The organism is Paenibacillus praedii, assembly GCF_049725345.1.
Taxonomy (GTDB): domain Bacteria; phylum Bacillota; class Bacilli; order Paenibacillales; family Paenibacillaceae; genus Pristimantibacillus.
Map to the genome: position 1 here is coordinate 57672 of NZ_JBMWAM010000011.1, position 92462 is coordinate 150133.

Genomic DNA, 92462 nt, shown 5'->3' on the forward strand with positions numbered 1-92462 from the left:
CGGCAGCTCCAGATAAGGAAGCTCTTTGTCTCCTCCGATATCCAGCGTACGAATCACGACACGTTTGCCGTTTAATTTTTCGAGCACATGCTTATAGGTTTGGAATTGCTCTTCTTCGGTCGGGAACGAGCTGCGTCCCATATATAGAAATTCTGTACGGAACAAACCGACACCGTCGGCGCCGTTCTCCAATACCTTCGCCAAGTCTTCGATGCTGCCGATATTAGCCGCAAGCTCGAGATGCTCTCCATCCGCAGTTACCGAGGGCTGCTGCGCCAAACGCTTCAGCTGCACTCTGCGCTCGTCATAACGTATCTTTTTGTCGCGGTATTGTGCCAGCACTTCCTCCGAAGGGTCAACGATCACTTGACCTTCCGTCGCGTCCAAGATAATCAAGGCCCCATCCGCTACAGAAGCGGCCACCGTGCCTGCGCCTACAACGGCCGGTATTTCCAGCGAGCGCGCCATAATGGCGGAGTGCGAGGTACGGCTTCCGATTTCGGTTACAAAGCCGCGAATATAATTCAGATCGAGCTGTGCGGTATCCGATGGCGTCAAGTCCTCTGCCAGGATGACAGTTTCCTCGGAAATGCCGGACAACGTCGCATACGGTTTGCCGATCAGATGGCTCATCAGCCGTCCGGATACGTCCTTCACATCGGCGGAACGCTCGCGAACCAACTCATTGTCCAGCTCCATAAGCATTTCAACGACTGCTGCAGTCACTTCGTACAGGGCATATTCGGCATTTATTTTTTCATCGGCAATTTTATCGAGTACCGCATCAACAAGATCGGGGTCCTCCAAGAGAAATAGGTGCGCTTCAAAAATTTCCGCTTTTTGTGCGCCTAATCTTTTCTCCGTTAACTGGCGGATCTCATCAATCTCGCCTTTCGATTTCTCGACCGCCTGCCGGAACCGGCCGGCTTCCGCGTCAGCATCCACAATCGTCTGCTTTTGCGGGATATGCACGGTATTGGTAAACCGGAACGCCTTGGCTATGGCTATTCCGGGTGATGCCGCGACACCGCTAAAGTTAGTCGTCATATCATGTTCTCCTCTCTAGACGTGTTTTATATGCGCTGGTCAGCAATCCTCGCGTAGCTTTCCAGAATCAGATTGTATACCGGATGCCCCTCGGGAATGGACGTGATGTCCGTTACCGTTTGCCCGACACCTTTGTCCCTGATCGACTGCCCAAGCTCGACCGATTCCGGATCATCGGAGTTAGCAAAGACGAGCGCCGCAGCCATCACTTTCGCCAACTGTTTGGGTTCAATCTCTAGTTCGTGCGCCTGCAGGGCAGGCTTCACAAGCCGGTCATTCGGCGACAGCTTGCGGATGGGTGAGCGACCCACACGCGTCACTTCGTCCGTCAGATGATCATTACGAAAGCGCCCTATAATTTTCTCAATGTATTTGTCATGCTCCGTTTTGTCAAAGCCATACCGGATTACCAGGACTGCGCCTGTTTCCTTCAGCGTCGCCTTCACTTCGTTAACGATGCTGTCATCTGCCATGGCCTGTTGGATCGTTTCATAGCCTTTCAAGCTTCCAAGGTATGCTGCCGCACAGTGGCCCGTGTTTACCGTGAACAGCTTGCGTTCGATATAAGGCAGAAGGTTTTCAACGTAATGGACGCCTTCCACCGGTCTGTACCCTTCGAACATGGCTGAAGCATCCACGACCCACTCATAGAACGGCTCAACCGTAACCGCAAGCGGATCTTCATGATGCTGAATAGGAACGATACGGTCTACAGCAGCGTCAGGAAATGCGATAACTTCTGACGCTTTCGCCTTAGCCGCCTCATCCAAATGACCGTAAACATGCTCTTTTAATTGAGTACTGCCGCCTATCGCATTCTCGCAGGCGATAATATGCAGTTGTCCGGCTCCGTTCGCAATCCGTTTTTCAATCCCTCTGGCAATGCCTGCTGCAATATGCTTCAGGATATTGACACCGACAGCCGTAGTGACCAAGTCGGCTTCCGCTACAGCCGAAGCAACCGCGTCCATATTCGTTCCGTCAATGGCGGTTACGTCTGTAACAAGCAGCTGTTCGTCGGCGTCACTCGCCAGTGTCACCGTATATTCTCCACGTTGCTGCAGCTCAGCGATAAGTGACTTATTCACATCAGAAAAAATGACCTCATACCCGGATTGCGAAAGCAGCAGTCCGATAAAGCCGCGTCCGATGTTGCCTGCTCCGAAATGTAAGGCTTTCATTAGGCTTCCATCCCGCTTTCGAAGATTTGGATTATTTCCTCCGGACTCGATGCTTTCAGAATCAGCTCCATACTGTCTTCATCCGAACAAATCATCGCAACATTGGTGAGGATATCCAAATGATCATCACCGACAGCCGCAATTCCGATGACGAGATGTGCGATGTTTCCATCCCCAAAGTCCACGCCTTCCGGAAGCTGTACAATGGACAGTCCCGTCGATTTGATGGAGCCTTTTGATTCACTGGTTCCGTGAGGAATGGCAAGGCCTTCGCCCATATACGTAGAAAGAGAGCTTTCACGTTCGATCATGCTTTCAACATAGCTCGGTTCAACATGTCCGGCATTCACCAACAGCTGCCCTGCCATACGAATAGCCTCGTTTTTATCCTTCACAGCCGCATTCAATTTCACTTTATCTGTAGAAAGTATACTCATTACAATTCACTCGCTTCCGTTTTTTTATTGAAAAATATTCGCAAATGGACCGTTAAATAATTTCGGATCTCCGTCTCCCCGCCAGCTTCAAGCAGTTCGATCATTTCATTATTCAGCAGCATGGCGCTTATTTCGCTAAGAACCTCCAAGGCCTCCCTTGATAAGGTTTGCGGCGCGAGCATCAATAAAAACTGGCTTAACCGCGCAGGCGGCGCCGTATCGACCGTCAGAGGGGTTCCCAGACGGTACAACGACAATGATGCTCGTTTAACTTCCTGACTTCGTGTATGAAACAGGGCGACAGCGGTGCCCGGAATCAACTGGCTTCCGCTTTGTTCACGCTGCACCAGCCGCTGCACGACTAAAGCTGCATCCGTCAGAACGCCCCTTGTTTCTTCATACCGGCAGGCCTCTTCCAGTATTAGTCGCAGCTCCCCGTTTGGCTCATGGAGCTGTACGACCTCAAAGCGCTCTATGAGGCTCACCATCTCATCAAGCGATGTCTTTAAGCTTAGCAGCTGTGCAAAAGCAGGCACCTCTGCAGCCCTTCCTTCTTCCGTTATAAAGACATCTTTGCGGTTTCGACCGAGCACCGTTTGGATATAAGACCGCAGCCCGTCCGCTTCCTCCTGTGTCAGGAGCGGACTGACCTTGCTATATTGCGACGGATCAAGGGGCAGGTCTACGGTGGAAATAATGAGATCATACTTGTCTTCCCTTATTCTTGATGCTTCGTACCAGGAAACGCGCCCGACGATTTGAATCTGCGGCAGCTCCTTCTGCAGCCTTATTTGCAACAACTTGGAGGATCCGATCCCGCTGGAGCAGACTAGAATGGCACGCACATCCCGCCGCAGCTGTTTAAGCCGCTCCTGCGACGCCCCAAAATGCATGACGAGAAATCCGATTTCCTCATCCGGCACAGCCACATCCGAAAGGATATGATTTACCGCTTCACGCACGATGCTGAATAGCTCAACATAATCCTTCTTGATCTGGTCCAGAAGCGGATTGCGAATGCTGAGCCCATCATTCAACCGCTGCAAGGCATCCCTCATGTGATAAAATAAGCCTTCTCGAAGAGAAGGATCAGCGCTGTAATCCGCTCCCATCGCCTTTTGAACATGCTCGATAAGCGAACGGACTCTCGCTGTCAGCGCCAGGTCGTCCCCCGGCAGCAGCGACAGACCGTCCGCCTGGGCAATACGCAATAGCCCGGATATATAGGCTGTCTCCTCCGGAGTAAAAGCTTGTCCCGTTCTCTCGGATAACTGTTTCGTAAGACGAATCACATCGGATTCCGTATGCAGCGCCTTGCCGCTCCATTTCTGAGCAGCCGGCATAGACGTTACTTTTTTTCCCGCTTCAATCCGCTTCAGCGCAATAGAAATCCTAATTAATAGTTCCGTATAGGCGTTCTCGCTCAACTGGCCGGCCCAGTGCTCATCCCAGTTCCACAAGATCGTCTCTACATCCTTCATCTCAGCTTTACCCGCAAGCGCAAACAGCTGCCGATCGAGCGGATGAAGCGGCTGCCCGTCCCGGCTTGCAATCAGCTCCGTGTCATCGAGCCTCATCCTGATTAACTGGCGGAGCGTTTCTCTCTGCTTCTCTTCCCGACCGGAAAGCTCCACGCCGTACCCTCTTTTACGAATCAAGGCGACTCCAAATTTCTCTACCCATCCGGCAAGCTCATCCAGATCGCTGCTTACGGTCGGGATCGTTACCTTTAATTCATTTCCTAACGCATATAACTTGACGGGCTCGTCGCTTTCAAGAAGAAGACATAACAGGTATATTTGCCTCTCTACTGGAGAAAACTCGATGTCTTCCGCAGTGGACAGCAGTCGGCTCAGCCTTTGTAGCCCCGCCTCATCAGCCTGTAAACGTATGCCTGAGCCTGATTTTTTAAGCAGTTTAATCCCATGCTTATGCAGTATATCCTCTACCGCTGCTAATTCTCGATGTATCGTTCTTGAACTTACCTGAATCTCTGCCGCGAGCTGCGCCGCTGTCAGATCCCGGTCGCTCCGAAGCAGCAATTCAACAATCTGGCGGGTCCGACTGGATATATTCATTCAGAAAACCTTCTTATAACGATAGAATGGCCCTAACGCCGGAATATAAACAACGGCGTTAGCAGCCTCGATTGAAAGGGTCAAATTAAGTAAGGCGATCTACGAGCTTGTCATACTCAGGGCTTTTTAGGAAGTTTTCAATGGAGATATGCTCCGCCTTCGGCGCCTGAAGCCTTGCTCGGTCGGTCAATGTTTTGTGTGTGATCACAATATCAGCATCGCTCGGAATTTCACTAATGGCCGTGTTAATCACGGTGATGTCCGATCCAGCAGTTTTCATTTTCTTACGTAAGATCGATGCGCCCATAGCGCTTGAACCCATACCCGCGTCGCAGGAAAAGACGATTTTGTGCACGTCCTCTTTGTCTTTGAGGACATCGTTTTTGGTTTCCGTATGTTCAGCAGCTTGGTGGCCGGCTTCCACAACCGCAGCTGCTGCAGCCGCAGGCGTGCCTGCTGCTTTCATATCTTTTAATTTTGCCGTTGCTTGTTCCAGATCATCGCTCTCTTCATCGCTGGCCTTCGTTGTTTTCAGCAACAGGGCTGCGATGACAAACGAAACAATCGCTGCAGTTACAACGCCGCTGAGCGCCTGAAGAAGCCCTCCCTTTGGCGCCATTGCAGCGTAAGCAAATATACTGCCTGGCGAAGGCGGGGCAACAAGTCCCGCTCCGAACAACGTGAACGTGAATGTGCCGACTACACCTCCCGCGATCGCAGCCAAAATCAAGCGTGGATTCATCAAAATATACGGGAAGTAAATTTCGTGAATGCCTCCGAAGAAATGAATGACCGCCGCGCCGGGAGCCGATTGTTTGGCTGCACCCCTGCCAGCAATAATGTAAGCAAGCAGAATACCAATACCAGGACCCGGATTGGACTCCAGCATGAAGAGAATAGACTGCCCTGTTCGTGCCGCTTCTTCTAACGCAATTGGGCTAAGCACGCCATGATTGATGGCATTGTTAAGAAACAGAATTTTTGCCGGCTCAATAATAACGTTCGCAAGCGGAATCAGATTATTATTAACCATGAACTGCACGCCGGAAGATAGCAGCTTGGTCAGCTGTTCAACAACAGGACCAACGCCGGTATAAGAAATCAAAGTAAGAATCGCTCCGATAATACCTAGCGAGAAGTTGTTAACCAGCATTTCGAAGCCAGACTTGATTTTCCCTTCGATCGCTTTATCGAATTGCTTCAGTACCCATGCTGCCAGCGGGCCGCAAATCATAGCGCCCAAGAACATCGGTATGTCTGTACCGATGATAATTCCCATTGTCATCAGCGCGCCGATTACACCGCCACGCTGCTTATGCACCATCGTTCCGCCCGTGTAACCAATCAGCAGCGGAAGCAAATAAGTTATAATTGGTCCTACGAGTTTAGCTAAGTATTCGTTCGGCAGCCATCCCGTAGGGATGAAAAGTGCCGTGATGATCCCCCACGCGATAAAAGTACCTATGTTTGGCATAACCATGCCACTGAGGAAACGTCCAAATTTTTGAACGCCTACCCGAATTCCTCCGGTCGAAGAGCTCTTTTGCGCCTGCTGCATAATGGTCCTCCTGTTGTTATAAATTCCACTTCTTTTCAAACTTTTAAAAGCTAGCTAGTCCTCAATGCACTATACATTTTAAAATAAACCAGTCGTTCAAACAACAAAAGGAAAACCACGTTTTGTCATACATAATGTTGACAGAATTTAAGAAGTTTATGAATGGTTTTGGATTTTTACTCCAAACACAGCTAATGGCCTCGCCGGGCGCCTTCCTTTCGAATACGACTGCTGGGCTTATGTAGGGGTAATCGAATGGTGGATCCGGAACGGGATGCCCTATCCCCCTGAGACAATGGCGAAACAAGCCGGGACTCTGTCGGGAAGAAGTTTATAGTCTTGAAAAGCGAGAGTGTCCCGCCTAGTGGCCAGGACACTTTTGTCGCTGCATAGACTGGCCATCGCAATCAGCAGTTCCTTTACTTGAATTGCGATATCTTTCATTTAGAATCGTTCCCCCTTCCGAATTTGTTCATCATGTCGCGGTTTATTTTTTTGCGAAAGTTATCGGTCCACTTTTTCGTGTCGCGCAAAAACTCGTCGCAAAACCCGACAACATCTCCGCCCGTCACGTCGAGAACGTGCTTGCCTTCCGCTGCGCTGGCTTCAAACAACTCTATCAATTCGTGCTGAGTTTTCAACATGTCAGAGCCGTCTCCTCCCGCGAAACTCCACAGGTATCCCTGGATTTTTTCAAATACGAACCGATAGTCTTCAGGCAGCGCTTCTGCCCTTGCCATTTGCTCCCTATACTCTTTTTTGTCCCCGATCATTTTTTTGATAAGTTCCAGCATCGTTATCACTCCTTCTTGTTAAATTTTTCCATAACCTCTTTGTTTAGTTTTTCTCGCAGTGTTTCAGTATGGGCAACCGACGCGCGCATAAACTCATCACAAAACTTGCCGACGTCACTGCCTATGACATCAAGAACCTGTCTGCCCTCTGCCGCGCTTGCTTCAAATAAATCCACTAAGTCCGTAAACATCGTCAAGTCCGTAAATATCGTCATGTCACCGCCAGGGGGGCCAACACTAAACATATAATGTTGAATTTTGCGAAATGCAAACCTATAATCTTTCGGCAGGGCGTCAACCCTCTTCATTAATCGTTTATAGGCCCGTTTATCTTCCAAGTCGCCTATTACCAATTTTATAATAGAATCAAGCATGTTACTGCCCCTCCTTTAATTGGTTGATTTTCGACGCGACAAATTCCCATTTTTCCCAGAACCTTCGCAGCTCCTCGCGGCCCGCGTCGTTGATCGCGAAAAACTTTCGCGGCGGTCCCAAGTCGGAGGGCTTCTTGGTGATCTCCACCAACTTGTTTTTTTCAAGACGGATCAGGATGGTGTACACCGTTCCCTCCACAACATCTGTGAAACCGAGGGCGTTCAGCCGCCGCGTAATTTCGTAGCCATAGGTTTCTTTGCGGCTTATAATTTCAAGGACACAGCCCTCAAGCACGCCTTTAAGCATTTCCGTTAAGTTTTCCAGCACAATCACCCCTTGCTATTCTGTATGACTGGTATGATGTGTTACTTACTACCACTATAAAGTAACACGTAGTAGATGGTTAGTCAACAGCGTTCGCTCTGACACGGATTTTACATTTTCAACTATCTTAAACACCGTGAGGAACTCTGGAAAGTACCGATTCAACCAATTATGAACCCAGCCTTGCGCCACTCGCAGATCAGTCGAAAGATGATCGCGAATTTTCATCGCTTCCCTTAGTTCGGCATAGATGCCTCGGAGAAGATGAGGTAAGGCGCTAGGTTCAACCAATAGTGGCCGGTCGGTTCCATGCCGACTATGGCGTCCTTGAACCCTTGTTCCGTCGTAATCTTCTGGAACAAGCTAACGAACAATTTAAAGTGACCCTGCCGCGAATAGATAGACACATAGAAAGCCTCACGGAGAAAATATTTGCTTTATATCTTCTCGATCTGTTTCAATCGTTCGATCGATGGCCTCGCTGCTCTCGTGCCACAAGGATTTGGTCTCGACCCTTCTCGCCAGGCCTGTTCGTATTCTGTAATCGCCAGCGCGACAAGCTCAAGATTTTGTATTGGAATTTCAATGGATTTTGGTTGTTCTATCGCCGACTCGAACGGGGGACCTTTCGTTGGCCAACGGGCGCTTCGAGCGAGAAGACGCATCCGGATCAGATGGAGTTAAACTTGTTCAACGAAGCCGAGGTGCGGGCGCCGCTACAAGCAGCGCCGATGGAGAAAGTCACGTATGAACGCGACGGGCAAACGCGAAGAAGATTTGTCAAAGCTGCCCGTGGAAACGGGACAACTAGGAAGCGTGGCAGGTCAAGGGCTGGCATTTTGCAATCAGCTGTATGCTATAGAGCGCGAATCACGGATATTATTCGTTATTCATTGTCCAAGTTCCAAGCTGTTTTTGTCGCCGGTTATTGTTCTAACCCTTTGAACGAGTACGATATAGGAAACGATGGATAACAGACTGGTTGCAAAAATAATGATTCCAAAAGGCATGGCGGAATTCTCACCCGCGATTCCAACGAGCGGGGACGTAACGGCACCTAGCGCAAATTGAAGAGTGCCGAGTACTGCCGAAGCACTCCCTGCAATGTGCCCATGCGACTCCATTGCTAATGTGAAAGAAATGGGACCAATGATCCCAATGGATGCAGCAAATAAGAAGATCGAAATAAACATGGCGGATAATGGTCCATGAAACAATACTACAAACAAGATCATAGCGGTAGAAATAAAGGCAACTGTTAATCCTATCAAAAATATTCGATGTTCAGTTATTCGACCTGCAAGAAGCTTGACGCATTGAGATCCCAAAATGATGGCAAGTCCATTCAACGCAAAGAGTATGGAAAACATTTGCGGTGACACGCCATAAATGTTCTGATAGATAAATGGAGTACCCGCAACATAGGCAAAAATTCCAGCAAACAAAATGCCATTGACGAGGGCATACCCCATAAACGACCGATCTCGAAACAAGCTATTATAGTTTCTCATTAACGTACTTAAGTTGCTTGGAACCCGTTGCTGCACTGGCAAGCTTTCCTTTATCCCCCAGAATGACATCCCCATTAAAAATATACCTAGCAGCCCTAAAAAAATAAACACGCCTACCCACGAGCTGTAGGAAACGACCATACTTCCGGCAGTAGGGGAAATTAATGGAGCCAAACTGCTTATCATCGTAAGCATTGATATAAACTTCGTCATCTCAACCCCGCTAAACCGATCGCGAACAATAGCGCGCGAAATCACGAGTCCTGCGGACGCGGCAACCCCTTGAATAAATCTTAAAACAATGAACCATTCTATGCTTGGAGCAAAAGCACAACCAACCGAGGAAAGTATGTACAATATCATGGAGATTAACAAAGGTAAACGTCTTCCATAAATATCGCTTAAAGGCCCCATTATCATTTGGCCTAAGCCTAATCCTAACAGGCTGGCGGTTAAACTCGCTTGAATCATAGAAGCGGTTGTTCCAAAAAAATCCATAATTTTCGGAAGCGACGAAAGGTACATGTCAACCGTAAATGGCCCCAACGCAGAAAATGCGGCTAGCAACAGGGCGAATCGGAGGGAATGATTTTTTAACTTATTATCCATTAATTTAAAACTCCTGTGAGATTAATGCCTTGCAAGTTTGAGCGGATCGTCTTCCTGCCGCAGCGTATGCGGACTTTGCGAGCTCTACGCCCATGCCGCGACCAGCACCAATTCATCCGATCAGGCCATGTTTTGAAAACCTCCATTTACCATTCGATTCGTTTGCCGTCTCTAAAGAATTCTCCGTTAGGACCTTCCGGCCCGATTGCTGCCAACCAAAGGATGGACTCCGCAGCTGCCCTAGGCGTTCTTGGGGCAGACGGTCCGCCCATATCTGAACTTACCCATCCCGGATCCACCGCATTGATTTTAATATCGCCTTTGATTTCTGCAGCTATCAATCGTGTCAATCCGTTCAAGGCTAGTTTAGACAACTTATAAGCACCTGCGCCTTGAAAGGACAATTCGCTTATGGTCCCGTATTCTGACGAAATATTAATAATTCTCCCATAACCATTTTGTTGCATGAGGGGAATAAAGGAGCGGAGGACATGGTAAACGCCGAAGAAATTCACAGCCATCGTGTGCTCTATAATGTAAGGTTCCATGGACAATAGCGTTTCATGGTCATCCAAATACACGCCGGCATTATTGATCAATACGTCTAATTTTCCATAGTGTGTATTTACCGCTATTACTGCTTGACGAATGCTTTCATGACTACTTACATCCATCTGCACGAAGGAAACATCCAATGCCGACTCCTTCAGTTTTTGCGCGGCATCATGACCCGTTTCCGGATTCTGACTTGTCAAAATGGTCTGATAACCGTTCTGAGCCAACTGTTTGACCAACTCATAGCCGATTCCTCGATTCCCGCCGGTCACAAGCGCGACTTTGCTATGATTTGACATCCGCATCCTCCACTATTCTTATTTGCATAAATTGAGGCAGAGTTTCCTTTACATAAAGAGGCACACCGCTGTAGGCGTGCCTCTTCTATTTCGCGAGAACGACTTGTTGTTATACGTTCTCCATCGTGCTGATGTCAATCACAAAACGATAACGGACATCCGAAGCCAGTACGCGTTCCCATGCTTCATCTATCTGGTTGGCGGAAATTACCTCGATCTCAGGAGCAATGTCGTGCTCAGCGCAAAAGTCGAGCATCTCCTGCGTTTCGCGAACACCGCCGATCATCGACCCGGCAAACGAGCGGCGGTGACCGATAAGGGAAAATACGTTAACGGACAGCGGCTCCGCCGGCGCACCGACATTGACCAGCGTACCGTCCAACGCCAGCAGTGAGAGGTATGAGCTCATATCGATCTTCGCACTCACGGTATTGACGATCAGGTCGAACGAACCGGCCAGCTGCTTGAACGTCTCCGGATCGCTCGTGGCATAATAATGGTCTGCGCCAAGACGCAATCCGTCTTTTTTCTTCTTCAAGGATTGCGATAAAACCGTCACCTCGGCCCCCATGGCATGTGCGAGCTTCACAGCCATGTGTCCAAGCCCGCCGAGTCCGACAACAGCTACCTTCTTGCCGGGCGCAGCTCCCCAATGACGCAGCGGCGAATACGTGGTGATGCCGGCACACAGGAGCGGAGCGGCGGCGTCAAGCGCCAAGCCATCAGGGATCCGGACCACGAAATCTTCCGTTACAACGATGTGGGTGGAATAGCCGCCTTGCGTATATTGCCCGTACTTGTCGATCGCTCCATAGGTGCCCGTCATCCCGTTGAGGCAATACTGTTCCTCGCCATTGTGGCAGTTCGAACATTTTCCGCAGGAGTCCACCATGCAGCCTACTCCCACCCTGTCGCCCACGGTGTACTTGGTGACTTCCGGCCCAACCTTGCTCACAATACCGGCAATCTCGTGCCCCGGAACAAGCGGATATTGTACAGGCCCCCACTCGCCGCGAGCCGTATGAATGTCGGAGTGGCAAATACCCGCGTACTTGATCTCAATGAGGACATCGTGTGGCTGAAGCTCCCTGCGCTCGATCATGGTCAGTTGGAACGAACCTTCTGAATTGAATACAGCACGTGCATTAGCGTGAATCATATGAATCCTCCTGTCATCAATAAGATTGTGTTATGGGACATGCAGCAACACTAAACACAACATAAAAACAATAAACAAAATACTTTGCCTAATCAACCCGTGTTTATTATTATATAATCAAGGGACATACAATCAATGGTTAAAAAAACTCTAAATGTTGATATATCAACAAAATTATAAAAAATGTTAATTTTCTCAAAAAGCTTGGTGACTATTACAATGGCCGAATTGGATCGGAGAATTTTTAAAACACAAGAATCCTTGAGAAAGGCTGTTATCGGCCTTATGACTGAAAAAAACTTTGATGAGATTACCATTCAGGATATTGCGGATCGAGCAAATGTCAACCGCGGAACCATTTATCTGCATTATCAAGACAAGTACGATTTGGTGGATAAACTTGTAGAATCACACTTAAGTGAATTAGGGGAAATTTAAATAGGCATGTCAAATGGATTGGACCGAGGCTCTCGTACCTTATTTTGAGTATTTTGAGGAAAACTATTTATTCTTTTCAACCATGTTAGCAAGCAAAGATGCTAATGGGCACCATCGTCTTTCAGAACCCGACTTCTTTACTATTTCATGGAAGGATTTAAAGGCGAGATCGATCAATCCGACAATACCGTCGCAATCTAGTCAATTTGTTGCGTTGGGCGAATGATGATTTCGCTTATGGCTACCGTTTCGGGCGTGCTAATCGCATACGCTACTGCATCAGCTACATCACTCGACCTTAGACCGATCGTGCGCTGAAGATTCTGCACCCATTCACCATTCTCAAGATCATTAATGGTTGTATGTAGTTCGGAATCTACCGTTCCTGGAGATAGGCACGAATAGCAAATTTCGTTCCACATAAACAGCACCTCTCTGGAAAACAACATGTCCGGCGACGGAATCAGTTGTAACTATCTGGCCGGATTGTTGCTTCTTCATAATAGGTAATACTGCAGCTATTCCATGTAAAACCCCCATGATATTGATGTCTAACAGTTCACGCCATTCGTCAAAGCGGGCCTCCGAGAGCGGTGCAGTTGGCATACCTCCAGCGTTATTGAAGAGTACATCTACACGAGCGTATTTTTCGATCGCAACATCGACAACAGATTGGACATCCTCTTTCTTCGTTACATCTGCGACGGTATGTGAAATGTCCGCGTCGGGTAATGATTCAACAAGGGCTTTTAAGCGATCTTCTCGCCGCGCCGCAATGACTAACTTCGCTCCTTCTTCCGCAAGTTTCCTGGTAGTGGCCTCACCATAAACGGTAACGATTAGATATCAATCGTTACCTGAACGGAAACTGTTGATTTATCAACAACAAAGCCATATTCATGAATTATCTAACCGCTCTAAGAGAAATGATTAGGAAATTATCCGTTTAAGAAAAACTACATCGAAAGGTTAAGGAAACTTTTCAGCTCTGTGATCCACTCGCGTTATGTTATATTCCCCAACATTTAGATAATAGACATTTTGAACTGCTCCGTTGATATCTCAACTTTCCATCGGATTTTAACCATTGTCTCGCCAGAGGGGTGCATAGCCATTCTCATATTATTCTGTAAAACTAGTCTGTTAGAGAGCGGCTAATTCTTCTAAGATGTGATTCAGCTTCTCTCTTGAAACTCTCATCATGGTATTCTCGCTAATCTGCTCAAGAGATAGAGGCTTTGCCAAATGGGTTAGCGTCCCTTCAAGAAGATTGGGAGCATGCGCCTCAATGACAGCCGTCGCCTTCTCATCCATGAGGATTTCGACTAATTTCGTGTTAAGATTATAGGTCTCTCGGAATAGTTCATTGGTCGAATATTGAAAGCGATACACGCCGGAGCCTACTACGACTACTACATGATCATCATGCTGGACGACCGAGAGGATACCTTCTGCTTGATCCAGCGGAATACCATTCTCGACTAGGCCTGTTACACTGGGACCTAATAAAACAATTTCGGCCGTTGTGTTTGCGGGGATGCGCGCTTCCAACACCATGCGATCACCGGTAACCTGCCAACCGGATTCGATCTCTCCGTACATGGAACGATAGCTTGCTTTAGCATAGGTTAACTTCGTCGATCCAAATAGAGGAGCAATACGTACCCTCTTGAATGCCGGAGCTGCGAAATCAAGACCCGCCACCTTCTTGTACATCCAGTCTCCTACCGCCCCATAGGAATAGTGATTAAAGGAATTCATATCGTCACTCCAGAAGGAACCATCCTGCTTTATGCTGTCCCAATGCTCCCATATCGTTGTCGCGCCTTTGGATATCGAATATAGCCAGCCCGGATAACTTTCCTGCATTAAGAGCCGCACGGCCGTTGTATGGTAACCATGATCAGACAAAGCAAAGCAAAGATACGGTGTCCCGACGAAGCCGGTTGAGAGGTGGTAATCATTCTCCACGATCATAGCGTTTAAATCGGCTGCCACCCGCTCCTTCACCTGCTCATCCACTAAGTCAAACACTAGGGCCAATACATGCGCGGTTTGGGTTGGTGATGCGATTCTCCCTGTCTTCGTGACAAATTCATCCTGAAATGAAGATCGAATGTTGCGGTAGAGCTCTTCATACCGTTCTGCCTCTTCGCCTCGTCTTAGTACTTGAGCCGCATCTCGAACAATGCGGGTGGAGTATGCAAAAAAAGCGGTCGCGATAAGAGAGGTTGGAGTCGATCCGATATAGCTATTTTCTTTCGCGTCTAAGGCCAGCCAATCGCCAAAGTGAAATCCCGTATTCCACATATACTCGTTTTTGCCTTGCGCCCGGATGTATTCCACCCAGTTTTTCATACTCTCGAACTGTTCTTCAAGTAAACGCAAGTCCCCATAATACTGGTAGACAGTCCATGGACAAATGACCGCCGCATCCCCCCAAGCCGCCGAACTTGCACCACCGACGATGTCAGGGATGACGTAGGGTACACCTCCATCCTCATGCTGCTCAGCTTTCAAGTCTCGTAACCATTTCTTGAAGAATGGGGCACCCTGGTAATTAAATAATGCGGTACTGATGAACACCTGAGCATCGCCCGTCCAGCCAAGCCGCTCATCACGCTGCGGACAATCCGTCGGCAAATCCAAAAAGTTGCCGCGCTGTCCCCACTTGATGTTTCGTTGAAGCTGGTTCAACCGTTCATCCGAGCACTCGAAGTAGCCAGTCTCGTTCATGTCGGAATGAATGACTTCGCCGAAGAAATGCTGGATAGGTAATCGGTCATCCATGCGCGGGTAGCCCGTCACCTTGACATAACGAAAACCCATAAACGTAAAATGTGGAGCGTATTCTTCCATTTCTTCGCCACGCGTAACATAGGTTACGGCTTGCTTAGCCGTTCGCAGATTGCCAAAATAAATATTCCCGTCGCGATCCAACACTTCGGAATGATGCAATGTAATCACGGTACCTGCAGGCGCGTTGACGCGAAATCTTACTCTCCCGACCATATTTTGTCCAAAGTCCAGGACATGATCGCCGGCTGGCGTAATAAAAGTCGCTATGGGAGAAATAACCTCTGTGACAATGTTCGGCCAGTTCTCCTGCGGGACCAGTCGCTCATAACCTAATTCGGCTATTTGTACGGCTTCCCATGCCGAGTCGTCAAACTGAGGATGCGTCCATCCTGATCGCTCCAAACGGGCGTCGTAAACTTCTCCATGGTAAATATTCGAATACAACACAGGACCCGTAGACGCTTTCCAGGATGTATCCGAAGTAAGAATGTCTTCCGTTCCATCTGAATAACGGACATGCAGCTGCACCATCGCGGCACGCTGATCCCCATAGTAATAATTCCGCTCGCTGAATCCCAAGCCGCCACGGTACCAACCGTCGGCGAGCATTACGCCGATGCCGTTTTCACCCGCGCGAAGAGATGAAGTGACATCATAGGTTTGGTATTGCATGCGATGATGGTAACTGGTCCAGCCCGGCGCGAACAAGTCTTTCGAAACCTTCCTCCCGTTCAAATAAAGCTCATAGATGCCGGCAGCCGTTACATATACCCGACCCGACACGATATCTGATCGTAATTGATACCCTTTGCGGAGCAGAAAGACAGCTTCCGTATCCGATGGAATCGCGACTTCTCGGGGGGTAATCCATTCGGCTTTCCAATCGGAAAGCCGTAACCCCGGCTCAAGCTCCCCATCCTCGCTCCACGGAGTTTCGTTGCCCGCATGGTCCCAAGCCTTTACCCGGAATCGATACCGTTGACGGGATTCGAGAGCAGGCCCTTTATATTCGCAGTGAATCGATTGATTGGACTCGACCCGGCCGGAATCCCAGAGCGGAGCCGAATAATCGTCAGATTGAGCCGTTACTTGTATCCGATAGGCCACCTGCGTAACCGCGCGGCGATCGCCGGTCTCGAGTATCCAACTGAATCTAGGGGCGGCGATATCGCTGCCTATAAGGCGCGTATGATATTCGCAGGTTAAAGATTGTATGTGAAAAATAGACATCTTCAGAACATCTCCTCCTAGAGCTTATTGCTGCATCCATAGTCAGCCTTTGACCGAACCTGCCGTCATTCCGGCAACAATACGTTTGTTAAAGATTAAGAACAAGATAAGCGGCGGAATCGTAATCAACAGAATATTCATGAACAATAAATTATATTGCGTCGTGAACTGGCTTTGGAAATTGTACAACGTGAGCTGCACGGTTACGTTCTTCGATCCCGGCAGGAAATACAGCGGGTTCGTAAAATCATTAAAAATATTGACCGCGGAAACCACGACGACGGTGGCCGTTACAGGCTGCAATAAAGGCAAAATAATCGAGAAAAACAATCTCGCACCGCCACTCCCGTCAATAACGGCCGCCTCATCCACCTCGCGCGGAATCGTGGCCATAAATCCTTTGTAGAGAAGAACCGCAAACGGAAAGCTTAAGGCAACCTCGATTAGAATGAGCCCCGTCATCGTTTTGAAAAGACCGATTCCATCCATCACCCAAATCGTTGGCACGATAGCCGGAGGGATGATAAGCCCCGCCAAGATAAGAAAGTTCATGAAAGGTGTAGCCCGATCCTGACGGCGCTGCAGCACATAAGCGGCCATGGCCGCTAACACGATGAGGATGACGATAGAAACCAGCGTCAAGACCGTACTGTTAAAGAAGGCCCGAATCAACATGTAGTCCCGAGCTTCGATGACGGCCTTCATGTTCTCCCAATAGTAAGTCGCGGATGGCCAGGAGAGATTCAATAACGAAGCTTCACTGGCATTCTTGCCGCTATTAACGATAATGAAGTAGAACGGAACCCAGAATACAACGATCGTAAACAATACGCCGAGAATTTCAAAGCCGAGTTTGCGAGCCTTCTTCACAGGTCTACCTCCTTACGGTTCAGGTAGGTATAGAGCGGAAAAACAAGAGCGGTTACCACAAGGAATAGGATCACGTTGCCTGCCGTTGCCAGGCCGTAAAATCCGCCTTGATATTGCTTATAGATAATGGACGCGATCAAGTCGGTCGTGAAGCCCGGGCCGCCTTTTGTCATGGCCCATATAAGATCGAATGAACGCAGACCGCCTATAAAAGCAAGGATGATAACGGAGTTTGTAGCCGGCCGGCTTAGAGGGACAATAATATTCCAAAACTTATGCCACGAGCTACCCCCGTCAATCTGGAGCGCTTCATAGTACTCGCTCGGGATGGAGAGGATGCCCGCAATATAGATGACCGTCGCGAAACCAACGCCTTTCCATACATCAACCATCGCGACGGACAGCAACGCGATGCTTGTGTCCCCTAGCCAATCGGGACCTTGAATGCCGAAGAAGGCCAGCGCCGCATTGATGACTCCTTGACTGGGGTGCATCATGACGCTGAATACGATACCGACCGCGATCGTGCTGACCAAAGTAGGGAAGAAGATAACCGATCTTAAATAATGCTTAATCGATAATTTGGATGTTAAGAGGACGCCAAGCAACAAACCGAGAACGACCTTAAGACCGCAAGTAACGATTGCGTAGATTAGAGTGTTCTTAAACCCGATGCTGAGAGACTGCTCGTTAAAAAAAGTGACAAAATTCTCAAACCCGATAAATTCCCAATCCGTTAAGTTCCATCTCGTAAAGCTGAAGAAGAAGGACATGACCGTCGGTAAAATAAAGATAATAAAATATATAATAGCAGCCGGCAACAAGAAATAATACGAATACGTCCGCCTGAATATTTTGTTCACGAGTATCTCTCCCTTGCCTTTGAAGTGAATCGGCCCTGCGTGATTTCACAGGGCCGAACCTCCTATCCTAGATTCCTATCGCTATGCCGGACGAAATTACCAGCCTTCCAAACCGAGCTGCTTGGCCTGTTTCTCAACATCTTTGTCATACGCGGCAGCCGATTCTTGCGCGGTCTTGATGCCAGCGCCTACTTCCACCGTAATCTGCTCTAAGCTCGGCCCTTTAATCGGAGAGACGAATTCAAGAGCGGGCGCCGTTTTGCCTGTGTCAAAGTAGGGTAGCATTTCCTTGACCAAAGTTGCTACATCGTCGGGAATAACTGCACCTTTAATCAGATATGGCCCGACCGGTTTGGAGACGGCCGAAATCGCTTGGCTCCCCTCTATGGAAGCGATATAAGCCAGAAACTGTTTGGCTTCCTCAGCGTGCTCAGTCTCCTTATAAATGTAAGCCGATGTCGGCATCCATACAGTTAGACCATTTTGAGAGGCATCGTCGCTTGGCTGGGCGAAAAATCCAAGGTTTTCAACGAGATCAGGGAAGTTTTGCGCGATTGTCGGCGTAGCGAGCGAGAGCATCGGATAATGAGCTCCTTTACCTTCCGCCACCATCTTCATGCCGGCATCGTATGTGGTTGCCAGTTTGTCTTTGTTGAAGTACCCTTTGTCATTCAACTCCTGCATCTTCTCGAAGCTGCGCAATGCAGCTGGAGTATTCGCGTTGGTTGCCTTATGAGCCGTGTAATCATCGGCAAAAGTCGGCACCTGCGCTTGTACATTGTAGAAATCGGCAAGCACGACGATTTGGGAAGTCCACGTATCCTTGAAGGACCCCACTACCGGAGTGATGCCTGCCGCCAGAATCTTCTCGTTGTTTGCCATCAACTCCGACCAGGTCTTAGGTACTTCAAGACCCAAATCCGCATAAACTTTTTTATTGTAGAACCAGCCGCCGGCCACCGTCGAACCCGCAGGCACTCCAAAAACTTTATCATTGACCGAAACGGTTGGTTTGTATGAATCGATAACATTGTCCATAAACGACTCGTTCGTTAAATCCAGCAGATTCTCTTCCGGATTCAGCGCTTTCATCAGCGAGCCGGAGTTATAGAAGAAGATATCCGCCATATCGCCGGTTGCCAGTCGAGTTTTTACGAGGTTGTCCAGCTCCGTGCCTCCGGGACCCGTCTCCAATTCAATCGTAATGTGAGGATGTAGCTTCTTGAATCCGTCGATTAACGCATTCGCCGTATTCACCGTATCCTGCGTATTCCCGGTCATAAGCGTAAGCGTTACTTCCTTATCCGCATTCCCGTTCTGCCCCGCGTTGGAGCCGGTATTCTCGTTCGAATTCCCGTTTCCGCATGCGGATACGGTAGCTACAACAAGAACAGCGCTTAGCAAACTTAACCACTTTTTCCTGCCTCGATTATGCATCTCTATTCCCCCTAGTCGTTTGCTGGAAAGCTTGCGGCCTTCTGCTGTTCTTATTGTAATTCGCATCCAAGAATTCTGTAAGCGCTTCATTGTTCAGGTATTCATTCCGGTTTCTTTTGGTGGCAGGGGATTGAATTTTAACGTGACTTTGGTTCCTTCTCCTTTGGCGCTCCATATATCCATCGAGCTATCCGGCCCATAATAAAGCTGAAGACGCTCCTTGACGTTTCTCAGGCCGTATCCTTGTTCCGTTCGTCTTACATCTTCCATGCCGACACCATCGTCTTCAACCGTAAACACCAGGTAGTGACCCTCCTTGCGACCTGTCAGCCGAATCATGCCTTTCCCGATTTTCCTCTCCAGACCGTGATAGATCGAATTTTCGACGAGGGGCTGCAATAATAACTTCAACATTTCCATGCCCAAGATAGCCTCGTCTACTTCCTCCTCATAGCTGAATCGGTCGCTGAAACGTATATTTTGTATCTTCATGTAATGTTGGATATGCTTCAATTCGTTATATACGGGCATCATTTCTTTTCCTTTGTTCAGACTGAGCTTAAAGCTTTCCGAGAGGGATACGGCCATGTCCGCGACCTTATAGTTTTTTTCGAGATAGGCCATCCAGTACATCGAATCCAACGTGTTGTATAAGAAATGAGGTTTAATTTGCGACTGCAAGACGCGCAGCTCCGCTTCCTTCTCCTTCAACTCGGAATGCACCAGCTTCTCATTCAACTCGTGGTACTCGATCGCAATGCGTCTGAACGTATTGCCGATAACGCCAACTTCATCTTGCGCGAATACTTCCGGGAATTCCTTGACGCCTTTGGTCCAGTCCAGCATCATCTTTTTCACTTGCAGCAACGATCTCGTAATCGTCCCTGATATGATGTAAGACACGGCTATGGCGAACAACGCGAATGCGGCCGCAATCAAAGTCGTGACCCATTTTAAATTCCCGGCTTCTCCGAGCAATTCTTTTTTCTGCACTAAGTGCACCAGCGTCCATTTGGAGGACTGATTATAGTGGGAACTAATGACATAACCTTGCGCCTCTAGCTGTCCTAACACTTCGTTCATTCCTCCGCTTACCAGCGGAATGTCGATGGAGCTGTTATAGACGGCCATCGGAGTTCCCTCCATATGGTCGATCGCCATATAAGCGCCGTATTCCGAGCCGCCAGCATTAAATACTTTGTTGAATATAGATTTCGAAACGTTAATGACCAAGATGCCTATGGGAGCCCCGTCATTGTCGGCATCGCGAAACAGCTTGACGGTGGAGAACGTCTCGTCCGATTCACCGAACAGGTCGGCGGGAAGGTACTCGATTTTGCCTTTATTCTTATAGGCGTTGGCATACCACTGCGATGCTTGGATTCGCGAAATTTTGTCCTCTCCTTCGAACGTGCCGACGTCATCCGATCGCCCCGAGCAATAAATGCTAAACCGCAAATCAAAAATGCAAATGGATTTCACGTATCGCGTATCGGCATGGCTACTGCTTACCATCCGTTGTAAGCGCGTCGAAGTCCGGAGCGTCTGAATATCGGGGCGAATGCCGGGATTCTGGCCGTTGCTCCGTAATTCATCCCGTATTTCTTTGTTGCTGACAAGCGACCAATGCAGGGAATTAATATTGCCGAAGAGCAAGTCCGCCACTTCGCTGGAGGTCCTGAGTTGGTCTTTGTTGGACTTCTCATTGACCTCGATCAACGCGTCGTTCGTAATATTAATAGAAATGTAACCCAACAAAATAATGAGCGGCAGCGATAAAAGAATCATGGCGGCAAGAATGCGGCTGCGAACGCGTTTGAAGCTCAATCGGTCGAATACGTTTTTCATCCTCATCATCATCCTCAGCGCGAGGCATGTTTCTCCTTGTATTGCCCCGGAGTCATGCCGGCATGTTTCTTGAATATCTCGTTGAAGTGTCTGTGATTCAAATAGCCGACCCTCTCGCTTACGTCATTGACGCGCAAGCCTTGCTGGAGCATGAGCTTGGCTTTCTCCATACGCAGATGGGTAAGATATTTGATATAGGTGATTCCCATTTGCTCCCGGAACAGGAGACTGAAATAAGTCGGATTTAACCCGACATGCTCTGCTAATTCCTGTAGATATACATCATGGCCGTAATGAGCATCCAAATAAGCGAGCGCTTTTTCGACCGCCACATTTTTGTTGGAGGTTCGATGTTCCCTCAGCCACTCCATGATGGACACTAGCCGTGCACGGAGCCATAACATCATGTCCTCTCTTGTATGCATGCTGCTTAATTCTTGATGCGGGATACTCCCGGGCAATAGAACATCGCGGTCTACGTCCTTCACGACTTCAAGCCCCCGATAGACAAGCTTCAATATTTCATGCTCGGCCTTTTCGGGCTCCAACCTTTGTTTTTCCATCCAAGTCTGGAAAAACTCTAACGCCTTCTCCAGACCTTCTATGTCCAAAGTCCGCAGCGAAAGAATGACCGCTTCTTCATATTTGCTTAAATCGATTGGAAAATCAGCGCTTCCTTCTATATCCTGAATGCGAATCCAGCCTGTTTCTTTCATAAACCTACCGTACCGAAGAGCCCTTACTGCCTCTCTATAGCTCTTAGGCGCGTCAGCCATCGAGGAGTACGTCCGTCCCGAACCAAACAATCTGTCCGTTTCATTCGCACGCTCCATCCAGGTTTCCCATAGCGGTTCTTTAGGAGATTCCCGATGAACCATGACGACGAGACGTTCGGGACCGTTGCTCACGTGAATACAATCGCTCGCCATGTTATTCGGCAGCCCATGATTCTCCTCGTTCAAAGCAAGGACGGTTACGCCTTCAATCCGTTCCGATTCACCGTAAAGGCGTCTCCACTTCCCGAGTGCCCGTTCGCCGGTTAACAACAATTCAAGCGTTGCTTTTTCTAGCAAATCCGTTTGATTTTTTTGCAATGTGGTTTTCATCGCGCTAATCTCATACTGTTCCACGATTAGCTTAATTGTTTTTTCAACCGCGGTTCTGATTTTATCCACGGTAACCGGTTTTTCCAGGTAATCAACAACGCCAAGCCCGATAGCCCGGCGAACGTATTCGAACTCGTTAAAGCCGCTGAACACGACAAACATCGTATCCGGCGCTTCCATCGAGATCGTTTCGATTAAATCAAGACCGTCAATGCCAGGCATTCGAATGTCGGTAAGCACAATATCAGGACGCAGTTCTCTGAAGAGATGAAGAGCCTCGATTCCGTTATCGGCCGTCCCCACCAACTCGATGCCGTAGCTTTCCCAGTCGATTACCGCTCTTAGCCCCATCAGCACGATATTCTCATCATCAAAAACAACAGCCTTCAGCATGCCATTATTTCCTCCTGATTGTAGTATTTTCGGGTATTCGCCTATCATGTTTCATCCATCGTAACTTACTTGTTCCGTTTGTTATACGGCTAATTATTCTGCATTTCATTCTGTTTTTTTTAGGTTCAGTAGCTTTCGCGGAATTATGCGTAAACGGAATGCGAAAACAGCGGGTAACTATGTCTTTGTAACTGACATTGTCACCCGCTTAGGTTGCTCGCGTATTCGGTTTCATCTTATTGAAGCCACCAAATAAACGGCATGCAAAACAAGGGCGTAAGCATGCTCGACAAGCCCATTGCAAATGCGCTGATGCTCCCTTTGGTTTCGGAATCGCGCAAAATGCGTGCGGTTCCGATGCCATGTGCGGCCGTTCCCATCGCCGCCTACGGCTGCATCGCTGTTTATTCTGCATAGCTTCAAGAACGTGGGGCCGATGATGCTGCCTAAAAGCCCCGTTAAGACGGCAAATACGCCTGCCAATTCCGGGATACCGGCGATGGACTTTGCCACTTCAATCGCTACTGGAGTGGTAACCGATTTCGGCAGCAGGGTTAGCATGATGTGCTCGGACGCTCACAGAAGGATGGATAATCCTAATACGGTAAGCATGCCGCAGAAGAGCCCTGCGCTTAATCCCGCGGCAATCGGCAGCAGCTGCCCCTTCAGCTTGCCCGCGTATTTTTAGAACGGAACGGCGAGCGCTAAGGTCGCGGGACCTAGAAAAAAGGTGATGAGTTCTCCCCCTGCGCTATAGTGCTCATAAGGGATATCCAGCACCAGAATGAGAGCCATAATCCCTCCTGATGCAATCAATAAGGGATTAAGGAAACGGAATCGCCGGTTAATTGCTTTTCCGGCAACGTAGAACGTTACGGTCACCGTGATCCCGAACAACGGCTGTTGCGTCCATAGCTCATTCATTCGAACGTTCCTTCTTTCTAACCGCTTGCCATGAAGACAACTTGCCCGTTACGAACAGTACGATGAGGGTTGCCCCGACCAGAACCGCGGACACCGCCAGCCACCCCGCGAACAAACTGAGGACAAGCAGCATCAACCCGATTACGTTACCGGACAGCGGTAATGACAACAGCTTCTGAACGGCATTGCCTATTAACGTATATCCGAGCAAGAGCTAAACCTCTCATGATTAATCCCTCATATTTCTATAAAACTGAATGTAGTAGATTCCATTATAACGGTATAACCCCCACCCTTGTATATAATAATCTACATGAGTTGTTTAAACGATCCGATTACTTTAAACACCCCATGTTATAAAAGAGGGTAAGGAATCGTTATTTTCCGACTTCCTTGTCCGCACAAATGAACTAGCTGGCAATGACCAATACCTAATAGGAGGTTTTGGTAAATGATAAACATTCAAGGTAAGGTTATTGTTATTATGGGGGCATCAAGTGGAATTGGTGAAGCCACCACTAAGAAACTCGCGCAAGAAGGTGCAAAATTAGTCATTTCGGCTCGTCGGGAAGACTGCTTAAAAGCTCTTGTCGAATACTTACCGGATGCCGACATTTCCTGTGCTGTCGAGTTAACTCACCTGCACTGCCCCGTAAACCTAATTATGGGGCAGTATTTTATCGTTAAAGGGGATAATACGATTGGACAGACCATATATCATTTGCCACATGGCCACTTCATTGGATGGGAAAGTCGCAGGAATTTTTTGAAGGTGCAACGAGAAACGGATTTCGCAGCTCTATACGAAAAAATTCATGAGCGTTTCGGCGTTAAAGCTTGGATGTGCGGCCGGGTTACGATGGAGGAGCATTTCACCCTTGGACATCAATTAGATCTGGAACATAATGCCGCCCCGCCGATCCCGAGAACCGACTATGTTGCAGATCATAATGCCGAGAGCTATGCAATAGCTGTAGCCCCCTCCGGGAAACGGCATTCGGCGGAAATCCAACCAAAGCGCAAAAAGAGCAATACTCGAAGTTAAATAACTATGTGAAAGGGAAATTTGTCAATTCGGTGCCGACGTCGATGGACATGAGTGTCCCCGATTATGTCTCTATAATGAAAGAGTCTTTATCGGGAAGGGACAACCGCAATCCCGTCTTATTCGCCGTCGAACGTTGCTGCGCCTGTGTGACGTTTCACGAATCATAATAAAGCAGAGCCCGAAAACCCCCGCGGCTCCGCTGCTTTCATAATGACGTGGATCATACTGTGCTTTAGTCTTATCCCTGCTCAACTTTCTCAATTTGTATCACGCCAGACATATTTTCGATATGGTCAAATCCTGATATGGCTCGTCCCAGTTCAAACAGCCCGCTTGCGGAAGCGAAGCTATCGTAGAACATCACCACGTCGCCCCATGGCGCATAATATGCCAGGGTTCCGAGTTCCCCCTCCGCCAATGGTGTATCGGTTGTATCAAGTTTATCCGGTGGATAAAAGATTTTTTCATTGTTGCTGTAATCTTCAACATCGATCGTTAACGGAAGCTGCGCATATAACGTTTTGGCGGCCTGGCTGTTATTCAGCTCAAAAATCGTTGTATTGTCGTTTGCCTGAATACTGATCTGCAAACTCGTTTCTTCCTCAGACTGGTTCGTTTCCTCTTTTTCAATCAGAACGTTACCAGGCATAGATGACGGATCTTCTGTCAAGGCATTTCGGGCTGGAGCTTGGTCCGACTCAGTGACTCCGCCGCAAGCTGCCAGGGAAAAAAGCATCATCAAAACATAGACTAATACAAAAAGCTGTTTCATTTGTTTTCCCCACGTTTCATCAAATAAATCTCAACACTGGAATCAATGCGTCCTTCTTCTACTGCTCGCCGGGTACTTACTCTGTTTCCATTTTCTCAACTTGTATCGTACCTGACATGCTTCCGATAAGCTCTCCGCCTGATATGGCATTCCCCAACTCATACAGACCGCTTGCGGAACCAGAGCTGTCGTAAAACATCACCACGTCGCCCCAAGGCGCATAGTACGCAAGCGTTCCAGGCTGTGGACTTGCCAAAGGCGTATTGGTTGAATTAAGTTTTACTGGCGGATAAAAGATTTTTTCATTGCTACTGTAATTTTCGATTCCAATCGTTAAAGGCAGTTGCGCATACAATTCTTTGGCGGCTTGGCTGTCATTCAGCTCGAATACCGTCGTTATGCCGTTAGCCTTAATACTGATTTGCATCTTTGTTTCCTCCTCCGCTTGGCTCTGTTCTTCGGTTTCAATCCGCACGCTGCCGGGTTCCGTTGGAGAATGTTGCTCGGAAATTTTCTCAGGTCAGGGAACTTCACAAGATGAGACCCGGATCCAATCTCGTCGTATTCCCCAGATTCAGTCCCTGAGGAGGTCTCCTCCTGTTGTGCATTCTCCATCGAAATCTGCATTGCATCATTTTCATTGTTGCTGCAAACAGTAAAGTATTGGACATTTATTCTCCCTGCCTGAACGTTCTCAACTTCGTCGTAGAGAGCGGTATAACTTTGACGGTCGCAGAACGGGCTCGCGTGCTGATCATCGAATTTAAATAGGGGCTCCCCTTATATTTCGAACGGTACGCATTGTCGATAAGGTCGCCTATCTGCCCATCGATCGGTTCAAACGCGACTTCCTTCGTAATGCCGGCGACCGTGATTCGCCCTCTCCGCTGCCGTGTAGCTGCCTGGTACCAACGAGAGTTCTGCCCATTGTAGGCGCGTACATAGAGTGAACCGTCAACCACAACGGACCAAACCCAAGTCGGGGTACCGTATGTTACTCCGTCTTCACGGAACGGCGAGATGTGCAGGTCATCTGCTTTAGTAATCTTTTGCAGTTCCTCTTTCGACCATGTATCCATGAATTGCATCCTCCTTGTCATCATAATTTCGCTACCGTCGAACGAAATAAACATTGATTGTTTAATCAACTCATATTTATAATTGTAAGCAGGAATAAAATGCTTGCAATAATCAATTCCTCACGATGTGTCGATTACTAAACAAACCATCAATCATTGCCTATTATTTTAGAAAGGCGACCATCTTCATTATGAGGAGACTTTGCTTTTAATCGGCAGCCCATCGAACCGTTTCAAACGATGTTCCCGCACCGCAATCCCTCCTTTTCTCCACCCGGTTCCTGTATTAATTACCTTTAGCAGCCAATATCCTGAATAGGAAACAGGATAGAGGTTAACATGATGATTTCGCCTACCATTCTTAGAGTTGCATAATTTCCTAAACGAGAAAAAAGCCGCAACATCGCAGCTTCTTGTAATATATGTTCTTTCCAAATCGAACCAAGCATTTGAATTGTCGCATTTATTGAATCTGTTTAGGTAAGGGAGCCCATTTCGTTTATTGTGTTATCGATATGACTTCCCACTTTTTAGAAACCGTTTTCAATTAATAAATTTGACTTGGAATTTGGATATTTCTCTACTGCATAGAAAGCATTCCGGAACGAGACCAATAATCTTATCAATCCTCATAGCTTTTCGTTTCCATTTTGACATGCTTGAAATGTGCGTTTCCTTGACTAACAAACAAACCGAGTCTGCCTTGTTCTAAATCGTACATTCTGGCACTCATGGCAGCTTCTCCATTGACATAGACTTCGCAGATCGATCCATCGATGAAGATCAATATATTATAGTCGTTTTCTGGCTGAAGCTCGATTGGGCGTTCCAATTCCACCTCGTAAGGGAATGTCTTGCCGCCTTCCTCGCTTTGCATGATAGGCCCGCGAAACGTGATCCGATTGCGTTGCGGCTCCAGCGTCACATAATAAGCGGCGTCCAGTCCCGTACCCGCGCGCAGCATAAATCCTAATCCTTGTGTATGCTCCGAGAAGCGGATATCTGCTGATATTTTGCATAGATCGGGCAGATCTTCTGCACTCAAGCTCGCTGCAAATGCATATGGAGAATCGCATTCATACTCTCCTGAGTCCGTATTCCTCCATTCACCCGTAATCAATTGCATATGAAGGGGCTGCTCGACCGTGAACGCCGCATTCACAGCATCAGGGACCTTCACCGCAAGTGTGCCATCCGGACGCTGGATAATCTCATGAACAATAAGATTGCCGCCCCAATCCCATGTATGATAGTCTTTACCTGCGTATTTTGGAGGGTTCCATCCGAACAAGTCTTCGTTTTTCGTTGGGTTCCAGCCGAATAGATAACGGTTCTGCCCGTCCGATACAGACTTCGCCGCATAGAATGCCCTGCCGTCGAACGTATCGACTTTGGGCGTGATCCAAGGACCATTTATCGAGCGGCTCATGCGATAGAAGGTTCCAAATCGGTCCGTGTAGTTGGAGTAAATTAAATACCACCAATCGCCTATCCGGAACATATCCGGGCATTCGTGAGCCCCGACATGAAGATTCGGAGCATAAAGCGGTTCACGATATGCCCACTTCCTCAAGTCCTGTGAAGTGAGCAAGGCTACACACCCCTTGCGACTGGAAGGGCCCTTTGCCATCGCCGCAAGGAGCATCCAATATTGCCCCTCCTCCTCGTTCCAGAACACAAAAGGATCCCTCCAGTCGGAAAGCTCGTAAATCTGGTCATCGGCGGAGAAGGTGTCTTCCGGTATCGGAGTCCAGTTCATGAGATCCGTACCGGTTGCATGACAGACCAACTGTTTACCTTCCGGGAAGATGCAATAATACAAGTGATAGGTATCCTCTACTTTCAGAACATGCCCTGTTCCACCAAGAATGTTGCAAGCCCCGAATTCCCGATATTCACAGAAGTCAGTCGTTCCGATCAAATGCCAACCTTTCTGCAGACCTTCTCGATAATTCTCTCTCCAGCCGTGAAGATAGAACAGTTTAAATTCCTGATCTTCATAATAGGGAATAACATCGCCGACCCAGGCATTCTCAGGACGATAGAAAAAGTCTTTCATTAAGTGCAGTCTCCCGTCTATTTTGAATGAAAGCCCAAGACTATGACAGTAGACACAGCCTTGGGCTTCTTTATTACTCTAGAGTGCAGAAAGCAGATTCGACACAACCTGCACACTTTCGGCTCGGTTTGCATGTCCTTTCGGAACAAATTGCTTGTTGCCTTTACCTTGGATGAGGCCGAGATCAGCAGCAGCATTTACTGCCTCTTTAGCCCAGTCGCTGATACTAGCATCATCCGTAAAGTGAGCATCCACCGAAGATGTGACATGATTGCCTGTCTTATACTCATACGCTCTTATGATGATCATTGCCATTTCTTGACGAGTGATAGTATCGTTCGGAGCAAATTCATCCGCACTATGCCCGGTTACGATTCCCGCTTCGAAGGCTGCTGCTATAGCTTCAGCGTACCACTTGGCACTGTCTACATCTTTAAAGCTCGGCCCAGTTGTTGCTTCTAGTTGGAGGGCCCTTGTGATAAATGCTGTAAATTCCGCACGGTTTACTTCTTTTGAAGGTCCGAACTCGGTTTCGCTGATGCCGGTAACAATATGCTTTGCAGCCAGTTTCTTAATCACATCGTGGGCCCAATACTGCTCACTAACATCTTCGAACGATTTGTCATATTCCAGGACGGCATATTTACTGAAGTGCCTCAAGTTCGCGGAAAGCTTTCCATCCTCGTACTTTCCGCCAACATATTCCAAATTGCCGTCGTCCGCGATGTAATAGATTCCGATAAGATCCCGGTTTACATCATGTCTTACGCTCAACTTGATTTGAATTGGTTTCGAGAAATTCGTCAGCTTTCTGATGCTTCCATCCTTCATTACCAAGGCCAGATTAAATTCAAAAACATCACCGGCTGTTTTTACATCCGTATGGTTTTTGGATTTTGCCTTGACCAGCAGCTCATTGACGATGTCGGAAGAAATCGTGTCCATTTCAAACAAAATTCGAGCATGCTCCAGCTCAGCATCATCGACAAGTCCTTGTAAATCCGTTAAAACCTCGGCCGGAATTTCAAGTTCCACATCCTCGCTCGCATTCGTAATGCTCAAGCTAGTTTGGCCATCGATTGCAGCCGCATTGGCAGGCAGTAATACCTTCTTCTTTCCATTTGCGATTACGACCGGAATCTTCCCTTGTGCGTTCGCTTTCGGATTGGCGATCAAGTCTTCATTCGGATTGGATGGAACGGCTGGCGCACTATTTTTCTGGATTCGAACCGGCACGTGGAAATCATCGACGTTGATATGCCCAAAGCCGCCGGTTGATTGGTCAACAACCTTAATATAAAGCTCCTCTCCGATATAATCAGATGCGTCCCATATCCTTCGTTGATATTCCTCGTAGTTGGTTGCAGTCGCTTTGAACAACGCTTCTCCATCCGAAGCTCTGACGAGAGCAACGTATAAACGATCGATATCGCGGCCGCCGCTGACGAGGAAATCAATTTTGCCGTTTCCGCCAAGAACGAAATTTTGCGACCTAAGTGTGCCCGTTAAGCTGTCACCGCCGGCCGCTTCATTGTAGCCCCATAAATGATAGCCCCCCGGAATCTTTTGCGAAGGATTGAAATAAATCTCACCCCAGAATTTCTCTACATTGGTCACATGAAGATCCTGAAATGCATTCCCTTCCGTTATCCAGCCTGTTAAGTCGCCGGTAGCAAAATCATGGTTAGACAGACCTGTAATATCCTTGTACTCGGAGTTGTCCCAGTTTTCCGGCACATAGACCGGTGCGGCCGGCTCGCCCGTCAACGCATTCATTTCCCAAACTTCCATAGACTTTACGGTAATGTCGCCATCTGCCCAGACTTGTAAGCCTAACGAGTCATATCTGCCTGTATAGACGCGCGTTGTTAATTTCTTTTTGTAGTTAGCGAACGCTTCGACGACGGAACGATCTAGATAGATATGGAGTTTCAGGTTCTCGCCATCCAGATCGACATAGCCTCCCTGGATACCGTCCACGCGGACATCCGGATCGATGCTGCTCTTCGTACGATCTACGTTAAAGGTTTCATTGGTCTTATCGTAGTAGATAAGCGTCTCCTCTTCACCGTTATCGGAACGTCGCACCTTCAGACCAAACTTCTGGGCGTTGCCCGGATCAATATTCATTACAATTTCCAGCATATCGCCTTTAACATCTTTAATAAGAGCATTAGCGCTTGCCATGTTTTTGTTCGTAAAATCGACGACTTTGTTTCCTCTCAAGCTTTGCAATTCCTCTATCGGTTCGATTTTCAACTCGTCATTCGAGTCCAAACTCAAAGCTATCGGCAACGCCAAATTGTGTGCCCAGCCTGATAAGTATTCAGCTTGCGGCGTTCTGACGTTCTGTACCATCGAGAAGACGACCGTTCTGCCGTCCGGCGTGACCAGACCGCTTTCTGCCGTTAAGTAACCATCGCCCACATCCAGCTTCGAAGGCGCCTCCTGGTCCGGAATAAACCGGAAGTTATCACGATCCCATGTGCCGATCCAATAGAACACCTCAACATCTCTCTGCACATCGTTAGACGGCGGAACATGATTAGGCTTTTCGTGAGGGTTGATCATAAAAATGTGCTTTTTATTCCCCTCGCTGTCTGTACCTAACGGCAGCAGCACCGGCAATTCCCATACCGTTCCAAGTTCCGGGTAAACGCTTCTATCGCTGACGTATAAAGGCCCCTTGTACTCCCAATTGTACATATCGTCGGATACATAGACCAAAGCCGTGCCGCTGCTGTAGTCCTGAAGCCCGGAGGTAACCAATTGATACCACTTATCGACCTCTTCGTCGTACCATACGTACGGATCCCGGAATTCATTATGAATGCCGATTCCGTTTTGTTCCGTTACAGGCACGGGATGTTTTACCCACTCCTCCAGATTCGGATCTGTTAAATCGGCCGGTGTTGCAATCGCTGTTCTTTGATTCGGAGACAGGGAGTCGTTACCCGCCGTATAAAAGAGAACGGGATTTCCGTCTCGGTCATATGCCGCTCCCCCTGACCATATTCCATCAGGATCCAGGGTGCCGGCTTCCGGAGCGAGAGCAGGCCTTACATTCTCCCAGTGCACCATATCGTCGCTGACCCAGTGGCCCCAGTGAATTTGATGCCAGAAAGGGCCTTGAGGATTATGCTGATAGAACAGATGATATTGGCCGTTGTAATAAATCGGCGCATGGGCCTCGTTCATCCAATTTTGAGGCGGGATGGCATGGTATTGAGGGCGATGTTGATCGCCGTCGAATACGCTTGGATCCTCGTCAATATCCGCATTCGGAATATTTGGAACTGCCCCGTCGTGCAACGACTTCACGCTCTCATACTGCGCAAGCACCTCCTGCGCTGTCAATGCTTCATTGCGCAGGCTTACTTCATCCACAAGCCCGCTGAACATATTGTAGGAGAACAAACCGGCAAACTCGACGGGCTTACTGTTTTTTCCGATGATCAGATTTTCCGTTGACGGCGTAATTGGAACGTGGTCAGGTGTCTCTTGAGAAGCCACTTCCACTCCGTTTAAATATAACGTAATCTTTCCGGCATCTTTATCGAATGTTGCGACCACATGATTCCACTCGTATTTCTCCAATGGATGACTGTGCACCCATACCTGTATCCACTCTCCGCCAATGCCAACCTGCATCGACCATGAGCCGTGACGATACATACCGAGGGCAAAGCCTTCGGCTTTATCCGGATCGGATTGATTGACAATCGCGGACAGCTTGTTTCCGTCTCCCCACTCATAACTGCGCGGGGCCACCCACGCTTCGATGGTCAACGCATCGCTGACGGGCACGGTCTCCTCGGCATCAATCTCGATATAATTGGAATATCCATCAAACAGCAAGGCGCCGCCTTTCACCCCGTTCGGAGTCCACCTAGGATCCTTCGAACTCATGTATCTCGCTTCATTGAACACGTAATTCACATCGTGCTCAAGATTGCGAACTGCTTCCAACGCCGTCTTCCCGCTGCCGTCATCAAGGCTTAAGTAAGCAATGGTTCCGACCGCATGCGCCTCAAAGCCGTCGACTGCAATTCTTGCTGCATTCGAAACGTCAATTACCTTTACGTATACTTCTTTGCCGAAATGTTCTTGAACGCCCCAGGAAATTTGTGTATTTCCACTCACGTCTCCTGTCTTCTTGAGCATTACATGGCTGGCTGCATCGAATAGTGCGACATACGCCTGTTCAGGGTTATGAATATCCAAAATTGTAAAGTTGATTATGCCTGCACCTTGAAGCTTAAAGACATTGGATGCAATGGAACCTTCGCCTTCATAACCGGATGCGGCGTAGAACGTTCCTTCCTTCGCCTCATGAGCCTCATTCATCACTTGGAAGCCGTTTCCTTCTACTGTCCAGCCTGACAAATCACCGGTTTCAAAGCCTCGATTAGTAATTTCCGTAGGCATGATGTTTACCGCATAGACCCCTTCTGCTGGTGCGATCTCATGGAAAGTGTGGAAGGCGTCCGCAAAAATCATGCCCCAATCCGATGTTGCGTTATCGACGATTTCAAGATACAAATTCTTACTTATATGCTTGGACAAATCAGCTCTATACTGCTCCATGTTCGCCAGACGCAATCCTTGATCTGGATTCGGGAAATTTTCTTCAGAAAATTCAGTATTGCCGTATCTGGCAATCAATAGGCCAGAATCCGCGTCGACGACATTGATGTACGCTTGATCCGTATGCTTGCCGCCGCCAAGTCTAAAGCTGATCCAGCCCGTGCCGCCTAGCTCGAACGTTGAAGAACGAAGCTTTCCGGTATCGGCTTCCGTGCTTCTAAAGCCGTTCAAGTGATAATTTCCTTCCTGATTATACGGAATATTTTCGCCCCAGAACGTCGTTTCGTCCGAAACGCTGTCGCTCCTAAATGCCTGACCTTCAACAATCGTCCAACCTGTTAAATTTCCAGATTCAAAGCTTGGATTATCGATTTGGTAAAGATCGAAATCCGGTTTGATATCGATTGCAGTAACGCCTACAGCCGGTTCCGCTTCATGATTCATGAAGAACGCATCCGCCATAATCATACCCCAATCATTCGTCGCATGATCGACGATCTCTACATACAGCAGCTTGCCGAGATGTGCGGACAGATCGGCTTTGTACTGCTCCATATTCGCCAAACGCATGCCTCTTTCCGGATCTGGGAAATTGATGTTCGCAAATTCGCTATTGCCGTATCTGGCAATGATCGTACCCGTATCCGCCTCGACGATATTAATGAAACCTTTGCTCGAATTTTTAGCCCCGCCCAATTTAAAGCTGATCCAACCGCTCCCGCCCAATTGGAAAATTGAAGAACGAACAACTCCTGTTTCCGCTTCTGGATACTTCCAACCGTTCAAGTGATAAGTACCTTCCTGATTGTATGGAATATTTTCTGCCCACCATGTGGCATCGCTTGACACACTATCAGGACCAAAGGCTCCACCTGAAACGACGGTCCACCCCGCCATATTCCCCGTCTCGAAGCCTGGGTTTACAAGTTCGTTCGTAATTTCCGTCTGATACAAATTGGTTGCCAAAACTCCTGCCATTGGCTCTGCCTCCAGATACATGAAGAAAGCATCTGCGAAGAGGACGCCCCAGTCAGAGGTTGCTTCATCAACGATTTCCAAATATAGATTTTTACCAATATGACCCGACAAGTCGGCCTTATACTGCACCATATTGGCCAGACGCATGCCCTGATCCTCATGCGGGAAGCTTACGTCCGCAAATTCGGTATTTCCATATCTAGCAACTACTTTCCCCGTTTCCGCTTCAACAACATCCACATGCATCATCTCGATATTTTTGCCGCCGCCCAGCTTGAAGCTGACCCAGCCGCTGCCGCCTAACTTGAAGGTGCTGGAGCGAAGCTTGCCCTTATTGGCCTCAGCTGTTTCCCATCCATTCAGGTGATAGGAGCCCTCCTGATTGTAAGGAATTTCTTCCTCCCACCAAGTCGTTTCGTTCGATACGCTGTTTGAACCAAAAGCGCTGCCGGAGGCCACAGTCCAGCCCGTCAAATCGCCGGTTTCAAACCCAGCATTTTGAACCTGCGCTCCGGTAAGATCCGGTGTAAGATCCGTTGCAATCACGCCTTCAATCGGCTCGGCCGTGTGATAAGTAAAGAAGGCATCCGCAAAGATCACGCCCCAATCACTGCTTGCTTGATCTACGATTTCCAGGTACAGATTCTTGCCCAGATGCGCGGACAAATCGGCTTTATACTGTACCATATTAGCCAACCGCATGCCTTGGTCCTCATTAGGGAAATTCACATCAGCAAATGCGGTATTTCCATATCTGGCAACTAGCTTGCCCGTCGCCGCCTCCACTACGTTGATATGTACCTTATCCGTATTCTTGCCGCCGCCCAGCTTGAAACTAATCCAGCCGCTGCCGCCTAACATAAATGTACTGGAGCGAAGCTTGCCCGTAGCTGCTTCTGCGCTTTTCCAACCGTTTAAATGATAGGCACCTTCTTGGTTATACGGAACTTCTTCCGCCCACCAAGTCGCTTCATTCGATACGCTGCTTGAACTAAATGCGCTGCCTGAAGCCACAGTCCAGCCTGTTAAATCGCCGGTTTCAAAGCCTGGATTCTGAATCTCGAAGACATCAACCGATACCGGCAGCTCCTCAGCAGAAACGCTAGTCGCGAAAACAGCAGGAACGATTAATTGAAAGATTAACAATAATGAAGTAACCATTGCAATTTGCTTCTTTTTAATAAAGCCTTTAAGCATTGACAAGCCTCCTCGATCATATTTCTAGAGCCTTACAAAAATGAAACGCTTCCAATTCGACTTATAACGAGAAGAAAGAATCTGATCTGCGCGTTATATCTGAGTTGGAAACGTTTCTGTGACTGATTGGATGAATGATGTTAATGAGCGGCTGTAACCGGCTAATATCGCCGGCACAGCCGTTCCCGTTATGATGAGCTTCGCTTAAGTGCCTCCAGACCGAGCGCCAGCGCCCCGCATAATCCGGCGTTGTCGCCGAGCCCAGGAGCAATGATGTAATCATCAAGACCGTTCCGAAGCGCTGCAGAGTCGACGTACCCATTCAGCATGCGGCTAACCTCCGAACGGATGAGCGGAAGCAGCTGCTCTTGATGCATGACGCCTCCGCCCATAATGATTCGTTTAGGGGACAGCATAAGGATGGTCGACATGACAGCTTGCCCGAGATAATACGCCTCGATTGCCCATGCGGGGTGATCGCTGCCTAGCTCCGCGCCCTTCTTACCCCAGCGCATCTCGATGGCAGGTCCCGCGGCCAATCCTTCCAGACAATCGCCATGGTAAGGGCAGCTGCCTTCAAAGTGATCCTCAGGATGGCGACGAGGCAGAAGATGTCCGCCTTCTGGATGCGTCATGCCATGAACGAGCCGTCCTTCAGCGTATACGCCGACTCCGATACCGGTACCTACGGTAAAATACACGCAGCTGTCCAGACCGCGCGCCGCGCCCCACTTTGCTTCGCCGAATGCGGCCGCGTTCACGTCGGTATCCCAGCCAAAAGGCACGCTGAACTCCTTCTTAAGCGTATCCAGGAACGGAAAACCAGACCATCCAGGCTTTGGCGTCGTTGTGATGCTGCCGAATGTGCCGCTTCCAGGATCCAGATCAATCGGGCCAAATGTCCCGATGCCGATCGCTTCTACGGATTTGTCTCTGAAGTAAGCGACGACTTGCTCCATGACACGCACCGGCTCCTCCGTTGGAAAGTTGATCCGGTCCTTGATTATGCCGTGCTCATTGCCAATGCCGCATACTATTTTTGTACCGCCTGCTTCGATTGCTCCGATTGTCATACGTTAATCCCCTAACTAGCTATAATTCGAAGGCTGCCCTGCGAGGACAGCCTGAAGTATGATGTTGCTATTGGTAAATCGAGTTCATTGCCCAAATATCGATCGACCGGATGACGATGTCCTGGCTTCCTTCTAATTGGAGACCATTAGCGTCCAATCGACTTGGATATACTCTTGTCGTGAGGCTCTTCAGACCGCTTGCATAGGCTTCTACCATTGATTTATCTAAATAAATATGAAGCCTGAGCGCTTCTCCATTCAGATCCAGCCTTCCTGACTGAATACCTTTAGAACGTTCTTCATTCGACAAAGTCGTCTTATCGCGGTTAACACCAAACTCCGCTCTTGACTTGTCGTAGAAGATCAGCGTCTCTTCCGCCCGGTCCGGCGACTGTCTGACCCAAATGCCAAGCATAGTATCCGATGAAGACGTCTCGAATTCAACTTGAATCTCGAGCAAATCCCCTTGCACATTCGCAAGCTCCCGATTCGCTTCCTCAAGTGTCACGTCCCGCAGCGAGCACAACTGATTGCCGCGCAGAGACGCCAGCTCCTCGATCGGCTCGATGCCGAGTCGTCCGTCAGGTCTTAAGAATACGCTAACCGGCAAACCTGCGTTATGAGCCCAGCCGGAATCGTAATCGAGCTGCGGTGTCCTTTCGCCCTGCGCAATCGTAAAGACGATGTTGCGGCCTGTCTTAGGATCGACCATTCCGCTTGGACCGGTAAAGTGAAAATCCCCAACGTCGATCAACTGCGGCTCCTCTTGATCCGGTGAAAAGCGCATTTGCTCCCAGTCGTATTCCCCGATCCAATAGAACACTTCCACGTCTGCGCCGGGACCAAGCGGGCTGATCAGAAACAGATGCTTCTCCCGTCCGTCCGCACCCTTCCCAAGCGGGAGAAGCACAGGCAGCTCCCACATATTGCCGAGATAAGGGAAGCGTTCGGGATCGCTTACATAGAATGGCCCATGATACGTCCAATGAATCATGTCGGCAGATGTATAAGCAAGCGCCGTACCACTCTGTCCATCGCTTGTGCCAGAGCCGATAAGCAGACGCCACAATCCGTTTTCCTTCCACACGAACGGATCGCGGAAGTCGCCGAATTTGCCCTGTCCCTGCTCTTGAACAATCAATGGCTCCGGATGCTTCTCCCACGATGTCAGATCGCTGTCGCCGTCCTTCCGGAATTTGCTGCGCGCAAGCCCTACACGTTGATTCGGCGACGCGCTGTCATCCCCTGCGGTGATAAACAACGCCGGCACGCCGAATGCATCCAGGCAGGCGCTTCCCGACCATACGCCGTCGGGATCGACGGCACCCTTCTCAGGCGCGAGCGCAATCGGAAGATCCCGCCAATGAACCATATCTTCGCTCACCCAATGCCCCCAATGGATTTGTGCCCAATAAGGGCCTTGCGGGTTATGCTGGTAGAACAGGTGATACTTGCCCTCAAAATAAATTGGAGCATGCGGTTCGTTCATCCAATGAACCGGCGGACTTGCATGATATTGCGGCCGATGTCGGTCGCTCAGCACAGGCGTGCGGTCCAGCCGTATATCCTCGTACGGAATTTCGGGAACAACACCGCCGTGCGAAGAAAGAGACTCCTTATGGAGGCCAGCAATCTCGACAATGGACAAAGCGCGACCATAGATTCGAACATCGTCCATCAAGCCGTCGAACATATTGTGCCGGAAGGCTTCCGCGAGTACGGCAGCATGATTGTTCTTACCAATCAGCAGATCTTCCCCGCTTAAGGTCATACCCGAATCCTCCGGTAAAAACATTTCGGCTGTCTGCTCGCCGTTCAAATACAGCCGCATTACCGCTTCTTTCTTGCAATAAGTCGCCGCAACATGCGACCACTTCCCTTTCTCCAGAGGCTGGTGCCGGCACCAAAGCTCATGCCAGCGCCCGTCCGATCCTAGTTGCAGCGACCAGGCGCCATGCCGGAATATACCGAATACGAAGCCTTCCGCAGCCTCCCGGTTATGCTGATTCACAATCGCGGATAACCTGTTTTCTGCCCCCCACTCATACGAACGGGGCGCGACCCAAGCGGTAATCGTAAAACCGTCGTCCAGTCTAGGCGCCTTGGAAGCCTGTCGCGTAATCCAGGTCGAATATCCGTCAAACAGAAGCGCGCCTCCGCAGATGCCAGGTCGCCATGCCGGATCCGAAGGATTCGAGAATCTGCCCTGCAGCAGCGAGTAAGACACCTGGTCTTTGTTGCCGCTTGAAGAATCGAGCGCAGCGCTGCCCCCCGATTCGTCCAAACGCCAGTGTGCCAATAAACTGTCGGATCCTGCTCTGTTGTTCATTACCGTAATCCCTCCCATCTATCCTTGTTAGCGGCTTGCCGCTTGTGCGGTTGCCGAAGTATAGACCGACCGGAGCGGATACACCCGTATTGTCCGTAACATAGCTTCGCCGCCTATCGCGTACAACTCGATGCGATCCGTGCCGCCAAGAGGGAACAGCTGGTCCGTCATAACGAGTCCGCCTTCGTCCGCAAACACTTCAATGGATGAACGATCAAGCCATAGACGCAGCTTAATCCGCCCTTCCTTAGCTTCCAGCGGAGCTGAATGCCTGCATGCGAATTCATCATGAAAGTCGATATGGCCCGAATTTGTACGGTCGATGAACAGCTCGGCCGATGCTGCGTTATAACCTACAACCGTTTTCTTATCTCCTGATTTGAACTTAAGACCGATTTCAGTCGCCATCATCAGCTCGATTTCAACTTCGATCTCCAGAAGCCCGCTAATTCCGACAAGCTGTAAGCCTTCCGCGCTCAGCAGTTCGCCAGAGCGTTCAATACCTTGCAGCCGGAGCTGCCGGTAGCCGTCTAACTCGTTTTGCATGAGACGAACCCCTTGCGGCTCCTTCCTCAAGGACAGTTTGCGCACAAGAGTCATCGCTCCGCGCCATTCACCGGTCGGGATCAAATTGGCGTATTTCCAATTGTTCATCCAACCGATAAACAGCCTCTCCGATTCGTTGCCCGGGGCGTCGGACCAGGTTACACCCGCGTAATTGTCGCGGCCGTGATCCACCCAAAGGACTGTGTCCGGCGTATTCTCGTTCGTAAACGTCGTCCCGTCAAAGCTGCCGACAAAATACTGCGTACGGGAGCCCTCCGGACAAGTCGGATCATCGCCAATGCTTACAATCATAACCCAGCGCGAAGCTTCGTTCTCACCTTCCACCGGCAGCTCGAACAAATCCGGGCATTCCCACACTCCGTCATGAGATCCTTCCTGCGCCCCGAACTCGCTTGCGAACGTCCAGGACTTCAGATCGGGCGAACGGTACAAGAACAGCCGGTCACCCGCAGCTAGTACCATTACCCAACTGCTTGATAGTTCATGCCAGAACACTTTCGGATCGCGAAAATCCTGGAACCGCTCGTCGATAAGCACCGGATTGCCCTCATAGGGGCTCCATGTGCGCCCATTGTCCTTGCTGTAAGCGATGCTTTGCCGCTGACCTATCGAATCCGCTTGCGTATAGATGGCGACAAGACCTGGACCTCCGTCGAAGAAGCCGCTTGTATCGTTCCAATCGACAACCGCGCTGCCCGAGAAGATCGCACCTTTCTGGTCAGGGAACAGCGCTATCGGCAAATGCTCCCAATGAATAAGATCCCGGCTCACCGCATGCCCCCAATGCATCGGTCCCCACACCGAGCTGTCCGGGTGATACTGATAGAACAAATGGTACTCTCCCTCGAAATAGACCATTCCGTTCGGATCGTTCATCCAATTGGCAGGTGGGGTGAAATGATACTGCGGTCGCAGAGGATGTTCAGTGTTATGCTTCATAGGTTTCTCTCTCCTCTAATCCTTAATCAGTAAAACAACCGGCCGGATACAACCCGCGAAATCAATAGGCTCCGTCCGATCCGGTTGCTAAACTCCTCTTTATTTCTGTGCTGTGTTGTAACGGTCAAGAGCCGTCTGATAAATCTCCATCAGTTGATCTAGGCCCATGTCCTGTACCGTTTTCACATACGTATCCCATGCTTTGTCATTCATGCCATCTACGATAAATTTAGCGCGCTGTGTATTCACAAATTTGATAAGTTCCGGTTCGATTTGGTTGATTTGATCTAATTCCTCAGGCTCGAAGAAGATAGTCGGATAATTCTCCTTCTCCATGTACGGCTCATAGTATTTCTCCAGATCCATTTTCCGCTGCTTAGCACGCGGCTCCATGTCGACAATTGTTTTGAAGTGCTCCGCCGTGATGACGCCGGCTCCGTTCGGAGCGACCTTCTGACGGAATTCACCCATCGATATACCTTCCTCAAGGGGAAGGTTTACAAGCTTGCCGTTTGCATCCTTCTCATAGATGATGCCGATCGGGCCCCAGTGGATTTGCGCGGCCATATACGGCTCATATTGCTGGTCGATCCAGCGCATTGTTACTTCCGGATGCTCGTTCTCGCTCGTAATGACAAATGCGTTTCTTCCCGGTCCTCCACCGTTGCCTCGACCGATCGTTTTCTTGCCGGTTGGGCCGGTGAGCGGCGGCACAAGCGCATAGTCAGCAGCCCGGTCCGTTCCAACAACTTCCTCGACCTCCCACCAAACATAGGAGCCAAGCGTAGACTCTGGCGTCTTGCCTTTTGCAAGGTACTGCGGCGCATCCTGCGTGAACGATTCCGGATCGATCAGCCCTTGCTTATACCATTTCTCGTTGAAATACTGCAATGCTTCCTTATATTCCGGCTGGGTAGCCGTGAAAATGACTTTACCGTCGCGCACGATACGATGCTCGAGATTGTCCGGCATGCCGAAGGCGCCGAACAGGCCTGCGATGTCCATACACCATTGCATATGCATGAAGCTAAGCGGAATTTCGTCAGCTATACCGTTGCCATTCGGGTCCTGCGTCTTGAACGCAAGCAACGCTTCTGTATATTCGTCGAGCGTCTCCGGGAATTTCAGCCCTAACTTTTCGAGCCATTTCGTGTTAATAACGTGGAAGAACGGATTCGTGCCGAGCTCGTTCTCCTCCCATGTAGGCAAACCGTAAATATGGCCGTCCGGCGCAGTGATCGACGCTTTGATGTCAGGGCGTTCCTCAAGCAGTTTTTTCAGATTCGGCGCATATTCGTTGATCAAATCTTCAAGCGGAATGATTGTGCCGTCTTGGCCGTACGTGATTAATTCATAATCGGAAAATTGCGAGTTATAAAAGGCGTCCGGCAAATCGCCGCTGGCTAGAAGCAGATTTTTCTTCTCTGCATAGTCAGTGTCTGGAATGTTATTCCATTCAATATGAATGTTTGTATCGGTTTCCAGACGCTTGAAAATTTCCATTTCATTATATTCCGGAGCAAGCGGAGCTTTCGGTGACACCATCGTCAGCGTCAATTTCTCGTCGACGATCGGCAGTCCATCCTTGCGGACGCCAGCGTCCTCAGTCGCTGCGCTATTCGATCCGTTATTCGCGTTCCCTTGCTTGTTGCCGGTATTCGATTCATTTCCTCCGCTGCAAGCGGATAACATCAGGCTTGCAGCCAGAAGAACGCTGACTGCAACAGAACCTTTCTTTTTCATTGAAATGATCCTCCCTTTATATTCTTGTTTTTATCTATCATCATCCAGGTTCGTCTTCCGCGGTTTCAACGAATCCCGGCGATAACCGAGAGTTTAGCCTTTGATGGAACCAATCATGACCCCTTTGACAAAATAGCGCTGCAGGAATGGATAGAGGATGAGCAGCGGCAAGCTTGCGATAATAATGACGCCGTATTTGATGAGCTCGGTTACCCGAAGCTTCGCGGCGTACGATTCAACGTCGATCATCATGCTGGAATTGACCTGGTTCTGCACCAAAATATTCCGGAGCACAAGCTGCAGCGGGTATTTCGACTCCTCATTCAAATAAATCATGGCGTCGAAAAATCCATTCCAGAAGCCTACGACGTGATACAGTACCATGACCGCGATAATCGGTTTCGACAACGGCAGCACCATTCGCAGGAAAAACCGTGTGTTCGAACAACCGTCGATGAAGGCGGCTTCACGCATTTCATCGGGAATCGTGCTCTGGAAGAAGGTTCGTACAATGATAATATTAAATACGCTGCCTGCTCCTGGTACTACAAGCGCCCAGATCGTGTTGATCATGTTCAGATCCTTAATCAGTAGATAAGTCGGGATTAGCCCGCCGCCGAAAAACATCGTGAACATAAAGAACCACATGACCGCGTTTCGGCCGACAAGATCCTTGCGGGCAAGCGGATAAGCGGCCATCAGCGTCACCGTTACACTGATAGCGGTGCCGACAATGGCATAGAGAAGTGAATTCCCGTAGCCTACCCAGATATGCCGATCCGCGAATATACGCTCGTAGCCGTCCAAAGTGAAACCTTTAGGCAGTAGCCATACAGCACCCGAATAGATGAGATTCGGGTCGCTAAACGAGGCGATGAGCACGAAATACAGAGGATAAAGAATAAGCAGCATGCCGATCGTCAGAAACGAATAATTTAAAACGTCGAACAGGATGTCGCCTTTTGTTTTGCGAGATAGCAGCGTGTTCATCAGTCCCACTCCCTTACCATAAACTTGTTTCCGTCAGCTTCTTGGCAACCCGATTTACGGTAACCAGCAGCACAACGTTAATGACGGAATTGAACAATCCGATCGCAGCGGAGAAGCTGTATTGAGCCTTCTGTATGCCGAGCTCGTAAACGTAGGTCGGAATAATGTTCGATACCGCATAGTTCAAATCGGATTGCATCAGATACGCCTTCTCAAAGCCAACGCTCATGACATTGCCCATCGCCAGCACTAATAAAATAACGATCGTCGGCAAGATGCTAGGGATATCGACATGCTTAACGCGCTTCCATTTACTTGCCCCGTCCATGACGGCCGCCTCATGCAGCTCGGGATTGACTCCGGCTAACGCGGCCAAATAGATGATCGTGGCGAAGCCCGTCTCCTGCCAGATGCCGGACAAGATGTACAGCGGGCGGAACCAGCCTTCGTCTGCCAAGAATAGAACCGGTTCTCCTCCGAAAAATGTAATGATATGGTTTACGATGCCGCTATTCGGCGAGAGGAATACGCCTAGCATACCGACCAGCACGACTGTCGATATAAAATGCGGAGCGTAGATAACCGTCTGCACGAATTTTTTGTACCGCTTCGCCAACATCTGATTCAGCATTAACGCCACTATAATGGGTACCGGGAAGCTGAATACGAGCGAATACAAGCTGAGAAGAATCGTATTCTCCATAATCGGCCAGAAGTTATAAGATTCAAAAAAACGGATAAAATGCTCGAAGCCGACCCATTCGCTCCCCCATATGCCTTTGCTCGCCCGGAAATCCTTGAATGCGATCTGCACTCCGTACATTGGGTAATACCTAAATACCAAGTAAATCGCTACGGCCGGCAGCAGGAACAGGTACAGCTCGTAATTTTGCCGGATCTTCACCCAAGTGCGATTACCTTCGGCAGCCTTTGCGCCCCTTTTCTCCTCTTGCGCGTAACGTTCTGACGCCCCCATGTGTGATTCCACCTTCCACTCTTGCGTAATCGTTTACGTAATCTTGACATTTTACCTAAACTCTATAAATTTTTATTGGTGTTTCACCATTAAAACGATTACGTAATCGTTTATATGAATTATAAGCGCTTCCATAAAACACAGTCAAGATATTTTTTAGCGAAAAAAAAGACAGTCAGCACGACTGCCTGACTATCAGTTTTCCGGACAACCGATGCTGTGACAACGGTGCATTGGCATTGTCAATCCGCTCCAGCATTACCTCGGCTGCCTTCACGCCAAGGTCAAAAGCTGGCTGCTCTATAACGGTTAGCGGCGGTGTCGTTACCCTCGTCCATTGAAATTCATCGTATGCGACAACCGCAATTTCATCCGGAACCTTAATTTGATTCTCCTGCATGTAAAACATGGCACCCATGGCCATAACATTATCTGTCGCAAATATAGCAGTAGGCTTATGCGCAAGCAGCGATTCGGTCAGCTTATAGCCACTTTCGAGCGACACTTCCCCGGTGCAGACGAGCCCCGCTTCCGCAGCCAGACCCGCTTCCGCCAAGGCTTCCAGGTAGCCGCCAAACCGCTCTTCCGTCGTCGTAAGCGTATTTGGTCCGGACAAGTAAGCTATCCGTTTATGGCCTTTGCGGATTAGCATCTCCACAGCATCTCTTGAGACGGTTCTATTGTCGACGACGACGCTGTCCCTGTCGTTGTTATTCGGCACCCTGTCCACATAAACGACAGGATAATCGCCGAATAATTGCTCGTAATCCGTTTCTCTGCTTGAAGGGGCCATGATGAGACCGTCGATCATTTGTGAACCGAGCATGCTGATCTCTTCCTTCTCGAACTCTTCTTCCTCATGCGAGTCGCTAAGCATAAGATGGTACTGATTCTGCTTCAATACACTTTGAATACCTGCCGCGACAGACATAAAAAAATGATTCGACGTCTCGCTGGCAAGAATCGGAGCCAGAAACGCGATGACATATGACTTCCGGCTCCTTAAGGAGCGGGCGACGAAATTGACCCGGTAGTTAAGCTCCTCCATCGCACGAACAACCTTCTGTTTCGTATCTTCGGATACAAACCTGGTGCCATTAATGACATGCGACACGGTTGCGGTCGAGACATTTGCATGCTTGGCTACGTCTTTTATACTTATGTTCTTGTTTTCGCTCATACCATTTCACACCTATGCTAACGTTATAAGTTATGCTTACAGACGCGAATATGCGTGCGTAAACGTTTACTTAACTTTACTGTATGAGAACCGGCTCATTTTGTCAATTCTTAACTTTTAATGAAAATACGATACGTGCAATAGTTCCTCCAGTACATCATCCAAAGTAGACAACCCTAAAGTTCTCTTAACTTTGCAATATCTTCATCTGTCCGGTTGCCATGAATCTCAATGTTTGCAAGTTCTTCCTCAATTTGATTGTACTCATCCTCCGTAAGCTCTACTTCGTCTGCCCCCAGATTTTCCTGAATGCGTTCTAGCTTCCGTGAACCGGGAATAGGTACGATAAAAGCTTTTTTATGTAGCATCCACGCCAGAGATATCTGTGCCGGTGTAGCTTTCCTTGATTCTGCAAACCGGGTAATCAAATCCAGCAACGGCTGATTTGCGATTATGTTATCCCGATCGAAGCGAGTGATGACCCTTCTCACATCGTCCCCCTCATATTTGGTATCTTTGCTGATTTTCCCAGATAAAAATCCACTGGCTAGAGGCGAAAACGGAACAAAGCCGATACCTAGTTCTTCACAGGTAGGGATAACATCTTTTTCGAACATTCGCTCCATGATGGAATACTCACTCTGAATGGCGGTCAGCGGCGTCACAGCATGGGCACGTCTAATTTCTTCCTCTGTTGCTTGGGACTGTCCCCAGGCAAGAATTTTCCCTTCCTTGATAAGTTCACCCATACTGAATGCTATTTCTTCCACGGGAATATCCTTATTCACTCTATGCTGATAATACAGGTCAATATGGTCTGTCCCGAGTCTTTTCAAGGAAGCTTCCACGTGAGTCCGTATCTGCTGCAACGTCGTCTCTTTTGAAGTAGTAGCGCTATCTTTTACAATTTTAAACTTGGTGGCAAGGATAATTTTGTCCCGGATGGGTTTTAGAGCTTCCCCCACTAGTTCTTCATTGGAACCACTACCATATCCTTCGGCGGTGTCAAAGAAGGTGCAACCCAAATCATACGCCTGACGGATTAGTCGGATCGACTCGTTTCTGTCCGGTCCACTGCCGTATCCGTGACTGAACCCCATGCAACCCAAACCAATCGACGAAACCTCTAAATCTCTTATAAAACGTTTCTTCATATCATTCACCCTTTCTATTTTCTATAGGCAAAATTTACAGCGCTCGTGCAACAAATACACATTGATGTATTAGGTAACATCTGTGTATAATTATAAAAAGAAATTAAATGTGCTTCAATTCCTAAATGACCATGATTCGTGTATTAGTGCACAAATCAATTAATATTGTATTATTACTTTTAAGAATGTTTGGTGATGATCATAATGTCCAAGGTGGATAGAAGAATACTCAAATCTCAAGAAGCGATAAAAAAAGCTGTTGTTGAACTGATGTCTGAAAAAAAATTTGATAACATTACGGTACAAGAAATTTCCGACAGAGCAAATCTTAGCCGGAAAACCTTCTATCTTCATTACCTAGATAAATTTGATTTACTGGATAAGCTCATTGAGGAACATATCGACGAACTTCGAGAAATTTGTGAACCTGCATCTGACATGAATGCTGTAGAGGGCAATATCAGCTGGTTCGAGTACTTTGAACGAAATCATGTCTTCTTTTCAGCCATGCTTGCCAGCAAAGGAGCCCCCTTCTTTCGTAGTCGGTTCCTTAAGTTTGTCGTTGAGGATATTAAGAATAGTTGGGATATGATGGAGGGACAGAAGAGTGGTGTAAACGAAGATGTTATTCTTCAATTTTTCGCGCCTGCTTACGTGGGGATCGTGGAATGGTGGTTTACAAATGGCATGCCCTATCCCCCTCAAGTCATGAATAAGCAGGTAGGGATTCTGTTAGAGAAGAACCTATCCTAGTGATCTTCACGTCGTGAAAATAAGGAGCAGCTGCCTAAGCAGACTGCTCCTCCTTGTTTCATATTTATCACTTTTTTTCAGTCAACTCGATTCGATAGGAAGAGAGTCCACATTCAAAGACTCTCCTTTATTTTTCAACAAATGTTTCACAAAATAAGTGAAAAGAAGCAAGGAAACTACAACCGACCCGGCGCTGACCGCGAACAACACCTGGTAGCTTGAGTACTGAGGTATCCAGCCCAGCATGATCGCACCCAGCCCTATACCAAGGTCATTAGCAGTCGTAATCGTGGCGTTGGCGACCCCTTTGCGGTCCGGACGGGCCAGAAGTATCGTCGCCGATTGAAAAGCCGGTTGCGCGGAACCGAAGCCGATACCATATAGAACAGCCGATACCAGGACGCCGATCAATCCGGTAGAGAGGCTCAGGACAATCAATGCACAAATCGTAATGACAAGTGAAGGCACAATGACAACCATCTCGCCGTAGCGATCGGAAAGTTTTCCTGAAAGGGGACGGCTGAGTGCAAGCGTTGCAGCAAAGGTCAGAAAGAATGTGCCGGGATTGACCTGGATCGAGCTTGCGAACAGCGGAACAAAGGTGGTAATGCCCCCATAAGCGATGAACAGAAAAAAGACCGACGCCGCAAGTGGCAAGACAGATTTTTCGTACAATTCGATTCTTCTTGCGCCCGTTTGCGGCCGAAAAGGAATTTTTGCACCAAACGTCAGGAGCAGCGCTGCTGCAGAGAGGACGACGGCGAATAAAAACAAAGTGCTGTATGAATGGTTCTGTGTCACCCAGATACCGAGCATCGGGCCGATCGCCATAGCCAGGGTCATGGACGTGCTAAACCACCCCATTCCTTCGCCGCGGCGGGCAGCCGGGATCGTATCCGTAATCGACGTGATCATGGCGGTGGTGGAAAGCGCCCAGCTCAACCCGTGCAAGATTCGGAGAGCTATAAGAACGACAATTCCACCGGCCCAGTTATACATATACATTGCGAAGATAAAAAGAAGCAGCCCCCAGACGATAAACGGCCGCCTGCCGATCCGCTCCAGCAGCCCGCCGACGAGCGGCCGAAAAAAAACGGCGGACAACGCAAACGCGCCCATCGCCAGACCAACTTGCGATTCGTTTCCGCCCATCTGTTTGATGAACGGAGGTAATGTCGGATAAAGCATATAAAAAGCGACAAATAGGAACAAGTTTCCGATCGTCATGAGAACAAATGGTTTCGTCCATAAGCGTTCCAGTATCATTCCTCCTCGGGAGCAGGTTGACTTTACTCCTCGTAGCTTCTTTGCTCCTTCTCTTCTGACTTCCTGTTGAATGCTCTTACGCTCATTACAGGTGACCAACGATGCGGTGAGGTACATACGGTTCTTCCAACGACACAATTTCTTCTGGTGTCAGTTTTATCGATTGAGCGGCTACCGCATCCTCGAGATGCGAAATTTTCGTCGCGCCGACAATGGGAACGGTTACCGGGTCTTTCTGCAGCAGCCAGGCAAGTGCGATTTGGGCGCGCGGAACGCCGTATTTTTCTGCGATAGCCGCAACCTGATCGATGATCAATCGATCGGTAGCTGCAGTCGCATCGTATTTCTGTTTCACAATTTGATCGGTTTCAGATCGATGTGTTTTTTCCTGCGGATCCTTTGTTAGCCTTCCTCCTGCAAGTGGGCTATAGGGAATCACACCAATTTTTTCAGCCTTGCATAGCGGAAGCATCTCTCTCTCTTCTTCACGGTAGATGAGGTTTAAATGATTCTGCTCAGTTTGATTCCCCACTTTCCAATGATCATTTCATTGTTTAATACCTTTAAATAAATCTAAAACCGATTAAATAACCAACATATGATTATTATTATTGAAAGTGACATCGCTTACAATGGTCAAATGAACTCGTTTTGTTTCTTTATGAACAAAACAAACAAAATCGTTAATAATTCAAGAAAGTTTGGTGACCCACAGAATGTCCAAAGTAGATACGTGACGAACGAGTAGACTTATTGGAATGGGACTGCCCAGAGCACTCCATCTTCGTACCGATCTACCCCGGTCCAAATCTGAGTAAACGTGATCTTCAACATCGGATCTATCCGTATCTCCTGCGTAACTATGTAGATTCATCTCTGAATAAAGCAAAAGGGCAGCCATTCCGGCTGCGCTATTGTTTTTTGCTTAATACCTCACCACAACAACCAAATAAATGATTAAAACCAATGCCATACAGCCTGCGAATTTGTAGTTGGGTGCGGCTATCTCGAACACTGATTTCTTGAGTAAACCTGAGAGCAAGTTGTTCACGGCCGAAGCCGGCGATACGGGATTGGATAATGCCCAACTACCCAAAAGCAATACCGCAAAATAAATTGGACTTATTTGTATACTCACAGGATCAATGCCTCCTGCAAGCATTGTCACAGGCACAATGGGATGAAGGCCAATTATTGACGTGCCTGCAATCAAAAGTATGGTTAGCAACGAAAATGTGAGTGAGATCGGCAACGGAATAAGGTCAAGGAGGCTCGGAACCTTGGAGCCGAGATTTGTAACCCCAATCGAACCGCTAAAAAAACCAGCAGCCAAAAAAAGCGTAATCTCCTTTTGCAGGGCAGGCACAGTGACCATTACATGATTACTAATTCCCTGTTTATATACGACCATTGCCCCCTTGGACATGCACCAGAATAAAGGGAATAAAACCGAGGCAATGCAGATTAAAATCACCATTGGCAGTTCGATCATTCGCTCCAAAGCTAAAATGACAATAATGGCAGCGATTAAATAAATACCAAGTTCGAATGGAAATCTTGCTTCCGTCTTCTCTACCTCCGGTTGCTCGATTCCTTCTAGCTTCGCATCCTGCAGCTCCCGAAGATCGACGATCCAGCTTACAACCAGGCTAATGAACGCCAATCCCAGCATATAAGGCAGTACGGACGACCAGGGCAGACTGAGCGTTGAAGTCACTAACGTCATAGCGGCAAAATAAGGGGACCACAGAATCGCCCCCGCAAAGCCGCGGTTAAGTGCATTAGCAAGCACCTTGCTCATCCTTGGATGCGGATCTACGAAGACCATTTGATACACGACAGGTATCGAGCCCACGTTAATAAATACGCCCATGATTTGAGTAAGCATCTGCGTTCCAATAAATAATGCGGTCTTGCTGCGCAGCTTAGCTTCGTAAAACCTCTTCAATGCTGCAATGTAATGGGGAATGCGAACCGGAATCCCAAATAACGGGGCGAATAAGAATAGAGTTACGATAGTTACATTTATCGCGGCCGATTCAAACCAAACTGTAGCCTCCGCTCGCTGAACCGCAAGAAGGACAACCCCGGCAGCGACAAAGAAGATCGTGAGCCATAGCGTCATCCCTTTCAGTTTGGGCAACAAAAATGCGATTGCAGCAAACACTAGGGCTCCCAGAAGAAAGGACAGCATCTCAAGCTGAGCCAACTGCAGAGCAATATAAACAGCGGCAATGGAGAAAATGAGCACCCTCTCCATTGCCGACTTTACTGCGGATGTCATTCGATCCGCCCTCTTTCAATCATCTTAATCGAATTGCCAGCAGCTTAGGCTGAGGTTCCCGTATTGGTAGCTGCGGTGTAGAAGCTTCGCTTTTCGATTGGCGTCGCCCGTTCCCATAACTAGAAGAAGCGGAATGAAGTGTTCACTCGTCGGTACGGCATCTTGGGCATGGGGAGCAAGCTCACGATATTGAAACAAGGCTTCCGTATCCCAAGACTCTAGTTTAAGCTGGATCCAGTTGTCGAACTGCTCCGCCCACTCATCAATCCCTTCGGACTGCCAGTTTAACCTTCTTAAATTATGAACGGTTCCCCCGCTTCCAATGATAAGAATATCGTGCTTCCGAAGCTCCGCGAGCGCTTTGCCGATTTGATACTGCTGTTCATTAGTCAGATAACGGTTGACGGACAGAGCAACGACTGGAATATCGGCATCTGGATATAGTAGTTTTAGGACTGCCCACGCTCCGTGATCCAAACCCCTTTTCTCATTACGAACGTTCTCAATACCATGCTTTGTAAACAACGATTGAATTTGCTCCACTAGTAAGCGTTCGCTCTTCGCCGGATAAGTCATCTGATAAAGCTCGTCTTGGAAGCCGCCAAAATCATAAATGGTCTCGTACGTATCAGCGGCGCTAACCGTTTGTACCGATTCCTCCCAATGAGCGGAGAAGAGTACAATCGCTTTCGGTCTTGGCGTATGGTCTTTAAACTGCTTGAGCAGTTTTGTATATTCATTATCCTCAAGCACGATTGATGGTGCGCCGTGCGCGAAAAAATAGGATGGCATCATAGGTCTTCTCACTCCTTACTTATATTTTGATTTCGGCATCCTTCTTAAGCCAATTCAGAAAATCAAGTTGGTTTTCTTCAGATACCCCATGATCAGTCGGATATAGTTTAAAGGTTACGTGCTCTGTATGGTCTTTTAAATAAGCAGCAGTCTCATGCCCGATCCGAACAGGAAATACCGCGTCATACTCCCCATGCGATACAAATACCGAAACTTCCTTCATGCTCCGAAGTGAGTACTCCGTCTTCACAAATTCAGGGATATATCCGTTCAACGCTACGACGCCTTTTAACTTCTCTCCCATCGTAAGCGCAAGCGTCATGGAGAGAATTGCACCTTGGCTAAAACCGAGTAAATAACGTTTATCCGGATCGATCGGATACTTATCCGTAGCATATAGAATAAATGCTTCGAGCTTCGTAACTGCTTCGTCAAACATCTCACGAATCGGATTACCAAGGCTTTTTAAGTCGTAATACTGATATCCGGCGCCAAGCGGTAGATTGCCGCGTACACCTATGATGATGAATTCTTCGGCTAACGGAGCGACTAGGCCAAACATATTTCGTTCATTTGAGCCCTTGCCATGCAAGGTAAAAATGACTGGATACTTCTTGCCATGCTCAATCTTAGGCGGCATGTGAATGTCATATTGATAAATCGGATTCATCTTTCTCCTCCTTCATTCGCAAGTTATGCGCTGCGCTTGTTCTTAATAAAGCGGTCAACTGATATCCGCGTTTGATCCGCAACTACCAGATACAACAAAACTAAGATAAATCCAAGATCAAGCTCATAGCCCGCCATTTGACCATTACCAAGAAGTCCAACCGACAGTTTCACTGTTACAATTGCACCGATGAGAATAGCAATGAGCAAAACTGACACATAGCGAGTAAACAAACCTACAATCAACATGATTCCACCAATTAATTCAACAAACGTTACGATATATGCCAAGAATCCAGGAATACCAATAGAGCTAAACCATCCTTCTACATTACTAAGTCCCATCTGAAACTTGTCTACCGCATGGAATACGAATATGATGCCCAGCACCACTCGCATAATAATCGAAACAACAGCTGATTTTGTCATTCGTCTCTCTCCTCCAAAATATTAGTGATAAGAATATAGTTTTTATATGTGTAATTTAGCTTAGTTCACATTGACTTGTCAACAATAAAGTTGATAGTATGAAATAAAGTTACGTATTACAAATATTATAGGGGTGTGAACTGATGGATATTGGCTCGACAATACGAGCGATCCGGAAGCGAAAAAATATCACTATCGCTCAAATATGCGAAGCGAGCGGGCTGTCCCAAGGCTTTATGAGCCAAGTTGAAACAAATAAGACGTCCCCTTCGATCGCAACGCTGGAGAGCATTGCGCAAGCATTAAAGGTCCCTTTAGCCTATTTGCTTTTGAAGAAAGAAGAACGCATGCAAATTGTCAGAAAGGAAGAACGGCGTATCACAACCAGCGGCACCGAGCATCTCAGGGTGGAGCATTTGAGTGCCACAAAGAACGTAAGAATGATGATTGTCGAGTTTCCTCCAGGCGCTTCGACTGGTGATGCTCCCCATGCGCATGAAGGTGAGGAAACCCATGTAATTATTAAAGGGAAAATATATGCGGAACAAGGTGAAGACTGGGGAGAATTCGTGGAAGGCGATTCCTTCAGTTGGAATGCTTGCACGCCTCATCTGGTGCGAAATATAGGTGAGGATACGGCAATAGTGCTGATTTCCATTTATACTGAGAATGAGAATGCACAGAATCTCATCTAAGCCAACAGCCCGCAATCAGGCCGATTGCGGGCTGTTTTTATAACCGTTGATACAATGGCAGTGTAAAATTGATTTACTGTGCAGCGACAAATTAAAGCAAGCCCTTCTCTTTCAAGTTCAGATAGCTGACAGTGGCAGTCTCGATACCAGTTAGGTTGCGGAGCTGGTCCTGCTCGACAGTCATCCATTCAACTCCGATTTCCTTTGCCGCATCAATAGACTCCTTAATTTTTACTACACCCGTACCGACCGCTGTCCACTTTCCGATCTCGTCGGTACCATAGATGTCTTTCAAATGGATGGCCGGTACTCGGCCCGCCATCTTTTGAAGGATGTGTGCCGGATCGGCGCCGCCAATAGTAATCCAGGCGACATCCAGACGGAAATAGAGATTTTGGGGATCCGTGTGCTCTGCTAAAATATCCAACGAGTAAACGCCGTTGAATGTTTTTTGAAACTCATGAGCATGGTTGTGGTAGCAAAATCTCAACCCCTCAGCTGTAAAACGTGCGCCGGCTGCATTGTACAATTCAGCATCGCGAAGCAGCTGCTCCCGTGTATCTGCAACGTCCCACCAGAAGGTGACATCCCTCGTTTGTAACGAGAGGGCTTCTCTAATTACTTTATCAAGTTCCTTATCGTTGCGCAGTTGTTCCTTGTTGACACTGTGCGTCGCAACTTGGAGTCCCAATTCGTGGAATCGCGCTACATTAGCCTTTATATCTCCTTTGAGCAGCTCATCTCCACCTTCGATCCCCTCATAACCGATCTCAGCTACACGCTGCATGGTACCCCAGAAGTCCTGTTTCGCTTCTTCGTGAACGATTCCGATTAAACCAAGTTTAGGTCTCGACATAGTTAGGTTCGCGCTCCTTATTTAGTAAATTGGCCGTTCTCAAGCATAGTGATGAATGGGCTGTCTGTTACGCCGGTAAGCGGCAGCTCCACGCGTGCATTTCGGCGTACCGACTCATAAACAGCAAAAATAATTTCCGAGGCGCGAAGTGCCTTTTGATGCGAAACCTCAGGTTCTTCGCCTGTCTCCAAACAGTCGATCGCATGATGGACATAGCCTTTCATCTGATCGGACATCGAGGATAATTCCATCTCAGGCTTCCAAGACGGATCCTCGTAGTTGACACCTCTGACAATTTGCCCGTCCCACATAACTTCGATAAAGCCCTCGGTGCCGATCACTCGGACTCCGGCCCAGATCTTCGTCATATCCTGAGTTGGTTCCCATGTATCGATGGAACCGGAATAGAGATTGGCATGGACGCCGTTAGCGAATACGATTTGTCCTGACGCACCGCATTCTGAAGATACATTAAACCAGTTATATATTTCGGTGGTATCTACGGCTCCAAGCACCCATTTCGCTGAGGTTTCATCAAGATAGCTTATGGCCTGGTCAAAAGTGTGGATGCCGCAATCCAGCAAATTTGGCGGCGAATATAAATCCATTCGAAGCACTTGTCCGATTTTTCCTTCCTTTATTAGGCGCCGTACAGTTTGATTCCCCTTTGCAAAACGGCGTTGAAGAGAGAATGTCAGCTGGCAGCCCGTCTCTTCGGCGATCCGTCCCATCTCTTGGCATTCTCCCCAGGTCGCCGACATCGGCTTCTCACACAGTACTGCTTTAACTCCGGCTTCCGCACAATCACGAAATACCGGTAAATGCAGAGGAGTCCATAGACAAATTAGAACCACGTCAGGCTTCTCCTTCGCCAGCATTTCCTTGTGGTCCGTGTAGATTTTTGCTTGAAATCCAAATTCGGCATTCAGCATTTCGGCCGATGCGGTTGAGATATCGGACAATGCGACAACCTCACACCTGCTGTCGACTTGTACGCCGATCGCGTGTTCTTGCGCACGTTTGCCACAGCCGATAAAAGCTACTCGATAGACGGATGGTGTGTTCACTTCGAAATCCTCCCCTTCATTCTCTTTCTTCCATTATTCTTATTCCACTCTTTTTTGAACAGAATCGCGTATCACCAATTGTGTTGGGAATTTATAAAGTTGATCAACCTCTTTACCTTCTAGAACCTGAAATAACAAATGGGCGGCCAACGCACCGCGTTCGTATTTAGGCTGCATAACTGTCGTGAGAGAAGGCTGGACATACTGGGCCAATTCAATATCGTCAAAACCAATTACCGAGACATCGGACGGCACTTTGATACCATGCTCCTTGAACGCTTTCATTCCGCCGATTGCCATTTCGTCGTTGGCATACATAATGCCGGTTGGCAATTTTCCTTGCGCAATAAGCATTTTGGTCATACTATAGCCGTTATCCCTGTTAAAAACCCCAAATTGGTGCAATTGTCCATTCCAATCCAATCCATGCTTTCGTAATGCGCTTTCATATGCGTTAACCCGCATCTTATGAAGACGATCTACCGCTTTACCTCCTACATAAGCAATATCCCGGTGTCCTTGTTCGATTAGATATTCCGCCGCCATGTAGCAGCCTTCTTCGTTATCGACTTCAATGCTCACAACAAATTCGTTTTCTACTTTCCGGTCTAGCAGAATGATTGGAAATTCTTTTCTGGCTGATTGCATAATAATGTCTTCGCTAATATTGTAGGCCAGTACGATGGCGCCATCGACCCGCTTCTCCGTCAAAAATTTGACTGCGGTGGACGATTCCTCACCCATCGAGCTGCACGCCAGCAAGTCATAGCCTTTGGACAATGTAACTTCCTGAATGCCTTTCACCAATTCCGAATAATGCGGGCCAGCCAAATCCGTCACGATAAGCGCGATCGTACGCGTGCTGTTTTTTTTCAAATCGGAAGCGATTCCGTTTTTCTGATAATTCAATTCACGAGCGGCTTCTAAAATTTTTTGTTTCGTATGATTGCTTACTTTTGAGTTATTATTCAAGGCGTACGAGACCGTCGATATCGATACACCTGCCATTTTAGCGACATCTTTAATCGTAGCCATTTCTGTCTTGTCTCCCCACACTTCCGAATCAGGGAAATCCCTCGTCCGAAATTAATGTTTTTCTTTCTCAAGCGTAAACAATCCTTAGAATTATTGGAGAAGGGAGCTATGAACATAGCTCCCTTTCGGCTTCATTACGTCAGTTGCTAGATTCAAAATTGGTAAGTTGTGTTTGTACTTCTGCAATGACCTTATCAATTCCTGCTGCTTCCAGCTGTTTTCTATAATCAGCCACCGCTTCTTTTGGATCTTTGCTTGTTTTTCCGAGCATAAGCTGCATACCTAGTTGTGAATTTACGTTAGAAATAGCTGCAATCTCCGTCGTCACCTTCGATGAGTCGAAGCTAAATCCCATATACGGATCATTGATGGAGACTTTATCCCATTCCGCATACAAAGTGTTACGAACCGGGTTTTCAGTATCCATGATCAAATTATATTTATCATTCCGTAGGGACCATGCTGCAAAACCTCCGCCGTCGACTTTTTCATCAAAACCGGTCGGCGTTTTCTTAACTCCATCTTCAATGATGTACTGACGCCCTTCTATGCCATACTGAATCAGATTGTAATATTCCGGATCGGTCATGAACTTTTCAATTGCCATCAAAGCACGTTCCGGGTTTTCAGAATTTGAGCTGATAACGGTGGAGTTCTCTACGCCCATTTTCCGTTTAATTTTCTTGCCTGCTTCAGAGAACGTATAGAAATAAGGATCCGATTCTGGCTGTGCTTTCATGTCCGTTCCATACTTGCCAATCCAGTCCTGCGCATGAGTAAGATATCCAGCCGAGTTTGCTGCTCTAAAGTTAGTCCCGGCATCGACTTGCGAGGACAGGATGTCTTTTGGCCAGTATCCTTTATCCGACCACTCGCGCATTTTCACAGCCCAATCTTCGAACTCTTGGGTGAATGCTGGGTGGAATACGGTTTTATAATCTTCCGGGCTTTTCGTAACGAGATTAAGCTCCGTTAGAGATACGCCAGGCGCGTTCAGCCACATATCCGTCGTATCGACCAGCATTCTATACATGTTAAAGGCGTCGTTTGCATTGCCATTGATTGGCGGATAGGACTCGTTCGCCAATACATTGTCCATGTATTTCTCCATTTCTTCAATGGTGCTGATTTTCTCCATGCCGTACTTTTTCAGCAGGTCGGAGCGGTAGCCAAAACCAGCGGGTGTGTACTCACTGTACAAAGAAGGCACACCGTAGATTTTGCCTTTGAACTTAGACCCTGCCCAGGTTTCTTCAGGAATTGCTGCCTTCAGAGTGGGCGCAACTTTATCAAGCATGTCTGTAATATCTACGAGCGCATCCTGTCCGGCCAATGAATAATAGGACACTGCGGCACCTGGTGACGCATGAGACATATCAAACTTCTCGCCAGAGGCGAACAGCAATGGATACTTAGTAGCAATATCCGGCCAGTCAATATATTTGACTTCCAGTGTTGCATTGATATCGCGTTTAAGCAATTTGTTGATTTCTGCCAGAATGTCCTTATTGGCAACGCCTTCAGAACCCCATAAATAATAAACTAGCTTAACCTCTTTTGAAATGTCTACACCGCTCGAGTTAGTAGACGCAGCAGGCTCTGTAGATGGCGTGTTCTCTTCATTTGAAGATGTGCAGCCAGCTAATAGGCTGGTCAACATAATTACAGCCAGTATAAAGATCGAAAACGTTTTAACCTTCATTTTATTGCCTCCCTTTTTTAGTTAAAAATATTTCTTCTATAATAAATACTCCCTTAGTAAGGGCTATTTATTAACCTTTAACCGCACCAATGGTAAGACCCGATACAAAATAACGTTGTGCAAACGGATATAACAGGATGATCGGACCCGTAGCCAATACGGCAGTAGCCATCTTAATGGATTGTGTCGGTAACTCCGCTGTATTGATGACAACGCCCTGATTAATAAGTGCTTGGATATTGGTCTGGTTGATCATGCGCTGCAAAAAGTATTGCAAAGGAAATTTGTCAGGCGACTGGATGTAAAGCATGCCGTTATACCATTCGTTCCAAAAACCGAGCGCCGCAAAAAGACCAACGGTAGCGAGTGACGGAATCGCCAGAGGAATAAAAATTTGCCAATAGATGCGGAAATCGCCCGCGCCGTCAATCGTTGCTGACTCGTACAAGGAATCAGGAATCGCTTTCATGAAATTCCGCATAAGGAAAATCGACCATGCGCCGACTACACCGGGCAAAATCATAGCGAACAAGCTATCCTTAAGATGCAAATATTTGACCATCAGGATATAGCTTGGAATTAAGCCCCCGGCAAATAGCGTCGTAAAGTAGATCATAAAGGAGAAAAAATTACGATACTTAAAATCCTTCCGGTTAAGAACAAAACCTGCCATCGACATCATAAACAATCCTAAAGCGGTACCGACAACCGTAATAAAAATCGTTACGGCATAAGCTTTAGATAAAGCAGTTGAGTTGTTGATTAGCATTTCATAAGCCTTGATAGAAAATTCGCTCGGGATAAGCTTGTACCCTTCGCGAATGATTTCCTGCTCATTCATCAAGGAGGAGGAGATCATCAGAACAAAAGGAAACAGACAAGCCAAGGCGAAGATAGTGATGCACAAATAACTGATTACTTTTATGAATATACTGCCGTAATCTTCTTTTTCTTTCTTTTTATTTCCCATATTATCCACCTCCCATTTTAAAATAAGGCGCTGTCCGGTTCGATTTTACGAACGATCAGATTAACGGTTAACACGAGGATTAAGCCGAATAAGGATTGATAGAAGCCCACTGCTGCGCCCATGGAGAAGTTGAACTGTCCTACCAGACTGCGGAAGACAAACGTATCAATGATGTCCGTTTGCGGATAGAGTACCGAGTTTGTGCCGATCAGATTATAGAACAGGTCAAACGAGCCCTTGAGAATTCCGCCAAGTCCAAACAGCAGCAGCAAGATAAACGTTGGCTTAAGCATTGGTAAGGTCATGTATCGAATTCTTTGCCATCTGCTGGCCCCATCCATATAAGCTGCTTCATAAAGATCATTGCTAATGCCTGTAATAGTCGCCAGGTAGACGATCATGCCATAGCCGGTAGCGCTCCATATTTTAAAAGCCACGATAATGTACTTCCAAATATCAGGATCAGAATAAAACTCGTATCGCTCCATGCCAAATGAGGTAATCATCGTATTAATAAAGCCGGAATTAAAATTGAACATATTGTAGGCAAACACACCGACAATAACCATGGAAATGAAATGCGGCAGCAAAAGCACGGATTGAGAAATCTTTTTGAACCATTTGCCAGAAATTTCGGAAAGCATAATGGCAAAAATAATTTGAATGATGTTCCCCAGAGCGAGAAATGCAAAATTGTAAAGCAGTGTATTTTTGGTAATGTTCCAAAGGTCACCTGTCTTAATTAAAAATTCGAAATTTTCTAAACCTACAAATTTGCTTCCAAAAATGCCTTTGCTAATATTGAAATCAACAAATGCTACGTATGCCCCTGGCATGACTAGATAGTGAAAGATAATAAAGTATAAGATGACGGGTGAAAGCATAAAAAACAGAATCTTGTTCTTCAAAATCTCCCGCAGCATATTTCCACCATGAAGCTTAAGTCTTGTTATGACATACATTTAGCCCAACTCCTGTTATGGTTCATCTTATAAAAACGTTTTTTGAATGCGTTTTCATATTCTTTTGAAATATAACCTCCCCTAAAGTGGTGAGATAATGATGCATTTTTTGAAACGTTTCGATTTTTAAATAAAGATATTGATATTTTTAGCGAAAAATTATGAATATGAACAATATTAGCCATAAAAAACCTGCGTAAGCACTTTCAATTCCATAATTGCTTATCGAAACGTTTCTCTTAAAACGAATATTACAACATGGTCGCACCGAAATCAATTATTTTTTTTAAAAAAATCTATTCGTTTCCAAATTCAACAACATATTTACCCAGTTTTTATTTGCCGTCGTGGAACCCCACGACAAAACCTTCATTGTCGAAAATAATTCTGTCTTGTTTTAAAACATTGACTTTTGCATTCCACCTTCCTTGATGGACCTTAGCCATCTAATAATTCCTCCAATGACGAGTAAAAATCAAAAAACTCCATAAATATTTTTTCCAAAGAGCTCCATTTGTTAAATATATTCCATACAACTCAATGATAGTTTATTTATTACCATAAATATTCATTTTTTTCTCTATTTCAACCCTGATATATCATCACATTTCAACCATTTTATCCTTGGTTGTGTCCAACACGCATTCTAAACGCCGTAGGACAGTGGCAATTACTAACGGACTTTATTTTCCCTGATCACTGGAAGAATGATTAAACCCTCAATGAAACCATAATCACTCTCCAATTTCTAGTGATGACCCTGGAGCGACGACTACGCGCTCTCTTTTTGCTTTTTTTTCGATTTTTCTTCTTTACAACCCATGTGCAATCATGAGCCGGTAGGGGCTTGTTCAGCAAGCCCTATATAATACCTGACTACATAATAAACTCAGTGGCTCAAGCTGTCAGAGAACACTTATTCATAACATGTAATGTAATATATATGTTATTTATTTGATGAAATCACGAAAAATTACTTATTGACAATAAAAGTAAGGTCCAATACAATCACATCTATGTAAGCTTATATAACATAATACTTCAGTTATAGGGGGTCTTTATATCTTTTAAATATCCGCGTTATATATTATTGCACGAATGTTCGTGTTTTGATCTTGGTTCGTACTGCAACAGTCATTAGGAATCAGAATAATACCAAAAGGATGGTGTAAAGTTGAAAAAACCTCTTTCCTTCAATAAGCTTTCGATGACACTAGCTTTATCACTCTCACTCTCATTATCCGCAATTGCACTGCCGTCAGCTGCACAAGCAGCCTCTACGATTGACGACAACTGGGTTGTAAACTACACAAAGGCCCCTACCGGTCTGGATACGGGCAGCATACGCAGCACAGCTTCCCGGGCGCTCATGGGCTATGGCGGAATCCGTATGCACGTTGTTGGCTCCGACAGCCTGCTTGATGGCGTATTGCTGCGCGGCTTTGGACTCACCTTCGACGGGACGGATACGTACACAAGCACAAATGCCGTTACCATCGATGGGGTTGCCGTAAAGCGTCAAATCAAGCTGGAAAAGAGCAATAGCTCTGCGCGCTTCTTCGATACCTTTACCAATACGACAGATCAAACCATTCATATTGAGGTCGCCTTTGGCGGTCAGCTTGGCTATAATACTTCTACTAATCAAAGCGCAATCGCAGCCACCTCAAGCGGAGATCGTGTAATTGACAATAATGATAACTGGGTATCCTTCTATACTCCGTCTAACGGGGAGGGCTCGGCGAGCTTTAACGGGCCTTCAGCTACTACCATTGGCACGGCCGGATTTGCGGGAAGCCTAAACCGCACAGGCAATTTCCTGCGGGACCCGTTTACAAATCCACTTGCCTTGAAGGGCGATGAAGCCAACCATTATGGATTTGTTTATGCGTTGGAATTGCCCCCTGAACAAACCCGCTCGCTGATTCACTTCGTCGTAACCGGTCAATCGGAGGTGAATGCCGGACTTGATGCCGGCTCGCAGATTACGCAGGTACAAACGATTGCCGCCGAGCTATCCGAAAATCCGAATTTCAACGGACTGTCGACAAATGCAGTGTGCACGCTGAGCAACTATGAGCTCGACGACCTGATTGACTCCGGGGCCATAGCCGGAGATTGTGACGGCGCAAATACCAGTCTTCCAGGTGCAGCATCTAATCCCGCAGTCATGCCTGTTATCAATACAACCTCGCTTTATGATGTAACTGGCAAAACCATTACGCAGCTGTTAGCCGATATGGAGTCCGGAAAAACAAACGCACAGCAGATTACAAAAGCATACCTGGATCGGATTGCCGCTTACGACAAGGGGCCGCTTGGCCTTAATTCGATTATTACGGTTGCGGCAGATGCAATGAAGCAAGCGAGAGAGGCCGACATAGCCCGCGCCAATGGTGATACTCGCTCATTGCTGGGCATCCCGATATTGATTAAAGATATTATAGATACAAAGGATATGCCCACAACCGGCGGCTCGGATTTGTTTAAGGGCTATCAACCAAGCGAGGATGCGTGGCAGGTTGCTAAGCTTCGCGAGGCCGGAGCCATTATTCTAGGCAAAGCCAATCTTGCCGAATTCGCCCGTGATGGTCATTTCAGCTTTAGCGCATTTGGACCTGTATGGAACGCCTTTGATCCATCCAGAAGCTCTATTGGATCAAGCGGCGGCTCGGCGGTGGCCGTAGCATCCAGCTTCGCCGCAGCAGCACTCGGCACGCAAACAGGGGATTCTCTGTGGGGGCCATCGGGAGCCGCCAGTCTGGTGAGCCTGCGCGGAACTGACGGCATGCAAAGCACGGACGGTACAATGCCGCTTACGATTTTCCAGGATTACACTGGCGTTATCGTTCGCTCCCTACCCGATCTTGCCTTGCTTCTGGAAGCGACTGCTATCGGAAATCCAAGCGATCCTTATGATGATGTTTCGGATGGTCATCGTCCTTCCGACTGGCAATCCTTCCTCCAGGAGGATGCACTTAAAGGCAAGGTTATTGGTATACCGGCAGGCGCATTTAACGACCCGTTTGGTACAACCGGCACAAGTGACGCCATGCGCGCACAATTTGTTCACTTTGTAGAAGCAGGCGCTACACTCAAAGAAATTAGCGCTCCGCCAACCGCTCCAACTCGCGACTTCACCGGAGATACCCGCTATGAAGGCTGGAGTCAGTGGATTAAGGCTCATCCCAATAACCCGTATACCGACCCTGTTGAAATTATGAATCCAACCTCAACCTATACGGGTGCAGGCGCAATGACCGCAGAAGCGCTTCAGGCTTTCCAGAACTACCGGGCCAATTACCGCGAGCTGCTGCATAACTGGATGGATGAAGAAGGGGTTGATGTTTTACTCTATCCAACGCTGCTGAGCGACATTCATCTCAACGATTCCATTCAGCCAAGCTTTGGTCGTCTTGATCCGCAGTCCTCTGCCTCAGGCGTGCCTACCGTCATTTTCCCGGCCGGTGTAAACGATCACGACCAGCCGATAGGGTTCCAGCTTCAAGGAAAAGCCTATTCCGACGGTGAATTGATGGGCTATGCGTATGCCTACACCGTTCAGGCTGACGGTCATGTGCAGCCTGCAATTACACCTTCGCTGGCTCCATTGCCGGAAATCGCAGCATTTACCGATATTACTGACAGTTGGGCTATTCAATACATTAGCGATCTTGTCGCTAACGGTATTGTTAACGGAACCTCCGCAACTCAGTTCTCGCCAAACAAGGCAATGACAAGAGGCATGTTTGTTACCCTGCTTGGTCGTATGAATGCAGTTAACGAGCTTGATGGAGCAACAAGATTTACAGATGTGAGGAGCAGCGATTATTATGCCCCTTACGTCAAATGGGCCGAGCAGACCGGCATTGTGACAGGATATGAGAATGGCAAATTTGAGCCAAATAAAGTGATTAGCCGTCAGAATGCGGCCGTTATAATAAGCAGATATTTAACGTATAAAGGGATTGCAGCAACTGAATCGCAAGATACGAGGGGCTTTGCCGACGCCAATGAAATTGCAGCGTATGCAGCCGATGCCGTTCAGACCGCACAGGAGCTGGGCGTAATGAGCGGCAAACCAAACAACCGCTTTTCGCCAGCCGGCAGCATTCTCCGCAGTGAAGCTGCCAAAATATTATCTATCGTGATAGAGCTGGAGCAATAACACGCTGAATCTAAACAAGGGGACTGCCCGACAAGCGGCAGTCCTGCCTTATAACCTCGGCTTAGGATTTACTAACATCATTATCCATTTATCGATATTTTAATCATAATACTTGGATGAAATTGAAAGAGACACTTACGTTGGAGCATAAAATGGATGGGAATCATACTTCTTATTGGAGTGGATGGTGGTCATGAATACCCCACGAAGGATTGGAACGCTTGAGGACGACCAGGAGCTATCTGAAGGAGCGAAAAAATCCTCAATAGGTCTAGTGATTTTTTGATTTTATATGAATTTTCAAGTGCAGCTGGTTTTCTCTCCTCCTTCTTTTTCTCTAATATTCCTGCTCTCGAAGAAAAAAAGGTCTTCTACGATCAACCACTTACGACTTTTTTATAGAGACCAGGCTGCTCCCATCTTTCTCTATAGATGTTATCCGCATCTGTTGCGAAATTTCATTCAACTGACTCTCGAATTGCTTGACAAGTGCAGTTACCTCTAGCGCATCGAGATCTCCTATTTTATCGTAAGCAGTAATTAGCGCCCCTATCGCTCGCATATTTGTAATTTTATCTTGCTGCTCAAAGATAAGCTTACTAAAAAACAAGTTGGCATTAAAGCATGCAGCCTGCTGATTAATGACATCTTGTGTCTTCATAAAACACAAATTGATTCAAGGTAATAACCTAAATCCCCATCTTCGGTTCGCTAAATAGGTACCCCTTCTGCTCCCCATTCAAATCGAGCAGCTGCAATTTCTTCAAATTTAGCAATTCATAAATCCTTTTACTTACCATTTATTATTTTTGTATTTTCGATAATAGTTAACCTGTCGGGCAAATAAAAACAACTTGCGTTTGAAATGACGATCTTTTTTATAAAATAGAGGATTTCCGTACTTCCCATCCCTAATCAATCGGTTCACATCGCGTTGAATGTCGATACTCTCAACAAACTTACGCAGAACGATTTTAGGAACCACTGTAAATAAAAACTCTTTATTTAAATAAACAAGCGGTTTATCCTTATCGTTTATCACATCATCAACGAGATATTCAGCCATATTATGGCCAAGCGCTGTAACGTAATAACTTGATCGTCCTTGCCTAATATTCACTTCAAACACTTTAAATCTCCCGTCGCGCTCGTCATATTTAATATCAAAATTTGCAAACCCGACATAACCGACGTTTTCCAGAAAGTGCTGTAATTTTCTCATCATCTCTTCGTTATAACGCGTAATCACTGCCGTATAATTCCCGATTGCGGTAACTGTATGTTCTTGAAGGACGACTTGCGCGTATGTGACGAGTTGAGTTTTGCCTGAAGAACTTGCATATATAACGGAGTCCCACATATAGGAGTCATCTCCCGGGATAAAATCCTGAAAGATCAGTTCATCCTTATAACCGCTCGCAGTTATATTGCTTACTACTTCCTTTAATTGGTTTTCTGACTCCACTTTATATACTTTTTGCTGTCCGGGAAACTTATGCTTATAGTAGAGAATTCCATTGCTTGGTTTTACGATTATAGGATATTGAAGATGCTCCGGTAATGGGGCAGATCCGCCGCAATCATAAATATAAGTAATCGGAATATCAATTCCGTATTCATCGCAAAGCTTGTAAAAGTTTGATTTAATCTGAAGCTGGTTCATCAGGACTTCACTCATGTAATTAAATACATAATGTTCTTTCAAACGTTCTTCATTCTCGATAATCAGTCGGACATACAAATCATTAGTACCGACTAAAAGCAGCTTCTTATTCGATATTCGGTATTTTTCCGCTACTTGTGTGAGTATCTTGACAAAATGTTCTTGATCCCCCAAATCAGGAAAGAGTTCAATTCTTTCGATGATTGAGCTTAAAGCTGTAAAAGGAAGATGCTCTTTACCAATTAAAATAGGTTTGATGTCGTAGGCTTCATGGAATGATATAGCCATGTTATAAGCATTTATATCCGTTCCGATAATAATAGGTATAAAAGGTAATCTTGACACAATGCACGCTCCCTACAGGTTGTTTACTTCATTCATGTTACAGGTTTTTTTAGTAGTTCCCGTGAGTGCTGTATTACGATTTCCTTTCAGGATCTCCACAATATCTATATATTTGAAGATAAACTTGAACACACGAAAGAAGAGACATCCATAGATGCCTCTTCTTTCGTGACGATTGAGTTAGAAATAAGTAACGGCTTGCTTGCCCATTTGTTCCCACGCCTGTTGAAAGGACGAGAGTTTCATTTTACGGTTCTTCTCGTTAGCCAAAGGGTCATTAAAGTAAACAAAGTTTTTATCATATCCCGTTAAAAGAACAGCATGTTCTTTATACGTAATTTCTACCGGTCCGCTTGGCGTTTGCCAGGTTTGAAAAGAAGACTCGGGCAGAAGGTCAAATGTCGTATTGGTTATCACCCATACCGGTTTTCCATCCTGGAGCGAATACAATATCTCTTCGAATGCAGTACCTGTCATATCCAAGATCCGGTCTGGCAAATATTGCTCCGCCAATTCTGCAATCGGTCCATGATAGACCGCGGCGAACCCTGGTTCGGCGTAATTCTGCATATCACCAATTAATCCGTCGTAAGGATTGCCGAAGTAAACGACTCCATTTTCTTTCTTATAAGGGGTAATATCTTTTCTCACACGGTCCGCGAGCTCCATCTTGTCCACTTCGATCCTGGCGTATTGCAATAGCATGGAGAGCGTCGTTACTTCACATCCCCTCTCCAATTCCGGCAATTGCGAGACGAGTGGCGCATCAATCAAGGTCTCTTCTTTAAGAATTTTGTCTTTTTCCCATAAGAGGCTTTTTGATTCGTTGTGATAAATGAATGATTCGTTGTATTGATCCGCAAAGGCTAAGGCATCGGCGTAAACATCGAAATCGTTAAGAAAGTTATCCTTCTGGTAAACCTTATACGTCATAAAGTTATCCCATAAAATCTCGGTACTATTCCTTTTAGTAACGTATGCCTTCTCAAGACCCGTTCCAACGTTGATCGCGTCTTCCAATATTTCGTGCTCAGAATGCGTTCTATTACCGTCATACATGACAAGAAACGGCTTCTCTATTTCTTTCATTATTATCGAAATAACAAATAAAACCATAACTATGAATAGTATTCTATTTCTTCTTATTCTTGTTTTCCTCATCCTCTTCTCACCTTATTGTTACAATTAATTGAATAAAATTATAATTCTTCAAAGAACTTTTTGTACCATACAAGGAAAACATAAACCGTCCAGATATATCTTGCATGATTTTCTTTCCCTGAATAATGAGCATCCAGGTAGTTTAACAGTTTGTCCGTATGAAAGAATTGCTTCGCGCGGTCGGATTGAAACATGTCTTTAACAAGCGTATAAAACCTTTCTTCTCTGAGCCAATGCCTAATGGGTACGGGAAAGCCCACCTTAGGCCTGTTCGCCCACTCATCCGGCAACACTTCCTTTGCCGCAGCCCGTAAAGCATACTTAGTGCTGCTTGAGTGAACGCGTAGGTTTGATGGGATTTGCGTTGCCAATGCCATAACCATTTTGTCCAGGAAAGGCACACGCATCTCCAGAGAATGGGCCATGCTCATTTTATCGGCTTTGAGAAGTATATCGCCTGGCATCCAAAGCTTAAGATCCAAATATTGCTTTTTTGTTAAATCGTCCTTGTTGTGTACCCGATCAAATATTTTTCTCGTAATACTCTGAACGGAAGGTCCGTTCTTATACGCATCCTTCAATACATTCAAAGCATCAGTTTCGTCGAAAATTTTGGCATGACCGATGAAGTGCTCCTCTACTCTTTGTCCTCCTTTGACCAGGAATGACGAGATCCGATTTCGAGGAAGCTTCTTTGATACTAATGAAACAACTCGCCTTGCCGCAAAAGGGATCTTTTCATATTTCTTCATTGTCGGTGTTGTGTCGTACCAGTCGTACCCGCCAAAAATCTCATCCGCTCCTTCACCGGAAAGGACGACGGTAACATGCTTACTCGCAAGCTCCGCCAAAAAATATAACGGCAATGAGGAGAGGTTGGACTGTGGCTCATCCATATGATATTGAATCGTAGGCAATAGATCGAAGCAGTCTTCTGCCGTAACAAGCTTTTTATGGTTTTCGATCTGCAGTTGCATCGATAAATCTTCAGCGAGATTGGTTTCGTTAAATACGCCATCGTAATCCTTAAATCCGACTGAAAATGTTTTGTTTGGTTTTAATAATGCCGTGATATAGCTTGAATCAACGCCGCCAGATAAATAAGACCCTACTTTAACGTCACTTACTTTGTGGTATTCGACAGATTCATTTACGGTTTTTCTAATTTTTTCGATATAGTGCTCTAGAGTGCCATGAACCTCTGAAAAGTTTGCATCCCAATAAGAATTTATTTCAACGTTGCCTTTCTTGTAAATCATGTAATGCCCCGGTTTCAGCTTATATACGCCTTTGAAGAATGTTTCATCGAGCACCGAATATTGGAAAGTTAAATAAGGCTTCAGTGCATCTTTATTCAGTTCTTTCACAAATGCCGGCTGTTTTAAGAATGATTTGATTTCGGATCCGAATATAAACGAGTTATCCTTTGTGTTTTGGGTATAGTAGAGCGGCTTTATGCCGAAGAAATCTCTTGCTAGAAACAAGCTCTCTTTCTTCTCGTCCCAGATCGCAAAGGCAAACATCCCTCTCAGTTTCTGCAAGATATCTACCCCATACTCTTCATAACCGTGAATAATGACTTCACTGTCTGTATGGCTTGTAAAGTTATGCCCCTTTTGAATAAGCTCGTCCCTTAGTTCTTGATAATTGTAAATCTCTCCATTAAATACGAGGACGCAGCTGGCATCTTCATTAAACATCGGCTGGCTGGCCACTTCTGACAGGTCTATGATCTTCAACCGCCTAAAACCAAACGCAATGTAATCATCGGCATATACCCCGCCGCTGTCAGGGCCTCTATGAACGATCATATCCATCATCGTTTGAATAATCGAAGCCTGCTGCTCTTTATTTAATTGACTATTCGCGAAACCAACAAATCCACACATACGAAGTACCTCTCATCTCATTTTAATTTATAACCGATTCATACAGTTAAATAGATAAAAATATAGTAATGAAAACCCGAAAAAGATCAGACTAAAAAACGACCAAAGTGAATTCGTTGAATAGGCATTGGCTGCCACGTTTCCAGCAGCTATTTCGCTAATAAAAACAAAACACGATATAATTGTCCCTAGCACCAGAGCAAAACCAACTATAATACGGAATAAATACATGTTTATTATCCTTTCCTTAGAATTGAAGCATTTTTGATTCTTCACTTTTTCTTCAAATTTTATGGTTACAATAGACAGTGTTAAAGGAGGTCTATAAAGTGAACAATGTCGTTATGAGAGACAGAATGATATTGATTGTTGATGATGAAGAACCTATGCGCCAACTGCTTCAGCTTTATTTACAAGCCGATGGTTATAAGACAGATATCGCTGCTAATGGAGAGCAAGCATTAGTTAAATTAAGAAACGCCGCATACGATTTAGTGCTGCTCGATGTAATGATGCCTGATATGGATGGTTTTGATGTTTGTAAAGCTATTCGAGGCTGGTCTACCATTCCGATTATTATGTTAACCGCGCGTGACAACATGATTGATAAGGTTGTCGGTTTAAAGATCGGGGCGGATGATTATATAACAAAGCCCTTCGAGCAGCATGAATTGTTAGCTAGAATGGAATCTCTGTTTCGGCGAGAACAATTCCTATTGAGTCGAAAATCCGAAGCCATTCATCATTCTTCATCAAATTCAAAGACAATCCTCACATATAAACAACTAAAAATAAACGTTCCATTGCATCAAGTTTTTTATAAGGAAAATGAGCTATCCTTTACGCCCAAAGAGTATGCTATCCTTCGTTTGTTTCTTTCAAACAAAGGCAGACTCTTTCATCGGGAAGATGTGATTGAATTGCTCTGGGGGACAAGCTACATCTCCGATGACCGTACGGTTGACACGCATATTAAAAATATCCGCAACAAGCTTTCTGAAGCTGGAATGGATGGTCACAAAGTTATAAAAACCGTATGGGGAACGGGATATATTTGCAATGAAGAACATTAAACTGAACGGTGTAGCCTTTAAACTCGGAGCGATCCTCGTCATATTTGTAATGGTGCTGATTATTTGTATTGAAATCATCCTCTATTCGCTTTTTATTCGTTTCTATACGGATGATGTCATTCATGACCAAATTACGCGCAGCCAAAGTTACGCCTCTGTACTCAGCGATCATTACAATTCAAGTACTATACAACATATTATTCGTATGGAAAACGAAACGGATAATTTACTTCTTATCATGGATGGTACAAGTAAGATTGTTGGACAATCGCAAAGTATTGATCATCTTAATCCAAGCTACTTGAATGAGATTATTTCGCACGAAACGGATTCTCACGGACCAGTTCTAGCTTCGGATTGGAAACATGAGCCTTATTTTATTACCAGAGCACCTATCTTTACCGATGGAGCAGCAAACGGGCAAATCATTATGTTCGGTCCGACCGAGCCGATTCAAACTGCCGTCAAAACGCTGCGGACCACGTTCAATGGCGTGGCAATCATCATTATTCTTTTAGGTGCGGCTGTCATACTATTCGTATCCGGTAAGATTGTGAACCCTCTGCTAAACATGATCCAGATGACGCATCGGATATCGGAAGGTAAACACGATATTAAGCTTGATACACACGGATCAGACGAGATCACCCAATTGGCTAAAGCGATAAACCGAATGTCAACGAGCATTCAATATTACAAGAAACAGCGAAATCAATTCCTTTCCGATATCTCGCATGAGCTGCGAACACCGTTGACTTACATGAAAGGATACTCTGAAGTGATGCTGAACGATATTGCTGCAGATGAAGATGAGCGTCAGCAATATTTAAAATTAATTCATACGCAGAGTGTTCAGCTGCAACGGCTGGTTCAAGACTTGTTCGACCTAGCTAACCTAGATCAGCAAACATTCTCGCTTACCTTCCAACGGACATCCGTAGATAAAGTTATAATTAATGCTCTGAGTCTTATGGAAGTTCCTATTAAACAAAAGAAAATTGATTTACTGTATACGCCATCTTCTAAACCGTTATTTGTCCGGGGTGATGAGCGGCGATTGCAGCAAGTCATCGTTAACTTGCTGGAAAACGGAAAAAAATATACGCCGGAAGGCGGAACGATTACCATCTCCATTCAGAATGACGGAGACTTCGGACTTATCGAAATCGCGGACACCGGAAGCGGCATTCCTGAAGAAGAATTGCCGCTAATCTGGGAACGTCTATACCGTGTAGACAAATCTCGGTCGCGGACTTCGGGAGGCGCCGGACTTGGACTGGCGATTTGCAAGGAAATCATAGAGCTGCATCACGGACAAATTCATGTTAAAAGTTCAATTGGACAAGGCACGTCGTTTCTCATTTCTCTTCCGTTAGTGAATGAAGCTACCTGAAACCGATGAGTGCTGCCTCAATCAATATTTTTTTGATCTGCATCTTGAATAAAAAGTTGATGCCAGAAAATAAAGGTGATAATCGTCCATAACTTTCGGCTGGCATCCATCTTTCCATCACGATGGTTACTTAGCAATTCGATTGCTATTAACGATCTTCCATTTACTGTATCTAAGGTTAACAGGCAGCAACTCCTTAACAGATGCACGCTTTTCCTTATGCTTTAAATGGTACCTGACTCATTGGGAGTTTCCGTGAGTCATGCATAACATTTACGTAACAATTTCTCCTTAATTTCTTCATAATTAACAACAAAGGCAACCCACTTCCGAAGAGGCCACTGAAGAACTTACGCTTTTTTAAATGGCCGGTAAAGTCTAAACAAAAAGAAGACATCTTCACCCTAAACTGGACCCTTAGTCAAGGACACTTTAAAAAAAGAGTACTAGGCCACACGTAATAGATGATTCCTGTACTGAACAGGAGTCATCTTTTTTAGTCCCCACTGATATTCCTGATGATTGTAATAACGAATATAACAGTTAATTTCTCGTTGCAATTCGGCGGAAGTTGTACAGTGTTGACTCTTCACATGATCTTTCATATGGCCGAAGAAGGACTCCTGCGGGGAATTGTCCCAGCAGTTTCCACGTCGTGACATCGACTGTCCAAGGCCTTTTCTCTTTAATAATTTCTGGTAGGTGGGACTCGTGTAATGGCTCCCTTGATCGGAATGGATGAAGGCATCCTTATGGTGTTTTAAGCGCCTCTGCCTCATTAACGATTGAATGGTTTTTGTAGCTAGTGGTAGATGAAGGGATGCTGAGAGATTTTGGGCTAGAAGCTCCCCTGTTGAGGCGTCCAGAATGGTCGACAAATAAGCCGACTGCGATTTGCCATACGGAAGATAGGTGATATCGGTGAGCAGCGCAAGACCTGGGATGACTTTCTTGAAGTCCATTTTCAGCTCATTGGGGAGCGTGCGGTGTTCTTGCGTCGCTTTGGCCATAAGGCGATACGGGTTAGGTTTTCGATGAGGACATACGAGGTCAAACTTCTTCATTAGCCTTCGAATACGCTTCAAGTTGTAACAGGTGTCATATTCGTTCTCCAACGTCATCTTAATGGATCTGGAGCCCTTTTTGTAACCTCTTCGATTAAATGCTTTCTTGATGAGTGCACCTGCTTGCTCATCCGCTAGCGTACGCTCCTGGCGTTTGTCAGCAGAGCCCAGGTAGTTGTAATAGCCAGAGCGCGACACGTCAAGCAGTTGGCAGAGGTAATGTGTCATTCGCCCCAAGCCTTGTTGCACAGCTTCCTGAATAAGGTTAAAACGATCACTCGGGCTTAGGCTTTTTCCGTTTGCTATTAGCCTCCTTTCGTTCCTGTCTAACTTTTTTACGTATTCCAGTTTAGCCTCTAAAAGTCTAATCTTCGCATCCTGCCTGGCAATGATCTCATCGGGGGATAAATGCCGTTTTGAAGGCCGCAGAGCCGATTCTTTACGCGAGTCCGCTAGTCCAATGATCCCGTCTTTTTCGTAGGCCTTCTTCCATCGATCTGCACACTGTTCGATTCGCTTCATCCCGAGGATCTCCACCTGTTTTCGTTGGGTAATCGCTCCTCATTGCTTTAATGCTAAATTCAATTTATATCCCCTGTATAGATGCTTGCAACAATATGACCTTCGGCAATTTTCCTAATGTAAGGAATTAATGCCACAGGAAAAAATCTGTAATCCTCAAGATTTGATATTGGACTCCATTCAATAGCAAGATGGTCCTCATCTGGAGCTGTACCGTGACCTTCTTTTTGTTCGTCCAATATATCGCACAAAAAAATATGGTCTACAACATGAGTTTTCGGATCTACCATGCTGTTTCCATGATGATTTTTGCCGATGTATTCTCTTACAAAAGCGAACTGTTTCACTTTTATATGACAGCCAACTTCTTCAAGAAATTCACGTTTTAGTGCGTCGATCAAGTTTTCACCATGCTCTTGACCTCCACCTGGTAACGTATAGTCAGCACCAAATTGTTCGTCATACTTCTTTATCGTCAGCAGTTTGTTTTTACTTATAACAATTCCTTTTACTCCACTCCGTACCTTCAATTTACAATCGCCCTCTTCTTTCGAATTTACTGCGAGTCAACCAAAACCACCCCTGCTGGGTTTCCCATATTGGGCACATTACTGAATGCATCGTAATGATAAACTGTTATTGCTTTCATAAGAGCAGCCCCCGATTGTTTAGGAATAAGCAATGTGAAGACGATTCCATGTTGCTCCCCATTTTTTTGAAGCGATCCGTTGTTTGTATATTGTCAATTTGTCTCCTGATGTGAAAAATGGAGTGGGACGTACAATTAGTTTAATTAAATCTTCCACGCCATAAGGAGCAACTAAATTCACTTCACCGTTCGAATTCAGATAAACTCCTATTGCCGTGCAAACTTCAGGGAAGTGTGACAGCCCGTCAGCGGTTGAAGTGTAAGGGGCATGACCGCTTTTAGTATGCATGCGTGCCTGATTTTTCACCGACCAAGGCACTGACGAATCCAAGTCTATAAGAATACGCTCATATTCTTTTTCCATTGATTCGTCGGTGCTTTCGGCATCAAAATACACCACGTCCACGTCTGGCAAGCGAGTCTCCTGTAACCCTTGAAGGTAATCCCAAACCTTGGAGCGAACAAAGCCTGCACATACACACCAATCAGGCAATCCCAATGTTCCAACGGTCCGAAGTATGTTCATCATTCGTTCGTCAACTTTTATCAAATTAACAATATCTTGTTGTAGCACTGTAATAACTCTACCTCCAAGCTGAATGAATACGGTATTAGATGCAGTTTCTTTTTCTTTGAAATAACTTACATATCCCTTGCATTCTCAAATCTATGTATCCCAAAGTCTGTTATCGACGATCTTAAAATAGCTTCTCTCAATGGATGCAAGTTCGGCGTAAATCTAACCTCTATATCTAATTCTATAAGTCTTTCAAGTAAATTATTTATGTGGGTTATACCCATTGGTTTTATAGTCTGCTCTGAAATATAGTATCCCGCTGTCTTATCGAACAACCTAAAACTATTCCCTGGAAATGTATATCTGTAGGTTGTTGTATTGCATATTGTCTTGTACCAACGAGTTTCAACTGTAATCACAATATTCGATTTCGTTACTCCAAAAAATTTGTCATTGTCTTCATCACTTATCTCTTCAGTCCGTGTAAATACGATCCTTGGACAGTTCCTCGGAAAATAAAAAGTAAATTCATGTTCCTGGTCAATAGCCCAAACAACAGGTGGCATGTCTTGTCTGTTATGTTTCACTCGTGGTCTAAAAATTTCAATATTTGGATCTTCACTAAAATGATAAAGCTTCATCGTAATATCCTCTCGTGATTAAAGTTTTATATTGATTTCAAGCAATCGCTATCTAACGTTGTTATACTCACGAACCCGAATGGCTTAAAGGAGCGTAACAACTTGACGGCTCTTCTGCCACTTAGCCTTGCAGGGTTGTCTGCCTGCGTAATATCAGCATTGGGATGTGGAATGTCATTACTGTACCCTCCCCTATCAATTCGCTGCAAACCCTTGCCACTCCTGCATTTCTGTCCCCATGCAAATAAGTCTGCTCCCCCTCCAATCCCCCAAATCCCGCTCCACACAAGGCATCTCATCCCTTCCCCCAATTCCCGCTCCTGCAATACCTGCACGCCATGTTTGACGGAAAATCGGGGGAAATCATCGGCAAATTCATCGGTGAAAATCATGAATCGAACCGTAAAAGTTTGACGGAAGAGCTGGAGTAGAGACAGGGAAAGGATGGTAAGGGCAAGGAAGGAAAAGGACCAGGGAGAAGGCTTAAATCGAGATAAAGCCAGAGCTGGCAAGGTATAGTCGGGATATTGATTGGGGAAAACAATCGGGAAAGAAATCGGAGAGAAAAGAAAAAGCCGAGTGAAATCAGATTGAGTGCCTGAAATCAGCTCGGCTTGCAATTGTACTTTATAAGCTTTCTGCAAGGTTTATAAGGTGGGCATTAAGGTTTGTTAGATGTGGATACCAGACTTTCTTTACTGGTTCCACACTTTTTTATCACTGAACAAATTTTGTCAGGTGTAAAAAAACTCTGGAACCACTTTTGTTGATTTTACTGTGTTTGCCGCGGCACGTGATAAACATGAAAAATAAAAAGTCTGGAACCACTAAAAATTACCATGAAAAAAAAGTTGGAGACTGCTCTATTTGCAGATCTGACCAGTTAGCTCAATACGGTATGGATCTACGTTTGAATAGTACTTCTTCCTGTATCCAATAAAGGATATTTCATATATAATTCCATCTGCCACTTTAAAACTCAGTTTTTCAATTCGTTCTACAGTCCCCGTTAGAATCAAGTACGCAACCGTTATTACACGAATCCTTGTCAAACTATATTTTTTATCCTGCAGACTCGAAAATTGGTTTAGCGGGATCGGCAATAGCTTCTTTAAAAGTGGAACGAGTTGCATAGTTAAAAAAGGAAGCTTTCAATTGACGTTCGAAAGATAAATTAATTAATCTTCCACTTAAGAGAACTTGAATTATCTCAAGCAAGGTACTTTTTCCAGAGTCAATATCTCCGACAAAAAAATTGCAACCCTGTTCACTTCTATAACCACATCTAGGAACATTCTGTAATTCTTTATATAGTTTTTTGATTTTCACAGATTTAAACTTCTTTCAGTTAATTCTTGCGTCTTGTATATCTCGTCCTAATGTGATAGTTTTCCCTTCGTGTGATGCCTTTAGTACAGCTAAGTTTTTCAAATATGGTTATTTCATAACCATCGTAGTTCCTAACATCTAATGCAGTTGTATCTCTGAATGGTATGCCAGAACCACTTTTGGCCTAAAAATAGTACCGATCCCAAAATGGACCGCGCAGATAATCGTGCAGACAAGAAAGACAATCAACCAGAATAACTATCACGCCACTTCAGCATCTTTTTCTCTAAAAAACGGACGAAGGAGTCGGATAGTTTACCTACGATGGCAAAAATCAAAATGCCGACGATAACGACGTCCGTCCGGGAAAATTGTCGGGCATCGTTAATCATATAGCCTACCCCTTCACTCGACCCCATTAATTCCGCTACAACCAGCCCCAGCCAAGAAACCCCGATTGACAACCGCAACCCCAATAAAATACTTGGGAGCGCTGCTGGGATAATCAGTTTGGAAACCAGTTTTATTTTGCTGAATTCCAGTACCTTGGCGACTTCAAACAGCTTGGAATCGACGCCGCGTATTCCGGTAAAAGTGTTGATGTATAAAGGAAAAAAGGCGCCAAGCGCAATCAGCAGCACTTTGGATTCTTCACCTATTCCAAACCAAAGAATAAATAGCGGGGTTATCGCCAGATGCGGAATCGTTCGCAGCATTTGTACAGATGGATCAACCGTTTCTTCAAATTTCCTGAATAATCCGGCCAATATGCCCGAAAGCAAACCCAGCGAACCGCCCAAGAGAAAACCCGTCAGGGCGCGGTATAAGCTGATGCTCAAATTTCCGAATAACTCCCCGGACACGATCAATTCCCAGAACGCTGCCGTGATCTGAATTGGAGAAGGTAAAATCGTACCCGATACCATTTCGGAGAAAGCCGCTAATTGCCAGAAAACAACCAAAATAACGGGTAACAAACTTCCTCTGATAATACTTAAGCCCAATGATTTTTTTTTGCCTGCGTGGTCGGAAACCGTAGGATTTTTAGTCTTTTCTGTCTTGGCTGGTGTTTTTGCCGTCAAGGTATTCGAATACGCCTTCATTCTCCCACCTACTTGTTAGTTTTTAGTATCCTTTTTTACGTTATTAATGAACGTATTGTCAATTACCTTGGCGGCATCCAGTTTATTTTTTACGCCTCCCAGCAGTTGAAGCGTGTCTGCCGTTTTTTGCTGCTCCTTGATGTACTCGTCGGATACAGGGTCATTACGGAAATCGGTGTTGTTTGCTATGTTGGCCACAATGGATTTTTCCAGTTTGAGAACTTTTGAATAGAGCTCGATCGCTTCATTCGCATTGTTGCTTTGCCAGGACACCGCCTCATCCAATGCTTTTAAATAAAGCTCCACAAATTCGGGATGCTCTTTCGCAAATTTTGTGCTGGTGATGTTAAAATTCGGACTCGGCATTTTCAAATCATCGCCCGACACTAATATCCTGGCTCCGACGTTGGCTTGCTCTGTACTAATAAAAGGCTCCCAGATCCCCCATACATCCACAGTGTTGTTTTCGAATGCCGGCTTGGCTTCGGAAGGGGCCAAATGAATTAACTTCACATCGGACGGCTGCAATCCGGCTTGATCAAGGGTACGATAAATCAGATTATAGGATGTACTGCCTTTAGCAACAGCTATCTTCTTGTCTTTTAATTCTTGAATCGTTTTAATCGGGCTGTCCTTCGGCACTAATAACACATTATTCTTTAATCCGGTACTGTACATGGAAATCACTTTGAAGTCGATGCCCGCTGACTGAGCAACGATAACCGGTGTATTTCCGCAAGCGAGAAAATCGATATGATTGGCGGACAATGCTTCAAATTCTTCGGGCCCAGTTTGAAATTCAACCCAGTTAATTTTCGCCCCTTTTGCGGCAAACTGCTGTTCTATAAATCCTTTTTCTTTAGCGAGATAAGCAGGTGACATCGTTTTGATAAAACCTATGTTCACTGTTAAATCTTGCGCGCTCTCACTCGCCTGTTTGGCGCATCCGGTTAAAGTAATTGCGAGAATGCATGATAGCAATAAGATACTCCATTTGGTCTTTTTCATTTTTCTATTCCCCCAATAATATTAAATTCCTGCTCCTTCAACTAGAGCAATGCCTTCCCATTTTTCAAATTCCTGCAGCACCTTGAGGCGAAAACTTTGAAAGGAGACACTCGTCTTTTTTCGAGGATAAGGCAGATGGTTTATAATAACCTCACGGATCACGCCGGGTTTAGCTCCCATAATCACAATTTTATCAGCTACAAAAACAGCCTCATCGATATCATGCGTTACTAAAATCATAGAGGTCTTTTTGTTTTCCCATATTTCGAGTATCGCTTCCTGCATATGGGTTCTTGTAAAAGCGTCCAGCGCGCCGAAAGGTTCATCCAGCAATAATACTTCAGGCTCCCGAAGCAGAGCTCGAGCTATGGAAACACGCTGGGACATGCCTCCGGAAAGTGCTTTCGGATAAGTTTTCTCAAATCCTTTGAGATGAGTGAGTTCCAGCAGTTCATTCACTTTATTACGAACGGCTGGTGTTTTTATGGAGTGATTTGCAGCAATATTTTGTTCCACCGTCAACCATGGAAAAAGCCGATGCTCTTGGAATATGAAGCCTCTCTCCATACTTGGACTAGTAACTATCTCATCTCCCAGATAAACGGTGCCCTCATGATCGCTATCCAGACCGGCTATAATTTTGAGCAATGTACTTTTTCCGCAACCGCTCGGTCCGATAATGGCAATGAACTGGCCCTGGTCTATATGTAGGTTTATATTGTTCAATACGTTTAATGAACCCTTTTCCGTTTTAAAGGTTTTCCCCACGTTTTCAATTCGGATCGCTTTTTCTGACAAAGCAAACATTCCTTTCTTTAAAAAGGTGCCAAGTTTCCTGGCTCAGCTGTGCCGTACGATAAATTATCTAACTGTAACTCCGCTGAATTTATTTTGCGGTCTGGCCAGACCCAGATGATCTCTTAACATGTTTCCTGAATATTCCCTGCGGAATAACCCTCTTTGCTGAAGCACAGGAATGACCGTATTCACAAACTCCTCCAAACCTCCCGGTAAATAGGAGGGCATAATATTGAAGCCGTCGGCAGCTCCGTTCGTAAACCACTCTTCCAGTTGGTCCGCTATCATATCCGGCGTGCCGACAACCGTCCGATGTCCGCGTGCTCCCGCAATACGAAGGCTCAGTTCCCTAATCGTCAAGTTTTCCTTCCTGGCAAGATTAATCAAAAGATCAGATCTGCTCTTACCACCGTTTGTTTCGGGAAAATCAGGCAGCGGTCCGTCGAGCGGATACACCGATAAATCGTGATCCATCAGATCAGACAGCAGACCCACTCCCGCCATTGGATGAATAAGGTCCTGCAGAAAAGCCTCCTTCTCTCTGGCCTCTTTAAGAGTTGCACCGATAATCGGCATAATGCCCGGCATGATTTTTACATCGCTTTCAGATCTTCCGTACTGAGATAATTGCCCCTTCACACTGGAATAAAAAGCTTGGGCATCTTCAATCGTTTGCTGGGCGGTGAAAATGACCTCTGCCGTTTGGGCGGCAAGGTCTTTTCCCGGTCCCGAAGAGCCTGCTTGAATAATAATAGGCCTGCCTTGCGGAGTACGGGACACATTTAGCGGACCGCGGACTGAAAAGTTTTCACCCTTATAATCGATTGTATGAATTTTGTCGACATCGGCAAAAACGCCAGACTCTTTATCAATTATCAGCGCCTCGTCCTCCCAGCTATCCCACAATCTGGTCACGACATCGATATATTCGCGGGCTCTCTCGTACCGCAAACTGTGAACCGGGTGCTTTTCCTTGCTGAAATTAGAAGCCTCAGTGGAGTAAGCAGATGTAACCACATTCCAAGCCGCCCGGCCGCCGCTCAGATGATCCAATGACGCAAACATCCTTGCTATATGAAAAGGTTCTGTATAAGTTGTTGTCACGGTCGCTGCCAATCCGATATGTTTTGTAACGGCCGAGAGAGCAGACAATAAAGTAATCGGTTCCGGCTTCACTGACGCCGTGTAAGAGACAGCGGTACTGTGGGGCAATACAACGTTATCGGCGAGGAAAATCATATCGAACTTTCCTTGTTCCGCAATTTGGGCCAGTTCTTTATAAAAGTTCAAGTCCAGAATTTTAGCGGATTTAGCCTCCGGATGTCTCCAGGCTGCGACATGATGACCGACAAAGTATAAGAATGCGCCTAAATTCATCTGTCTTTCTTTTGTACTCATAGACCTCTCCTCTTTCTTTTACCAAGTATGTTAATAAAAAAACTCTGAATTATATGCAAAAAAAGACAGCTGGAAGTCCAACGTATAAACACACGTATGGGTCTCCGGCTGTCCGGTCGACTCATTCTTTGAATAAAAAAGAGACTCCCCAAAATTGTCCACGCTAAGAGCGTAGGCATTAAAGGAAGTCTCCGGTGGTCCGGTAGACCTTGCTTGGATTTCTTACATTCATCTGTTTCCTTTGGCTTCTGAAGGATTACGGTGCCTGAGAACAAAGGCCACATAACTAACTATTCCGATTAACTTAATATGATTTAAAATTATATTAGCATTTGACTATATAGGTGTCAATCGATTTTTTAGAACTAGGATTTACGGTGACACAAATGATGATGAATTTATTCGTACAATTCACGTGTGAGTTTATATAATAATTGCAACCAATTCTGCACCAATTCACCGCCTTTTTTAATACACCATAGGATAGACAATTACCCAACCATAGCCGCTACAAGGATAATAATGGGTTCTGAAACTTTTTTACTTTTCCATAGTAATCCTAACGTAATAAGGGCAAATAAAGCCGTAGGAATATCAATAATAGACTTTTGCCCCAACACAATAACAGCTCCACTAATGGCTCCTGTCGCAGCCGCCGTTACACCATTAACAAGGGCTTTAATTCCAGGTAGTCTTCCATACTTCTTAAAGAAAGGTGCAGGGATAATGGTAAACAAATAACAAGGTAAAAATGTGGCTAATGAAAAAAAACGTAGAGTCTCCTCGTTTTGAGAGAATGATCTGTCCTTTGCGTATTCCCGACATACTTTCAGCCAGATTTAAGCCGGCTTTACGCAGCAATTGACGTCCGTTATTGTCTGAGGTCACTAGCACCTGACAGAATAAGCCAGTGTCCAGATCTATTTATATAATAAAGGTATGCTGCACGCGAAGTTGATTATTGTCGACGGGGAAATTTTCGACATTGGCTCTGCAAACTACGATATGAGAAGTTTCCGTACGCAATATGAGGTTTACGAAGTCATATACAGTAAAGATTTGGCTCAGGAGCTCGCGGAACAATTCCGGAATGACCTCTCCGATTCCATACCGCTGCATATGGAGGACCTGCAAAAGCGCTCCGTTTCGCAGCGAATCGTCGATCAAGGAGCCCGCTTGCTTGCTCCATTATTGTGATGAACGGCATTTAAAAAAATAAGCAGACGCCTGAGGGGCGTCTGTTGCCGAGCGCTTGCTTTTTCGAATCCTGATTAATGGAAAATGGCGATTCGGTCGACAGGATGGCGATGGGTGGCGTATCCTTCGGCGGCTTTGCGCCCGATCGGCACCATGGCTGCGAACTTGACGTGTTCAGGAAGATTCAAGATTTCCCTGACTTTATTCGGGTCGAACCCAAGCATCGGGACAGTGGCATATCCCATCCCCTCAGCTGCAAGCAGTAGAAATCCGAGCGCGATATAAGTTTGCCCGAGTCCCCATTGCCCTCTTTCTTCTACACTCATCGACCCGAAGTAAGCGGACAAATTGGCCGTTTCCTCTTCTTTTCTCTCCGCAGACAGTCCTGGATGTACGGTATCCGCAAGCTTTTTCAGCACATCCTCCATATCGCTGGCGACCATGACGACCGCCTGGGCGGAAGTAACTTGCTGCTGGCCGTATGCGGCTTCTTGCAGCTTCTCCTTCATCGCGGGATCCACGGCGATGTGAAACCGCCAAGGCTGAAGGTTCCATGCGCTCGGCGCCAACCCGGCCAATCTTATCATTTCCAGCAAATCTTGTTTCGGGATCGCTTCCTGATCGAATTTACGTATGCTGTGGCGGGATTCGATCGCTTCCTTGACGGTCAACGGCTGAGCTGTAACTTGTGGCATGCAGGTTCCCCTCTTTTCGATTGGATTGGGCGGCTCGTCCCGCTATTATGTTCCCCTCCGTGAATAGGTTTCAACAGTTGAACGCATCTTAAAATGAACCCAATAATGGAGGGATTTGCATGAGCAAAAAAGTGTTGATCGTATAGGGAGATGCGGTGGAAGCTCTCGAAATTTATTACCCGTATTACCTGTGCTTGGAAGAAGGCTTGGAAGTGACGATCGCTTCGCCTTCGGTCAAGAAGCTGCTCACCGTAAGCCATGACTTTATCGAATGAATGGAGACGATCGAGGAGAAGCCGGCCTACCGTTTTCAATCGCATGCGGCATTTGCCGCTGTGAATGCCTCGCAGTACGATGGGCTGGTCATTCCCGGAGGACGCGCCCCCGAATATAATAGGATGAATAAAGCGCTGCCGGATATTATCCGGCATTTTTTTGAAGCCGGCAAGCCAGTCGGCGCTATTTGCCATGCTGCGCAAGTACTGGCCGTTCTTCCGGAATTGATGCATGGGCGGGAATATACGGCTTATCCGAATTGCCAGCCGGATGTGACGGCATGCGGAGCCACCTATATCGATCAAGCGCTGCATACGCATCGCAATCTAGTTTCGGGTCAAGCTTGGCCTGATTTGCCGGGGTTCATGCGAGAATTTCTTAAGCTGCTCAAATAGTGGTGGAAAAGAAGCGCTCCATAGAATGGAATACGTAAGAAGAATTCCGGGTAACGTCAAGAAGTTCGTGAATGGAAGAAGCAGGGATATTCAGTGGGACACTGAATGAAAAAGGTGTTGAACAAATACGGAAGCCCGCATGAATTGTTTCTTTCCAAAGGGACAGAAGCAGCCAAGCACGTGATTGCCGTAGGCATGGCTACCAGTTTTTATTTGAACATTTCATTAAAATTTGATCCTTATGTTTCCACCGGACAAATTGTGTCTATCCCCATTAAGGAAGAAGTAGAGGTTCATCTTACTCGCTGCAATCGAAAAGAAAGCAATCTGCAGCGTGTGAAGCTTTTTTAAAGGAACTGGCGATTCACGTTTCCCATCCTAAAAGAATGAATGCTTTCTAAAAGCACGATGCATCTCCGCGCCTTCTTCCAGGTTAGGCGCTTAAAGAATTGATTCGGAATACGGATAGCGCTGCTGTTACCCCACGTACTGAGTGCGGCAGTCGCCATTATGATCAAGTATAGAATAACGCCAAGCCCTTGATGTTTGGAGGCGCTTGACGGGTAGTATTATTTTAATCGTCGAAGAAGGCATTTTGCAGATGATCAATGATATTGAAAGAAACGGAGACCACGCGGAAAATATTATTGAATTGGCCGAGGTCGCCATTGCGAATAAATCGAGTTTTCGAACGATGCCGGGAAAGATTTAGTAGACATGTTGATGCTGGCGGACAAGACGGTCGAAAAAGCATTATATGCGTTCGAACATTACGACTTGAAGACCGCCGAGGAAGTTCTAAGTTCCGAATTTGTAATGGATCGAATGGAAACTTTGGGCGCCATTTCTTGGATATACTTAGCAACTTAGAACGTGTGGGCGATCACTGCAAAAACATCGCCCCGCCCTACTCTCTCTGCCCAGGATCGGTAAAGGTACGTGGTATATGGGGGATGAGCCGTCCAAGAAAAATGAAGAGCTTCGCACGTTAAGACGCGGTGTGGAGCTTGGATTGAACCTGATCGATTCGGCTGAAATGTATGGCGACGGCAGATCCGAGTCCTTGGTTGGAGAAGCAATCGAAGGGATACGAGATCAAGTGTTTCTGGTATCCAAAGTGTACCCGCACAACGCGGGACATGTCACTCAACAATTTCACCACCGATCGTAAAATCCCATGTACATTTATTTCTACACAGATTAAAAGGGAGCCCAAATCATTCCCCCGGGCTCCCTTCTAGATGATCAATCATCTTGCATATCGGTTCACGACATCTTTTTTTGGTTCACAACATCTTTTACTGGTTCACGACTTTTTATCAGCTGACAAATTTTGTCACGTGATAAAAATCTCTGGAACTAATTTTGTTGATTTTATTGGGTTTGCCGCGGCACGTGATAAAGATGAAAAAAAGAAAGTGTGGAAACACCGAAAATTACCATAATATGAATCTTGGAAACTATCTAACTTGCAGTAGACTCCTCCGGTTGCGTCACTTTCTTATCAACGTCCAACAGATACCCGCTGTTTAAAGCCCCATTTGGAGAAGGTGAAGTCTGCGCTTGGCAAACTGCCGGACACGGACATTGCCGATGCTGGATATGGCGGAGAAGAAAACTACGCCTATCTGGAGGAACAACGGCTATGAAATCCGGATCAGCTTGAAGTGCCTGCGTCAGAAACAGCAGGCGCGCGAGTTGCTGCAAAGCGTGGAAGGTTAGAAACTCTCTGTACACCGAATGATTGAACCGGAGCGTGTGTTTGGGCAAATGAAGAGCAGCCGGAGCTTCCGGCGATTCCAGCTTCGCGGCTTACCCAAAGTGAGCTTAGAGGTCGGGTGGCTTTCGCTTGCCCATAATTTATTTTTAACGCCTTGCTCTTCCTCAGTATAACAGCCGCCCACCGCCTGCAATCTGATAAAAATGGGTCAAACTTGGCATCGGTTGGACCTTTTTGCGTGTTATCAATTAGGAATGAGTCGATTCCCCGCCATCCACATGCAGCACTTGCCCCGTTACGAAACGGGAATCGTCGGATGCCAGATAGACGTAGGTCGGAGCAAGCTCGAAAGGATGGGCCACCCGCTCCATCGGATTGAAAGCGCCGTATACCGCAATTTGATCCGATGAGAAGCTCGCCGCGATAAGCGGGGTCCATATTCGGCCCGGGGCTACCGCGTTTACCCGGATCCCCTGCTTCACTACATTTTTCGCCAGCGCCCGGGTAAAGCCGACATTCGCCCCCTTAGTCGCGGTATAGTCAATCATCTGTCTCTCCCCAACGTACGTTACGACAGAGGACGTGTTGATAATCGAGCTTCCCGGCTTCATATACGGCAGCGCCGCTCTGGTCGTATAGAAATGAGAGTAAATGTTCACTTTGAAAGTATCGTCGAACTGTTCGTCGGTAACATCAAGCAAGCTCGGCTGTTGAAATTGGATGCCTACATGATTGCACAGCACATCGAGCCGCCCGAACATGCGCACCGTTTGATCGACGATGGCAGCGCATTGTCTCTTGTCCCGCAGATCGCCAGGCATCAGAAGACAGCACCGGCCAAGCTGCTCGATCCGCAGCTTCGTTCGGTTGGCGTCGTCATGCTCATCAAGATAGGCGATGGCAACGTCGGCACCCTCCTTTGCAAAAGCGATGGCGACGGCAGCCCCGATACCGCTGTCTCCGCCTGTAATTAACGCGACCTTCCCCGCCAATTTACCGCTGCCTTGGTAATTAGGATTTTCAATAATCGGTCTTGGAACCATTAGCCCTTCCACGCCGGGATGCCTAAGCTGCCGCTGCTCCGGCAGGTTGACAGGAATATCTTCGTACCGTGTAATTCTCCCGTAATTCGGGTACATCGGATAAGGCTTCGTCACCAGATTGGCATCAAAAAGCTGCTGCAGCTGCCGGACTTGCTGCAATTGGCTGTCAGGATGCGTAGATGGCATGGTTTGCACCAGTTGAGCTTGTTGATAATGTGCGTTATCGGTATTTTGTTTCACAGGAATTCCCCCCCTAAGCGGTTGATTTATACACCTTATTCCATATGGGCGAATATGGTGTAGCGTAATCACGATATAAGGAGGATCCCAAGTTGAGATATGACATAAGTGCGGAGATCAGGCTTTTGCTTGTGAATCAATCGGATGAAAAGGTACAGATGCTTTACAATTCGAACCCGTATACGTGGCCAATGCCCTTGATTGGACCCCGCCCGCCGTATTACACCAACCCCCGGTATGTGTTGAATTACCCGCTCATATGATTTTGAAAAAACTGTCAGGAAAAATTGAACTGCACCCCAATTGTTAGACATCATCTAACGATTGGGGTGCAGTTCATCTCTCTGGCGGTCCTTTAGGTTTTGTGCACGTTTGACATGATTCAGTTTTTCTTATTACAGTGCTTTAAGCAGTAATCGTCCTTATATAGTTATTTCTCGCAAACATAAACAAGGCTAAATGAGAAAAAACTTGATTTCTCATGGGTTTTTCTGTATGACCTGTAGTGGGCTCGAACCACTGACCCCCACCCTGTTAAAATTGTAAGCTGATATTTTTTTGCTGTCATACTGTATTAAACCCTTGGCATATGGATTAGAATCCGCCGCTTGTAGCCGGATGTTCGTTTATCGATTCCTTCCATGATGCCGTTCACTTGCGACTTGAGAGAAGCGAGCAAAGAAAAGTCGACCGGAATAAACGTATGACCAGCCGACCAGCCGAGTGTGAGCATTCGAAACCCTTTGTAGTAGCAACCGGTTGCATGATCCTTAAACCTAGAGAGCAACTTAACCGCCTTACTGCGATTCCGCTCAAACATGGAATCGTCGACTACAAATACGGATACGTGATCCTCTCCGGAGAGCGGCTGGACCTTGTCGATCGTAGAGGAACTGAGTAAGGACAAGAATCTACGCCATACATAGCTACTGTGAATTTCACTTAGGTTACCTTGAGAAATCTCTTTACTTAATTTGGCCCATTTATCTCACCAGTTTTCTTATTGAATTATATAAGAAATAAATAGGGGAGCCTAATTAATGTTCAATTAGGCTCCCCTCTCAGCTGTTGATACAATCAGAGTACACTTGCCGAGTTTCTTTACGACTTTCTTTACTACTTTCAAACTTTATTTACTTCTTTCCAACTTTTTTACATCGGGACAAATGCTGTTCGAAGAAAATAAAGTATTAGACTGGGTATGTTACTCCCACGCGGCTTTTCGAATAATAAAACCGTCAGATAACGTAAAATAAGTATTAAACTTGCCCCAACTATAAAAACTGCGGTAGCCGTGGACGAGAAAATAAAGTCCTAGGCTGCCGCTGTTTTGTCGAGCTATCCGTTCAACTAACGTTCTCCGATAGTTGAATGACGGTCTACATATTTACTCTTGTTGCCTATCACCAAATATTATTCTGTAATTCTATTATGCTGCTTTATTTTCGAAAATTATGACCATTTTTTTGCTGCCTAAATATTCAACAGAAGTATTAAGCTGTTCCGACACAAAGCGTACTGGAACAAAAGTACTATTATTTATTTGAAGTAAGGGAGCGTCAAACATCACGGTTTGCTGGTTTACCCGTACCTGACTGTTTCCCACGTTCCAACGAATCGTTTTTCCGTCTTTCTCGATCGTTACCTCTTTTGTGCTTTGGTTCCAGCTTACATTTGCCCGAAGTTTCTCGGAAGCCTGGCTCTTCATGGCCATCGCCTTTTCCGGCACCGCTGTACTCATCTGGAATGAATGGAACGTAAACTCAATTTACGGCTTTGTCTGCGGATTCATAAGCGCTGTTGCGTTTGCCCTCTATACGGTTCTGGCCCGGGGACTGTATCAAGCACTTCCTTATCGGGATGTGCTTATGCTCACAACTGCAGCGGGTGCCGTCAGCTTATGGCTTTTGGCCCTGTGCACCGGCGGCTTAATCGGCGCTTATGGGGCACTGGCCCGGCTACAGACCGCCCAGTGGCTGGAGCTGGCCTACATCGTCGTGTTTGTCAGTGTCATCGGCTATGCGATGAACGGCTTCGGTTTAAGACAGCTTCCTTCGGGAATCGCCGCGTCAGTTACATTGTACCCCCAGCCTATATTCGCCGCCGTTCTGCAATGGTTTTGGATCGGAGCCGCACCGGCTCCGCTGACGGTATTGAGCGTTTTCATTATTTTCGGCGCCACCGCTCTTATGCGCCAGACAGCCCGGAATGCGTCATCCAAATCCGGATCGCCGGAAGCCGCTGTATGACCATATGTGCCGAGAATGGTGTTCCCCGTGTCGGTTAAAAAATGACCTTGGAGTATTGCCTTAAATTCCATCGCGCGCGAGGCCCGAAGCAATGTGCCCACTATTTTGAATAACAGGCGCATTGTGCAGGTACGCGAACTCCGATTATGAAAAAAGCTGAGCCATTTGATAGTAGATCGGCATTCCCAAAGCCAGATTGAACGGGAATGTAATCCCTAATGAAAGCCCCAGGTAGATGGACGGATTTGCCTCCGGGACGGAAGAGCGAAGTGCGGCCGGGGCGGCAATATAGGAAGCACTTCCGGCCAGAACTCCCATCAGGGTCATCCCTCCAAGCGACAAACCGGAGACGTATCCTACCCAAATGCCCATCACCCCTAATACGACGGGCGCAAAGACGCCTAAAAGAATCAATTTCAAGCCGTGTCTGCGGACATCCCTAAGGCGCTGACCGGCGATCAACCCCATATTCAGAAGGAACAACATCAATATGCTGCTGTACATATCGATAAACAGCGGCTTTATGGTCGCCATGGCGTCATGTCCGACCGACCATCCGACGAGGAGACTGCCGAGTAAAAGAAACACGCTTTTGCCAAACAAGCTTTCTCGTAATACGGCCGGGTTTATGCCGTCTATGAATGAACCCCTTGCAATGATTCCGGAACTATAGGAGTGCAGAGGCGCAGATGCCGCAGATGCCTTTCGCTGTTCAATTGTCTTAAGGAGTAAAAGGGATACCAGAATCGCCGGACTTTCCATAATGGCCACCATTGCACTCATGTAGCTTTCATAGCCCGTTTGAACATGGCCCAAAAACTCAACCGCCGCCCCGTATGTCACGATGCTGACGGAACCGTAGCTAGCGGCCAGTCCGATCGCATTTTTCAGGTCCAATCCGATCCACCGGCTTATTATCAGCATGATCACGGGAATGACGGCGCCAAGCAGAATCGCCCCTGATATTGGCCTCGCCAAATCGGAAAGGGGATATTCGGACAGCTCGATTCCCCCCTTCAAACCGATGGCAATTAATAAGTAAATACTTAAAAATTCACTTAATCCTCCAGGAAACTTTAAATCGGATTTCACTAACGATGCGATCAGCCCTAAAACAAAAAACATGACTACCGGACTCATCAAATTTTGGATTACGCTATCAAACATGAATGAAAACCCCTTTCCAAATAAGAAAAACCGGAAATCTCAGGCAGCGGGCCTGATGATTTCCGGATTATTTTCAACTAACGGTGGCGTTTTTGAAAATCTACCAGTAAGTTATAACCATCTTTTCTCAAGTGAATCGGACAAAATAAAGACCATGACCCGCTCTCCGGTTACGGTACTGATATCCGTATGGAAACTGGCAACGGATTCCCTGGTTATCTGCTGAATCATGTCGCCCAGCTGTTCCCGCCCCGACTCGACAAGATCGGCGCGAATCTTTTTAACGGACAACTGCCTTTCCCGCGTCTTAGCCAGCGCTTGTTCGGCCGGTGTCAAAATCCCTTTCAGCTGAACAATAATCATATTACGCAGAATATCGGATTTTACCAGCACGGATCCCCTTCCCAAACACTCCTTCTCCCATTGGGTAAGAGCCCAGCTCAATTGCGCTTCCAATTCGCCCTTGGACATGCTCCGTTCCATCGCTTCCTCGACCTCCAACACGCAAAAAATCGGCATATTCCTTATGGCAGTCTAACCAAAAAGAACATACCGATTTACAGTAAACGTAATCTTGAACGGCTACGCCTTTTCATCCTGAACCGTTCATGGCTCAGATTGCTAAAGCGGGATTCATTCGGAAGATTATTTTTACGAATCATTCGGCGCTATTATTTTAATTTATTATAGTGGATTTTAGCGGGTTATCAACGAGTAAATAAACAGCCGTGCGCACATAAATTCTATGCTTCGATTTTGAACTTTTTAACTTCTTGTGTCAATTGTTCGGCCATCCCGTCCAGCATCCGCGATGAACTCGAAATTTCCTCCATCGACGCAAGCTGCTCTTCCGTTGCCGCCGAAATGCTTTGTGTGCTGGCAGCCGACTCCTCCAATACCCGGGTGATGTCGCTAATCGATTGTGCAACTTTCACCGTGTCGGTTGTCATCTGCTGGATACGGGATGCAGCATGCTCAAGCTCGGCGCTCGCGTTATTGATTTGATCGCGAATATGATAAAAAGACTGCCCTGAAGACTGAACCACTTCGAGCCCATGCTTTACTTCGTCGGCCACCGAATTCATGGATGTCATCGCACTGTTTGTCTGATTCTGGATTTGAACGATCAGCTCCGTGATCTGTTGAGCCGAATCCGCCGATTGCTCAGACAATTTGCGGACTTCGTTGGCGACAACCGCAAAACCGCGGCCATGCTCCCCTGCCCGTGCCGCTTCAATAGCTGCATTTAATGCGAGCAGATTCGTTTGCGCAGCGATGCCGGTAATCACTTCAACGATATTGCCTATTTCCTGGGAACGCTCACCGAGCGCCTGGATGTCGACCGACAGTACATTCACGATATTTTGGATGGAATCCATCTGCTTCTCGGCGGATTGGATCGATGACGCACCGGAATTGGCCCTCTCGAGATTCACGAGCGAGTTCTCGCTGATTTTCTGTATATTATCCGAAACAGTCGTTAAGCTTTGAGAAATATTATTCAATACATTTGAAGTTTCCTGTACGCCCCGAACCTGCTCTTCGGTGCCTGCAGCGACCTGTTCAACCGTGGATGCAATGTGCTCGGTTGCGCGGCTCGTTTGCTCCGCTCCATTGCTTAAATCGGTCGACGACGCGGACAATCGCTCGGAAGTATGCGCCACCTCTTTAAGCATTGTCCGCAGACTTTCGGACATCCGGTTAAAGTCATTCGCAAGCAGCCCGAATTCGTCTTTGAATTTGATATCCACATGCTCACGGAAATCGCCTTCGCCCGCCTTACCGATCGCCACCCGCAGCTTGTTGATTTTGCTCGAGATGACGTGAGCGAACAAATATGAAACGACAAGCGAAGCAAGCAAGGCTATGATTGTGGCAATCAAGAACTTCTGTTGAAGTGCGTCCAGCCTTGTGGAGTAGATGATTTCCTCCCTGCCGCCGGCACCCACAATCCAGCCCCACGGTTCATAATAATCCTGATAGGCGATGTAGGTATAAACCGGTTCGTTCGGATTCTGCCAAATTTCTCTCACGATCTGACCTGTCAGATTAGGGTTGGCCCATGTATCTCTTACCGTGTATTTGTCACCGACCTGATAATCCCAAAGGTTCTGACCTTCGGCAGCATCAGCGTGCATAGTCATCACGCCGTCCAACTGGAAAGCCCAGAAAAACATATAATCGTTTTGTGACATTTTCGTTTGCGAGATGTCCCGCGACCCGTCTGCGGTTTTTGGTCCGACCGCATGGGTGCGGTACATTTCCTGTGCCTCTTGCAGCGACATATTGCCCGCTTTGACCTGCTCGTTGTACGAGTCCATAAGTCCGATAGTATCCTTTAGGACATTCTCAAACATTTCTTCCGCGACATCCAAAACTTCATTTTTTGCACTTTGATAAGAAATGAAGAACATAACAAGCAAAACCGTAGCTAAAATGACAAAATTGACAGCCATGAGTTGAAGCTTTATTCCGATACCTCTTTTCACTGACTTTGCCTCCCCGAACTCTCGCTCTAACCTTGCACTTTCTAGAGATGTGTCAAACTTAAGCTTAGTTTCTAACATTCACTTCTGCCCCCCATGATGTAGTTAGAGAGTATATCGGTGTAAATGTGATTTTTATGATACCAAAAATTAATGTGTACTCTTTAAGCCTACTGCCCCTTTAACTTTTGTCTCCCGTAAGCCCAATTGGATCGGCTACACTAAGTTGGACAGAAAAAATAAGGGCTTGTAGAATAAACCTATCATGCTAAGGAGCGGATCTC

The 92462-nt window shown here is 46.6% G+C and carries 79 protein-coding genes and 7 pseudogenes (1 of these 86 only partly in view); 17 read left to right on the forward strand and 69 right to left on the reverse strand.

The window, feature by feature from the left end; all coding sequences use genetic code 11:
• The 5 genes from ptsP to ACO9K6_RS12245 all read right to left on the reverse strand — a co-directional run.
• On the reverse strand, positions 1–1047 hold the 5' portion of the coding sequence (gene ptsP, locus ACO9K6_RS12225; protein ID WP_424767846.1) for a phosphoenolpyruvate--protein phosphotransferase. The gene continues 672 nt to the left of window position 1, outside the view; only the first 1047 of its 1719 coding nucleotides appear in the window; its start codon is at positions 1045–1047; the stop codon falls past the left edge of the window.
• A 26-nt stretch (positions 1048–1073) separates the two neighbouring features.
• Positions 1074–2228 carry a mannitol-1-phosphate 5-dehydrogenase gene (locus tag ACO9K6_RS12230; protein WP_424767847.1) on the reverse strand — a complete coding sequence of 385 codons (1155 nt, stop codon included), beginning with the start codon at positions 2226–2228 and terminating at the stop codon, positions 1074–1076.
• Positions 2228–2665 carry a PTS sugar transporter subunit IIA gene (locus ACO9K6_RS12235; RefSeq protein WP_424767848.1) on the reverse strand — a complete coding sequence of 146 codons (438 nt, stop codon included), beginning with the start codon at positions 2663–2665 and terminating at the stop codon, positions 2228–2230. The genes ACO9K6_RS12230 and ACO9K6_RS12235 overlap by 1 nt, the downstream gene beginning before the upstream one ends.
• A complete protein-coding gene (locus ACO9K6_RS12240; RefSeq protein ID WP_424767849.1) occupies positions 2665–4743 on the reverse strand; it encodes a BglG family transcription antiterminator in 2079 nt (692 codons plus the stop codon). Before ACO9K6_RS12240 ends, ACO9K6_RS12235 begins: the two co-directional genes overlap by 1 nt.
• Before the next feature lie 85 nt (positions 4744–4828).
• Complete coding sequence (locus ACO9K6_RS12245; protein WP_424767850.1) at positions 4829–6301, reverse strand: PTS mannitol transporter subunit IICB; 1473 nt, start codon at positions 6299–6301, stop codon at positions 4829–4831.
• 220 nt (positions 6302–6521) lie between these two features.
• Here ACO9K6_RS12245 and ACO9K6_RS12250 point away from each other — a divergent pair.
• Positions 6522–6638 (forward strand): annotated as a pseudogene (locus tag ACO9K6_RS12250) (TetR-like C-terminal domain-containing protein); the annotation flags it as partial.
• 198 nt (positions 6639–6836) lie between these two features.
• On the opposite strand, the pseudogene ACO9K6_RS12255 reads toward ACO9K6_RS12250, so the two are convergent.
• From ACO9K6_RS12255 to ACO9K6_RS12270, 4 genes and pseudogenes are all read right to left on the reverse strand, one after another.
• Positions 6837–7095: pseudogene (locus ACO9K6_RS12255) on the reverse strand (DUF1048 domain-containing protein); the annotation flags it as partial.
• A gap of 5 nt (positions 7096–7100) precedes the next feature.
• Positions 7101–7469 carry a DUF1048 domain-containing protein gene (locus tag ACO9K6_RS12260; RefSeq protein WP_424767851.1) on the reverse strand — a complete coding sequence of 123 codons (369 nt, stop codon included), beginning with the start codon at positions 7467–7469 and terminating at the stop codon, positions 7101–7103.
• A gap of 1 nt (position 7470) precedes the next feature.
• Entirely contained in the window at positions 7471–7776 is a 306-nt protein-coding gene (locus tag ACO9K6_RS12265) for a PadR family transcriptional regulator (RefSeq protein ID WP_424767919.1), read from the reverse strand.
• A gap of 254 nt (positions 7777–8030) precedes the next feature.
• Positions 8031–8201 carry a hypothetical protein gene (locus tag ACO9K6_RS12270; RefSeq protein ID WP_424767926.1) on the reverse strand — a complete coding sequence of 57 codons (171 nt, stop codon included), beginning with the start codon at positions 8199–8201 and terminating at the stop codon, positions 8031–8033.
• Here ACO9K6_RS12270 and tnpB point away from each other — a divergent pair.
• Positions 8175–8768 (forward strand): IS66 family insertion sequence element accessory protein TnpB, encoded by a 594-nt coding sequence (tnpB, locus tag ACO9K6_RS12275; RefSeq protein WP_424767920.1) that lies wholly within the window; start codon positions 8175–8177, stop codon positions 8766–8768. The two genes, ACO9K6_RS12270 and tnpB, sit on opposite strands and share 27 nt — an antisense overlap.
• Here the strand turns inward: tnpB and ACO9K6_RS12280 are convergent.
• From ACO9K6_RS12280 to ACO9K6_RS12290, 3 genes are all read right to left on the reverse strand, one after another.
• A complete protein-coding gene (locus tag ACO9K6_RS12280; RefSeq protein WP_424767852.1) occupies positions 8685–9914 on the reverse strand; it encodes a multidrug effflux MFS transporter in 1230 nt (409 codons plus the stop codon). The genes tnpB and ACO9K6_RS12280 overlap by 84 nt on opposite strands.
• Positions 9915–10060: 146 nt before the next feature.
• Entirely contained in the window at positions 10061–10768 is a 708-nt protein-coding gene (locus tag ACO9K6_RS12285) for an SDR family oxidoreductase (RefSeq protein ID WP_424767853.1), read from the reverse strand.
• Positions 10769–10877: 109 nt separating this feature from the next.
• Positions 10878–11927, reverse strand: coding sequence for an NAD(P)-dependent alcohol dehydrogenase (locus ACO9K6_RS12290; protein WP_424767854.1), 1050 nt, complete (start codon positions 11925–11927; stop codon positions 10878–10880).
• A 219-nt stretch (positions 11928–12146) separates the two neighbouring features.
• Here ACO9K6_RS12290 and ACO9K6_RS12295 point away from each other — a divergent pair, with 219 nt between their 5' ends.
• Positions 12147–12365: a TetR/AcrR family transcriptional regulator gene (locus ACO9K6_RS12295; protein ID WP_424767855.1), complete on the forward strand. Its 219-nt coding sequence runs from the start codon at positions 12147–12149 to the stop codon at positions 12363–12365.
• Positions 12366–12562: 197 nt separating this feature from the next.
• On the opposite strand, the gene ACO9K6_RS12300 is transcribed toward ACO9K6_RS12295, so the two are convergent.
• The 10 genes and pseudogenes from ACO9K6_RS12300 to ACO9K6_RS12345 all read right to left on the reverse strand — a co-directional run bounded on the left by ACO9K6_RS12300 (position 12563) and on the right by ACO9K6_RS12345 (position 24046).
• A complete protein-coding gene (locus ACO9K6_RS12300; protein ID WP_424767856.1) occupies positions 12563–12787 on the reverse strand; it encodes a hypothetical protein in 225 nt (74 codons plus the stop codon).
• Positions 12717–13205, reverse strand: a complete 489-nt coding sequence (locus tag ACO9K6_RS12305; protein WP_424767921.1) for an SDR family oxidoreductase — start codon at positions 13203–13205, stop codon at positions 12717–12719. Before ACO9K6_RS12305 ends, ACO9K6_RS12300 begins: the two co-directional genes overlap by 71 nt.
• Positions 13206–13508: 303 nt before the next feature.
• The gene (locus ACO9K6_RS12310; protein ID WP_424767857.1) at positions 13509–16394 is read right to left on the reverse strand and encodes a family 78 glycoside hydrolase catalytic domain; all 2886 of its coding nucleotides are present in this window, start codon (positions 16392–16394) and stop codon (positions 13509–13511) included.
• A 42-nt stretch (positions 16395–16436) separates the two neighbouring features.
• A complete protein-coding gene (locus tag ACO9K6_RS12315) occupies positions 16437–17264 on the reverse strand; it encodes a carbohydrate ABC transporter permease (RefSeq protein ID WP_424767858.1) in 828 nt (275 codons plus the stop codon).
• Entirely contained in the window at positions 17261–18127 is an 867-nt protein-coding gene (locus ACO9K6_RS12320; protein WP_424767859.1) for a carbohydrate ABC transporter permease, read from the reverse strand. The genes ACO9K6_RS12315 and ACO9K6_RS12320 overlap by 4 nt, the downstream gene beginning before the upstream one ends.
• A 96-nt stretch (positions 18128–18223) precedes the next feature.
• Positions 18224–19564 carry an ABC transporter substrate-binding protein gene (locus ACO9K6_RS12325; protein WP_424767860.1) on the reverse strand — a complete coding sequence of 447 codons (1341 nt, stop codon included), beginning with the start codon at positions 19562–19564 and terminating at the stop codon, positions 18224–18226.
• A gap of 93 nt (positions 19565–19657) precedes the next feature.
• The gene (locus ACO9K6_RS12330) at positions 19658–21412 is read right to left on the reverse strand and encodes a sensor histidine kinase (protein WP_424767861.1); all 1755 of its coding nucleotides are present in this window, start codon (positions 21410–21412) and stop codon (positions 19658–19660) included.
• A 14-nt stretch (positions 21413–21426) separates the two neighbouring features.
• A complete protein-coding gene (locus ACO9K6_RS12335) occupies positions 21427–22911 on the reverse strand; it encodes a response regulator (RefSeq protein WP_424767862.1) in 1485 nt (494 codons plus the stop codon).
• Between the two features lie 231 nt (positions 22912–23142).
• A pseudogene (locus ACO9K6_RS12340) lies at positions 23143–23835 on the reverse strand (LrgB family protein).
• Positions 23828–24046, reverse strand: a complete 219-nt coding sequence (locus ACO9K6_RS12345; RefSeq protein ID WP_424767863.1) for a hypothetical protein — start codon at positions 24044–24046, stop codon at positions 23828–23830. The pseudogene ACO9K6_RS12340 and the gene ACO9K6_RS12345 overlap by 8 nt, the downstream one beginning before the upstream one ends.
• A gap of 240 nt (positions 24047–24286) precedes the next feature.
• Between ACO9K6_RS12345 and ACO9K6_RS12350 the strand changes: the two genes are divergently transcribed.
• Positions 24287–24880 carry an SDR family NAD(P)-dependent oxidoreductase gene (locus tag ACO9K6_RS12350; RefSeq protein ID WP_424767864.1) on the forward strand — a complete coding sequence of 198 codons (594 nt, stop codon included), beginning with the start codon at positions 24287–24289 and terminating at the stop codon, positions 24878–24880.
• Between the two features lie 241 nt (positions 24881–25121).
• On the opposite strand, the gene ACO9K6_RS12355 is transcribed toward ACO9K6_RS12350, so the two are convergent.
• From ACO9K6_RS12355 to ACO9K6_RS12415, 13 genes are all read right to left on the reverse strand, one after another.
• Positions 25122–25655 carry a cyclophilin-like fold protein gene (locus ACO9K6_RS12355; protein WP_424767865.1) on the reverse strand — a complete coding sequence of 178 codons (534 nt, stop codon included), beginning with the start codon at positions 25653–25655 and terminating at the stop codon, positions 25122–25124.
• A gap of 76 nt (positions 25656–25731) precedes the next feature.
• Positions 25732–26082 (reverse strand): cyclophilin-like fold protein, encoded by a 351-nt coding sequence (locus tag ACO9K6_RS12360; protein WP_424767866.1) that lies wholly within the window; start codon positions 26080–26082, stop codon positions 25732–25734.
• A 244-nt stretch (positions 26083–26326) separates the two neighbouring features.
• On the reverse strand, positions 26327–26734 hold the full coding sequence (locus ACO9K6_RS12365) for a DUF2255 family protein (RefSeq protein ID WP_424767867.1): 408 nt from the start codon (positions 26732–26734) through the stop codon (positions 26327–26329).
• A gap of 622 nt (positions 26735–27356) precedes the next feature.
• Positions 27357–28793, reverse strand: coding sequence for a GH32 C-terminal domain-containing protein (locus ACO9K6_RS12370; protein ID WP_424767868.1), 1437 nt, complete (start codon positions 28791–28793; stop codon positions 27357–27359).
• A gap of 78 nt (positions 28794–28871) precedes the next feature.
• Positions 28872–35555 (reverse strand): GH32 C-terminal domain-containing protein, encoded by a 6684-nt coding sequence (locus ACO9K6_RS12375; RefSeq protein WP_424767869.1) that lies wholly within the window; start codon positions 35553–35555, stop codon positions 28872–28874.
• Positions 35556–35743: 188 nt separating this feature from the next.
• Positions 35744–36628, reverse strand: coding sequence for an ROK family protein (locus ACO9K6_RS12380; RefSeq protein WP_424767870.1), 885 nt, complete (start codon positions 36626–36628; stop codon positions 35744–35746).
• A gap of 67 nt (positions 36629–36695) precedes the next feature.
• On the reverse strand, positions 36696–38957 hold the full coding sequence (locus ACO9K6_RS12385) for a GH32 C-terminal domain-containing protein (protein WP_424767871.1): 2262 nt from the start codon (positions 38955–38957) through the stop codon (positions 36696–36698).
• A gap of 27 nt (positions 38958–38984) precedes the next feature.
• On the reverse strand, positions 38985–40463 hold the full coding sequence (locus ACO9K6_RS12390; RefSeq protein WP_424767872.1) for a glycoside hydrolase family 32 protein: 1479 nt from the start codon (positions 40461–40463) through the stop codon (positions 38985–38987).
• A gap of 99 nt (positions 40464–40562) precedes the next feature.
• Positions 40563–42206 carry an ABC transporter substrate-binding protein gene (locus tag ACO9K6_RS12395; RefSeq protein ID WP_424767873.1) on the reverse strand — a complete coding sequence of 548 codons (1644 nt, stop codon included), beginning with the start codon at positions 42204–42206 and terminating at the stop codon, positions 40563–40565.
• Between the two features lie 93 nt (positions 42207–42299).
• Positions 42300–43196, reverse strand: a complete 897-nt coding sequence (locus tag ACO9K6_RS12400) for a carbohydrate ABC transporter permease (protein WP_424767874.1) — start codon at positions 43194–43196, stop codon at positions 42300–42302.
• 13 nt (positions 43197–43209) lie between these two features.
• Positions 43210–44172, reverse strand: coding sequence for an ABC transporter permease (locus tag ACO9K6_RS12405; protein WP_424767875.1), 963 nt, complete (start codon positions 44170–44172; stop codon positions 43210–43212).
• A gap of 175 nt (positions 44173–44347) precedes the next feature.
• Positions 44348–45352 carry a LacI family DNA-binding transcriptional regulator gene (locus ACO9K6_RS12410; protein ID WP_424767876.1) on the reverse strand — a complete coding sequence of 335 codons (1005 nt, stop codon included), beginning with the start codon at positions 45350–45352 and terminating at the stop codon, positions 44348–44350.
• 176 nt (positions 45353–45528) lie between these two features.
• A complete protein-coding gene (locus tag ACO9K6_RS12415) occupies positions 45529–46506 on the reverse strand; it encodes an aldo/keto reductase (protein WP_424767877.1) in 978 nt (325 codons plus the stop codon).
• Positions 46507–46710: 204 nt separating this feature from the next.
• On the opposite strand from ACO9K6_RS12415, the gene ACO9K6_RS12420 reads away from it, so the two are divergent.
• Positions 46711–47259, forward strand: coding sequence for a TetR/AcrR family transcriptional regulator (locus tag ACO9K6_RS12420; RefSeq protein WP_424767878.1), 549 nt, complete (start codon positions 46711–46713; stop codon positions 47257–47259).
• An 81-nt stretch (positions 47260–47340) separates the two neighbouring features.
• Here the strand turns inward: ACO9K6_RS12420 and ACO9K6_RS12425 are convergent, their stop codons facing one another.
• From ACO9K6_RS12425 to ACO9K6_RS12450, 6 genes are all read right to left on the reverse strand, one after another.
• On the reverse strand, positions 47341–48519 hold the full coding sequence (locus tag ACO9K6_RS12425; RefSeq protein WP_424767922.1) for an MFS transporter: 1179 nt from the start codon (positions 48517–48519) through the stop codon (positions 47341–47343).
• A gap of 91 nt (positions 48520–48610) precedes the next feature.
• Positions 48611–49057, reverse strand: coding sequence for an aldo/keto reductase (locus ACO9K6_RS12430; RefSeq protein WP_424767879.1), 447 nt, complete (start codon positions 49055–49057; stop codon positions 48611–48613).
• A gap of 393 nt (positions 49058–49450) precedes the next feature.
• Positions 49451–50809 (reverse strand): hypothetical protein, encoded by a 1359-nt coding sequence (locus ACO9K6_RS12435; RefSeq protein WP_424767880.1) that lies wholly within the window; start codon positions 50807–50809, stop codon positions 49451–49453.
• Between the two features lie 24 nt (positions 50810–50833).
• Entirely contained in the window at positions 50834–51604 is a 771-nt protein-coding gene (locus ACO9K6_RS12440; protein WP_424767881.1) for a DODA-type extradiol aromatic ring-opening family dioxygenase, read from the reverse strand.
• A 19-nt stretch (positions 51605–51623) separates the two neighbouring features.
• Positions 51624–52274, reverse strand: coding sequence for an alpha/beta hydrolase (locus ACO9K6_RS12445; RefSeq protein ID WP_424767882.1), 651 nt, complete (start codon positions 52272–52274; stop codon positions 51624–51626).
• Positions 52275–52297: 23 nt separating this feature from the next.
• Positions 52298–52702: a DoxX family protein gene (locus tag ACO9K6_RS12450; RefSeq protein ID WP_424767883.1), complete on the reverse strand. Its 405-nt coding sequence runs from the start codon at positions 52700–52702 to the stop codon at positions 52298–52300.
• 143 nt (positions 52703–52845) lie between these two features.
• Here ACO9K6_RS12450 and ACO9K6_RS12455 point away from each other — a divergent pair, with 143 nt between their 5' ends.
• The gene (locus ACO9K6_RS12455) at positions 52846–53397 is read left to right on the forward strand and encodes a helix-turn-helix domain-containing protein (protein ID WP_424767884.1); all 552 of its coding nucleotides are present in this window, start codon (positions 52846–52848) and stop codon (positions 53395–53397) included.
• Positions 53398–53488: 91 nt separating this feature from the next.
• Here ACO9K6_RS12455 and ACO9K6_RS12460 read toward each other — a convergent pair whose 3' ends face one another.
• From ACO9K6_RS12460 to ACO9K6_RS12485, 6 genes are all read right to left on the reverse strand, one after another.
• Positions 53489–54253: a sugar phosphate isomerase/epimerase family protein gene (locus ACO9K6_RS12460; protein ID WP_424767885.1), complete on the reverse strand. Its 765-nt coding sequence runs from the start codon at positions 54251–54253 to the stop codon at positions 53489–53491.
• A gap of 17 nt (positions 54254–54270) precedes the next feature.
• Positions 54271–55320 carry a Gfo/Idh/MocA family protein gene (locus ACO9K6_RS12465; RefSeq protein ID WP_424767886.1) on the reverse strand — a complete coding sequence of 350 codons (1050 nt, stop codon included), beginning with the start codon at positions 55318–55320 and terminating at the stop codon, positions 54271–54273.
• A 39-nt stretch (positions 55321–55359) separates the two neighbouring features.
• A complete protein-coding gene (locus ACO9K6_RS12470) occupies positions 55360–56355 on the reverse strand; it encodes a LacI family DNA-binding transcriptional regulator (protein WP_424767887.1) in 996 nt (331 codons plus the stop codon).
• A gap of 139 nt (positions 56356–56494) precedes the next feature.
• Entirely contained in the window at positions 56495–58057 is a 1563-nt protein-coding gene (locus tag ACO9K6_RS12475) for a DUF3502 domain-containing protein (RefSeq protein WP_424767888.1), read from the reverse strand.
• Between the two features lie 70 nt (positions 58058–58127).
• Positions 58128–59027: a carbohydrate ABC transporter permease gene (locus tag ACO9K6_RS12480; RefSeq protein WP_424767889.1), complete on the reverse strand. Its 900-nt coding sequence runs from the start codon at positions 59025–59027 to the stop codon at positions 58128–58130.
• A gap of 17 nt (positions 59028–59044) precedes the next feature.
• Entirely contained in the window at positions 59045–59989 is a 945-nt protein-coding gene (locus tag ACO9K6_RS12485) for an ABC transporter permease (RefSeq protein WP_424767890.1), read from the reverse strand.
• 1174 nt (positions 59990–61163) lie between these two features.
• On the opposite strand from ACO9K6_RS12485, the gene ACO9K6_RS12490 reads away from it, so the two are divergent.
• Positions 61164–64157, forward strand: a complete 2994-nt coding sequence (locus ACO9K6_RS12490; protein ID WP_424767891.1) for an amidase family protein — start codon at positions 61164–61166, stop codon at positions 64155–64157.
• 385 nt (positions 64158–64542) lie between these two features.
• Here ACO9K6_RS12490 and ACO9K6_RS12495 read toward each other — a convergent pair whose 3' ends face one another.
• The 4 genes from ACO9K6_RS12495 to asnB form a co-directional block, all read right to left on the reverse strand.
• The gene (locus ACO9K6_RS12495) at positions 64543–64818 is read right to left on the reverse strand and encodes a hypothetical protein (protein ID WP_424767892.1); all 276 of its coding nucleotides are present in this window, start codon (positions 64816–64818) and stop codon (positions 64543–64545) included.
• A gap of 132 nt (positions 64819–64950) precedes the next feature.
• On the reverse strand, positions 64951–66168 hold the full coding sequence (locus ACO9K6_RS12500; RefSeq protein ID WP_424767923.1) for a carboxylate--amine ligase: 1218 nt from the start codon (positions 66166–66168) through the stop codon (positions 64951–64953).
• Positions 66169–66345: 177 nt separating this feature from the next.
• Positions 66346–67224, reverse strand: a complete 879-nt coding sequence (locus ACO9K6_RS12505; protein ID WP_424767893.1) for a C39 family peptidase — start codon at positions 67222–67224, stop codon at positions 66346–66348.
• Positions 67225–67364: 140 nt separating this feature from the next.
• Positions 67365–69215 (reverse strand): asparagine synthase (glutamine-hydrolyzing), encoded by a 1851-nt coding sequence (gene asnB / locus ACO9K6_RS12510; RefSeq protein ID WP_424767894.1) that lies wholly within the window; start codon positions 69213–69215, stop codon positions 67365–67367.
• Between the two features lie 329 nt (positions 69216–69544).
• Here asnB and ACO9K6_RS12515 point away from each other — a divergent pair, with 329 nt between their 5' ends.
• Together ACO9K6_RS12515 and ACO9K6_RS12520 are read left to right on the forward strand one after the other, a co-directional pair.
• On the forward strand, positions 69545–70288 hold the full coding sequence (locus ACO9K6_RS12515) for a response regulator transcription factor (protein ID WP_424767895.1): 744 nt from the start codon (positions 69545–69547) through the stop codon (positions 70286–70288).
• Positions 70275–71681: a sensor histidine kinase gene (locus ACO9K6_RS12520; RefSeq protein WP_424767896.1), complete on the forward strand. Its 1407-nt coding sequence runs from the start codon at positions 70275–70277 to the stop codon at positions 71679–71681. Before ACO9K6_RS12515 ends, ACO9K6_RS12520 begins: the two co-directional genes overlap by 14 nt.
• A gap of 446 nt (positions 71682–72127) precedes the next feature.
• Here the strand turns inward: ACO9K6_RS12520 and ACO9K6_RS12525 are convergent, their stop codons facing one another.
• From ACO9K6_RS12525 to ACO9K6_RS12575, 11 genes are all read right to left on the reverse strand, one after another.
• Positions 72128–73267, reverse strand: coding sequence for an IS3 family transposase (locus ACO9K6_RS12525; RefSeq protein ID WP_424767897.1), 1140 nt, complete (start codon positions 73265–73267; stop codon positions 72128–72130).
• 59 nt (positions 73268–73326) lie between these two features.
• On the reverse strand, positions 73327–73797 hold the full coding sequence (locus ACO9K6_RS12530; protein ID WP_424767898.1) for an NUDIX domain-containing protein: 471 nt from the start codon (positions 73795–73797) through the stop codon (positions 73327–73329).
• Positions 73798–73935: 138 nt separating this feature from the next.
• A complete protein-coding gene (locus ACO9K6_RS12535; protein ID WP_424767899.1) occupies positions 73936–74490 on the reverse strand; it encodes a nucleotidyltransferase family protein in 555 nt (184 codons plus the stop codon).
• A gap of 68 nt (positions 74491–74558) precedes the next feature.
• The gene (locus tag ACO9K6_RS12540; protein ID WP_424767900.1) at positions 74559–75074 is read right to left on the reverse strand and encodes a DUF6886 family protein; all 516 of its coding nucleotides are present in this window, start codon (positions 75072–75074) and stop codon (positions 74559–74561) included.
• A 26-nt stretch (positions 75075–75100) separates the two neighbouring features.
• The gene (locus ACO9K6_RS12545) at positions 75101–75694 is read right to left on the reverse strand and encodes a hypothetical protein (RefSeq protein WP_424767901.1); all 594 of its coding nucleotides are present in this window, start codon (positions 75692–75694) and stop codon (positions 75101–75103) included.
• Between the two features lie 442 nt (positions 75695–76136).
• Positions 76137–76403, reverse strand: coding sequence for a hypothetical protein (locus ACO9K6_RS12550; protein WP_424767902.1), 267 nt, complete (start codon positions 76401–76403; stop codon positions 76137–76139).
• 245 nt (positions 76404–76648) lie between these two features.
• The gene (locus tag ACO9K6_RS12555) at positions 76649–77506 is read right to left on the reverse strand and encodes an ABC transporter permease (protein WP_424767903.1); all 858 of its coding nucleotides are present in this window, start codon (positions 77504–77506) and stop codon (positions 76649–76651) included.
• A 15-nt stretch (positions 77507–77521) separates the two neighbouring features.
• Complete coding sequence (locus ACO9K6_RS12560) at positions 77522–78514, reverse strand: aliphatic sulfonate ABC transporter substrate-binding protein (RefSeq protein WP_424767904.1); 993 nt, start codon at positions 78512–78514, stop codon at positions 77522–77524.
• Positions 78515–78535: 21 nt separating this feature from the next.
• On the reverse strand, positions 78536–79312 hold the full coding sequence (locus ACO9K6_RS12565; protein ID WP_424767905.1) for an ABC transporter ATP-binding protein: 777 nt from the start codon (positions 79310–79312) through the stop codon (positions 78536–78538).
• 63 nt (positions 79313–79375) lie between these two features.
• Positions 79376–80710, reverse strand: a complete 1335-nt coding sequence (locus ACO9K6_RS12570; protein WP_424767906.1) for an LLM class flavin-dependent oxidoreductase — start codon at positions 80708–80710, stop codon at positions 79376–79378.
• Positions 80711–81201: 491 nt separating this feature from the next.
• Complete coding sequence (locus tag ACO9K6_RS12575) at positions 81202–81447, reverse strand: chromate transporter (protein WP_424767907.1); 246 nt, start codon at positions 81445–81447, stop codon at positions 81202–81204.
• Positions 81448–81628: 181 nt separating this feature from the next.
• Here ACO9K6_RS12575 and ACO9K6_RS12580 point away from each other — a divergent pair, with 181 nt between their 5' ends.
• Positions 81629–81907, forward strand: a complete 279-nt coding sequence (locus ACO9K6_RS12580; protein WP_424767924.1) for a phospholipase D-like domain-containing protein — start codon at positions 81629–81631, stop codon at positions 81905–81907.
• A 74-nt stretch (positions 81908–81981) separates the two neighbouring features.
• Here ACO9K6_RS12580 and ACO9K6_RS12585 read toward each other — a convergent pair whose 3' ends face one another.
• Positions 81982–82602, reverse strand: coding sequence for a nitroreductase family protein (locus ACO9K6_RS12585; RefSeq protein ID WP_424767908.1), 621 nt, complete (start codon positions 82600–82602; stop codon positions 81982–81984).
• A gap of 155 nt (positions 82603–82757) precedes the next feature.
• On the opposite strand from ACO9K6_RS12585, the pseudogene ACO9K6_RS12590 reads away from it, so the two are divergent.
• The 6 genes and pseudogenes from ACO9K6_RS12590 to ACO9K6_RS12615 all read left to right on the forward strand — a co-directional run.
• Positions 82758–83273: pseudogene (locus ACO9K6_RS12590) on the forward strand (DJ-1/PfpI family protein).
• Positions 83274–83378: 105 nt separating this feature from the next.
• The gene (locus ACO9K6_RS12595) at positions 83379–83624 is read left to right on the forward strand and encodes a hypothetical protein (protein WP_424767909.1); all 246 of its coding nucleotides are present in this window, start codon (positions 83379–83381) and stop codon (positions 83622–83624) included.
• 205 nt (positions 83625–83829) lie between these two features.
• Complete coding sequence (locus tag ACO9K6_RS12600) at positions 83830–83985, forward strand: hypothetical protein (RefSeq protein ID WP_424767927.1); 156 nt, start codon at positions 83830–83832, stop codon at positions 83983–83985.
• Positions 83942–84265, forward strand: coding sequence for a PhoU domain-containing protein (locus ACO9K6_RS12605; protein WP_424767910.1), 324 nt, complete (start codon positions 83942–83944; stop codon positions 84263–84265). The genes ACO9K6_RS12600 and ACO9K6_RS12605 overlap by 44 nt, the downstream gene beginning before the upstream one ends.
• Positions 84160–84411, forward strand: a pseudogene (locus tag ACO9K6_RS12610) (aldo/keto reductase); the annotation flags it as partial. The gene ACO9K6_RS12605 and the pseudogene ACO9K6_RS12610, both read left to right, overlap by 106 nt.
• Before the next feature lie 364 nt (positions 84412–84775).
• A pseudogene (locus ACO9K6_RS12615) lies at positions 84776–85166 on the forward strand (transposase); the annotation flags it as partial.
• Between the two features lie 75 nt (positions 85167–85241).
• Here ACO9K6_RS12615 and ACO9K6_RS12620 read toward each other — a convergent pair.
• The 3 genes and pseudogenes from ACO9K6_RS12620 to ACO9K6_RS12630 all read right to left on the reverse strand — a co-directional run bounded on the left by ACO9K6_RS12620 (position 85242) and on the right by ACO9K6_RS12630 (position 87990).
• Positions 85242–86222 (reverse strand): SDR family oxidoreductase, encoded by a 981-nt coding sequence (locus ACO9K6_RS12620; RefSeq protein WP_424767925.1) that lies wholly within the window; start codon positions 86220–86222, stop codon positions 85242–85244.
• Positions 86223–86877: 655 nt separating this feature from the next.
• A pseudogene (locus ACO9K6_RS12625) lies at positions 86878–87210 on the reverse strand (transposase); the annotation flags it as partial.
• A gap of 495 nt (positions 87211–87705) precedes the next feature.
• On the reverse strand, positions 87706–87990 hold the full coding sequence (locus ACO9K6_RS12630) for a copper amine oxidase N-terminal domain-containing protein (RefSeq protein WP_424767911.1): 285 nt from the start codon (positions 87988–87990) through the stop codon (positions 87706–87708).
• Here ACO9K6_RS12630 and ACO9K6_RS12635 point away from each other — a divergent pair.
• Positions 87983–88525, forward strand: coding sequence for an EamA family transporter (locus ACO9K6_RS12635; RefSeq protein WP_424767912.1), 543 nt, complete (start codon positions 87983–87985; stop codon positions 88523–88525). The genes ACO9K6_RS12630 and ACO9K6_RS12635 overlap by 8 nt on opposite strands.
• Positions 88526–88669: 144 nt before the next feature.
• Here ACO9K6_RS12635 and ACO9K6_RS12640 read toward each other — a convergent pair whose 3' ends face one another.
• From ACO9K6_RS12640 to ACO9K6_RS12650, 3 genes are all read right to left on the reverse strand, one after another.
• Positions 88670–89692 (reverse strand): sodium-dependent bicarbonate transport family permease, encoded by a 1023-nt coding sequence (locus ACO9K6_RS12640; RefSeq protein WP_424767913.1) that lies wholly within the window; start codon positions 89690–89692, stop codon positions 88670–88672.
• Positions 89693–89803: 111 nt separating this feature from the next.
• Complete coding sequence (locus ACO9K6_RS12645; RefSeq protein ID WP_424767914.1) at positions 89804–90175, reverse strand: Na-translocating system protein MpsC family protein; 372 nt, start codon at positions 90173–90175, stop codon at positions 89804–89806.
• A 260-nt stretch (positions 90176–90435) separates the two neighbouring features.
• Positions 90436–92181: a methyl-accepting chemotaxis protein gene (locus ACO9K6_RS12650; protein ID WP_424767915.1), complete on the reverse strand. Its 1746-nt coding sequence runs from the start codon at positions 92179–92181 to the stop codon at positions 90436–90438.
• Between the last annotated feature and the right edge of the window lie 281 nt (positions 92182–92462).

Excerpts from the sequence above, each read along its gene's own strand:
- ACO9K6_RS12405 (WP_424767875.1), bottom strand. The coding sequence starts at position 44,172 with ATGGGGGCGTCAGAACGTTACGCGCAAGAGGAGAAAAGGGGCGCAAAG.
- ACO9K6_RS12560 (WP_424767904.1), bottom strand. The coding sequence starts at position 78,514 with ATGAAAAAGACCAAATGGAGTATCTTATTGCTATCATGCATTCTCGCA.
- ACO9K6_RS12235 (WP_424767848.1), bottom strand. The coding sequence starts at position 2,665 with ATGAGTATACTTTCTACAGATAAAGTGAAATTGAATGCGGCTGTGAAG.
- ACO9K6_RS12470 (WP_424767887.1), bottom strand. The coding sequence starts at position 56,355 with ATGGCTACGATTAAAGATGTCGCTAAAATGGCAGGTGTATCGATATCG.
- ACO9K6_RS12630 (WP_424767911.1), bottom strand. The coding sequence starts at position 87,990 with ATGGCCATGAAGAGCCAGGCTTCCGAGAAACTTCGGGCAAATGTAAGC.
- ACO9K6_RS12365 (WP_424767867.1), bottom strand. The coding sequence starts at position 26,734 with ATGGATACATGGTCGAAAGAGGAACTGCAAAAGATTACTAAAGCAGAT.
- ACO9K6_RS12400 (WP_424767874.1), bottom strand. The coding sequence starts at position 43,196 with ATGAACACGCTGCTATCTCGCAAAACAAAAGGCGACATCCTGTTCGAC.
- ACO9K6_RS12495 (WP_424767892.1), bottom strand. The coding sequence starts at position 64,818 with ATGAAGACACAAGATGTCATTAATCAGCAGGCTGCATGCTTTAATGCC.
- ACO9K6_RS12395 (WP_424767873.1), bottom strand. The coding sequence starts at position 42,206 with ATGAAAAAGAAAGGTTCTGTTGCAGTCAGCGTTCTTCTGGCTGCAAGC.
- ACO9K6_RS12385 (WP_424767871.1), bottom strand. The coding sequence starts at position 38,957 with ATGAACAACAGAGCAGGATCCGACAGTTTATTGGCACACTGGCGTTTG.
- ACO9K6_RS12585 (WP_424767908.1), bottom strand. The coding sequence starts at position 82,602 with ATGCCACAAGTTACAGCTCAGCCGTTGACCGTCAAGGAAGCGATCGAA.
- ACO9K6_RS12420 (WP_424767878.1), top strand. The coding sequence starts at position 46,711 with ATGTCCAAGGTGGATAGAAGAATACTCAAATCTCAAGAAGCGATAAAA.
- ACO9K6_RS12325 (WP_424767860.1), bottom strand. The coding sequence starts at position 19,564 with ATGCATAATCGAGGCAGGAAAAAGTGGTTAAGTTTGCTAAGCGCTGTT.
- ACO9K6_RS12640 (WP_424767913.1), bottom strand. The coding sequence starts at position 89,692 with ATGTTTGATAGCGTAATCCAAAATTTGATGAGTCCGGTAGTCATGTTT.
- ACO9K6_RS12375 (WP_424767869.1), bottom strand. The coding sequence starts at position 35,555 with ATGCTTAAAGGCTTTATTAAAAAGAAGCAAATTGCAATGGTTACTTCA.
- ACO9K6_RS12245 (WP_424767850.1), bottom strand. The coding sequence starts at position 6,301 with ATGCAGCAGGCGCAAAAGAGCTCTTCGACCGGAGGAATTCGGGTAGGC.
- ACO9K6_RS12570 (WP_424767906.1), bottom strand. The coding sequence starts at position 80,710 with ATGAGTACAAAAGAAAGACAGATGAATTTAGGCGCATTCTTATACTTT.
- ACO9K6_RS12645 (WP_424767914.1), bottom strand. The coding sequence starts at position 90,175 with ATGGAACGGAGCATGTCCAAGGGCGAATTGGAAGCGCAATTGAGCTGG.
- ACO9K6_RS12285 (WP_424767853.1), bottom strand. The coding sequence starts at position 10,768 with ATGTCAAATCATAGCAAAGTCGCGCTTGTGACCGGCGGGAATCGAGGA.
- ACO9K6_RS12460 (WP_424767885.1), bottom strand. The coding sequence starts at position 54,253 with ATGTCGAGACCTAAACTTGGTTTAATCGGAATCGTTCACGAAGAAGCG.
- ACO9K6_RS12330 (WP_424767861.1), bottom strand. The coding sequence starts at position 21,412 with ATGAAAAACGTATTCGACCGATTGAGCTTCAAACGCGTTCGCAGCCGC.
- ACO9K6_RS12300 (WP_424767856.1), bottom strand. The coding sequence starts at position 12,787 with ATGTGGAACGAAATTTGCTATTCGTGCCTATCTCCAGGAACGGTAGAT.
- ACO9K6_RS12440 (WP_424767881.1), bottom strand. The coding sequence starts at position 51,604 with ATGATGCCATCCTATTTTTTCGCGCACGGCGCACCATCAATCGTGCTT.
- asnB (WP_424767894.1), bottom strand. The coding sequence starts at position 69,215 with ATGTGTGGATTTGTTGGTTTCGCGAATAGTCAATTAAATAAAGAGCAG.
- ACO9K6_RS12350 (WP_424767864.1), top strand. The coding sequence starts at position 24,287 with ATGATAAACATTCAAGGTAAGGTTATTGTTATTATGGGGGCATCAAGT.
- ACO9K6_RS12260 (WP_424767851.1), bottom strand. The coding sequence starts at position 7,469 with ATGCTTGATTCTATTATAAAATTGGTAATAGGCGACTTGGAAGATAAA.
- ACO9K6_RS12280 (WP_424767852.1), bottom strand. The coding sequence starts at position 9,914 with ATGGATAATAAGTTAAAAAATCATTCCCTCCGATTCGCCCTGTTGCTA.
- ACO9K6_RS12390 (WP_424767872.1), bottom strand. The coding sequence starts at position 40,463 with ATGAAGCATAACACTGAACATCCTCTGCGACCGCAGTATCATTTCACC.
- ACO9K6_RS12455 (WP_424767884.1), top strand. The coding sequence starts at position 52,846 with ATGGATATTGGCTCGACAATACGAGCGATCCGGAAGCGAAAAAATATC.
- ACO9K6_RS12230 (WP_424767847.1), bottom strand. The coding sequence starts at position 2,228 with ATGAAAGCCTTACATTTCGGAGCAGGCAACATCGGACGCGGCTTTATC.
- ACO9K6_RS12475 (WP_424767888.1), bottom strand. The coding sequence starts at position 58,057 with ATGAAGGTTAAAACGTTTTCGATCTTTATACTGGCTGTAATTATGTTG.
- ACO9K6_RS12525 (WP_424767897.1), bottom strand. The coding sequence starts at position 73,267 with ATGAAGCGAATCGAACAGTGTGCAGATCGATGGAAGAAGGCCTACGAA.
- ACO9K6_RS12380 (WP_424767870.1), bottom strand. The coding sequence starts at position 36,628 with ATGACAATCGGAGCAATCGAAGCAGGCGGTACAAAAATAGTATGCGGC.
- ACO9K6_RS12415 (WP_424767877.1), bottom strand. The coding sequence starts at position 46,506 with ATGAAGAAACGTTTTATAAGAGATTTAGAGGTTTCGTCGATTGGTTTG.
- ACO9K6_RS12370 (WP_424767868.1), bottom strand. The coding sequence starts at position 28,793 with ATGAAAGACTTTTTCTATCGTCCTGAGAATGCCTGGGTCGGCGATGTT.
- ACO9K6_RS12620 (WP_424767925.1), bottom strand. The coding sequence starts at position 86,222 with ATGCCATCTACGCATCCTGACAGCCAATTGCAGCAAGTCCGGCAGCTG.
- ACO9K6_RS12435 (WP_424767880.1), bottom strand. The coding sequence starts at position 50,809 with ATGACATCCGCAGTAAAGTCGGCAATGGAGAGGGTGCTCATTTTCTCC.
- ACO9K6_RS12485 (WP_424767890.1), bottom strand. The coding sequence starts at position 59,989 with ATGTATGTCATAACAAGACTTAAGCTTCATGGTGGAAATATGCTGCGG.
- ACO9K6_RS12450 (WP_424767883.1), bottom strand. The coding sequence starts at position 52,702 with ATGACAAAATCAGCTGTTGTTTCGATTATTATGCGAGTGGTGCTGGGC.
- ACO9K6_RS12410 (WP_424767876.1), bottom strand. The coding sequence starts at position 45,352 with ATGAGCGAAAACAAGAACATAAGTATAAAAGACGTAGCCAAGCATGCA.
- ACO9K6_RS12595 (WP_424767909.1), top strand. The coding sequence starts at position 83,379 with ATGAAAAAGGTGTTGAACAAATACGGAAGCCCGCATGAATTGTTTCTT.
- ACO9K6_RS12335 (WP_424767862.1), bottom strand. The coding sequence starts at position 22,911 with ATGCTGAAGGCTGTTGTTTTTGATGATGAGAATATCGTGCTGATGGGG.
- ACO9K6_RS12290 (WP_424767854.1), bottom strand. The coding sequence starts at position 11,927 with ATGATTCACGCTAATGCACGTGCTGTATTCAATTCAGAAGGTTCGTTC.
- ACO9K6_RS12555 (WP_424767903.1), bottom strand. The coding sequence starts at position 77,506 with ATGAAGGCGTATTCGAATACCTTGACGGCAAAAACACCAGCCAAGACA.
- ACO9K6_RS12480 (WP_424767889.1), bottom strand. The coding sequence starts at position 59,027 with ATGGGAAATAAAAAGAAAGAAAAAGAAGATTACGGCAGTATATTCATA.
- ACO9K6_RS12635 (WP_424767912.1), top strand. The coding sequence starts at position 87,983 with ATGGCCATCGCCTTTTCCGGCACCGCTGTACTCATCTGGAATGAATGG.
- ACO9K6_RS12505 (WP_424767893.1), bottom strand. The coding sequence starts at position 67,224 with ATGTATGACGGTAATAGAACGCATTCTGAGCACGAAATATTGGAAGAC.
- ACO9K6_RS12295 (WP_424767855.1), top strand. The coding sequence starts at position 12,147 with ATGGCCGAATTGGATCGGAGAATTTTTAAAACACAAGAATCCTTGAGA.
- ACO9K6_RS12360 (WP_424767866.1), bottom strand. The coding sequence starts at position 26,082 with ATGCAAATCAGTATTAAGGCTAACGGCATAACGACGGTATTCGAGCTG.
- ACO9K6_RS12445 (WP_424767882.1), bottom strand. The coding sequence starts at position 52,274 with ATGAATCCGATTTATCAATATGACATTCACATGCCGCCTAAGATTGAG.
- ACO9K6_RS12355 (WP_424767865.1), bottom strand. The coding sequence starts at position 25,655 with ATGAAACAGCTTTTTGTATTAGTCTATGTTTTGATGATGCTTTTTTCC.
- ACO9K6_RS12520 (WP_424767896.1), top strand. The coding sequence starts at position 70,275 with ATGAAGAACATTAAACTGAACGGTGTAGCCTTTAAACTCGGAGCGATC.
- ACO9K6_RS12240 (WP_424767849.1), bottom strand. The coding sequence starts at position 4,743 with ATGAATATATCCAGTCGGACCCGCCAGATTGTTGAATTGCTGCTTCGG.
- ACO9K6_RS12310 (WP_424767857.1), bottom strand. The coding sequence starts at position 16,394 with ATGTCTATTTTTCACATACAATCTTTAACCTGCGAATATCATACGCGC.
- ACO9K6_RS12540 (WP_424767900.1), bottom strand. The coding sequence starts at position 75,074 with ATGAAGCTTTATCATTTTAGTGAAGATCCAAATATTGAAATTTTTAGA.
- ACO9K6_RS12265 (WP_424767919.1), bottom strand. The coding sequence starts at position 7,776 with ATGCTTAAAGGCGTGCTTGAGGGCTGTGTCCTTGAAATTATAAGCCGC.